At 33.1% G+C, this 115,343-nt stretch carries 113 protein-coding genes, 1 pseudogene and 1 riboswitch (2 of these 115 cut by a window edge); of the genes and pseudogenes, 40 read left to right on the plus strand and 74 right to left on the minus strand.

Annotated features, from left to right (window positions below; all coding sequences use genetic code 11):
• On the minus strand, positions 1-2,182 hold the 5' portion of the coding sequence (locus tag IEU88_RS00350; RefSeq protein ID WP_103372521.1) for an efflux RND transporter permease subunit. Its footprint begins 998 nt before the window's first position; the window shows 2,182 of its 3,180 coding nt (coding positions 1-2,182); the start codon lies at positions 2,180-2,182; its stop codon lies beyond the left edge, outside the window.
• A 205-nt stretch (positions 2,183-2,387) separates the two neighbouring features.
• Positions 2,388-3,638: a lipid II:glycine glycyltransferase FemX gene (locus IEU88_RS00355; protein WP_103372520.1), complete on the minus strand. Its 1,251-nt coding sequence runs from the start codon at positions 3,636-3,638 to the stop codon at positions 2,388-2,390.
• Positions 3,639-3,758: 120 nt separating this feature from the next.
• Between IEU88_RS00355 and IEU88_RS00360 the strand changes: the two genes are divergently transcribed.
• Positions 3,759-4,013, plus strand: a complete 255-nt coding sequence (locus tag IEU88_RS00360; RefSeq protein ID WP_103372519.1) for a hypothetical protein — start codon at positions 3,759-3,761, stop codon at positions 4,011-4,013.
• On the opposite strand, the gene IEU88_RS00365 is transcribed toward IEU88_RS00360, so the two are convergent.
• Positions 4,010-4,771, minus strand: a complete 762-nt coding sequence (locus IEU88_RS00365) for a VOC family protein (RefSeq protein WP_103372518.1) — start codon at positions 4,769-4,771, stop codon at positions 4,010-4,012. The genes IEU88_RS00360 and IEU88_RS00365 overlap by 4 nt on opposite strands.
• Positions 4,772-4,991: 220 nt before the next feature.
• On the opposite strand from IEU88_RS00365, the gene IEU88_RS00370 reads away from it, so the two are divergent.
• Positions 4,992-5,426, plus strand: coding sequence for a MarR family winged helix-turn-helix transcriptional regulator (locus IEU88_RS00370; RefSeq protein WP_096808666.1), 435 nt, complete (start codon positions 4,992-4,994; stop codon positions 5,424-5,426).
• A 1-nt stretch (position 5,427) separates the two neighbouring features.
• Positions 5,428-6,636 carry an MFS transporter gene (locus IEU88_RS00375; RefSeq protein WP_103372517.1) on the plus strand — a complete coding sequence of 403 codons (1,209 nt, stop codon included), beginning with the start codon at positions 5,428-5,430 and terminating at the stop codon, positions 6,634-6,636.
• A gap of 320 nt (positions 6,637-6,956) precedes the next feature.
• Here IEU88_RS00375 and IEU88_RS00380 read toward each other — a convergent pair whose 3' ends face one another.
• The 7 genes from IEU88_RS00380 to IEU88_RS00410 all read right to left on the minus strand — a co-directional run bounded on the left by IEU88_RS00380 (position 6,957) and on the right by IEU88_RS00410 (position 11,887).
• Positions 6,957-7,304, minus strand: coding sequence for a transcriptional regulator, SarA/Rot family (locus IEU88_RS00380; RefSeq protein WP_096808664.1), 348 nt, complete (start codon positions 7,302-7,304; stop codon positions 6,957-6,959).
• Positions 7,305-7,810: 506 nt separating this feature from the next.
• The gene (gene moaA, locus IEU88_RS00385) at positions 7,811-8,833 is read right to left on the minus strand and encodes a GTP 3',8-cyclase MoaA (protein ID WP_096808663.1); all 1,023 of its coding nucleotides are present in this window, start codon (positions 8,831-8,833) and stop codon (positions 7,811-7,813) included.
• Positions 8,834-8,846: 13 nt separating this feature from the next.
• Complete coding sequence (gene mobA / locus IEU88_RS00390) at positions 8,847-9,455, minus strand: molybdenum cofactor guanylyltransferase MobA (RefSeq protein WP_103372516.1); 609 nt, start codon at positions 9,453-9,455, stop codon at positions 8,847-8,849.
• 7 nt (positions 9,456-9,462) lie between these two features.
• Positions 9,463-9,696 (minus strand): molybdopterin converting factor subunit 1, encoded by a 234-nt coding sequence (moaD, locus tag IEU88_RS00395; RefSeq protein WP_096808661.1) that lies wholly within the window; start codon positions 9,694-9,696, stop codon positions 9,463-9,465.
• Entirely contained in the window at positions 9,693-10,145 is a 453-nt protein-coding gene (locus tag IEU88_RS00400) for a molybdenum cofactor biosynthesis protein MoaE (protein ID WP_103372515.1), read from the minus strand. Before IEU88_RS00400 ends, moaD begins: the two co-directional genes overlap by 4 nt.
• Positions 10,146-10,631, minus strand: a complete 486-nt coding sequence (mobB, locus tag IEU88_RS00405; protein WP_096823767.1) for a molybdopterin-guanine dinucleotide biosynthesis protein B — start codon at positions 10,629-10,631, stop codon at positions 10,146-10,148.
• On the minus strand, positions 10,628-11,887 hold the full coding sequence (locus IEU88_RS00410; RefSeq protein ID WP_103372514.1) for a molybdopterin molybdotransferase MoeA: 1,260 nt from the start codon (positions 11,885-11,887) through the stop codon (positions 10,628-10,630). The genes mobB and IEU88_RS00410 overlap by 4 nt, the downstream gene beginning before the upstream one ends.
• Positions 11,888-11,950: 63 nt before the next feature.
• Between IEU88_RS00410 and moaC the strand changes: the two genes are divergently transcribed.
• Positions 11,951-12,430, plus strand: a complete 480-nt coding sequence (gene moaC, locus IEU88_RS00415; RefSeq protein WP_096808657.1) for a cyclic pyranopterin monophosphate synthase MoaC — start codon at positions 11,951-11,953, stop codon at positions 12,428-12,430.
• Positions 12,431-12,627: 197 nt separating this feature from the next.
• Here the strand turns inward: moaC and IEU88_RS00420 are convergent, their stop codons facing one another.
• From IEU88_RS00420 to IEU88_RS00465, 10 genes are all read right to left on the minus strand, one after another.
• Positions 12,628-13,128, minus strand: coding sequence for a MogA/MoaB family molybdenum cofactor biosynthesis protein (locus IEU88_RS00420; RefSeq protein ID WP_096808656.1), 501 nt, complete (start codon positions 13,126-13,128; stop codon positions 12,628-12,630).
• Positions 13,129-13,140: 12 nt separating this feature from the next.
• Positions 13,141-14,145, minus strand: coding sequence for a ThiF family adenylyltransferase (locus IEU88_RS00425; RefSeq protein ID WP_096823766.1), 1,005 nt, complete (start codon positions 14,143-14,145; stop codon positions 13,141-13,143).
• A 315-nt stretch (positions 14,146-14,460) separates the two neighbouring features.
• Entirely contained in the window at positions 14,461-15,291 is an 831-nt protein-coding gene (locus IEU88_RS00430; protein WP_103372513.1) for an MBL fold metallo-hydrolase, read from the minus strand.
• 238 nt (positions 15,292-15,529) lie between these two features.
• Positions 15,530-16,135, minus strand: a complete 606-nt coding sequence (locus IEU88_RS00435) for an ATP-binding cassette domain-containing protein (RefSeq protein ID WP_103372512.1) — start codon at positions 16,133-16,135, stop codon at positions 15,530-15,532.
• Positions 16,135-16,806 (minus strand): molybdate ABC transporter permease subunit, encoded by a 672-nt coding sequence (modB, locus tag IEU88_RS00440; RefSeq protein ID WP_096808652.1) that lies wholly within the window; start codon positions 16,804-16,806, stop codon positions 16,135-16,137. Before modB ends, IEU88_RS00435 begins: the two co-directional genes overlap by 1 nt.
• Before the next feature lie 12 nt (positions 16,807-16,818).
• Positions 16,819-17,595, minus strand: coding sequence for a molybdate ABC transporter substrate-binding protein (gene modA, locus IEU88_RS00445; RefSeq protein WP_103372526.1), 777 nt, complete (start codon positions 17,593-17,595; stop codon positions 16,819-16,821).
• A 114-nt stretch (positions 17,596-17,709) separates the two neighbouring features.
• Positions 17,710-19,200 (minus strand): UDP-glucose--hexose-1-phosphate uridylyltransferase, encoded by a 1,491-nt coding sequence (gene galT, locus IEU88_RS00450; RefSeq protein WP_096808651.1) that lies wholly within the window; start codon positions 19,198-19,200, stop codon positions 17,710-17,712.
• Positions 19,201-19,203: 3 nt separating this feature from the next.
• Entirely contained in the window at positions 19,204-20,196 is a 993-nt protein-coding gene (gene galE, locus IEU88_RS00455; protein ID WP_103372511.1) for a UDP-glucose 4-epimerase GalE, read from the minus strand.
• A 31-nt stretch (positions 20,197-20,227) separates the two neighbouring features.
• Positions 20,228-21,388, minus strand: coding sequence for a galactokinase (locus IEU88_RS00460; protein WP_096808649.1), 1,161 nt, complete (start codon positions 21,386-21,388; stop codon positions 20,228-20,230).
• Positions 21,389-21,478: 90 nt separating this feature from the next.
• On the minus strand, positions 21,479-22,504 hold the full coding sequence (locus IEU88_RS00465; protein ID WP_103372510.1) for a LacI family DNA-binding transcriptional regulator: 1,026 nt from the start codon (positions 22,502-22,504) through the stop codon (positions 21,479-21,481).
• Positions 22,505-22,813: 309 nt separating this feature from the next.
• Between IEU88_RS00465 and fdhD the strand changes: the two genes are divergently transcribed.
• Positions 22,814-23,614 carry a formate dehydrogenase accessory sulfurtransferase FdhD gene (fdhD, locus tag IEU88_RS00470; protein ID WP_103372509.1) on the plus strand — a complete coding sequence of 267 codons (801 nt, stop codon included), beginning with the start codon at positions 22,814-22,816 and terminating at the stop codon, positions 23,612-23,614.
• A gap of 146 nt (positions 23,615-23,760) precedes the next feature.
• Here fdhD and IEU88_RS00475 read toward each other — a convergent pair whose 3' ends face one another.
• From IEU88_RS00475 to IEU88_RS00490, 4 genes are all read right to left on the minus strand, one after another.
• Positions 23,761-24,510 carry a GNAT family N-acetyltransferase gene (locus IEU88_RS00475; RefSeq protein ID WP_103372508.1) on the minus strand — a complete coding sequence of 250 codons (750 nt, stop codon included), beginning with the start codon at positions 24,508-24,510 and terminating at the stop codon, positions 23,761-23,763.
• 28 nt (positions 24,511-24,538) lie between these two features.
• Positions 24,539-25,087: a biotin transporter BioY gene (locus IEU88_RS00480; protein WP_096808645.1), complete on the minus strand. Its 549-nt coding sequence runs from the start codon at positions 25,085-25,087 to the stop codon at positions 24,539-24,541.
• A gap of 322 nt (positions 25,088-25,409) precedes the next feature.
• Entirely contained in the window at positions 25,410-26,327 is a 918-nt protein-coding gene (locus IEU88_RS00485; RefSeq protein WP_103372507.1) for an ABC transporter substrate-binding protein, read from the minus strand.
• Between the two features lie 452 nt (positions 26,328-26,779).
• Positions 26,780-27,931, minus strand: a complete 1,152-nt coding sequence (locus IEU88_RS00490) for an acyl-CoA dehydrogenase family protein (RefSeq protein ID WP_103373181.1) — start codon at positions 27,929-27,931, stop codon at positions 26,780-26,782.
• Positions 27,932-28,082: 151 nt separating this feature from the next.
• On the opposite strand from IEU88_RS00490, the gene IEU88_RS00495 reads away from it, so the two are divergent.
• From IEU88_RS00495 to IEU88_RS00510, 4 genes are all read left to right on the plus strand, one after another.
• Positions 28,083-28,766 (plus strand): amino acid ABC transporter ATP-binding protein, encoded by a 684-nt coding sequence (locus tag IEU88_RS00495; RefSeq protein ID WP_103373180.1) that lies wholly within the window; start codon positions 28,083-28,085, stop codon positions 28,764-28,766.
• A gap of 100 nt (positions 28,767-28,866) precedes the next feature.
• Positions 28,867-29,649 (plus strand): amino acid ABC transporter substrate-binding protein, encoded by a 783-nt coding sequence (locus IEU88_RS00500; protein WP_318270779.1) that lies wholly within the window; start codon positions 28,867-28,869, stop codon positions 29,647-29,649.
• On the plus strand, positions 29,646-30,332 hold the full coding sequence (locus IEU88_RS00505; protein WP_103373178.1) for an amino acid ABC transporter permease: 687 nt from the start codon (positions 29,646-29,648) through the stop codon (positions 30,330-30,332). Before IEU88_RS00500 ends, IEU88_RS00505 begins: the two co-directional genes overlap by 4 nt.
• A gap of 13 nt (positions 30,333-30,345) precedes the next feature.
• Positions 30,346-31,047 carry an amino acid ABC transporter permease gene (locus IEU88_RS00510; protein WP_103373177.1) on the plus strand — a complete coding sequence of 234 codons (702 nt, stop codon included), beginning with the start codon at positions 30,346-30,348 and terminating at the stop codon, positions 31,045-31,047.
• A gap of 163 nt (positions 31,048-31,210) precedes the next feature.
• Here IEU88_RS00510 and IEU88_RS00515 read toward each other — a convergent pair whose 3' ends face one another.
• The 4 genes from IEU88_RS00515 to IEU88_RS00530 all read right to left on the minus strand — a co-directional run bounded on the left by IEU88_RS00515 (position 31,211) and on the right by IEU88_RS00530 (position 34,762).
• Positions 31,211-32,293: a PTS sugar transporter subunit IIC gene (locus IEU88_RS00515; protein WP_096808638.1), complete on the minus strand. Its 1,083-nt coding sequence runs from the start codon at positions 32,291-32,293 to the stop codon at positions 31,211-31,213.
• A gap of 177 nt (positions 32,294-32,470) precedes the next feature.
• On the minus strand, positions 32,471-32,815 hold the full coding sequence (locus tag IEU88_RS00520) for a transcriptional regulator, SarA/Rot family (protein ID WP_096808637.1): 345 nt from the start codon (positions 32,813-32,815) through the stop codon (positions 32,471-32,473).
• A 519-nt stretch (positions 32,816-33,334) separates the two neighbouring features.
• Complete coding sequence (locus IEU88_RS00525) at positions 33,335-33,694, minus strand: DoxX family protein (protein ID WP_103373576.1); 360 nt, start codon at positions 33,692-33,694, stop codon at positions 33,335-33,337.
• A 15-nt stretch (positions 33,695-33,709) separates the two neighbouring features.
• A complete protein-coding gene (locus IEU88_RS00530) occupies positions 33,710-34,762 on the minus strand; it encodes an LLM class flavin-dependent oxidoreductase (protein ID WP_103373575.1) in 1,053 nt (350 codons plus the stop codon).
• Positions 34,763-35,265: 503 nt separating this feature from the next.
• On the opposite strand from IEU88_RS00530, the gene IEU88_RS00535 reads away from it, so the two are divergent.
• A complete protein-coding gene (locus IEU88_RS00535; protein ID WP_096808634.1) occupies positions 35,266-36,003 on the plus strand; it encodes a CHAP domain-containing protein in 738 nt (245 codons plus the stop codon).
• A gap of 181 nt (positions 36,004-36,184) precedes the next feature.
• Here IEU88_RS00535 and IEU88_RS00540 read toward each other — a convergent pair whose 3' ends face one another.
• The 3 genes from IEU88_RS00540 to IEU88_RS00550 all read right to left on the minus strand — a co-directional run bounded on the left by IEU88_RS00540 (position 36,185) and on the right by IEU88_RS00550 (position 39,488).
• Positions 36,185-36,682, minus strand: a complete 498-nt coding sequence (locus IEU88_RS00540) for a hypothetical protein (RefSeq protein WP_096808633.1) — start codon at positions 36,680-36,682, stop codon at positions 36,185-36,187.
• A gap of 291 nt (positions 36,683-36,973) precedes the next feature.
• Positions 36,974-38,377 (minus strand): Na+/H+ antiporter NhaC, encoded by a 1,404-nt coding sequence (nhaC, locus tag IEU88_RS00545; RefSeq protein WP_096808632.1) that lies wholly within the window; start codon positions 38,375-38,377, stop codon positions 36,974-36,976.
• A gap of 40 nt (positions 38,378-38,417) precedes the next feature.
• Positions 38,418-39,488, minus strand: coding sequence for an NAD/NADP-dependent octopine/nopaline dehydrogenase family protein (locus IEU88_RS00550; protein ID WP_096808631.1), 1,071 nt, complete (start codon positions 39,486-39,488; stop codon positions 38,418-38,420).
• A gap of 269 nt (positions 39,489-39,757) precedes the next feature.
• Between IEU88_RS00550 and IEU88_RS00555 the strand changes: the two genes are divergently transcribed.
• The 5 genes from IEU88_RS00555 to IEU88_RS00575 all read left to right on the plus strand — a co-directional run bounded on the left by IEU88_RS00555 (position 39,758) and on the right by IEU88_RS00575 (position 43,006).
• Complete coding sequence (locus tag IEU88_RS00555; protein WP_096808630.1) at positions 39,758-40,120, plus strand: DUF4870 domain-containing protein; 363 nt, start codon at positions 39,758-39,760, stop codon at positions 40,118-40,120.
• 315 nt (positions 40,121-40,435) lie between these two features.
• A complete protein-coding gene (locus IEU88_RS00560; protein ID WP_096808629.1) occupies positions 40,436-40,903 on the plus strand; it encodes a CHAP domain-containing protein in 468 nt (155 codons plus the stop codon).
• Positions 40,904-41,053: 150 nt separating this feature from the next.
• Positions 41,054-41,374, plus strand: a complete 321-nt coding sequence (locus IEU88_RS00565) for a DMT family transporter (protein ID WP_103372795.1) — start codon at positions 41,054-41,056, stop codon at positions 41,372-41,374.
• Positions 41,374-41,691, plus strand: coding sequence for a DMT family transporter (locus IEU88_RS00570; RefSeq protein WP_103372794.1), 318 nt, complete (start codon positions 41,374-41,376; stop codon positions 41,689-41,691). The genes IEU88_RS00565 and IEU88_RS00570 overlap by 1 nt, the downstream gene beginning before the upstream one ends.
• 358 nt (positions 41,692-42,049) lie before the next feature.
• Positions 42,050-43,006 carry a 2-hydroxyacid dehydrogenase family protein gene (locus tag IEU88_RS00575; protein WP_096808627.1) on the plus strand — a complete coding sequence of 319 codons (957 nt, stop codon included), beginning with the start codon at positions 42,050-42,052 and terminating at the stop codon, positions 43,004-43,006.
• Positions 43,007-43,067: 61 nt separating this feature from the next.
• Here the strand turns inward: IEU88_RS00575 and IEU88_RS00580 are convergent, their stop codons facing one another.
• The 7 genes from IEU88_RS00580 to IEU88_RS00610 form a co-directional block, all read right to left on the minus strand.
• The gene (locus IEU88_RS00580) at positions 43,068-44,192 is read right to left on the minus strand and encodes an FAD-dependent monooxygenase (protein WP_096808626.1); all 1,125 of its coding nucleotides are present in this window, start codon (positions 44,190-44,192) and stop codon (positions 43,068-43,070) included.
• A gap of 153 nt (positions 44,193-44,345) precedes the next feature.
• The gene (locus tag IEU88_RS00585; RefSeq protein ID WP_096808625.1) at positions 44,346-45,122 is read right to left on the minus strand and encodes an N-acetylglucosaminidase; all 777 of its coding nucleotides are present in this window, start codon (positions 45,120-45,122) and stop codon (positions 44,346-44,348) included.
• A 27-nt stretch (positions 45,123-45,149) separates the two neighbouring features.
• Entirely contained in the window at positions 45,150-45,383 is a 234-nt protein-coding gene (locus IEU88_RS00590) for a hypothetical protein (RefSeq protein ID WP_096808624.1), read from the minus strand.
• A gap of 177 nt (positions 45,384-45,560) precedes the next feature.
• Positions 45,561-46,028, minus strand: a complete 468-nt coding sequence (locus IEU88_RS00595) for a helical membrane plugin domain-containing protein (protein ID WP_096808623.1) — start codon at positions 46,026-46,028, stop codon at positions 45,561-45,563.
• Complete coding sequence (gene fdhF, locus IEU88_RS00600; RefSeq protein WP_103372793.1) at positions 46,028-48,982, minus strand: formate dehydrogenase subunit alpha; 2,955 nt, start codon at positions 48,980-48,982, stop codon at positions 46,028-46,030. Before fdhF ends, IEU88_RS00595 begins: the two co-directional genes overlap by 1 nt.
• A 308-nt stretch (positions 48,983-49,290) precedes the next feature.
• Positions 49,291-50,217 carry an LCP family glycopolymer transferase gene (locus IEU88_RS00605; RefSeq protein ID WP_229718985.1) on the minus strand — a complete coding sequence of 309 codons (927 nt, stop codon included), beginning with the start codon at positions 50,215-50,217 and terminating at the stop codon, positions 49,291-49,293.
• A 166-nt stretch (positions 50,218-50,383) separates the two neighbouring features.
• On the minus strand, positions 50,384-51,175 hold the full coding sequence (locus tag IEU88_RS00610) for an inositol monophosphatase family protein (RefSeq protein WP_103372791.1): 792 nt from the start codon (positions 51,173-51,175) through the stop codon (positions 50,384-50,386).
• Between the two features lie 420 nt (positions 51,176-51,595).
• Here IEU88_RS00610 and IEU88_RS00615 point away from each other — a divergent pair, with 420 nt between their 5' ends.
• Positions 51,596-52,288 carry a helix-turn-helix transcriptional regulator gene (locus IEU88_RS00615; RefSeq protein ID WP_103372790.1) on the plus strand — a complete coding sequence of 231 codons (693 nt, stop codon included), beginning with the start codon at positions 51,596-51,598 and terminating at the stop codon, positions 52,286-52,288.
• 32 nt (positions 52,289-52,320) lie between these two features.
• On the opposite strand, the gene IEU88_RS00620 is transcribed toward IEU88_RS00615, so the two are convergent.
• Positions 52,321-53,052, minus strand: coding sequence for a CPBP family intramembrane glutamic endopeptidase (locus IEU88_RS00620; protein WP_096808618.1), 732 nt, complete (start codon positions 53,050-53,052; stop codon positions 52,321-52,323).
• A 119-nt stretch (positions 53,053-53,171) separates the two neighbouring features.
• On the opposite strand from IEU88_RS00620, the gene IEU88_RS00625 reads away from it, so the two are divergent.
• From IEU88_RS00625 to IEU88_RS00645, 5 genes are all read left to right on the plus strand, one after another.
• Positions 53,172-53,501: a hypothetical protein gene (locus IEU88_RS00625; protein WP_096808617.1), complete on the plus strand. Its 330-nt coding sequence runs from the start codon at positions 53,172-53,174 to the stop codon at positions 53,499-53,501.
• Positions 53,502-53,599: 98 nt separating this feature from the next.
• On the plus strand, positions 53,600-54,655 hold the full coding sequence (locus IEU88_RS00630) for a MupG family TIM beta-alpha barrel fold protein (protein ID WP_103372789.1): 1,056 nt from the start codon (positions 53,600-53,602) through the stop codon (positions 54,653-54,655).
• Positions 54,655-55,542, plus strand: coding sequence for an N-acetylmuramic acid 6-phosphate etherase (murQ, locus tag IEU88_RS00635; protein WP_103372788.1), 888 nt, complete (start codon positions 54,655-54,657; stop codon positions 55,540-55,542). Before IEU88_RS00630 ends, murQ begins: the two co-directional genes overlap by 1 nt.
• A 26-nt stretch (positions 55,543-55,568) precedes the next feature.
• The gene (locus IEU88_RS00640; protein ID WP_096808614.1) at positions 55,569-57,008 is read left to right on the plus strand and encodes a PTS transporter subunit EIIC; all 1,440 of its coding nucleotides are present in this window, start codon (positions 55,569-55,571) and stop codon (positions 57,006-57,008) included.
• Between the two features lie 3 nt (positions 57,009-57,011).
• Positions 57,012-57,887, plus strand: a complete 876-nt coding sequence (locus IEU88_RS00645; protein WP_096808613.1) for a MurR/RpiR family transcriptional regulator — start codon at positions 57,012-57,014, stop codon at positions 57,885-57,887.
• A gap of 320 nt (positions 57,888-58,207) precedes the next feature.
• Here the strand turns inward: IEU88_RS00645 and IEU88_RS00650 are convergent, their stop codons facing one another.
• The gene (locus IEU88_RS00650) at positions 58,208-59,647 is read right to left on the minus strand and encodes an alkaline phosphatase (protein WP_103372787.1); all 1,440 of its coding nucleotides are present in this window, start codon (positions 59,645-59,647) and stop codon (positions 58,208-58,210) included.
• Positions 59,648-60,000: 353 nt separating this feature from the next.
• Entirely contained in the window at positions 60,001-61,389 is a 1,389-nt protein-coding gene (locus IEU88_RS00655) for an amino acid permease (RefSeq protein WP_096808611.1), read from the minus strand.
• Between the two features lie 527 nt (positions 61,390-61,916).
• Between IEU88_RS00655 and IEU88_RS00660 the strand changes: the two genes are divergently transcribed.
• The 3 genes from IEU88_RS00660 (at position 61,917) to IEU88_RS00670 (ending at position 63,402) form a co-directional block, all read left to right on the plus strand.
• Positions 61,917-62,756 carry a formate/nitrite transporter family protein gene (locus IEU88_RS00660; RefSeq protein WP_103372786.1) on the plus strand — a complete coding sequence of 280 codons (840 nt, stop codon included), beginning with the start codon at positions 61,917-61,919 and terminating at the stop codon, positions 62,754-62,756.
• 104 nt (positions 62,757-62,860) lie between these two features.
• Entirely contained in the window at positions 62,861-63,220 is a 360-nt protein-coding gene (locus tag IEU88_RS00665; protein ID WP_103372785.1) for a hypothetical protein, read from the plus strand.
• On the plus strand, positions 63,217-63,402 hold the full coding sequence (locus tag IEU88_RS00670) for a hypothetical protein (RefSeq protein ID WP_096808608.1): 186 nt from the start codon (positions 63,217-63,219) through the stop codon (positions 63,400-63,402). Before IEU88_RS00665 ends, IEU88_RS00670 begins: the two co-directional genes overlap by 4 nt.
• 106 nt (positions 63,403-63,508) lie before the next feature.
• On the opposite strand, the gene IEU88_RS00675 is transcribed toward IEU88_RS00670, so the two are convergent.
• The 3 genes from IEU88_RS00675 to IEU88_RS00685 all read right to left on the minus strand — a co-directional run bounded on the left by IEU88_RS00675 (position 63,509) and on the right by IEU88_RS00685 (position 65,749).
• Positions 63,509-63,700, minus strand: a complete 192-nt coding sequence (locus IEU88_RS00675; protein WP_096808607.1) for a hypothetical protein — start codon at positions 63,698-63,700, stop codon at positions 63,509-63,511.
• Between the two features lie 6 nt (positions 63,701-63,706).
• A complete protein-coding gene (locus tag IEU88_RS00680; protein WP_103372784.1) occupies positions 63,707-64,351 on the minus strand; it encodes an HAD family hydrolase in 645 nt (214 codons plus the stop codon).
• Between the two features lie 483 nt (positions 64,352-64,834).
• Positions 64,835-65,749: a bile acid:sodium symporter family protein gene (locus IEU88_RS00685; RefSeq protein WP_096808605.1), complete on the minus strand. Its 915-nt coding sequence runs from the start codon at positions 65,747-65,749 to the stop codon at positions 64,835-64,837.
• Between the two features lie 260 nt (positions 65,750-66,009).
• On the opposite strand from IEU88_RS00685, the gene IEU88_RS00690 reads away from it, so the two are divergent.
• Complete coding sequence (locus IEU88_RS00690) at positions 66,010-66,540, plus strand: hypothetical protein (protein WP_096808604.1); 531 nt, start codon at positions 66,010-66,012, stop codon at positions 66,538-66,540.
• 124 nt (positions 66,541-66,664) lie between these two features.
• Here IEU88_RS00690 and IEU88_RS00695 read toward each other — a convergent pair whose 3' ends face one another.
• Entirely contained in the window at positions 66,665-68,260 is a 1,596-nt protein-coding gene (locus IEU88_RS00695) for an alpha-glucoside-specific PTS transporter subunit IIBC (protein WP_103372783.1), read from the minus strand.
• Between the two features lie 205 nt (positions 68,261-68,465).
• Here IEU88_RS00695 and IEU88_RS00700 point away from each other — a divergent pair, with 205 nt between their 5' ends.
• Positions 68,466-69,230 (plus strand): MurR/RpiR family transcriptional regulator, encoded by a 765-nt coding sequence (locus tag IEU88_RS00700; RefSeq protein WP_103372782.1) that lies wholly within the window; start codon positions 68,466-68,468, stop codon positions 69,228-69,230.
• A gap of 99 nt (positions 69,231-69,329) precedes the next feature.
• On the opposite strand, the gene IEU88_RS00705 is transcribed toward IEU88_RS00700, so the two are convergent.
• From IEU88_RS00705 to IEU88_RS00745, 9 genes are all read right to left on the minus strand, one after another.
• A complete protein-coding gene (locus tag IEU88_RS00705) occupies positions 69,330-69,836 on the minus strand; it encodes an SRPBCC family protein (RefSeq protein ID WP_103372781.1) in 507 nt (168 codons plus the stop codon).
• Positions 69,837-70,114: 278 nt separating this feature from the next.
• Positions 70,115-71,404, minus strand: a complete 1,290-nt coding sequence (locus IEU88_RS00710; RefSeq protein WP_096811198.1) for a Na+/H+ antiporter NhaC family protein — start codon at positions 71,402-71,404, stop codon at positions 70,115-70,117.
• 119 nt (positions 71,405-71,523) lie between these two features.
• A riboswitch (SAM riboswitch) is annotated at positions 71,524-71,624 on the minus strand.
• An 86-nt stretch (positions 71,625-71,710) separates the two neighbouring features.
• Positions 71,711-72,322 carry a flavin reductase family protein gene (locus tag IEU88_RS00715; RefSeq protein ID WP_103372780.1) on the minus strand — a complete coding sequence of 204 codons (612 nt, stop codon included), beginning with the start codon at positions 72,320-72,322 and terminating at the stop codon, positions 71,711-71,713.
• Positions 72,323-72,431: 109 nt separating this feature from the next.
• Positions 72,432-73,313: an SDR family oxidoreductase gene (locus IEU88_RS00720; protein WP_103372779.1), complete on the minus strand. Its 882-nt coding sequence runs from the start codon at positions 73,311-73,313 to the stop codon at positions 72,432-72,434.
• 78 nt (positions 73,314-73,391) lie between these two features.
• Positions 73,392-74,516, minus strand: coding sequence for an amidohydrolase (locus IEU88_RS00725; protein WP_096808598.1), 1,125 nt, complete (start codon positions 74,514-74,516; stop codon positions 73,392-73,394).
• A complete protein-coding gene (locus IEU88_RS00730) occupies positions 74,516-75,637 on the minus strand; it encodes a SulP family inorganic anion transporter (protein ID WP_170006847.1) in 1,122 nt (373 codons plus the stop codon). The genes IEU88_RS00725 and IEU88_RS00730 overlap by 1 nt, the downstream gene beginning before the upstream one ends.
• A 261-nt stretch (positions 75,638-75,898) precedes the next feature.
• A complete protein-coding gene (gene hutI, locus IEU88_RS00735) occupies positions 75,899-77,131 on the minus strand; it encodes an imidazolonepropionase (RefSeq protein WP_096808596.1) in 1,233 nt (410 codons plus the stop codon).
• The gene (gene hutU / locus IEU88_RS00740) at positions 77,128-78,792 is read right to left on the minus strand and encodes a urocanate hydratase (RefSeq protein WP_103372778.1); all 1,665 of its coding nucleotides are present in this window, start codon (positions 78,790-78,792) and stop codon (positions 77,128-77,130) included. The genes hutI and hutU overlap by 4 nt, the downstream gene beginning before the upstream one ends.
• 47 nt (positions 78,793-78,839) lie before the next feature.
• The gene (locus IEU88_RS00745) at positions 78,840-80,114 is read right to left on the minus strand and encodes a YjiH family protein (protein ID WP_103372777.1); all 1,275 of its coding nucleotides are present in this window, start codon (positions 80,112-80,114) and stop codon (positions 78,840-78,842) included.
• 145 nt (positions 80,115-80,259) lie between these two features.
• On the opposite strand from IEU88_RS00745, the gene IEU88_RS00750 reads away from it, so the two are divergent.
• Entirely contained in the window at positions 80,260-81,135 is an 876-nt protein-coding gene (locus IEU88_RS00750) for a LysR substrate-binding domain-containing protein (protein ID WP_103372776.1), read from the plus strand.
• Here IEU88_RS00750 and hutG read toward each other — a convergent pair.
• Positions 81,125-82,054 carry a formimidoylglutamase gene (gene hutG / locus IEU88_RS00755; protein ID WP_096808592.1) on the minus strand — a complete coding sequence of 310 codons (930 nt, stop codon included), beginning with the start codon at positions 82,052-82,054 and terminating at the stop codon, positions 81,125-81,127. The genes IEU88_RS00750 and hutG overlap by 11 nt on opposite strands.
• A gap of 254 nt (positions 82,055-82,308) precedes the next feature.
• Between hutG and sdpC the strand changes: the two genes are divergently transcribed.
• Positions 82,309-83,628 (plus strand): peptidoglycan release complex CPBP-like subunit SdpC, encoded by a 1,320-nt coding sequence (sdpC, locus tag IEU88_RS00760; RefSeq protein ID WP_103372775.1) that lies wholly within the window; start codon positions 82,309-82,311, stop codon positions 83,626-83,628.
• A gap of 105 nt (positions 83,629-83,733) precedes the next feature.
• On the opposite strand, the gene IEU88_RS00765 is transcribed toward sdpC, so the two are convergent.
• Complete coding sequence (locus IEU88_RS00765) at positions 83,734-84,435, minus strand: ribose 5-phosphate isomerase A (RefSeq protein WP_170006844.1); 702 nt, start codon at positions 84,433-84,435, stop codon at positions 83,734-83,736.
• Positions 84,436-84,591: 156 nt separating this feature from the next.
• Here IEU88_RS00765 and IEU88_RS00770 point away from each other — a divergent pair, with 156 nt between their 5' ends.
• The gene (locus IEU88_RS00770; protein WP_103372774.1) at positions 84,592-85,260 is read left to right on the plus strand and encodes an MOSC domain-containing protein; all 669 of its coding nucleotides are present in this window, start codon (positions 84,592-84,594) and stop codon (positions 85,258-85,260) included.
• A 123-nt stretch (positions 85,261-85,383) separates the two neighbouring features.
• Here IEU88_RS00770 and IEU88_RS00775 read toward each other — a convergent pair whose 3' ends face one another.
• The 3 genes from IEU88_RS00775 to IEU88_RS00785 form a co-directional block, all read right to left on the minus strand.
• Positions 85,384-86,394, minus strand: coding sequence for an aldose epimerase family protein (locus tag IEU88_RS00775; protein WP_170006830.1), 1,011 nt, complete (start codon positions 86,392-86,394; stop codon positions 85,384-85,386).
• 442 nt (positions 86,395-86,836) lie between these two features.
• Positions 86,837-88,075, minus strand: a complete 1,239-nt coding sequence (locus IEU88_RS00780) for an ABC transporter permease (protein WP_096808587.1) — start codon at positions 88,073-88,075, stop codon at positions 86,837-86,839.
• Entirely contained in the window at positions 88,068-88,967 is a 900-nt protein-coding gene (locus tag IEU88_RS00785; RefSeq protein ID WP_096808586.1) for an ABC transporter ATP-binding protein, read from the minus strand. Before IEU88_RS00785 ends, IEU88_RS00780 begins: the two co-directional genes overlap by 8 nt.
• Before the next feature lie 247 nt (positions 88,968-89,214).
• Between IEU88_RS00785 and IEU88_RS00790 the strand changes: the two genes are divergently transcribed.
• Positions 89,215-90,834: a ribulokinase gene (locus IEU88_RS00790; protein ID WP_103373274.1), complete on the plus strand. Its 1,620-nt coding sequence runs from the start codon at positions 89,215-89,217 to the stop codon at positions 90,832-90,834.
• 72 nt (positions 90,835-90,906) lie between these two features.
• Here the strand turns inward: IEU88_RS00790 and IEU88_RS00795 are convergent, their stop codons facing one another.
• Positions 90,907-91,485: a DUF805 domain-containing protein gene (locus IEU88_RS00795; RefSeq protein ID WP_103373275.1), complete on the minus strand. Its 579-nt coding sequence runs from the start codon at positions 91,483-91,485 to the stop codon at positions 90,907-90,909.
• Between the two features lie 210 nt (positions 91,486-91,695).
• On the opposite strand from IEU88_RS00795, the gene IEU88_RS00800 reads away from it, so the two are divergent.
• Complete coding sequence (locus IEU88_RS00800; RefSeq protein ID WP_096808583.1) at positions 91,696-92,307, plus strand: DNA-3-methyladenine glycosylase; 612 nt, start codon at positions 91,696-91,698, stop codon at positions 92,305-92,307.
• Positions 92,308-92,377: 70 nt separating this feature from the next.
• Here IEU88_RS00800 and IEU88_RS00805 read toward each other — a convergent pair whose 3' ends face one another.
• From IEU88_RS00805 to IEU88_RS00820, 4 genes are all read right to left on the minus strand, one after another.
• Positions 92,378-93,706, minus strand: a complete 1,329-nt coding sequence (locus IEU88_RS00805; RefSeq protein WP_103373276.1) for a Na+/H+ antiporter NhaC family protein — start codon at positions 93,704-93,706, stop codon at positions 92,378-92,380.
• Between the two features lie 227 nt (positions 93,707-93,933).
• Complete coding sequence (locus tag IEU88_RS00810) at positions 93,934-94,734, minus strand: DUF4097 family beta strand repeat-containing protein (RefSeq protein ID WP_103373684.1); 801 nt, start codon at positions 94,732-94,734, stop codon at positions 93,934-93,936.
• Positions 94,731-95,291: an HAAS signaling domain-containing protein gene (locus IEU88_RS00815; protein WP_103373683.1), complete on the minus strand. Its 561-nt coding sequence runs from the start codon at positions 95,289-95,291 to the stop codon at positions 94,731-94,733. The genes IEU88_RS00810 and IEU88_RS00815 overlap by 4 nt, the downstream gene beginning before the upstream one ends.
• Positions 95,284-95,607, minus strand: a complete 324-nt coding sequence (locus IEU88_RS00820) for a PadR family transcriptional regulator (protein ID WP_103373682.1) — start codon at positions 95,605-95,607, stop codon at positions 95,284-95,286. Before IEU88_RS00820 ends, IEU88_RS00815 begins: the two co-directional genes overlap by 8 nt.
• Before the next feature lie 344 nt (positions 95,608-95,951).
• On the opposite strand from IEU88_RS00820, the gene gltS reads away from it, so the two are divergent.
• Positions 95,952-97,157 carry a sodium/glutamate symporter gene (gene gltS / locus IEU88_RS00825; RefSeq protein WP_096808578.1) on the plus strand — a complete coding sequence of 402 codons (1,206 nt, stop codon included), beginning with the start codon at positions 95,952-95,954 and terminating at the stop codon, positions 97,155-97,157.
• Positions 97,158-97,424: 267 nt separating this feature from the next.
• On the opposite strand, the gene fni is transcribed toward gltS, so the two are convergent.
• Together fni and corA are read right to left on the minus strand one after the other, a co-directional pair.
• Positions 97,425-98,468 carry a type 2 isopentenyl-diphosphate Delta-isomerase gene (gene fni / locus IEU88_RS00830; RefSeq protein WP_103372879.1) on the minus strand — a complete coding sequence of 348 codons (1,044 nt, stop codon included), beginning with the start codon at positions 98,466-98,468 and terminating at the stop codon, positions 97,425-97,427.
• A gap of 71 nt (positions 98,469-98,539) precedes the next feature.
• The gene (corA, locus tag IEU88_RS00835) at positions 98,540-99,487 is read right to left on the minus strand and encodes a magnesium/cobalt transporter CorA (RefSeq protein ID WP_103372880.1); all 948 of its coding nucleotides are present in this window, start codon (positions 99,485-99,487) and stop codon (positions 98,540-98,542) included.
• A 138-nt stretch (positions 99,488-99,625) separates the two neighbouring features.
• On the opposite strand from corA, the gene IEU88_RS00840 reads away from it, so the two are divergent.
• Together IEU88_RS00840 and IEU88_RS00845 are read left to right on the plus strand one after the other, a co-directional pair.
• On the plus strand, positions 99,626-100,093 hold the full coding sequence (locus IEU88_RS00840) for a thioesterase family protein (protein WP_103372881.1): 468 nt from the start codon (positions 99,626-99,628) through the stop codon (positions 100,091-100,093).
• A 13-nt stretch (positions 100,094-100,106) separates the two neighbouring features.
• Positions 100,107-100,514, plus strand: a complete 408-nt coding sequence (locus IEU88_RS00845; protein WP_096808575.1) for a hypothetical protein — start codon at positions 100,107-100,109, stop codon at positions 100,512-100,514.
• A 118-nt stretch (positions 100,515-100,632) separates the two neighbouring features.
• On the opposite strand, the gene IEU88_RS00850 is transcribed toward IEU88_RS00845, so the two are convergent.
• On the minus strand, positions 100,633-101,538 hold the full coding sequence (locus IEU88_RS00850; protein WP_096808574.1) for an alpha/beta hydrolase fold domain-containing protein: 906 nt from the start codon (positions 101,536-101,538) through the stop codon (positions 100,633-100,635).
• Between the two features lie 276 nt (positions 101,539-101,814).
• Here IEU88_RS00850 and IEU88_RS00855 point away from each other — a divergent pair, with 276 nt between their 5' ends.
• Entirely contained in the window at positions 101,815-102,450 is a 636-nt protein-coding gene (locus IEU88_RS00855) for a hypothetical protein (protein ID WP_096808573.1), read from the plus strand.
• Between the two features lie 293 nt (positions 102,451-102,743).
• A pseudogene (locus tag IEU88_RS00860) lies at positions 102,744-103,439 on the plus strand (transposase); the annotation flags it as partial.
• Positions 103,440-103,704: 265 nt separating this feature from the next.
• Here the strand turns inward: IEU88_RS00860 and IEU88_RS00865 are convergent.
• Both IEU88_RS00865 and IEU88_RS00870 read right to left on the minus strand, forming a co-directional pair.
• Positions 103,705-105,597: a DHA2 family efflux MFS transporter permease subunit gene (locus IEU88_RS00865; RefSeq protein ID WP_103372882.1), complete on the minus strand. Its 1,893-nt coding sequence runs from the start codon at positions 105,595-105,597 to the stop codon at positions 103,705-103,707.
• Between the two features lie 12 nt (positions 105,598-105,609).
• Positions 105,610-106,257: an HlyD family secretion protein gene (locus IEU88_RS00870; protein ID WP_096808571.1), complete on the minus strand. Its 648-nt coding sequence runs from the start codon at positions 106,255-106,257 to the stop codon at positions 105,610-105,612.
• Between the two features lie 126 nt (positions 106,258-106,383).
• Between IEU88_RS00870 and IEU88_RS00875 the strand changes: the two genes are divergently transcribed.
• Positions 106,384-106,932: a TetR/AcrR family transcriptional regulator gene (locus tag IEU88_RS00875; RefSeq protein WP_103372883.1), complete on the plus strand. Its 549-nt coding sequence runs from the start codon at positions 106,384-106,386 to the stop codon at positions 106,930-106,932.
• 71 nt (positions 106,933-107,003) lie between these two features.
• On the opposite strand, the gene tcaB is transcribed toward IEU88_RS00875, so the two are convergent.
• The 3 genes from tcaB to tcaR all read right to left on the minus strand — a co-directional run bounded on the left by tcaB (position 107,004) and on the right by tcaR (position 110,704).
• Positions 107,004-108,215 (minus strand): putative multidrug effflux MFS transporter TcaB, encoded by a 1,212-nt coding sequence (gene tcaB, locus IEU88_RS00880; RefSeq protein ID WP_318270776.1) that lies wholly within the window; start codon positions 108,213-108,215, stop codon positions 107,004-107,006.
• A gap of 257 nt (positions 108,216-108,472) precedes the next feature.
• Complete coding sequence (tcaA, locus tag IEU88_RS00885; protein WP_096808568.1) at positions 108,473-109,858, minus strand: membrane-associated protein TcaA; 1,386 nt, start codon at positions 109,856-109,858, stop codon at positions 108,473-108,475.
• Positions 109,859-110,239: 381 nt separating this feature from the next.
• Complete coding sequence (gene tcaR / locus IEU88_RS00890; RefSeq protein WP_096808567.1) at positions 110,240-110,704, minus strand: MarR family transcriptional regulator TcaR; 465 nt, start codon at positions 110,702-110,704, stop codon at positions 110,240-110,242.
• Positions 110,705-110,925: 221 nt separating this feature from the next.
• Here tcaR and IEU88_RS00895 point away from each other — a divergent pair, with 221 nt between their 5' ends.
• Entirely contained in the window at positions 110,926-111,897 is a 972-nt protein-coding gene (locus IEU88_RS00895; RefSeq protein ID WP_103373624.1) for a YdcF family protein, read from the plus strand.
• 325 nt (positions 111,898-112,222) lie between these two features.
• On the opposite strand, the gene IEU88_RS00900 is transcribed toward IEU88_RS00895, so the two are convergent.
• Together IEU88_RS00900 and IEU88_RS00905 are read right to left on the minus strand one after the other, a co-directional pair.
• Positions 112,223-112,891 carry an ABC transporter ATP-binding protein gene (locus IEU88_RS00900; RefSeq protein WP_096811197.1) on the minus strand — a complete coding sequence of 223 codons (669 nt, stop codon included), beginning with the start codon at positions 112,889-112,891 and terminating at the stop codon, positions 112,223-112,225.
• Positions 112,891-113,943: an ABC transporter permease gene (locus IEU88_RS00905; RefSeq protein WP_096808565.1), complete on the minus strand. Its 1,053-nt coding sequence runs from the start codon at positions 113,941-113,943 to the stop codon at positions 112,891-112,893. The genes IEU88_RS00900 and IEU88_RS00905 overlap by 1 nt, the downstream gene beginning before the upstream one ends.
• A 154-nt stretch (positions 113,944-114,097) precedes the next feature.
• Between IEU88_RS00905 and IEU88_RS00910 the strand changes: the two genes are divergently transcribed.
• Entirely contained in the window at positions 114,098-114,772 is a 675-nt protein-coding gene (locus tag IEU88_RS00910; protein WP_096808564.1) for a response regulator transcription factor, read from the plus strand.
• Positions 114,765-115,343 carry the 5' end (the start) of a HAMP domain-containing sensor histidine kinase gene (locus tag IEU88_RS00915; RefSeq protein WP_115359559.1) on the plus strand. Its footprint extends 792 nt past the window's final position, so 579 of the gene's 1,371 nt are visible here — the first part of the coding sequence; the start codon lies at positions 114,765-114,767; its stop codon lies off the right edge, out of view. Before IEU88_RS00910 ends, IEU88_RS00915 begins: the two co-directional genes overlap by 8 nt.

Genomic DNA, 115,343 nt, shown 5'->3' on the forward strand with positions numbered 1-115,343 from the left:
TCCCCTCAATATCTTTCATATCATTCTCAACTTTATTAACCGTATCTTTTATTGCGTCAAGTGATGGTCCTGTTACGGATACTTCTAATTCATTATTTGTGCCGCCACCACTCATATCTTGGTTCGCCCAATCCCCGGGATGCTGATATGTCTCGATATGATTCAAGACTTTATCAGGTTCTTCATCGAAATTAGGGGTGTTAGATTCATATTCCACCATAATCGCCATACTGTTTGAACTACCTGTCGGATCTGTTGGTGTTGCTCCACCAACAGAATATTGTACTGTTTTCACTTTATCTTTATTATTCAAATATTTTTGTACTTGTTCAGCATGTTCTAAGACACCTGCTTCTGTTTCACCTGGCTCTGGTGTATACGTTAATGCCATAAATTTATCTTCACCAGTTGAGATAAAGCTAGTTCCTAGTTTCGCAGCACCTAAGCCCACACTAGCTATTAAAACAACAGTACTTATAAGCATTACTATCCATTTATGCGCGAGTGACCAACGTAATATCTTTTTATAGCCCCTACCTACTATGCCTAAAGATGTTTCTTTTTTCCGTTTTATACCTTTTTTAAAAAATGTAGCACTCAAGGAAGGTACAATCGTAATTGAAACAAGTAACGACGCTAATAAACTAAACGCAATTGCAAGTGCAAATGGCCTAAACATTTCACCTACTGAACCAGTTACAAATGCTAATGGTAGAAATACGATAATCGTAACAATAGTAGAAGACATGATTGGTTTGAAAACTTCTTTTGTTGCACTGATGATTAGCTTATCACCCGTTAATGCCTCTTTTTTGTCTGATAAACGTCTATATATGTTTTCAACTACAACGATTGAATCGTCGATAACACGTCCGATTGCAACTGTCAGCGCACCAAGTGTTAAAATGTTTAATGAAACATTGGCTAATTTCAGCGCAACCATCGCAATAAGTATAGACATAGGTATGGAAACGACTGAAATCGCCGTAGTTCTAATGTTTCTTAAGAATAATAAGATGACAATAATAGCTACAATCGTACCGAGTGCTGCTTTTTCAATCATTGTATACAGTGAATCTTCTATTGGTTTGGCCGTATCCATCACTTTTGTAGCTTTTATATCTTTATTTTCTTTTGTGAATTCATCTATGGCTTTTTTAGTATCATTTGCTACTTGAACAGTGTTTGCATCTTGGGCTTTTGTCACTTGTACATTAATTGCGTCTTTGCCATTTGTTTTAGAAATAGACTCACGTTCCTCACCTACTGAAACACTTGCAATGTCCTGAAGTTTAACTGAAGGTACACTACTATCATTAGCCGCTTCATCCGAATTATTATCAGACGATGGTGTATCAGCTGCTTGTGACGAAAGTTGCGCCTCACCATTTTGAGTTGACTCTCCATCACTTTGTCCTTGGCTACCCATACTTGATGCTGATAATGGGATTTCCAAATTTTGCAACGCTTCTACTGAAGTGAATTGTCCATCGATTACTACCGATTTCTCAGTTTTACCAAATTGGAATAATCCTAACGGGGTTTCACTAGTAGCACTTTTTAAAAATTGTTCCACACTTTCTACAGTCAAACCACTCTGTTGTAATTTATCTTGGTCAAATTTTATTGAAACTTCTCGTGATGTTTGCCCGTTCAATTGTGCATTTTGTACGCCATCAATTGTCTGTAATTTAGGCAATAGTTGGTTATTAACTTTGCTTGTTGTATCTTTAAGATTATTATCATCTGTGGTAAATGAATAGGCTACAATTGGAAAAGCATTCATGGAACTTCTCGTTAACTCTGGTTCTTCAACTTCATCACTGAAGTTAATTTTATCCAATTCCTTTTTTAAATCATTTTCAGCTTTATCCATATTCGTTCCATTTTCATATTCAACAGATACCATAGAAGCATTTTGAATGGATTGAGCATTAACATTTTTTACATTTGCCATGGATCTTATTTGGTCGTCAATCTTATCACTTATATCATCTTTGATCGTTTCAGGCGTAGCTCCTGCCATTGTCGTTTGTACAGTAATTACTGGTGGTTCTACGTCAGGTAATAGTTCAAGTTTCATTTTAGCACTTGAATATACGCCACCTAATATAACCAGTATGACCATAAGGAAGATAGCAAACTTATTTCCCAGTGAAAACTGTAAAAGTTTTTTGATCATATTTTCTTTCTCCTCTACATTATAATTCAGTTTATGTCAGTATATTGTTTTATTATTCAATCATTTGTTTGTATCACTTTAACTTTTAAAATATATGTATACTTTAAAATGCATTTAAAACCCATAAAAAATGCACGTTATAAAGTTTAACTTTCATATTAATACCTTATAACGTGTCTATCTTTATAACATACTCTTCTTAATATTAATTACGTTTTAATTTACGTGAAAGTTTGATTTTCGCTTTCGTCAATTTAGGTTTAAGGTTTTCAATCACTTGGTATAACGGTTTATTTAAAACATAATCAAATTCCCCAATTTTTTCACTTAAATAAGTGCCCCACACTTTCTTAAATGTCCATAGTCCATAGTGGTCTGAATCTTTATCTGGATTATTATCTGTGCCACCAAAATCATATGTAGTCGCGCCATGTTCTCTGGCATATTGCATCATCGCAAATTGCATATGATGGTTTGGTAAGAAATCACGATAATCATTTGAGGAAGCACCGTAAAGATAATATGACTTGTTTCCTGCAAACATAAGTAACGCCCCAGATAAATAGATGCCTTCTGGATGCTTGTCTTCTAGCGCTTCCATTTCATCAATTAGTTCTTGTGTCTTTTTCATTTTATTTTCGGCGTCATTTATTTTATTTAATGTTTTTTTATCTTGCTTTTTCTCAGTTAATTTCACTTTTTCTTCTTCTAATTGTGCTAAATCTTGGCGTAAATCTTTAAGTACTGGTTTAGGTTCTAACTTCACTAAAAATAATTCTGCATCGCCATCAGGATGAAGTGCATCATAAATATTTTGAAAATAACTAACATCTCTTGTTAAAAAGCCATCTCTTTCACCAGTAATTTTCATTAATTCAGCAAATGTTTTTAAACCTTCTCTATCAGAACGCTCTACTTTGGTGCCGCGTTTTAAAGCTAATCTCACTTTTGAGCGATTTCTTCTTTCAAAACTTTGAATTAAGTCATCGTCGTTTTTATCAATAGGTGTTACCATTGTCATTCTTGGTTGAATATAGTCTTTAGAGAGGCCTGCTTTAAATCCTTTATGTTTAAATCCTAATTCTCTTAAATGTCTCAGTGCGTCAGCACCTTTATCCACTTCTACATCTGGGTCTATTTTAATTGTATAAGCTTTTTCTTCTTTAGCTATTTGTACTGCATATTCTAATAATGTTTCTAACGCAAGCTTATTACTATAATCAGTTACAAATCCTCTTGAAATATAACATAGTGTGTATGGCAATTTAGGTATTTTTTTAAATAATAACTGGGCTACGCCTAAAATTTCGCCATTTTCACCGACTGCAATACGTTTCGAGTACCAGCCAGTTAATTTTTTTGTTTCTGCCCATTGTGTTAATTGTAACAAATCTCCTTGTGAGTGTGATTTGACAAACGCATCATGAGCCTGATTTGTGATATTCATCTTTTCCATAAAACTGATATCTCCTTTTACCATTACATACTTTGTTATTATACATTGCTTCACGCATTCTTTCACATCATTTCCTATTCTTTGATATAATAATGTAAATAAAGAAATGAGGTGATTATTATGCGTATCATCATATTAGGACTACTTTTCCTAGTCAATTTAATTTTTGTAATTCAAGCGTTTGGTACATCTTTTAGTATTTCATACCTAAGTTTGAGGATTATATTAGCTGCTTTTACATTTTTATTATCTGTTTATTTATTACTTTTATCTGGTAAAAACAAATTGGCAACTTCCTTAACTATTTTAACACTAATGGTTTCTTTGATACATGTTATTGTTATTGCGCATAGTATATATATCTATATTTATTAATCTGCTTCAACTTTATACTTTAGCCCTCTAATAATCAATGTGTAGGGAGAGGCTGTTTTATTGTCTTTTAATATCACTGCTTTGTAACCAGAATATGCCCCATCATATATTCGATAGACAACATCATCATTTTTTAATTTTAATGTTGTCTCGGTTTCTGAATGACTTACGACTTCCATTCCAAACCATTGTTTCCACTTTTCAGCGGTGTGATTCCTTTCGGTACTGTTTATTTCAATACCTTTTATAGTAAAAGCTTCTTGTCGTAATGGCGCTATCTTTGTTTCTCTCTCTTTTACGCTTTCGCCCCATTGGATAAAAAAGGGCGGCTTCACCCTATAATCAGGATCAGCAATATATAATAACTTCCATGTAGTCTTTTCACCTTTGGTATTTTCTCTATCCATCTCTATGGGGCCGACAACCTCTATATTTTGGGCCTCTAAATTTTCTTTCAATTTAGATATATCCTGTGTTTGAAAGGCTATTGTTTTTAGACCTTGTTGATAATGGTCTTGAACGATTTTCGAAGGAAAAGACACACGTCCTTCTTCACTCTTAATTATTTTTTGTAATGTTTCCGGTTTATAAACGTCTAATAATTCAATATATGCGTTATTTAAATAAGCCAAACGATTATACGTGCCTAATCTATCGTGCTTTCCACCTTGATGTAATGTAAATATGTGGCCTGGGAATTTGAAATTATCTAACTGTTGTACATAATGAACAATATGATCTAATTTTAAATCTTTCATGACTTATCCCCCTATTTCTTCTTTAGCTTTATCTTAACAAATTGTACATGTGTTTACTTCTTATAACTCATTACCTCAATTTAAAATATTACATTTTCCTATCTTTCTATACGAAAACGTTTTCTTTAAAATACGTATTGATTTTTCTCCATAAATAGATTAAAATATAATTTGTTCAAAATTAAGTTAGCTAAGCTAACTATTTCGGAGGCACTCATTCATGGAAAATAAATTTGTATTTGATAATATTATCGCCATTTATAGACCTTATACCAAACTTTTTCAACCTATTTTTGAAGAATTTGAACTCTATCCAGCACAATGGCTGGTATTAAAAGACATTTGTTACAATGCGCCAACCACTCTAGTACAAATTTCAAAACGACGCTCAATTGAAAAACCAACAGCTAGAAAAATTTTAAAAGTACTTTCTGAAAAATCCTTATTAACTGTTGAATCAGGCACAGACAAACGAGAAAAATGGCTCTCACTTTCTCAAGAAGGACAATCACTGTATAACAATATCAGTACTCGTGTAGATAAATTGCAAGACAAAATTATTGAAAACACAGGCTTGTCAACGTCAGAACTTGAACATATTACCAAATCATTACAATCTATTCATGAACAAATTTTAGCAATGGAGGAATTTTAAAATGAACCAAACAGCATCGACGAAGTCACCTATTTGGACAAAGAGTTTTAACATTAATTTTATTACAAACTTTTTAGTTTATTTATGTATGTATTTACTTATTGTTATTATTGCAAGTTATACGAAATCAGAATACCATGCATCAGATAGTATGGCTGGGCTTGTATCTGGTTTATTCATTATTGGATCATTAATAGGCCGCTTTATTACAGGTAAATATGTTAATAAAATCGGTCCTAAGCGCATTTTAATCATCGGTTTAATCTTATTAATTATCACTCAATTATTCTACTTTATCGAAGGCGCTTTAGCAGTGCTTATGTTTACAAGATTAGTTAATGGTATAGCTACTGGCGTTACGACAACTGCTACTGGAACAATCGCGGCATATACCACGCCACCAGAAAGAAAAAGTGAAGGGATTAGCCTATTCTCATTAAGTTTAGTTATTGGAGCTGCAATAGGCCCATTCTTCGGTCTTCTACTTATCAATACATTTCCTATTCAATTATTATTTTTACTATGCTTATTATGTGGTATCGTAAGTTTTATTATTTCATTCTTTATTAAATTGAATATCGATTTAACAAGTGAAGTTGCTATGCCCCAAAATGCTAAGAATAAGAAATTTGATATCAATCATTATATTGCAAAAGAAGCGCTGCCAGTTGCTATTATTATGCTACTTGCAGGATTATCTTATTCATCTATACTGACATTTTTACAATTCTTTGCTCAAGAAATTAATTTAGTTACAATTTCTAGTTATTTCTTTATTTTCTATGCTATTGCTTCTTTAGTTACACGACCAGTAGCTGGAAGAATGATGGACGATAAAAATGAAAATGTTGTAGCTTATCCAGCATTCATCTTTTTAATCCTTACATTCCTAACATTAAGTATCACAAATAATAGTTGGTTACTTATACTTGCAGGATTATTCTTGGGGGCAGGCTACGGGAACATTTCATCATGTATGCAAGCAATCGCGATCAAAGTATCTCCACCAGCAAAATATGGTATTGCGACATCAACTTATTTTATCGGTTTAGACTTGGGTCTTGGATTTGGCCCGTATGTATTAGGTTTCGTAACTTCTGCTGTATCATTCGCACAGCTATACGCTATTATGGCAGTTTTAGTATTGATTACAGGTGTTATTTATTACTTTGTGCACGGTAAAAAAGTAAAACACACTAGTGCATTTTAATATTTGATATAAACGATAAATTACAAAGAGTTCACAGTGTACTTAAATGATATTTTATATATAAATACCCCCTCAAACTTTTCATTTTTCAATGGTTACTTCGAGGGGGTATTCTTATCGGTAGTTTTTATGACCACAAAACGTATGTCATGCTTGAGTTTGCATTCATCATATTCTACGGTTTCAAAAAAACATACAACCAACATTTTATATTGCTTTATAAATAAATCATTTTAAATATCAAAATGCAAATGCCTTTATAGCACTTGGTTAGTCTCAATTAAATGTAGATGGTAAGCCTTTGACTTTTAATTTGCCTGTTAAGCAACTTTTATATTTTCTATTTCCTTAATAATATCATCAATTTGCTTCGCTTGTGCTTCTGTATAATAGTAAAATACTTGCCTTTCATCGGTTTCTGAACGTACCTTTGAAATCAATTCTTTTTTATAAATTTTTCTTATAATAACGTCTATTTTACTCGTGTCCCATAACATTTCAAAATGTAGCGTGTCTCTCAATTCTTTTCCACTAATTTTATTTGCTTCATATACTTTAAATAACACCACAAATTCTTCAATAGACAAACGATGCACTGACTTTAACCAATGCTTCAATTGGCTTAAAGCTCTTTCAGATGTAATATAATATGCTGCTTTACTTTCCATAAATATGGCCTCCTCATGGTTTATTATCATTGTTAGTATTGGCTTTATATAATGAATAAGCTTTTTAAATATTATATAACACTTTCTTCATTAAATCTATTATTTTTAAAGAAACAGATAAATAAATTTTACTATTGGAAAATATTTATATAGTTACATATGATTATAGTAATCATTTTCTATTGTTCGTTATCTTTAATCATTAAAAAATTACTTATGTATAATACATTATCTTGCAAATCTATCATTCCTCACTTTTGAACTTATTTTACATAAAACATGATTTAAAATGATAATAAAAAAAGAGCAGGGAAAAATCAACATTCAAAATTTGATTTCTCTCCTACTCCTATTAAGCTCATAATTAGAATTAATAGCTTCACACATCTTTGTAAAAGACACACTCATCTACCTTGGTTTTAACGCTTTGTATGAATATTTTTATTAACTATTATTATCAAAAACTGGTTGTTTCCATTCGATAACTAGATGTGCTTTGATTGTTATTAGCCACCAATATAATTCATATTTATTTTTTTACGTTTTCTATTGGCCACAGTTTGTGCCGTACGCTCATCTGAATATCTATCATCTCTAATGTTCCATAGCGCTTTAAACTGTTCAAACAGTGCGTCATCTGACACTCCAGAACGCATAAACGATTTTACATTAAATCCATCTACCGTACTAAAAAGGCAACCATAAAACTTACCATCAGATGATAACCTTGCACGTGTACATGTAGAACAGAAAGATTCAGATACACTTGTAATAAGCCCAAATTTAGCGCCATTATCTTTATGACGATAGTATTTTGCAACTTCGCCAAAATACTTAGGCTCAACAGGTTCAATATCAAATGCGGACTCAATCATATTTAACATTTCATCTTTTGTAACTACTTTACTAAAGTCCCAACCATTATCATTTCCGACATCCATAAATTCAATAAAACGTATTTCAATATCTTTATCTTTAAAATATTGTATCATAGGCAAAATTTGGTCGTCGTTCACGCCTTTTTGAACAACAACATTCACTTTCACATGAAATCCTATTGAAACAGCATAATCTATTTGTTGCAAAATCGTAGAAGCCTTAATATTTCGGTTGTTTATAGCTTGGAATACTTTATCGTCAATCGCATCTAGACTTACATTAATACGTCGTAAACCTGCATCATATAAATTTTGACCATGTTTTTTTAATAACAAACCATTTGTGGTTAAACCTATATCTTCTATACCTTCCAATTGATTTAACTCATATATTAATTTATATAAATCTCTTCTTAATAAAGGTTCTCCACCTGTAATCCGTATTTTTTTAACACCTAATCGTGTATAAACTTTAGCGATACGCACCATTTCATCAAACGTGAGTAATTCGTCTTTAGGTAAGAAAACAAAATCATCACCGAAAATTTCTTTCGGCATGCAATAATCACAGCGGAAATTGCAACGATCTGTAACTGACAATCTTAAATCTCGAATTGGACGGCCAAGTTTATCAGTTATTTGTTCTACCATAATATAAGCCCCCTTAGCTATTCATAATGTCATGGTGTAAATCTTCTAAATCTTGTTGATAATTTATATTTTTGTACCAATAATTAGATGAATCTATTTCATGTACATCTAACCAATCACATTTAACTTTAGAATAGACATTTTTAAGGCTATAATCACCTGAATCCAAAGCTGTTTCTATAGTAGGCAGTGTCTGTGGACTATAAAATGCCATCGTAGGGATTGGCATACCCTTTTCTTGGAAACCGGCAATATTGAGTTGGTCTTCAATCAAATGTTCAATCATAAATTGATACAATTTACTTATTGCTTTTTGCGTAATCATGGGTGTATCTACAGATATTACAAAGAAAAGTGTTTCATCTGTATGTTGTCGCATCACTGAATAAATACCAGCCATTGGACCTTTATCTTTGTTTTCAGCATCATCAATAGCAATATTAGGATAATCAAATTGTGGTGCTAATGTTTCATTGGTGCTTATAATAATTTCATTGAACAAGTTTGTTCCTTCTAACACTTCTATAATTCGCTTATAAAACATCTGCGAATTAATTTGTGCAAAAGCTTTTGGTTTACCGAATCTCTCTGATTGTCCTCCGGCAAGTATAATCGCTTTCATTTTCTTATTAACCTCCACTAACTGGTGGTATCAACGCGATAGTGTCATTAGGCTGTACTATGTCATCGCCTTTGACAAATTCCTCATTGACCGCTACTTGAAATTGTTTATCACTGATACCAGGATAACGTTTAAATAAATCTGTCAAAAACTCATCTACAGTAATATCATAACTCAAATCAATGTCTTCTGATGTTTTTGCTAAAATCTCTTTTATTTCTGCAAAATACAACACTTTCATATCTTATCCCCTCCCATTGCATCCTCATGGTAACCATGTTGGTGACCTTGCCATTCAGCGCCATCTTCCCAAATTTCTTTTTTCCAAATCGGCACTACTTCTTTAATTCTTTCAATTGCATATTCATTTGCTTGATAGGCGTCTTTACGATGTGGGGAAGAAACACTTATCAGGACTGCAATATCTGATATTGCTAACGGTCCAATCCTGTGGACTATAGCAGTTTGTGTACCAGGCCATTTTCGTGAAATCTCATCACCTATTTGAGCCAATTTTTTTTCAGCCATAGGGATATAAGCTTCATATTCTAGATACTCGGTCTTAACTCCTTTAGTCCATTCTCGTACATGCCCAGTAAAAATAACCACTGCGCCTTGATGTTCATTGAGTACATATTGACGATATTGCTCTGTTTGTATAGGCACGTTTGTGACTTCAAATTGCTTCATTTAATCCATTCCTTTTACGTTAACAAAAGATAATAACCACTGCTCAAATTTTTGCATCGCTAATGGCTGTTCTATATTAATGTCGTACTTAATATTTGATAATTCACTTAAGTATTTATAATCAATATCATCACGATATACAACTACTTTACTGTATTTTGCTTCTTTAAAACCTTCTACTATAACGATATCATTATCTATTGTAACAGATTTGGCTATAATTTCATCAAGCCTTTGATTTTCGTAACGCGTCACAGTTTGCTGAAAATGATGCCCCTGTACAATACTTTGATCTGCGCCAGCGTTAAAATGTCTCATATGATCAACTGTATTTGTTTGCAATGCAATATCAGAATGCCCTTTGTCCTTGCCACCGTGATGTTTTATGGTTGCCACACGCATACCATGAGATTTTAATATTTCAACCGCATAAGTCATGAGTGTTGTTTTCCCTGAATTTTTATAACCTACAATTTGCAAGATCATAATGTACTATCCAATTCATAAGCTTGAGATTCAGTTAAAATCACATTCACAGTATGCCCTTTTTGGTAGCCTCTTGTACCACTTGGCAACATAATCATCGCGTTACTGTGGGCAATAGCTACAACCGCACCAGATTTGTTGAATCCTGAAGGTCTGACGGTCATTTCTTTACCGTTAAAAGTAACTGTTGCTCGAATAAATCTCGTGAATGGGTTGGGTTTTTTAAAGTCTTCCATGAGTGTCGCTTGGACGATTTGCGGATAAATAGCTTTAGCACCCATCATATGTTGTATTGCAGGTTTAACGTATAATTCAAAACCAGTGAAACAAGCAGAAGGATTGCCAGATAAACCAAATAAATATTTACCATTAGCAACTGCTACTGTCGTTACACTTCCCGGTCTCATTGCAATCTTATTAAACAATACTTCAGCATTGATAGCTTCATAAATCTGTGGCAAATAATCAAAGTCTCCTACAGAAACACCTCCAGTTGTAACCACAATGTCATGATTAGCCAATGCTTGACTTACAACTTCGATACTACTGTCTAAATCATCTTGCTGAATTTTATAAGTGTTAACCTTTAATTCATGTTTTTTTGCCAATGCTGTTATCATTGGTCCATTGGAATTTCGAATTTTTCCAGGTTCTAACGCATCACTGACTTCTAACAATTCACTACCGGTCGCAATAATGGCGACGCTAGGTTTTTCATAAACTGGGACTTGTGTATAACCATATGTCGCTAAAACAGCTATAGCGCCTGGATTAATCTGTTGCCCTTTTTCTAACACTACATCTCCGACTTGTGTTTCTTCACCTTTTAATGAAACATTCTCATTTACGTTAAACGATTTCCTTATTGAAAACTCCTGATTACCTTCTATCGTTTGCTCAAGCATCACAATTGCGTCAGCGCCTTTAGGTATTTCTGCACCTGTCATAATACGCACTGCTTCAAACTCACCAACTTTTTTATTTGAAACCGAACCTGCGCCTATGTGATCAATAACTTGGAATGTAATCCGATTATCACCACTTGCGCCTTCTGTATCAATACTTCTTAACGCAAAACCATCGTACGGCGATTTATGAAATCTTGGTATCTCATGTGTAGCCACAATATCTTCAGCTAAAATGTGATTTAAGCTGTCCTCTAAAGCTAATGTTTTTACATCCATAAAAATAGCTTGATTAACCACACGTTTAATGGCTTCACTCACTGGAATTGGATTTCTTTTCTCAACAGACATCACAATCTACTCCTTATAATTTATAATTTCGTGATATACTAGAACTCGATTAGGAGGGATATTTTGACTGAATTCACACATATTAATGAACAAGGTAATGCAAAAATGGTAGACGTTTCTGATAAAAATATAACAAAACGTTCTGCTATTGCGCACTCAAGCATTACTGTAAATTCAGATATTTATCAACAAATCGTTGATCATACGAACCAAAAAGGCAATGTACTCAACACCGCTCAAATCGCTGGTATTATGGCGGCTAAAAATACTTCAGATATTATACCGATGTGTCATCCACTACCTCTAACTGGCATTGATGTCACTTTTGACTGGCAAGCAAACAAACAAACTTACACACTCAATATCCAGGCTACCGTGTCTACTACTGGAAAGACTGGTGTGGAAATGGAAGCACTTACGGCAGCTTCAGCTGTGGCGCTTACTGTATATGATATGACAAAAGCTTTAGATAAAGGAATGGTCATCGGCGAAACTTATCTTCTTTCTAAAACTGGTGGCAAATCAGGTGATTATAAAAGATAATCATTAGCATCTCATATTATATAAAAATAGCATTCGAGACATCAAAGATAACTTCATCTCAAATATAGTACGGCCACTAGAAGATGACAGAAACAAAAGCAAGCTTATATTAAACACTTTCTCTAGTCATGGTTTTATGATTGCCGGGGCGAGACAATGAAAGCATTTTATAATGATGCTCCATGTCCCGCCCTATTTTATTTAGTAATTTCTTGTACTAAATGGTTTAATTCTGGTTTGATTAGTTTGTTTAAAGCTAATTTTACGGCACCAGTAGAGCCAGGTATACTAAAAATTAATTTGTCATTCACAGTGCCTGCAATCGCACGAGACAACAAGGCACGCGTACCTACATCTTCGGTGTAGCTAAGGTATCTAAACAATTCTCCGAAACCTTCTATTTCTTTTGTGATCAAACTTGAGACCGCTTCAATCGTAACATCTCGTTGTGCGATACCAGTACCACCTGTAGTGATCACAACATCAATATCTTCTAATAACCAACGCTCTATTTGTTGGATGATAGCTGTTTGTTCATCTTCCACAATTTTATAATGCGCTTTTGAAATAGTAACGTTTAAAGAAGATAGTAGCTCTATAACTAATCTACCACCTTTATCTGTTTCATAATCTCTTGTATCAGAAACCGTTAACACAGCGCATTTAATATCTCTATCTAGCTTTACATTAGTATGCATAATGCCTCACCTCTACCCAAATAATTGATTAATTAAGTTAATAGCTTGTTGTGGTTTGGTCATACCGTGAATCAACATTCTACCACCTTTAAAGCTAACAATTCTGTGCTTTTTATATTCAAAATGTAACATATATGGATTACGTTTATAAGGTATAGCTTGGTGTATTAAAAACGTTTCCAACATTTCCTGGGAAATATCTGAATTCTCATACTGTACTGTATCTCTCCCACATAAACTTGCAAACTGTCTTTCAGTCGCATTGAGGTGTGGGTAGGTAGGCTGGGAGCCACAAGTTGGACATGATGCATTATAAAGTTTACTAAAGCCAAATGTAAAATGGGTACCTTCCCAAATATCTCCGTACGTCAATTTTGGTGTGGTCGCTTCCCCAATCAATATCTTTAGCGCATCTCGTAATTGCAAACTTGTTGTCATAGTAACTGCAGGTTGGATGACCCCGACAGTATCGCAAGTCATATTAATGACTGGTAATTGTGGCATTAGACAATTGAAACAAGGCGTTTTATCAGGTATAAATGTAGCTTCTACATAAGTGCTCTGTACCACACCACCATAAATCCAAGGAATAGTCGCTTTATAAGCAAAATCATTAACCAATTGTCTTGTTTCAAAATTATCCGTTGCGTCTAAAATAAGTTGTACATCTTGAGCATATGTTTCTAAAAATAGCCTATCTACATGTTCAATATATGGATTTAACTTCAAATCTTGACGTATCGCCATTAAATTACGCTCGGCAGCAATTACTTTAGGTAAGCGCTCTTGTGCATCCATTTCTGTAAACATTGTTTGTCGTTGCAAATTACTATATTCAATATAGTCTCTATCTACTATCGTTAACTCACCTACACCAGCTCTCGCTAAACCTTCAGCAAGATGTGTACCTAGAGCACCCATCCCCACAATTAATACATGCGCATTCATAATTTTTTCTTGCCCATTAGAACCTATATGTTTAAATAACATCTGTCTTGAATAACGTGCTTCATTCACGATGACATCCCTCACTTTGCGTCGTTATTTCTATTATAAATCTTGGATTACTTTGTAACAACGGTTTGAGTGCATTATTCGAAAAACGAGCGTATTCCCTATGTTTAAATTAAAATAGATTAATGTGTCTCTAATGCAATCATAAACTAGCACCAGTACTTAGTTATTAAAATATTATGTAGATTAGTAGTGCTTCTACAAGTATTTAAATGATTGTATTTGTTTGCCCAATCTGATCTTTCTTAGAATTACAACGGTGTCTGATTAGAAAGATTAAATGCTGGTTTATGCTTAATCATTTTCACTGTTATCACTTCAAACTTTAATTTTCAAACCGTCATAAGCAATTGTCGATGAGATCCCCGCTTCGCTTAACTGTCGTTCTAATTTTTTCGCTTGTAATTGAGTTAAACTTTCTGTTGCTTCAATATGCGTGAAATATGTATGTTTAGCGTTGATGTTTTTAGCAATTTCCACACATTCTTCAAACGTAGCTTCGCCTAATGTACTTAACATACCTTCCTCATGAATTCGCTCTTTTGTAACAGGGTTTACTTCATTACTACCAAAAGGTAAGATAGCTACATCTACATCCTTTACTTTATTAATCGGTTGAAAACCTTTGATTTCATCTGGGATTATGAGTAGTCGTTTGGTAGGTGTAGTTATATAAAAACCAAAAGCAATTTTTTCTGATAATTGAATCCATTCAATCGTTGTATCTTTAATCGTAATCTTTGCATTATTACTTACAATTTTTAATTCAACAACCCCTATTTGTTGTAAATACAACAAATGATTCCAATGCCCAAAATATGTTTTAAAATCTTCTACTTCTTGCGATGTTAAATATATTGTTGTGACTTTCGATTGGGGTATTGTGTTCACAAAATCAAAATTAAGTGTTTCCCAAATTCTAAGACCCATTGTATGATCTGGATGCCAATGTGAATATATACCATATTTAATATCGGCTATTTTTGCTTGTCTTAACTGATAAAATATATCTTCTGAACTATCAATTAAAAGTTTCAAATCGTGAATAAAAAGACCAGGACCGGTTCGTATAGGCGCATCTTTATGTTGTGAAACTGAATCAAAAAGTGAAGGCACGCCTCCCGCAGTTCCTAAAAATTCTACAATCATTATAAAAGGTCTCCTTGCTATAAAATTATGCTTATTATATACACTTATCACACCAATATTCAAACTTCTAATCTAAAAAGAGCAGAAACAAAACCAAATTTAGATTTGATTTTAATTCCCACCTTTTTAAATAGAAGCTATATTTTAAAAGTTATTTATAGACATGGCTTCACATACCATTTATTTCCAATTTTTATACATAATATCATTTTAAACTTTTAAACTTCACACTATAATATCACTCGATATTGATAACTTCATGTGCTAGCCGTGCTGCTTCATAATTAGAATGCGTAACAAAAATGATTGGAATTTGCCATAACTTAAAAATGCGTTTAACGAGTGAAATACTCTCTTCTTTAGTCGTATCATCTAAACTAGAAAATGGCTCGTCTAATAATATTAAATCTGGTTTAGTACTTAGTGTTCTAGCTAACGCTACACGTTGAGATTCACCGCCCGAGAGCCGAATTGGAAATTTAGTTTTCAAATGTTCAATATTTAATTGAGTAATTAAAGTATCAATATGATCAGAAGGTTCTGCCATAAATGTAATATTTTGAAAGACGTTCATATGCGGAAATAACTGATAATCTTGAAATAGATAACCTATATTACGATTTTGAATTTTTACATCAATATGATTGATTGTGTCTGTCAGAGTATGATTATTTATGCTTATTAGGGCTTGATCTGGTTTTCGTAAACCTGCTAGCATATTTAATATTGTCGTTTTACCGATGCCTGAAGGGCCCTTAATTGCATAAATTTTAGGTTCAGCATCTTCAATTTTAATTCGGAGTTGTGTTTGATTTAGTAAATGCTTTAAATCTATTGTTAACATTAACGCACCTCTCGATAAACATCTTTATTTAACACATTAATTGTACCGATTACAGTTACAGCAAATGCTACCAACACTAATACCCAGAGCCATGCTTGATTCTCTTTTCCTTGTTCCACTAAGAAATATATCTCTAATGGTAATGTATTAGTCTTATTAGGAATATATCCCGCCACCATTAACGTAGCACCAAATTCACCTATTGCACGCGCAAAACTCATCATGATGCCTGATAATATAGGTCTTTTAGACAATGGAAGAATAATTTCAAAAAATATTTTCCGCTCACTTGCCCCCATTGTTCTAGCCGTATTCAACATCTTGTTATCAATACTCCGGAAGCCTTGTACAGTATGCTGATACATTAATGGGAAACTAACGATAATCGACGCCAACACTGCTCCAGTTAATGTAAATACGACTGGCAAATGTAATATATCCGTAAAAAATGAACCAATTATACTTCGTGGAGAAAACACTATTAATAAGATAAATCCCATAACTGTCGGAGGTAAAACAATGGGTAAAACAATCATACTTTCTAGTAATCTAGCAATAAAACCATGACGTTTATACAACCATCTTGATATAACAATACCTAAAATTGTAACGATGATCGTACTAATAATTGCTACTCTTAACGATATCCAAAATGGTGTGACATCTGGCATTTATAAGACCTCCTAAGCATTGAATTTATATTTTTTTAAAATTTCTTTTGCTTCGTCTGTTTTTAAGAACTTAACCCATTCTTTAGCTAAGTTTTTATCTGAAGTTGTAGCTGATTTATATGTAATTGGATTTTTTAGGTTTGCAGTTTCAATTTCTTTCACTTTACTTTTTCCATTTTGCTGACTTTGGTATAAATCTGTTTTATAAACATACCCTAATTGAGCATTGCCTTTTTCTACATAATTCAATACTTGTCGCACGTCTTTTGCAAAAACTAAATGCGGTTTTACATCATTAAAAAGTTGATTATCTTTTAAATATTGCTCAGCATATTTCCCTGCAGGAACTGACTTAACTTCACCAATAGCTAACTTATCATCATCTTTTAAATCTTTCACGCTTTGATAGTCGCTATCTTCAGCGCCAATTAATACTAAAGTATTTTTGGCATATTGATATTTATTTTGAGCTTTTTCTCCTAAAGCATCAACATCTTTTGTATTCGCAGACATAAAAACATCAACAGGCGCCCCCTTTTCTATTTGTTGTCTTAAAGCACCTGATCCACCATAATTAAATGTAATATGTGCATCTTTATGCTCTTTTTTGAACGCTTTTTCTAAATCTTTAGTTGCATCCGTCAAACTAGCTGCGGCTGCAATATGTAGTTCGTGTTTGGCATCGTTGCTATTAGATTTTTGCTCATCATGATTACCTTCAGTATTGGAACATCCTGCTATCATGAGACACATCATAATACATGCAAAAATGATATATTTACCTTTTATTTGCATTTAATCTCCTCCTATTTCTTTTAATTATATGCTTATTCATTTCAAAAAAAAAGAGCAGATACGTAAGTAGAAATTACCTTGTATCGCTCTTTATATGATTATTTATTATTATAAAGTTTCAATAAAACGCTCAAACGCCTCTTGACCCTGTGACGTATTTTTAAATACGCCTGCATCTTCTAGTACACGTTTGAATTTATGTCCAACTTCTTTTTCGATGATTTCATCGACATTTTTTTCATTAATATCATAGTTTGCTTTCATTTCTTCAGCCCATGTCTGGTGCGCGCCTAATGATTGCTGATGATTTCCTAATAAAAAAGCCTTAACTTCTTGCAGTTCTGTTTTCAATCGTCCAGGTAGAATAGCTGTACCCATGACTTCTATCAGTCCGATATTCTCTTTTTTTATATGTTGTACATCTTTATGAGGATGGAATATGCCATCAGGGTAAGTTTCTGATGTCTGGTTGTCCCTTAAAACAACATCCAGTTCATACTGACCATGTCTAAAACGTGCAATAGGTGTGACAGTATGGTGACGGTCACCTTCATCACTGTATGCTCTGATTGCTACACTTTCATCTGAATAATTATTCCATGCGAGCCTAATACATTCTGCTGCTTCTATTAAGTTTTCTTTATTAGTACTTTTGAGGCGTATCACACTCATTGGCCAATGTAATGTAGATGCTTCTACGTTTGTAAACTGTACCAATTTAAAGTTTTGAAGTTCTTTAGCATTATCCATCGGAAAGGTATGTCTGCCAGATTGATAATGGTTATGCGTAAGAATCGACCCACCAACTAACGGTATGTCCGCGTTAGAACCAATAAAATAATGTGGAAATTTGTCTACAAAATCCAATAATTGCACAAATGTTTGTTTATCAATATTCATTGGCACATGCTCTTTTGATAGAACGATACTATGCTCTTTAAAATAAGCATAAGGTGAATATTGAAATCCCCATTGCTCATCTCCTAAATTCAGTCTCACTATACGATGATTTGTTCTTGCTGCTTGCAAAACAGAGCCTTTAAATCCTTCATTTTCTAAACATAATGCACATTTAGGATAGTCTGTTGAAGGCGCCTCTTTAGCTTTAGCGATTTGCTTTGCATCTTTTTCGGGTTTAGATAGATTAATAGTTATTTCAAGATCGCCATACTCATTTGATACGTCAAAATGGATGTTATTTGCTATAGCATCTTCTTTTACGTAATGATTACGTTTCGTAATATTATAAAAATAATCGGTAGCTTCTTTTGCGTTTCGCTTGTACAATTCATTAAATTGATCGTTAACCACAGATGGTCGCGGTGTAATTAAATCTAAAATCTGAGCCTCAATAATTTCTTTATTATACAATGCGTCATCAATACAGTTTGCTTTTATTGCTTCTTGAATCCAGTCTTGCGCAATAGCATTGGCTGTAGCGTTTGGGCTAAATTTAGGTGACGCTGTGTCGTCTATACCAGATGCATTTAAAATACTGATCAACCTGTTTTGAATATAAATGGCATCTTCCTTTTCATAATCACCATATGTGGTAGCATATGAAACAAATAACTGCACAGAATGTTGATTCAATAACATGCATTATACCTCCTGATATCCGTTTGGATGTTTTTCATGCCATTGCCACGCTGAACCGATAATATCGTGAATATCGTCATGTTTAGGTGTCCAACCCAATATTTGTTGCGCTTTATTACTTGATGCAACAAGTTTACTTGGATCGCCTGCTCTTCTTTCCCCAACAACAGCGTTGATTGGTTTATTTGTTACTTTTCTTGCAGCTTCTAAAATTTCAAATACAGAATAACCTTGGCTACTTCCTAAATTAAAAGCTCCAGATTTTCCGCCATTTTTCAAATGTTGAAATGCTAAAATATGCGCGTCAATTAAGTCTACAACATGTAAGTAATCGCGTATACAAGATCCATCTTCTGTATCATAATCATCGCCGAAAATCGTCAGTTCTTCTCTTTGACCCAGTGCAACTTGCAATACGATTGGGATTAAGTGTGTTTCTGGTCTATGATCTTCACCGATCACGCCATTTTCTTTTGCACCTGCCACATTAAAATAACGTAATGCTGCATAATTAACACCATAAGCTTCGTGGCTCCAGTGCATCATTTTTTCCATCATTAATTTACTTTCGCCATAAGGGCTCGTAGGTGTTTTAGAATCGTCTTCTGTAATTGGTACAGCATCTGGTTCTCCGTAGACAGCTGCTGTTGATGAGAAAACAATATGTGCTACATGATGGTCGTACATTACTTCTAATAGCACCTGCAAACCATAAACATTATTATTAAAATATGCTAGTGGTTTTCCAACAGATTCTCCAACTAATGAATAAGCACAGAAATGAAAAACGCCTTCAATATCTTCGTTTCCAAATACACTTTCTAAGAATGCCTTATCACGTATATCGCCCTCATAAAATTTTGCCTCATTATGCACAGCTGCTCTATGACCAGTTCCCAAGTTATCTACAACTACAACATCGTAACCTCGATTGATTAACTGATCTACTGCATGACTTCCAATGTAACCTGCGCCACCTAATACTAATACAGACATAAAAAAATCCTTTCTAATTTATATTTTGTGTTTATATCGTTTTAACGCCATCACTGATACCTACATGATAAAATGATGGTTCATAACCTATTTTTGCCAAGTATTTTTTGGAAACTTCATCTTCTAATGCTTTGATTTGTTTTTTGTGTACTAACGCAATCGCACATCCTGCAAAACCTGCACCAGTCATTCTTGCTCCTAACACGCCTTCAACTTGTTGTGCTGTTTCAGCTAGCGTATCGAGTTCCATGCCTGTTACTTCATAATCGTTTTTCAATGATGTATGTGAATCATTTAATAACTGACCAAATTTTTCAAAGTCGTTGTCGGATAATGCTTGATGTGCAAGTTTAGTACGTTCATTCTCTGAAACAGCATGTCTCGCTCTTCGCCGTTGTACTTCATCCTTAATCAGCATTTGATACATTTCAAATTGATCCATTGTTAACTCACCTAAAGACTGAATATTTAGTTCTTGCTGTAATGATGCCAATGCAGATTCGCACTCACTTCTACGTTCATTATATTTACTTTCAGTTAATGAACGTCGTTTATTTGTATTCATAATTGATATGACATAATCACCAAATTTGGCGGGAACAAAATCATATTCTAATGTTGCTGTATCTAATAAAATAGCATGTTCTGATTTACCCATTCCAATAATAAATTGATCCATAATACCAGAGTTAACACCCATAAAATGATTTTCTGTACGTTGTCCTATTTTAATAAGTTCTAGTCGCTCTAAATCCAAATTAAATAATGCTTTTATCAACCAGCCTGTTAATAGTTCAATAGAGGCTGATGACGAAAGACTTGCACCATTCGGTATATTCCCCTCCACCAAGATATCAAAGCCTTGGTTTATACCAGGAAAAGATTCTTTTAAATATTTTATGACCCCTTTAGGGTAGTTTGCCCAGTCATCGTCCTTCTCAAAAACCAAGTTATCTAAATCTAAAGTTATCATGCCAATATTTTCAAAATTATTAGAATATAGACGAATCAATTTATCGTTTCGTCTAGCAGCTAAACCGTATGTCCCTAATTCAATTGCTGCTGGGAACACATACCCTCCGTTATAATCTGTGTGTTCACCAATTAAATTAATACGCCCAGGTGCAAACGCACTTACTTCAGCTTGCACATCAAATAAATCTTTAAACTTATTGCGCATTGCTTCTATCATAATAATCCCACTCCTTTTTAAAGACGATATAAAAAATACAATTTATGGTAGTAAACTTAAATAAAGTTTACTTGTTTACTAAATGTTTTGTCAATGTGCTTTGTTTTTTACTTTAAATGTAGCACGTTCTTTTAATTGTGCTTCTGCAATGACATGAATAGCAATTTGTCTTGTATTATTTATTCTTTCTTCTGCCATTCTTACTGCGATTCTTCCGTACTCATCTATAGGTATATGTACGCTGCTGATAGAAGGAACTGCATATTGAATAATTTCCAAATCATTAAAACTAATCAATTTAACGTCATCTGGTAAAGTGATTTTTTCTGCTTGTAGTTGCTGTAATATGCCGATTGCAACCATGTCGTTACCAGCAATAAACACTTGAGGTAAATGATTTGTTTTCAATAATTCTTTTACTGCATTTACACCGTCCTCTTTATTCCAACCGTTAAGCAATGATTCACTTGTTATTTGGCGTTTTTTACACCATTCCGTAAAAGCTTTAAATCTTACGTCTTCAATTTGTGTATTATTTGAAGTTGGCAAACCTTCCAAGTTTTTGATCGTGTGTGTGCCACCTACATAAACAATATGATTTAATCCTGTGTTATCAATATCATTTAATAATTGCAGCATGGAATCATATAAATCTGAATATACTGCGTCTATAGATTTAGGCGTATTAGGGTTATTAATGACCACAATGTTATGGTTATATTTCTGTAGTTCTAAAATTGATTCGGACGAAAAGTTCCCTACCACAATAATAGCTCCTGCTTTCGCTATTTTAGTTATATCTATATCATCATGTTCCCCATCAATACGTAGCGTTCTCCTTAACGATAAATTTAATCGTTTAACCTCCGCTTCAATTGCTAACCTAATTTCTCTGTAATATGGATCAGACATTTCTTTTGCACGTGAAGCATAAGTAATAATTTGAATACTTTTATTTTTTCTTTCCATTTTTTTATATTGTAAATTTTCAGCGGTTTCATGAATTCTTCGTCGTGTTTTTTCTGCTACAGATAATGTAGGATCGTTATTTAATACACGTGATACTGTGCCAGGGCTCACTTCCGCTTCGCGCGCAATGTCTCTGATGCTAGCCATTTAGCTTTTCACCTCTTTATATTTGTTTACTATAAGTTTACTTCTATGCATCCTATATAGCAAATATATTTATTGTAGTTAAATTAGTTCAGAGTAGTACAAATTAGGCTTCTTTTAAAATATTTTATTAACAGGTGTTATCAAGATTACTAGGAACAAAAAAATGGAATAAAAAACATGTTCATCTTTACGGGATATTGTCGCCTTTTAAAATATTTTATGTCCTACGCATATTGAAACTGTTTATTTTTTTTGCAACTCGAAATGCGCTAAAATAAATAAGTGAATATGAATTGGGGGATGAATAATATGAATGAAGACGTTTTAACAAATCAGCATATTGTACGATATGAAAATGGTAATCTTATAGAGACGACTGACCATTATGTCACAGAATTCCCATTAACCATCATGGTCAACGGAGAAGAATTTGCTACGGTCATTTGTAGTCCAAATCATATGGAAGAACTGGTCCTAGGATTTTTAGCATCAGAAGGTGCTATTTTAAAAAATGATGATTTAAAATCAATTCAAATAGACGATAGTAAAGGGTTCGCTCATGTTGAATTAACTAAATCACTCAATGAACGTTTTGAATACTCAACTAAGCGGATGATTGCCTCGTGTTGTGGTAAAAGTCGTGAATTTTATTTTCAAAATGATGCGGCAATAGCTAAAACATCTATGTCAAAAATCACTTTAATCCCGTCTCAAGTACTCAATATGATGACACGTTTACAAAGTGCAAGTAAAATTTTCAAACAAACCGGCGGTCTTCATAATGCTGCTATTAGTGATGGTGAAGCTTTTTTCGAACATAGACAAGATATTGGTAGACATAATGCACTAGATAAACTTTATGGTTATTGCATTCAGCACCATATACCTATCCGTGATAAAGTGCTCATATTTAGTGGTCGTATATCTTCTGAAATACTTATTAAAGCTGCTAAGATTGGCGTTGGCGTTATTTTATCTAAATCTGCTCCAACCACATTAGCAGTATCGCTTGCCCAAGATTTAAATATTACTGCAATTGGTTTTATTCGTGATGGCAACTTTAATGTTTACAGTCATCCAGAGCGTATTACTGCAACAAAAACTAATTAAAAAGCGGGACAACGATTTCATTTTTTAAATGATTTCGTTATCCCGCTGAAACTACCGGAACTGAGAAAAGCGCACGAAGATTGATACTTTTACATACCAAGCGACACATCTTCAACAATGATATAAACTGTGTTTTTCGACTTCTCTTAAATATGTTCTTTTACAATATGATAACAAAAGCTTATGTATACATAGCCTTGTTTAACATACATATCTTTTGCACTATCTTCTCCATCAGCAATCAAAATGATTGGTCTTCGGTTAGCTAACTTTGCTACAATGCTTTGCATAACGCTACCAACACCTTGTCTTTGGTAACATTCTAATACACCAAAGCCGTCGATTTCCACTGTATCTTCTGTCACAATCAAATCTAATATACCAGCTGGTTGCCCATGTTTGTAAGCGATAAGACGCGTCTTGGCATCATCATTAAAGTGATTTTTAATCATCCGCGTGCTTTCTTCAACGTAGCCTTCACCATATGGTGCTGCGAATTGCCTATAAACACTAATATAATCCTCTAGCGTTGTTTCATCTACAAATGCCACTTTCACTTCGTCATCTGCATGACCTTTAAATTGTTGTGGCTCAATCGCATATAACTCCATTAACCCCAATTCAAATTGTTCATTGTTAATCAATGCTATCCATTGTTGATCCAATTCAACATTTTCAGGAAAAGTAAAAGTTAAATGATTAGAATTTTGCTGTTTATGCATATGTGTCTGTGTAGCAATATCCATTTTCCACTGGTAAATCGAAGGCATTTGTTTATATACCCACTTATTGGCATCAAATACTAAAGGGGTAGTTGGCGTTAAATAAATTGATTTATACCAATCATTATCATAAATATCACCGGGTTGAAAAATATCATTTAAAGATATATTCATAACTACCTTGCCCCCTTACTCATAATAATTACTTAAGTAGTTGCTTAAATTGACTATGATTTAACATGATATTACCTATAAAACTAGCTATCACAGCTTTAATAATATCTGCTGGCATAAATACAAAAGAAAGCAACACAGATTTAGACATTGGTATGTTCGTCATAATTCCCATTAACAGCGTACCTCCAATATCTAATAAAACTACGCCTATCACTATAGTTGTAATTAATAATACAACAAAATTAATTTTTTTAAAATATAAGTCTCTTACAAGTCCAATAAGGTATGTAATGACTGGGTACATAAATAAAAAGCCTGCTGATGGTCCAGCAAACACACCGATACCGCCTCGACCGCCTGATAGTAACGGAAGACCCGTAGCCACTAACAATAGCAATACAATAATACTTAATGTCCCATATTTACGTCCTAATAAAATAGCAGCTAAAAATATACCAATATTTTGTAGCACAATTGGTACAGGCATAATAGGCAGCGGTATGGCAGGTATAAAGCCTAATATTGCAATAATTGCTGTCATTAGTGCCGTATAAACTAAATATTTTGTTGACATCATCAAACCTCCTTTGATGATGAAAATTATACCATTAATGTAAACTATATAAAATAAAAAGTTTACATTAATGGCGCGTCATTTCATTTTAATCCAAAAAAGCGAGATAATGAAATCTCATTTTTTAAAAGATTTCGTTATCCCGCCAATGGTGATCAACTAGAAAAAGAAATACATAAGCTAACGCCCTGTACAAAAACTTAATATAAAATCACTTCTTATTAACTAACGGCTAACAATATTTTAGATGTATTCAAAATATTGTTTGATATCATTCAAATTTTCAAATGATTATTTGCACCTTGGTCTTTTAAGAGTGGGCTTATGAATTTAGATTTAAAAATTTCTCTTTTAAATCTTTTCTCATAAACTCTAAGGTATATGGATCATTGTACCAGTATGCTTCTGCTTGTACCTCTATAACTCTATCATTTTGAACAGCCGGTAAATTTTTCCAAAGATCTGTTTTTTTATAACCTGGTTCTGATTTGCCTTCACTAGTTGAAACAATATAATCACCTGCATAGTCAGCAAGTTTTTCTTGTTTCACTTCAGCCCATCCTTCTTTTTTAACTAATTCAGTTAATTTCTCAGGTGCTTTCAAACCGAATGCTTGATACATCACTTCACCGCCGCGACCCCAGTTAGGACCATAAGTATAAAGTTTTTTATCAAACTCATCAAAAATTGAGACTGTGGCATCTTCCCCAATTTTATCTTTAATTTCTTTTCCATCTTTTTCAGTTTGTGCTTTCCATTTATCTTCCCATTCTTTTACTTTATCTTCTTTTCCAAGTAGCTTACCTAACTCTTGTTGTTGATCTAAATATTTATGTTTACCATAGTCATAAGCTACGGTCGGCGCAATTTTTTTATACTTTTTGATATTTTTATCATTAGAATAAACTACAATCAAATCTGGTTTCGTTTTTGCTACTTTTTCAACATCATTTTCCCCAATTTTTTCTACGCCTTTAAATTTATCTTTTAAAATCTTACTACTATCAACTTGTTCGTTTACTGCAACTATATTACCACCTAAGTATTTAATGCCACCAGCATACGTTGGCGCGACAACTGCAATACGTTTAGGGTCTTTTGGTATATCAATTTTCTTACCACTATCTAAAGTGTAAGATTTCGTCTCTTCTTTTTTATTATCAGTGTCGTTTTCTGACTTATTCCCGCAAGCAGCTAATACTAAAACAAGTGCGATAATTGAAAATAATAATTTTTTCATAATGTTCCCTCCATTGAAAATGATTATCAATACCATTGAATTATATAATGCTTAGTCTTTTTTAACAATAGTAAAATATGAAAATTTTTACTATTGTTAAAGTTAAAAAATAAGCCTCCTAGATTTTTAGGAAGGCTCATTCAAACATAAACCGATTATCTTTTAATTTTAATTCATAATGCTTGGGTATCTCTAGACCACGGTAAGCTTTCGTATAGCAAACCGTCGCCTTGACTATCAAAAGGCATCACGTTAATACAATGAATTTGTACAACTTTGCCTTCTATATTAATATAATCATATAGAAATAACCCATCGATTTAATTCATTATTTTGATACCACATAACTATTTAATATTTATACTCGTCATTATATAGGCAAAAACATAAAGCTATGAAGTTTTTGACAAGTAAAATACAAATGGTATCAAATTGGTTCCAATGTACAATAGCTAATCAAACAATCCCATCAGTGATTTAGATATATTAGTATAAGCCATATCTTCCATCGGCGGATTATGCAACCCAGCACGCATATCTCTATAATAACGTTGCAATGGACGTTCCATTTCTAAGCTTTTAGCGCCAACAATACGCATTGCAATATCAATCACTTCTAGCCCTTGATTCATAACTAATACTTTACTAGCTGATGTTTCATTCCAAACCGGCTCATCTTGCTCATGATTGTATAGTGCGGCCGTGCTCCATAAAAAATGACGGGCTGATAGTAATAATGATTCCATTTTACCGATATTTTGTTGGACAGTTGGTATATCACCAATGGCCCCCTCTATACTTGCCGGGCTATAATTCTTAGCAAAATCAATTGCATAATCTCTTGCTGCTTGAGCAATCCCTAAATAGGTACTAGGAATATGTAAAATCCATCCATTCGGTTTTTTTCCGCCTGCCCCTCTAATTTCAACAAAATTTTCTTCTGGAATAAAAACATCATTTAAAATTAAATCATGACTTTCAGTAGCACGCATACCTACCATATTCCAATTATCTGCAATTTCAACACCTGGCGTGTTTTCTGATATCAAGAAGAAACCTACTTTATCTATTTCTTCATAATATGCACTGACAATAAAGTGGCTCAATCTTTTACTCATTGAAGTGAAAGTCTTAACACCATTCATCACAAAACCATCATCCTTTTTAACTGCATTAGTAGCCGGTCTAGCGCCACGCGTTGGACTTCCTGTTTCTGCTTCACTGATAGCTCTATTAACCAAAGCACCATGTTTCACAGAGATTGCAAAGCGATCTAACATGTCTTGTTCCCAAGCTTGCTGCTCATATAATTGTCCAACGACGCTAAGATGCCAACCTATTGAAAGTGCTGTAGCACCATCAATAGCTCCTAAATAGGTTTGTAGCACTACCATATCTTCGACAGTCGCACCTTCCCCACCATAAGCTTTAGGCAATGTTAATAATGTATAGCCTTCTTTGACCAACCAACCAATATTTTCATATGGAAAACGTGAATGTTTATCGTTATAATCAGCTTTTTCTTTAAATTGTTCTTTGACCGTATTGAATTTTTCTATCCATTTCTTTTGAATACTCGTATGTATTAATGCAGAATAATTCACTATGTCCACCTCTTTTTAGCCTTTTCTTTATTTAAACTTAGTGTAACACTCGCTTATAACGAAAGAAAGTCTTCCAAACAACAAATCCTTACTTTACCGATAGGGTTTATTGTGATACTTTGTATTTATTGATAGTCTAGGGGGTAAAAAAATGATTTCAGTAAAACATTTAATACATAAATATAAAGACAATACCATACTTAATGATGTGAGCTTTTCGCAAAACAAAGGTACTGTGACAGCTATTATAGGTCCAAGCGGTTCAGGTAAAACAACGCTCCTTAGAACATTAAATGCATTAGCTATACCAAAATCGGGCACCATCCAAATTGGCAACAAAACATTTGTGGGTGATAAGCATTCCAAAAAAGAGATTTCCCAACTCCGAAAAAACTCCGCTATGGTTTTTCAAAACTATAATTTATTTAAAAACAAAACTATTCTGGAAAACATTACTGTAGGGCTGATACATGGTAAAAAAATGCCAAATAAACAAGCAAATGAAGTAGCTATTTCTTATTTAGAACGTTTTAATTTATTAAATCAAAAGGATAAATATCCTTCTCAATTATCAGGTGGCCAAAGCCAACGCATCGGTATTATTCGCGCTTTAGCACTCAATCCAAAAGTATTACTTTTAGATGAACCTACATCTGCACTTGACCCTGAATCAATTCAAGGTGTTTTGTCACTCATCAAATCCATTGCACAAGAAGGTATGACAATGGTCATCGTCACACATGAAATTCAATTTGCTAAAGCAATTGCCGATCAAATTTTATTTATAGATGAAGGCGAAATATTAAAGGAAGGTTCACCTCAAACCGTTTCTTAAATACCGTAGAAACGGAGCGTGAATTAACATGAACCACAATAAATACTTTCTTCTAGTTATTGGGGTTTTTATTACAATGCTGTTAAGCGGGTGTAATAAAATGGAAGAATCCGATAATCAAAAAAGTAAAAAAGAAATTAAAGTAGCTATATCTGCAGAAGTGAACCCGCCATATTTATATACAGATGAACATAATGAATTTACAGGGTTAGATATCGATTATTTAAAACGCTTAGAAAAGAAGTTACCTCAGTATCAATTTAAATATGAAGTTGGTGAAGAAGAGTCAAATTTAGTCGGTATTGGCGCTGGGAAGTTTGATATGGGCATTAATTGGTTTTTTAAGACACCTGAACGAGAACAACAATTTCTTTATCAAGATGTCCCTTATAGTTACGCTTTACCTTTAATTGTTGTTAATAAAAATAATGCTGATATACATTCGCTAAACGATTTACCGGGTAAAAATTTAACTCCGATGGCACCAAGTGGTGGTTTGTATTCTATATTATCTCAATATAATAAATCACATACTTCAAAGATTAATATTGATACCATCCAAGAACCTTCCAATGGTGACAATTTAAAAATGGTAAGTGATGCTAGGCGCGATGCCATATTTTTAAATTGGAACACATACAACGCAATACAGAAACAAGTCGGCGCTGACGTTAAAATTGGCGGCATCGTAAAAAAAGAACCATTGCATATTGTCTACAACAAAAAACATCAAAAATTACATGACGATATCGATCAAGCTACACAAGAACTTAAAAACACAGGTGAATTACAAAAACTTTCTAAAAAATATTTCGATATTAATGTTTTTGATGATTTAGATGAAATCAATAAGCAAAAAGATAAATTGGAGGTACAATCATGAATGAACCTGTAAATTGGCTTTCTTTATTTGGGCAAGTTTTACAACAATTACCTTTGACTCTATTAATATTTGTACTTTCTTTTGTATTTGCGCTTATACTCGGCTTTGTGCTAGCAAGTATTCGTATCAAAAAGATTAAGATACTCTCAACAATCGTCCGAGTCTATCTATCTTTTATTCGCAGTACGCCTTTAATCTTGCAACTTTTTTTGGCATATTTTGCATTGCCACAACTACTATTAATCATACAAATTGATATAAACCACTTCAGCAGATTATTTTTCGTGATTTTAGCGTTTACCTTACATACAGGGGCTTATCTATCTGAAATTATAAGAGCGGGATATCAATCTGTAGATTACAGTCAAATTGAAGCGGGTCTTTCAGTTGGATTATCTTATCCTCGTATTTTAAAGGAAATCATTATACCTCAAGCTTTACGTAATAGTATTCCAAATTTAACAACCCAAATCATTGAACTATTAAAAGATACATCGCTAGCATTTACTATTGGAATTATAGACATGATGGGGCAAGTTAAATTAATTATTGGGAATAACTATGGGTTAGGTATGCTAGAAGTATACATCGTGATATCAATAATTTACTGGTCCATTGCACTGATAATCCAAAGTATATTTGCTCTGATTAACAAACGAGCCCAAAAACCTTATAGCGTTTAAGGAGGAAAACATTTTGCCATTTATTATTTATACAATATTAGAAGTCCTTAAAGGTGTACCAAACACAATAATGATTTCCCTTATAGCAATGATTGTCGGGCTGATTATTGGAACACTATTCGCGTTTATTCGAACTAAAAATGTACCCATACTCTCTCAACTTATCGTTATATATAATTCATTTTTTAGAAGCACGCCGCTCATTGTTCAATTATTTATGATGTATTATGGGTTGCCAAAGCTCATTATGTGGTCCAATGAACAATTCGGTTTTGCAATAAATCCTGATGTTTTCTCGCCGCTAATCATCGCGTTTATTGTTTTTTCTTTACATGCTGTTGCTTATTTATCAGAATCTATCAAAGGCGGTTTACAATCCGTTGCTAATGATCAAATTGAGGCTGCTCAAACAGTAGGTCTTTCAACATTAAGAACCTATAAAGAAATTATATTGCCACAAGCATTTAATTACGCCCTTCCAAATATTGAAAATCAATTTATCATGCTTATCAAAGGTACTTCATTAGCGTTTGCTGTTCAAGTTACTGAAATCATGGCTGTCAGCCATGTTATCGCTAATGAAGGTTATCGCTTTATAACAGTATATAGTGTTGCCGCAATATTTTATTGGTTACTTGCTATTTTGTTAGAATTGGTGTTTTCAAAAATAGAAAACCGCACATCAGCTTATATGTTCACTAAAACTTCAGCATAAAAAAGAACAGAACGGAAATTTCATTTTATCAACGAGATTTCCGTTCTGTTCTTTTTTATATGTACTTCATTCTAAAAATGGCAACCAATTTATTTTTAAATTGAATCAGTTACACACCATACCCTAACATCTACGACATTCATTATATTTCACTCTTAAATCACTACATTGCTAAGTGTTCAGCATACTGTTTTTTTCTTTTATAATAATTTTTAACTTTTTTCGGCATTGAGCCACTTTGTAATTCATCTTTAGTAATAATCGGGTAATTTTTAAATACAATAGATCCTATATATCCACAAATGGCGCTTCCAGTAGCACATAAGGATGCAACAAGAACGACAGTCAACGCATTATTGAAACCAAACATAACCATCAAACCAGCAATAGGTGTAGCTGTACCAGTTGCTTCGTTAACTAAACCAAACATAGCTATAATGACACCGGATACTGCGCCGCCCATAAAGTTCGTAAGATAAACAGGAATAGGATTTGCCGTAACAATATCTGCTTGTGATAACGGCTCAATAGCTACAGAAATTGTTGTTTTACGATCTCCAAATTTCATACGCTTAAATAAAACAAAATTCATAAATGATGATCCAAAAACAGCTAAAGCTCCAATTGCCATAGGTGTGCCAGTTAACCCTAACAAAGCGGTGAGTGCCATAGAACTCAATGGCGCAGTTGCTACTACTGTTATAATGCCACCAAGCACTATCCCCATTAAAATAGGACTCGAAGTTGTAGATTCTTTAATAATATTCCCAATTTGCAATAACGTCGCATCTACTACAGGCGCTACGCCTACTGCGATTATTCTTGTAATAGGAGCAATAATAATAATTGAACCTATTAAATCTAAACCATCTGGAAATTTTTGTTCTATCCATTTCATGCCAAAACTTGCTATGTATCCTGCTACAAAACCTGGTAGTAAGTCCATGTTACCGCACGCAACTGCAATAACAAATGCGTACACCGGCGAAACACCCATCGCTAACGCTACTAGTCCAGCTGCAGCAACCCCACCTAAACTTCCAGCTGCATCACCCAGCTGTCCTAAAAAAGGAATACCTAATAGATCCCCACCAACATACTTATGAAAAGCTTCTACTAAAAATGAAGCAATTGCTGCATTCGCGAGGGCGCCCATTGCTTTACCACCATTTGGTGCTTTACTTGTAAATAGTGTAAACAAACATAATACGATACCTAAAAATATAACCCCTAAAAGTAAATTCATAAAAACACCTTCCGTTATTTGTATGCGCTTTCATTTAACAAATATTAGTATATCATAATTTATATTTTACTCAAATCATATTTTATATCAATATATAATTTTTCAAATAAATTTACACTATTCAGAATATTCATTTTTTATATATGTTACACGGCTATTTTTGAACATATCCATATTTTATTTTAAGTATGATTGTAATGTTCTAATGATTGATTCAATCCTTTTACGTTGCTTTTCATTTATGTAAACGACAACTGTCCGTTCATCTATGTCGCTTCTCTTTTTACTTAAATACTCCATTTTAATTAACTTTTGTAATGCTTTCGTTAAGTAATAAGGTTTTAACTCAGAATGTTGGGCGATTTCTTTCGCTGTAACTTCACTTGAATTACATTCATGTAGATAATTTAAAATAAATACTTCTTCATAGTTTAATTTGTGGTGCTTTTTAGTCTGCTTAAAAAATGTTTTTCCTTGTTGATATAATGAGATTAATTCATTTAATTCCTTTATCGTTTTCATAAAAACCGCTCCTTATGTTTTTTCTTGTTGTTAATATACACGAAAGTTTTCTTATCTATTTGTAACATAATTTTATCCTATTCATGCTATTTAATTCAATATAAGTAACTATGAAAAATGTTATGATTTACTACTATTTTTTTAATTTTATTTTTTATTTTCAAAATTTAGTACCTCATACATCCTTTTTATTAATAAGAAATGATTTTTATTGCATTTTCAATTCTAAAATGATTCGTGAACATAATACTTACAGATAAAGTAATCGTGGGTGAATTAAAATTCCAATTTTTCTAAAAAACATAGTTGTTAGAAAATCGTATTGTCGACTATAGTTGGATCAATATTATATTTCTATATCTAATTATGATCATTTATTTTTAATATTATAAAAAAACTTGAGATATAAAATTAAATATCCCAAGCTCTTAAAAAGGTTATAGTTATCTGCACATTTTTATTTATTTTATTCAAATATAAATGATTTTACATCATAAAGTTAAATATCATGCGAAGTAATTATTTCTTTTTACAATCTAAAGTGTCTAAGAAGCTTAGTGCTGCCATACCAGACAAGTCTAATGCATGTTTTGCGCCAGCTTTACCATGGCCTGCTTCAAAATGTTTATATGCTGCAACACCAAGAACTGAAATTGTTAATAGTGAACCAATACGTGATAATCTTTTACTTGCAAAGCTTAATACGAAAAATACAGCACTTAATGTTTCAACTGCGCCTGCTAACGGTACCGCATTTGAAGGTAAATTAAACACATCAGTAAAGGTATCTTTCATTGATTGATCACCTTTTAACTTTGGTTTTGCAGCTCCGTATAATTCTTTTGCTAATTTTAAGTTTGTTAAATAACGTAATATCATTACTTTAATCTCCTTCTATTTGTTTTCAAAATATTTATCTACAACAGGTTTTACCCGCTCAGCCAATAATTTAATTGTACGAATTGTGTTTTCGTGTGGCATGGATCCTACAGGGGTATGCAACATAAAGCGTGATAAACCTAACGTTTCAATCGTATCAATGATTTTATTTGCTACTGTTTCTGGACTACCTACATATAATGCACCATTTGCCCCTGCTTCACGTGCAAAACTATTTTCATTGTATAAAGGCCAACCTCGTTCTTTGGCCAATACATCGTGACTTGCTTTGACTGATGGGAAAAATTCCCGAAACGCTTGTTCATCTGTCTCAGCAATATATCCCCATGAATGTGTTGCAACAGTTAATTTATTGACATCATGACCATAAGATTCAGCTATTGACTTATACATCTCAATATTTCTTTGAAATCTTTTTGGGTCCCCGCCAATTATAGCATAAGTTATCGGTAAACCAAGTGCTCCTGCTTTCAATGACGATTCAGGTGTGCCACCTGTTGCGATTGAAATGGGTAATGAACCATGCTCAACCCTAGGGTAAATGCCTAAATTCTGTATACTTGGTCTAAGATGACCATCCCAATTCACAATTTCATTTTGATTCATTTGCATTAATAAATCAATTTTTTCATTAAAAAGTTGTTCATAATCATTTAAGTTATAGCCAAACAATGGAAATGATTCTATAAATGAGCCTCGCCCAACCATTATTTCAGCTCGCCCATTAGATACCGCATTTAATGTAGAAAAACGTTCATAAACTCTGACTGGGTCATCTGAAGATAATACAGTAACGGCACTGCTCAACTTAATGTTCTTTGTATGTCTAGCTGCTGCTGCTAATACAGTAACTGGGTCAGATACAGCATAATCAGGTCGATGGTGTTCACCTAGACCATAAACGTCAAGGCCATAATCATCAGCAACTTCAATTTCTTCAATAATATTCCTAATCCTTTGGGCGTTACTAATTGCAGGTGCTTTACCTTTATCAGTATATATATCACTATTATCTGCAAATGATGTCAAACCAATTTCTACCTTCATATATTCACCTCGCTTACCAAGTATATTTTTTATACCTATTATATTAAAAGCTTTTCTATTCGGTGTCAATATCAATGTTTAGCAAAATCAAAATACGTCAATCTTGATTAACCCCAATTCTTTATATATGAAATAGTATCAAAATAAAGTAATTAATTTAAATTTTAAATAACTAATTGTTAGCATTAAATAACATTTGTAATTTTCTGTTATTTTACAGCTTTGTAATAAATTAGAAAGCAATATTACACTGAATTCACCTTAAAACGCCATGGCTACAGCCTTAAGACGTAAAATAATCACCCCTTATTTTGTTACATATCCCCCATAATTATTAGAGATAAATTACAAAACGATAACATTGCACACAAAACGACAAATTTCTGATAGAGTAATGCTTGTCGTTAAAACAACGAAAAAAACTAAACATACTATAAACAACGTCATTAGAGACTGAGATAATAAATTTAAAAGCTTTATCATTATTAGGAGGATATTTTACAATGAAAAAAATCGCTACAGCTACAATCGCTACTGCAGGAATCGCTACATTTGCATTTGCGCAAAACGAAGCAGATGCTGCTGAAAATAACAATGGTTATAACCCAAATGACCCTACTTCTTATAGCTATTCATATACTATAGATCAACAAGGTGATTACCACTATACTTGGCAAGGTAACTGGAATCCAAGCCAAGCTGATCAAGCTCATTCAAACTATACTGGTAATACAAATAGTGGTCAAAATAACACTTATGGTTCTACATATGGTACTTCAACTCAATCATATACAGCGAACAACAACACAACAGGTGGCGGTGGTGCTGCTTCAAACGCTACTTCAGACCGCAACATCCAAGTAACTACAACTAGTGCGCCATCAAGTTCATCAAGTTCAATTTCAAATACTTCAGGCTCTTCAAATAATTTATATACTGCTGGACAATGTACTTATTATGTATTTGATAAAGTAGGCGGTAAAATTGGTTCAACTTGGGGTAATGCAAATAATTGGGCAAGCGCTGCTGCTGCTTCTGGTTATACTGTAAACAATTCACCTTCTCAAGGTTCAATTTTACAATCATCAACTGGAGCTATGGGACACGTAGCATACGTTGAAAATGTTAACAGTGACGGTTCAATCCAAGTTTCTGAAATGAACTATGGTCAAGGCCCTGGTGTTGTTACTTCACGTACTATTTCAGCTAGCCAAGCTTCAAGCTATAACTACATTCACTAATTAAAATAGTTTATATATCCTGGGACACGAAACAATGTTCCAGGATTTTTTTGTATGTATAGTAGATTGCTAACCAGCAACAAAGCCCTAATAAAAATAGAAAGCTTTTATCCTGTTTTTTATTTGATTTCATAAAAAAGCATCAACTCACTTATTATTTCGTGAGTTGATGCTTCTTTATTTATAACCAATATGCTAGGCTTATCCAATAGATAAAAGCAAGTAAGTAAAGTAATGGAAAACTTTCTGATACTTTATCTTTCACTTGCTTATAGATAACATAGACGCCAAAAGCAAGTAATATAATACTCAATGCCATTCTTGCAACAAGCAATTCTTGTATTGATATAACCACTGTTGATGATACAGGTACCATCGCTAACAACAAGGTTAAAACCACAATCATTATTGTGTAACATATAGTATCTTTTGTCTTATTACGATGAGAATTGACCCAATATAAAATCAAACCAAATATCGTAGTAAGTAATATTTCATGTATAATAGTTGGTTTTTCAAACAAATCGGTTCTATACTGTATCATCGCTACAATATACAATATAAAACCGATTATAAAATAGATAATAGAAGGATATTTAAAATCTTTACCTATATTGAAATATTGATGAATTCCCAATCCTATTAGCAATATCGCTACAATAATTACTAGATACAACACGGAATCACCTCATCCATAGTTTACTTTATCCTTTTTATCTAACTGGTAAACATATTATTATTACTCTCGCTTTAATTTTTAAATGAACAAATGTTTATTTTTTATTACTAATACAAAAGCACAGCCCGCTTCATTAAAAAAACACCTCCGTATAAATTCAGTTGAATATGAATTTAACGAAAGTGCCTTTATTTTATTTCTAAGTTTTGATATCTGTTCAATTTCATCTCAGATTTTTACCCTTTTAATGTAAAGAATAATTCAATTTTTTAGCTTTGCTCATGATGCTTACTATGATTCATGGTTAACTTTAGCGCGTTTAATACCAATACCAGTAAAACCATAAAAAATCGCGAATAAAACACATAAATAACAAGGTACAGTCCATATAAAGAATTGATCAACAGACACGCCTAATTGTTGTGTATAATAGATACCTGAAGTACCCCAAGGTATAAGCGGAATAATCATTGTACCTGAATCTTCTAGCGTCCTTGATAGATTCGAACGGTCTATTCCCATCTTATTATACATATCCATCATTAATACGCCTACCATAATAATGACAACAGAAGCAACGCCTGCAGCTAGCACCATCATTAACCCACCTAATACAGTTGCAAGAATTAATGTGCCAACTGAGTTAATATTGCTAGATATTTTATTCAATATAACGTCTAGACATCCTGCTCTTTCTACAATACCTGCAAAGGCGTAACCACAAAAAATAGTGACCACAATTTCAGTCATGCTCATCATGCCGCCTTGTTCTATTAAGCTGACAGCCTTATCAGAAAGTGAATTATCTAAATGTGGTACCATACTTTGATTAAAGCCATCAAAAGTAGCCTTGAAGCCATCAGTCATATTAAATCCATTGTTGAAAGTGCCGATGATTATCGCACTAATGCTTGATATTAACATCGATGGCACTGTAGAAATTTTAAATAACAAACATACTATAATAATAATTAATGGTAGCCACACAAAAAAGTTAATGTTATAAATTGTCGATAACTCTTTAAGCATGGCATTCACTTGAGACGTGTTGACACTGCCTTTGAATTGTAGCCCAGCAAAGTACCATACGATTAACCCGATAATTGATGCTGGTACTGTAGTCCATATCATCGCTCTTATATGAGAAAAAATATTCACTTTTGTAACTAGGGCTGCTAAATTAGTCGTATCTGATAACGGCGACATCTTATCACCAAATACTGCGCCAGCAATAATTGCACCTGCAGCCATACCAGCTGGGATATTTAATTGCGAACCAATTGCCATTAGCGCTATGCCTGCCGTAGAAGCTGATCCCCAAGCAGTTCCGGTAGCAACAGAAGTAATTGCAGCTATGATAAATGCCGATACTAAAAATAAGTTAGGGTTTAAAAATTCTAAACCATAATATATTAATGCAGGCACTGTTCCTGAATACATCCAAGTGCCTACAATAATACCCACTGATAGAATAATAAATATCGCAGGCATTGCTGTTGCTAAACGGTTAGTAATGCCTTCTTCTAAATCTTTCCATTTCAAACCAACGCGTCTCGCAATGATTGCGGCATATGCTGAAGAAAGAATAAGTAACGCTTGGATAGGAATATCAAAAACAACAAATCCTGTAATTACAATAACAATCATTACCAAAATCGTTGAAATTGATTCTAAAAAAGTTGGTTGTCTTTTCATACACATTTCCCCTTATTTATATAAATGGATGCGTTTTTGACTAGTGCAATCCTAACTTATCTTTTCCTAACTCATCAATTGTTAATCCTTCTTCAAAGAAATCGCGTTCTAAAATAGTTGATGCAATGACCACGATGGCGTCTATATTAGGCGTAGGCACGTCAATTTCTCGTCCTAAGCTAGACCATAATACTAAACCATATGCGATATCTTCTGTTAAATAACGATTTTTTACATGGTTAGGTCCTTTAATTTGGGAAAAGACAGGACTTGTGTTAAACAAACGATTTAACGGTTCATCTTCATCCTGTCTTTCTAAATAGCCACGTTCAATACGTGCTTCTTTAGCAGATGATAATTCAAAACCTAATTTTCGCCCCAAGGTTAGTCGCTCTAACTCTACTGCATGTAATAAACGTACTGTATGTTTTGTTATCCCCTCTTCATACAGTGCAAATTCATCTGCATAATCAATTCTACCTACGTTTAATAGTGTTGGACCCGGATGTACTTCAGGGTTACCATTTTCTAAATTTGTTTTCCAAAGACTTTCTTCTTTGACAATGTATGGATATAATGTTTCTATTTTATCAAAGCTATCGCTTAGCTCTTCCTTATCATACGTTGAGAAATGCACTTTTCTAACGTTTAAAGATAAATCCACACGTGCTTCTTCAAAATCTACACGCGTGCCGTAAGTTAACGTATTTACTTCTGCAAATTTAGGCATAACTTCAATTTGCATATCCTCTAATACATTCATAAAACGAATAGAGCCCATAGCAGCAGCGATATTGAAGAATATAAGTTGGTCTTCTGTGATAAACGGCGCCATTGTATGTGCATAATGCTCAATAAACGATGATGGTATTACAACTTGAATGACTTCGGCGTCCTCAAGTACATATTCCATATCATCACTGATATCAGTAAATTGTACGAAGCTCTCTTCGCCTTCATTACTGAATGTAAAACCACCTTGTTCTATTGCTTTATCAAATTTATCTATAGACTGGTTTCTACAGTATAATTTGACTTCATGTCCTTTGGTAATCATATCTAATGCTGCAGTAACAGCACCATTCCCTGATCCTACAATAGCTATCTTCATAAACACCCTTCTTTCTCTAAACATTGTGTATTTTTTATTAAACATTACTCTCATGTATAACCTATTAAGAAAAAGAATAAACACTGGCCTTCAACCTATTTAAGTTATCATTAAAAGTAACGCATTGCTTTATAGCATTTCTATATTTTAACAGGATAATAACGCTGTATATAGTCCTATTCAAAAAATTTATAATTTTTTTCAAATGATGTGCAACTGATTTTGTTATTTTGTTATAGTAATGTTAAACAAAAGGAGGCAAACTACTTATGACTGAAAATCACACAAATCGTGAAGTATTAAATCAAGAACCGAACAGTGATGCAAGATTAATGGCTACATTAATCTATGTACTTAGCTTTTTCACCACTTTTTTAGCACCACTTATAATTTGGCTTATTAAACGTGAAGATTCTGCATTCGTTGATAGAGCAGGCAAAAATTATTTTAATTTTTTAATTTCATATGTTATTTGGTTTATTATCTCTGGCATTTTAATGCTTATTATTATAGGATTCGTTCTATTTCCTATTGTGGCCATTTTGAACTTTATTTTTACAATTGTAGCTGCAGTAAAAGCATATAATGGAGAAGATTATTTACCACCTCTGTCTATTAGATTTTTTAAATAATTTCAATTTCAATTTTGTGATTTTTTACACGCGTTGTAATAAATCGATTGAGCAAACGCTTATAAGATGCTACTAAATCTTATACTTGCGCACTTTATGCAATATTACAATAAGTTGCGCTTTTGTAACCTCACATGTTGTTTATTACAGCAATATGTGAGGTCTTTTTAATTGTTTTACAAATACGTAACATTCCACACAAACACTTTTTCTTCTGTTATTGTATTAATTGTCGTTGAAACCAACGCGTTAATTAAAAAATTAATTTCTATTCAAATAATATATCTATTTAAAATTCGGGAGGACTTTTTTATTATGAAAAAATTAGTAACAGCAACAACTTTAACAGCAGGAATCGGAGCAGCAATTGTGGGATTAGATCATGGGAACGAAGCAAATGCTGCTGAACAAACAACACAAGTAGATCAAAACTCAACTCAAGCGACATCAAGTTCAAGCTCAAATCTATACACTGCTGGCCAATGTACTTGGTATGTATTTGACAAAACAGGTGGCGACATTGGCTCTACATGGGGAAATGCAAATAACTGGGCATCTGCAGCATCCGCAGCTGGTTACACAGTAAACAATTCACCAGAAGCTGGTTCTATCTTACAATCTAGCGAAGGAAGCATGGGCCACGTAGCATACGTTGAAAATGTAAATAGTGATGGTTCAGTAAATGTTTCTGAAATGAACTATAGTGGTGGGCCATTCTCAGTAAGCGAACGCACAATCTCAGCAGGTGAAGCTAGCTCATATAACTATATTCACCTTAACTAAGATTATTTTTCAAAATATTATTTGGGAGTCAAGCTGGTAAAGTCTCGTACTTTATCAGCTTTTTTTATTGAATTGCCCTTTACATATTGCAGCCAAATTAAAAATTTGAGAAAATAGTAGCGTTTAATGTGAATAAGGAGGTTGAGACAAATGCAGTGGTTTAAAGTTATTTTGGCAGGCATCATAGAAATATTATGGGTAACTGGTTTAAACACGGCTGATTCAGTTTGGAGTTGGACAGGCACGATTATCATTTTAATTTTAAGCTTCTATTTAGTCATTTCAGCTTGTAAATCATTACCTGTTGGGACAGTATATGCTGTGTTTGTAGGCATTGGCGCAATTGGTACTGTACTCGTTGATATGATATTTTTCGGTGATGCATTCAACGTGATTAAGATAGCACTGGTTATTTTACTCGTAATAGGTATTATTGGCTTAAAACTAACTACAGAGGAGGCTGAACAATAATGGCTTGGACGATACTATTTATTGCTGGTCTACTGGAGATTGTTGGTGTCATTATTTTAAATGAAATCGCACGTACTAAAAAGAAAATATTCGTAGTTTTTTTAGCCCTCGCCTTTATTTGTAGTTTTAGCATGCTTAAATTGGCAATGTCTAGTGGTATTCAAATGGGGACGGCTTATGCTGTTTGGAGCGGTATAGGCACTGGTGGCGGAACGCTAGTCGGGATGCTCATTTATAATGAATCTAAAAATATTAAACGTGTAGGTTTTATCTTCTTAATTATTTTAGCAATTGTAGGTTTAAAACTGGTTAGTTAAACTATCTTACTTTAGATTCATATCGCCGATGATAATAAAATTCTTTTTTGTTTATTCGGTTTATAGTCTGTGATATAAATCAATATACTAAAGCGTTTATTGATATTAGTTTTTATACTGACATCGGTCAACTTCGAAATAAAGTGATACTAAATTATGGTACAAATGTTTAGCTTTGCTACGCTCCGAATTAACTGTAACTTGATCAGTAAGCAAATGCTTTTAAATATAGGTTATTTTTACCTCGCTTATATGATAATATAAATTAAATTAATAACCTTTTTAATTGGCTTACAACGTAAAAATTTGTTTACTATTATGAAATTTACTATACTTTAGGTAAAGGAAGTGATTATACATGGTAAAAGTTTATATTGCAGGTCCAATACCTGAAGTTGGTTATAATTTATTAAAAGAGCAAGGTTATGAAGTAGATATGTATGAAGGCAAAGGGATTGTTGATAAAGAAACCTTAATTCAAGGCGTGAAAGATGCGGACGCTTTAATCAGCTTACTATCTACTAATGTGGATCAAGATGTAATTGATGCAGGTTCAAATCTAAAAATCATTGCAAACTATGGGGCTGGTTTTAACAACGTGGATATTGAACACGCAAAACAAAAACACATCGATGTGACAAATACGCCCAAAGCCTCAACAAATTCTACTGCCGAGTTAACTTTTGCGCTTGTACTCGCTGTAGCAAGACGTATTCCTGAAGGTGATAAATTATGTCGTACAACAGGATTTGATGGATGGGCGCCACTATTCTTCCGCGGTAGAGAAGTTTCTGGAAAAACAATCGGTATCATTGGTTTAGGAGAAATTGGCAGTGCAGTAGCCAAACGTGCTAAAGCATTTGATATGAATGTACTTTACACAGGCCCTAACCAAAAAGTCGATAAAGAACGTGAAATTGGTGCTAAATATGTTGATTTTGAAACACTTTTACAACATTCAGACTTCATTACAATCAATGCTGCATATAATCCAAGTTTACACCATCAATTTGATACTGAGCAATTCAAAATGATGAAACCAACAAGTTATTTAATTAATGCAGCGAGAGGTCCAATTGTTCATGAGGAAGCTTTAGTTCAAGCACTTAAAAATAAAGAAATCGAAGGCGCTGCCTTAGACGTGTTTGAATTTGAACCAGAAATCAACGATGAACTCAAATCATTAGATAATGTTGTTATCACACCACATATTGGTAACGCGACATTCGAGTCTCGTGATATGATGTCAAAAATTGTAGCTAATGATACAATTAGCAAACTGAACGGCGACCATCCTAAATACATTGTGAATTAATTAAAAAATACCAAAAGCCAGAAAGTACTTATAAACTGTACTTTCTGGCTTTTTATTATTTTTACTTTTCTTTAGATTTATATAAGAATTTGGTTTGGTTAGATATCAGTTGATTCGGTATGATTTGCGCTATTTTATTTCTCACTTTAACCACAAATTTATTTGTTCTTTGAGCAATTTTGCCTATTTTTCTAGAACGTTTAATGACTTTCTTCGTATGCTTGACCCGTAATTTATTATAACGTTGCAATGCCATATCAAAATCGTATGTTTGTATGCAATTAGCTAAAACAATAGCATCTTCCATTGCTTGACCTGCGCCTTGTCCCATATTGGGGGTCATCGCATGTGCTGCATCTCCAAGAAGCACTACGCGTTGGTATACAAACGTTTTTAGCGGGTTTAAATCATACATGTCATGTAATAATATATCTGTTTCGCTTTGTTTATCTAGAACTTGTCTGACTTCATTAGGAAAATGATTAAATCTTGCTTGTAAATGCGGTTTTGCAAATGCGTGTATCTTAGTATCATTTTCTTTAGCTGTTATTGAAATAAACCAATAAGCTTGGTTATTTAATAGAGGCACGATGCCTACTCTGCCTTTTGAAGACCAATATTCTTTAGCCACATTGCCATCCTTAAGGTCTATTTCATCTACTAAACCTCTAAATACTGTATAACCTTGATAAATCGGTTTATTATTTGGCGCGACAGCTTGTCTTGTATTAGAATGAATGCCATCCGCACCTATACATAAATCAAAGGATTGTGAAGGTTGCTCGGAAAATTGTAACGTTACTTTTAAGTCACCGTTTTCAATATCCGTTACATAATGGTTTGTAAAAATTGCGCTATCAGGTACATAAGATTGAATTACATCTAATAAACTTTGGCGTGACATCGTTAAATTAACAGTGTTTTTTTTCAATTTAATTTTTGACAATGGGTTTGCTTTTTCATCAAGTACTTCCATGACATCAACCACTTGTCCTATATTTTTAAGTCCTTTTGCTAAATCATGATTATTTAATTTATCAATCACGTTGCCACCAATGCCAATACCAGCCCCTAGTTCAGATACTGCGTCTTTTTTTTCAAACACACTCACATCATGACCTTGTTCTATTAATAAAGCTGCTGCAGTTAAACCGCCTATGCCTGCACCAACAATTGCTATTTTCATCTTAATTCACTCCAACTTTCCCTAGTCTTTTAAAAATTTCCATACTTCATTATTAAATAATGACATTGTTTTTAATACCCAATGATATAATAACATATAAAAAAGAAAACAAATCCACTAATAAAACAATATTGTCTTTTTATATTGAATCCATTATAGGTAATAATCTTTATTGATATCATCTTTTTTAATACCTAAATTTTTATAGAAATGTTTCATAAACCATGCGATATTTTCATCCCAGTCTACATCACTCGCGTATTGATGTTCTCCTGGTTCTTTTGGATTCCATCTCATTTGATATAAAGAAATCTGCTTATTATTAAAATAATTATTTCTTACAAATTGGGCGCCCCCCATAATTGCTTTATCGGGAGAAGTCCAAGCTTGTTTTTTAGCAAAACTGCTTCCAGTATGGACAGCATTTTCATCGAACGCACCTATTCCAAAAAAGTTATAATATTTTTTCCCATTGTCTTCAATACCTTTAGCTAATTCAGATTTACCATTTCCTGTTTCTACTAAGGCATGGCTTATTAAATATAAAACGTTGACTTCATATTTATCTTGCGCTTTTAGGAAAGCTTTACCTTTTCCTTTTAACACGCCCTTACTTTTTAAAATATCATTCACTTCATCTTCAGATAACGATACTTTTTCAGAAATATCCATGTGGTTCAAATCATCTTGGTCACTGTTTACATCCATTGCTTTACTAACATCTTTCGTTGAAGCTTTTAGAAATTTACCATCTTTTTCTTTCATATTTAAAGTACCAGAACCAACTTGTTTATCTACCGCCTCATCAAATGTATGCGTTTTTTGTTTTTCAAACAAAGATGTTTCATTTATGACTAACAAAATAACAAATATTACTATAATTAATATCAATAGTATTAATGGTATTCGCTGTTTAACACGCTCATTCATTATATAAAAAACTCCCTATTTTACATTTTATTTAGTTAGTGTGAAATAAGCAAAAGCAATTGCCACAAGCACAATAATAAAAGAAAGATTAATAGCAATGCGCATGCCCTTTTTATGTCTAAATAAAGTGTTGAATATCACTAAACTGATTGCTAATGAAACAACAAACATAGTAATAGCCATAACAATATTTAAAGTGATTAAAAAAATAATACCGATAACTAAAAATATGTTAGATATGATAGCCATCGTTTTTACCATTTTTGGGTTAATAAGACTTCCACTCCTTGTAAAATATTCTAAATATATCGCTCTATTAACTGAAATTGTATCATATTTGCCTATCTTTCAGTATGTCATTTTTAATATAAAAAATTAGCACTCATGTGAGCATTTCACATTGAGTGCCAATTTGATTATACCTACATTCAATTATTTTTACTCTCTTGACATACCTCTAAGCATATTTAACATATATGTTAAACTACGGTTCATCTCATCGTCTTTAAGTACGCCCATCAAGCCAGTGATAGATGTTTTTTGATTTGGGCTCGCTTGGTTAGCCACACTTAAGCCCTTGTTTACTTTGTTTAACATTTGGCTTAAATCATTAACATTTAAATCACCCAATAAAAAGACAAGTGAAGCCATATTTGTAATTAGACCAGTGTATTGCTCTTTATTTAACTCTACTGAGAATTTATTAGCAATGACACCTCGGCTTTTTACCATACCTGATAATGCATCGAGTAATTTAGCTTCATCTAAAGTACTAATAATATTAATCGCTTTCATAATACTATCCTTATTTGCTGCAATTGCGTCTGTTACTTCAGCTAAACTTTCTTGCTTAATCTGCGCTTCTGACTTTTGCATGCGTTTAATATGCGTTATTCTCTCTGCCATTACCTATTCACCTTACTTCCTGGGAAAGTATAGTCGTCACGTTTCCACTTATCTTCAACACGCACACTGTATTGTGGTTGTCTTTGTTTGTTGATACGGAAGTTTGTTGGATTCAATGGAGATTTACCTCTCCGTGTTTTAACTTCCATACGACAGCTTGTACGTTTATATGAAGGTGTGTCTGTATCTTTGTCCACGTCGCTGTTAGTCAATAAGTTAATAGCGCCTTGGTCACCATTTATCATTGCGTCATTATTTAATGGAATATAAATTTCTTTACCTTTCACTCTATCTGTAACGTGTGCAATAAGTTCTGCCTCGCCACTGTCTGAAATTAATTTAACTTCTGCCCCTTCGTGAATATCTCTTTCTTTAGCTAATTCTGGAGAAACCTCAACAAACGGATGAGGCACTTTGTATGCAATGCCTGGAACTTTATAAGTCATATTTCCTTCATGGAAATGTTCCAATAAACGACCGTTATTTACATGTAAATCATATTCTTCATTAACTTTAAAGAAGTTATCAAATGTTAATGGATAGAAGTTCGCTTTACCATCTTCAAAGTTAAAGCCATCTAAATACAATGTTGGTTGGTCTGTGCCATCTTCGGCTACAGGCCATTGAAGGCTATTGTATCCTTCTAATCTATCGTAATTAACACCTGAATATGATGGTGTTAATCTAGCTATTTCATCCATTATTTGGCTAGGGTGCGTATAATTCCAATCATATCCTAATGTTTTAGCAATTTCCTGAATAATTACCCAGTCTGGTTTCGATTCACCTTTAGGTTCTAATGCTTGGTATAAACGTTGAATACGACGTTCAGTATTTGTAAATGTTCCTGTTTTTTCCAATGAAGGACTCGCTGGTAAAACAACGTCAGCGTATGAAGCAGTGAAAGTGAAAAATTCATCTTGGACTACAAGGAAACCAACTTTTTCAAGCGCTGCTTGTACATAATTGATGTTTGAATCGACGATGCCTGTATCTTCACCGTATAAATATAATGCATCAATTTCTCCTTCGTGAATCCCTTCCATCATTTGGTGATTATCTTTACCAGGGACACTTGGTAAGGTTTGGCCATATTCTCTTTCAAATTTAGCGCGAATTTCATCGTCCGCTACTGCTTGGTAACCAGGGAATTGATCTGGCATACTACCCATGTCACTACAACCTTGCACGTTATTATGACCACGTAGTGGATACGCGCCAGTACCAGGTTTTCTATAATTTCCTGTAGCTAACAATAAGTTGGAAATTGAAGTTGATGTATCACTACCAATATCTTGTTGTGTTACACCCATTGCCCATGCAATTGAAACTGTTTCCGCATTAACCATTTGGTGTGCAAAGTCTATTAAATCTTCTTTAGGAATACCTGTTGTATCTTCTGCAAACGCCATTGTATATGGCGCTAATGATTTATAATATTCATCAAAACCATTTACCCATTCATCAACGAACGCTTTATCATGTAAATCATTGTCTATGATATATTTCGTTACAGCTGATAACCAAACTAAATCTGTACCTGGTTTAGGTTGATAGAAATTGTCTGCTCTTTCTGCCATCTCATGTTTACGTATATCAAATACATTTAACGTATTGTTATATAATTTATGTCCTCGCTTAATACGCGAAGCAATAACTGGATGTGCTTCAGCCGTGTTAGTACCAATTAAAACAACCATGTCAGCAATCTCAAGGTCATCAATTGAACCAGAATCACCGCCATGCCCTACTGTTCTAAATAAACCTTTTGTAGCTGGTGCCTGACAATAACGAGAGCAATTATCTACATTGTTTGTGCCAATGACTTGTCTAGCAAGTTTTTGCATTAAGTAAGATTCTTCGTTAGTTGCTTTAGAAGAAGAAATAAATGCTAAGGCATCTGAACCATGAGACGCTTTAACTTTTTTAAAGTTTTCAGAAACTACTTTTAGTGCTTCTTCCCACTCTACTTCTTCAAATTGATCGTTTTTACGTACTAATGGTTTAGTTAATCTTTCTTCTGAATCAATATAATCCCAACCAAATTTTCCTTTAATACATGTTGCAATTTTGTTTGCTGGGGATTCATGTTGTGGTTGTACTTTTATTACTTCTCTACCTTTTGTCCATACATCGAAAGAACAACCAACACCGCAATATGTACATACAGTTTTAGTTTTCTCGATGCGCTCTTCACGCATAGCTGCTTCTGAATCAGATACAGCAAATAATGGACCATAACCTGGCTCTGCCTTTTTAGTTAAATCAATCATAGCTGCAAGAGAACCTGGCTCTAAATCTGTCATATAACCAGCATTTCCTTCCATCTTCACTTCCATCATTGCATTACACGGACATACCGTCGCACATTGGCCGCATCCAACACATGATGAATCATTGATGGATGTATCATTGTCCCAAATAACACGTGGTTGTTGACGTTCCCAATCAATTGTCAGTGTTTCGTTGACTTGAACGTCTTGACAAACTTCAACACAACGTCCACATAATATACATTGGTCTGGGTCGTAACGATAGAAAGGACCATAATCTTTTTCATATGGTTTTTCTTTATATTCATACGTTTGGTGTTCTAAACCCCATTGGTCCATTGTATTATGAATTTCGCAATCGCCGTTGTTATAATCACACACTGTACAATATAGCATGTGATTTTCTAAAATACGGTCTAATGCTTCTTTTTGGCTTGTTTGTACATTATCATTTTGTGTATTTACTATCATTGGTCTATCTATTGTCGTACTACAAGCACGCTGCATTTCGCCATCAATTTCGACAGTACATGTATCGCAAGTTTCTATAGGACCAAGCGATTCGTTATAGCATATAGAGGGTACAAAAGTATCTTGTGACTTAATAAATTGTAGTAAGTTTGTACCGGGTTCTACAAGATAATCTTTACCATCTAATGTAATAATTAAATGTTCCTGCATATTCTTCACCCCTATTAATGTTTGTTAAGCCCATGTTTATTCTTCAAAGATGTTTAATAACATTCCATCTTAAAAGCCCCACACTTTTTTGGTAATGTTAATTACATTGTATAGGTATTTCATCAAAATGTTAAGGTTTTCTACTATTTTCTCTCTGTTTTATTTAAATATTAATTGATAGTGTTAAATATTAATTAATCAAAAAAGACATTCTCCATATAAAAAAAGACAAAAAACACCCCTCAAAGTATTTTTATTGTTTACTTTGAAGGGTGTTTGTGTGATCAAATCAGACATATTTATTTTAGTCAGATGCCCAAGTTATTTTTGACGCTTGCCTCAATTTCAGTTAATGAACTTTGGCTAGGTATAAAGTAATAAAGACCGTCGTCTTGAATACCACCCTGTCCTTCTAATTGATGACGGTGCACATTATCATTTGCATCTTTATAATTTCCTCTAACTTTATTAAGTTCACCTAAAGTTAAATCTGTTTTAACATTATCTTCAACATGGTTCATCAATGAATTAAAGTGCGTTACTGAGCTAATACTTGTCAACTTATTTGCTAAACCTTGTATGACTAATTGTTGACGTTCTTGTCTGCCAAAATCTCCGCCAGCGCCTTCTTCTTTACGGCTTCTAATGAAAGCCATGGCTTCCTTACCATTCATGTGCGATTTTTGCCCATCATTAAATTGAAAACCATCATAAGAGAAAGTTGCATTACTTGTAACTTCAATACCACCCACGGTATCAATCATATCTTCCATGCCATCCATATCAATCGTGGCATAATGATCGATTGGAACATTTAATAATTTTTCAACTGATTTCACTGCCATGTCAGGCCCGCCATATGCATAAGCATGATTAATTTTTTCTGTTGTCCCTTTACCTACAATATCGGCTTGCGTATCTCTTGGTATGCTAACAATTTCAGTTGTTTTTTTATCTGGGTTGATAGATAGCACCATGATTGTATCACTACGTTGACCCCCGCCATTAGCATCTCGCTTGGCATCTGAATCAACACCAAATAAAGCTATCGTAAATGGATCCCCATTATTCAAATTGACATTTTTATCTCTTAAAGACGATTTATCTCTATCTAACGGGTTATGTATTGCCCCACCTACAGAAAATATTTTAAATCCTAAATAAATAACTGCTAAAATTGCTAAGATAATCAGTATGCCAAAGAACCATAAAAATATTTTTGTCGGTAATCCCATTTTCTTTTTACTGTATTTATCAGAACGATTCACCTTTTCATTCTCCATTCTATATTCAATTTTCTGTTTTATTATAATTAATTACTGATTATATAGTAATTAATATGAATGAACACGGTTCTTTAGTCCTATCATTAAATGAAGTCATTTACAAACAAATTTTAAACTATTTTTGATAACCTGTATTTGCATTTAAAATCTTCAAAACTTCATCATGACAAGCTTTATTACTAATAATAAAAGGCCCTGCTTTTGCAAAATCTAAATCAGTATTGTCTAATGTTGTCATTTTCAATCCTAGTTCTTTTGCAAATAAAAACTGTGCAGCAATATCCCAAGGTTTAGGATTTGTATTCACATGCGCGCCAAATTGACCTAAAAATACACGTGTTGAATCTAAGCCACATGAGCCAATAAAGCGATAGCCAAACGAAGCACTATTTAATTCATGAATCGTGGCATCATTCATCACTAAGGTGTTAAATGAAATAATCGCATCTTCTAATTTTAAGTCTTCTGGTTGGGATAACGGCTGATTATTAATATAAGCACCTTGCCCTTTAATTGCTTTATAAAGTTTTCTATGTGGGTAATCATAAATATATGATAACGTTGGTTCTCCATCTATGAAATACCCTAATATAATACAATAATCCTCTTGCTGCTTCACTAAATTTGTCGTGCCATCAATCGGATCCATAACCCAGACATGGCCTTGGTAAGCATTGACTTCTTCATTTGACTTTTCTTCAGCAAAAAGTTGATGCTCCGGAAAATGTTCATGCAAAAAATCTTCGAAATTTTGTTGGATTGATTTATCTACATTAGTTACAAGGTCAAATCGATTACGCTTTGTTGTGGTAACCATGTCTTCTATTAATTGCGGAATAATATCATCTAAGGTTGTTAACCAATGTCTCACTAAATCATCTATATTCGTTAATGCTTCTTTATTCATTTGAAACCTCCTCTTTAAACTACGCTCTATTTTTTATTATATTCATTTAATATGTATAATTTGTTTTATTTTATCATATAAACTTTATTATCGTAACAAACCTTCAGAACAAATCTTCAATCACCTAAATAAAGCCAACTAGCTATGCTAGTCGGCTAAATAGAAAGGAAAGTAAGTAATAAATATTGAAGATGTTTGCTTAGTAACTCGTACGAAAAAGATGTTAACAAAACTATATGTAATAGCTACCCCTTTGCCATCTTTTCGCTACCCCCTTGTTACTAAATATTATACTAACATAAAGGTTCAGAAAATGTAAGCGTTTTCTAAATTTTTTTGGAAAAACTTTATAAATGTCGTCATTGTCACTTTTGTGATATAATGAATGTAATATGTAATCATTTGGGAGGTGACTTTCTAATGAATAAACGCGAAAGACAAAATAAACTGGTACAAGCAATACAGAACAATAAACAAATTACTGCTACTGAACTTGCAGCAAACTTAAATGTTTCGAAACGTACAATTTTAAGAGATATTCAAGATTTAGAAGATCAAGGTGTGAAAATTTTAGCAAAACACGGAAAATTAGGCGGTTATCAACTTCAAGAAACACCGAATAGTTATGAACTTGAATTAACTGAAAATCAGCTTACTGCTTTATTCTTGATTTTGAATGAAAGTCAATCTTACACAACGCTTCCTTACAAAGAAGAGATTAATGCTATCATTAAAAAGTGCTTAAATCTACCTTACACAAAGATGAGACGTGCACTTAAAAAGCTCGATCGCTATATTAAATTCGATCAGCAAACGCACACCGATTTACCACCTATTTTTTCAGAAGTTTTAATCTATTGTACAGAACGAAATGTGATGGCAATGGAATATAACACTAATGGCAATGTCGCTACTGAAAATGTGATATTTATTGGCTTATTATGCACAGATGGATTATGGAAAGCCGTCGTCTTTGAAATTGGTCTCGGTAAAACAAATGAAATACCTATTGTTGATATTCATGATATCTCTTACTCTTTTGAGAAAACGATTAAAACACAAGATATAACCATTAATAATTATCAACAATTTTTAAATCCCACTGAGTCCTAAACAACTCACTGGGATTTTTTTAAATCAAAAACTTATGTATATAAGGTAATTATAGTAAAGATAAATGAAATCAAATTATTCAACATATGAAGACTTACACTAGCAATAAGTTTACGACCTGATTTCAAATAAACATATACCATTGCAATAGCTAATATTAAATAACTCCCTATTTCAAACGGTGACTCTGCGCCAACCACATGCATCAATGAAAAAAGAATGGTTGATACAATACCCATAGCGATGAAATTAAATTTCTTACCTAATTCACCTATTAATAAATGTCTAAAGCATATTTCCTCAACTAATGGGGCACCAATAACTATTAATAAAAATGTAACTGGCAAAAATGCAGGCTTATCAAATAGCCCCATTAATTCTAACTCATTTTGTGTTTCACTAAACCCAATTCCATCCGGTAAGTATTGCATGATTGTATTATATATAGTGCTACAAACCATCATCGTTACTGTCACTATAATAAGAAATAAGTAATGATTTTTTACAAAGTTTATATTTTTGCGCAAATGATATTTAAAATCATTCATATGTAAAAAATAAAAGCTACACGCTGTCACTAAATAGGCAAGTAATTGCGCAATTACACTTATCTTTAATGCAATTTTTTCAGATAAATTGTCTATATACAAGAAACCAATCACTATACCAAGCAGTGAAAAAACGATCATACTTGCAATTAAAATGGCAAGCAATGAAAAATCTTTCCACACAATATCTTTAAAACGGTATTTCCTTCTTTCCAATTTTAATAGGCTCCCTTCAATTTCTAATCATTTTATATTGCTTATAATATCATCATTCATTATTTAATAAAAATGAGTTCATTACTTTAATATAAATAATTTTAGAAAGGATGTCTTTCATGTATAACTTAGAATATCATCAATTAGAAGAACGTATTCATAACTTACTTAATTTAATTGAAGTTTATAAATTTGCAATCGTAACTCAAAACCGAAAAAAAGCACAACATAAAATTGATATTGAACATTTTATTAGCCAAGAACTCTCCTCATTTTCAGATGTTTCAATGCAACGATTTTCACTCCCACACTATAATTACTACCAATTTCTTGTAAAACATAGCAATCATCCAATAGAAGAATTAACAATCGGCAACACAATTAAATACATTGAAGCCATCCAACGTCACCTATTAGATATACACAAAACGTTGAGCAACTTCTTGTAATAAAATTTCAAAAACTATGCCCTTTTCAAATTAAAATTGTAATACTTTTTCATGTATTGTAAAATGAAATCGATTACAGCAATATAGGAGTGATAACAATGCATGGCTTTTCTATTTACTTAGGACAACCCATTGATAAATCGTATATTACACGAATGATCTCTTTGGGATACACTACGATTTTCACATCTGTCCAAATTCCTGAGGAGGAGGATAAAACAAAATATCGCTATTTGGGAGAACTATTAGATTATTTATCAAACAATCATCTGACGTATATGATTGATATCAATCCTTCATTGCTGGATCACTCTTTTTATGAGTTTCTGCAAGCATATCAACATGCGCAGTTTATAATTCGTATTGACCACAGCACTTCTATTGAAGTCATTAATGATATCATCAATCATGGTTTTCAATGTTGCTTGAACGCAAGTATACTTTCCGAATCAATGCTACGACAACTGTATGAACAACTAGATGATTTTTCCTATTTATGTTATTGCCATAACTATTATCCACGCCCTGACACTGGTTTAGATGATCAATTTGTAAATAAGCAAAACATATTAATTCTTAAGTATAATCCAAACGCGACTATTTTTGGATTTATCGCAGGAACAACCGCTCGAGGCCCTCTTTTTAAAGGGTTACCTACAATTGAATCAACCCGAGATAAACACCCTGTAGAAAGTGCGCAACTACTATTAAATAATGCGACGACGCAAATTTTAATCGGTGACTCTAAACTAGATGAGACAACGGCGCAGCAATTAATCAGTATATTATGTCATAGACACTTTACTTTTACGTTAAATTTATCCGACTTACAAGCAACATCTATATTACAACAGCAACATACGGTCAGGCCTGATGCCCCTAATCTTGTTGTTAGGTCCCAAGAAGCACGTCATTATTGTACATTTGACATTAAACCTAACCAAACCATACACCGAAGAACTGGCAGCGTTACGTTAGATAATAAATTGAATCATCGCTACCAAGGTGAATTACAAATTATACGCACTGATTTACCTGCCCATCAGCATGTCAATGTTGTTGGTGAAATCATTGCATCAGAACATGCATTAATTCATTGCATGCAACCAAACGATACTTTTAACTTTATTCTTAAAACAAGGGAGCAAAATTGATGAGCGATTTAACAACCGAATCTAGAAATGACGCCACAATGCATTTAGATGAAATGACAATAAAAGAAATACTTGAAACAATGAATGACGAAGATCAAAAAGTGCCTCAAGAAATCAGAAAAAGTATTCCTAATTTAACTAAAGTTATTGAAATTACGACCCAGCAATTCAGAGCTGGCGGACGCATTATTTATATGGGTGCGGGCACTAGTGGCAGATTAGGTGTACTTGATGCTGCTGAATGTGTGCCAACTTTCAATACTTCTTCAGATGAAGTGATTGGGTTAATTGCAGGAGGACAAAAAGCAATGACTATGGCGGTCGAAGGCGCAGAAGATAGTGCGCCTTTAGCAGCAGAAGATTTACAACATATACATCTGAACGAGAAGGATGTCGTAATTGGTATAGCAGCAAGTGGGCATACGCCATACGTCATAGGCGGTTTACAATACGCGAATGACGTAGGCGCACACACTATTTCAATTGCTTGTAATACTGATGCAAAAATAAGTAAAGTAGCAAACAATTCAATTGAAGTGAATGTAGGCCCTGAAATATTAACTGGTTCTACGAGATTAAAATCAGGTACAGCACAAAAACTAATACTCAATATGATTTCCACTGTGACGATGGTCGGCGTAGGTAAAGTTTATGATAATCTTATGGTAGACGTAAAAGCTACAAATCAAAAACTAATCGACCGTTCTATTCGTATTATTCAAGATATCTGTGACATTTCACAACAACAGTCCCAACAATTGTATAAATCAGCAGATCAAAATCTAAAAATTGCTATTGTCATGCATATGTGTGACATCTCTAAAGTGGAAGCAACTAAGCGTTTAGAAGATAATAATCATATCATTAAACAAGCGATTAAAAATTAAACACTGATATATAGGAGGTTTGTCTGATGTCTAAAGAGCAAACACTTGCGGAAAATATCGTCGATGCAGTCGGTGGCCTAGACAATATGGATAATGTCATAAACTGTATGACGCGCGTTAGAATTAAAGTGATTGATGAAAATAAAATCGATTATGATAAATTAAAAGCTACTGAAGGCGTTATAGGTGTTGTGAAAGATGACCGTGTCCAAATCGTAGTTGGCCCCGGCACTGTTAATAAAGTAGCGTCACATATATCTGAAATAAGCGGTGTTCGTTTAGGTGAAACGATCCCCCACCACTCAAGAAATTATAAAGCTGAGACTGAAGCAAGGGCTAAAGAAAATAAAGAAGCTTTTCAAAGTAAGCAAAAACGAGGTAAATTCAATAAATTATTAAAGACAATTGCTAATATTTTTATACCTTTAATACCTGCGTTTATTGGTGCAGGATTAATTGGCGGTATTGGCGCAGTATTGAGTAACTTATTAGCAGCTAATGTTATATCTGGAGAATGGATAACACAACTTGTCACTGTCTTTAATGTAATTAAAGATGGTATGTTAGCTTATTTAGCAATATTTACTGGTATTAATGCGGCAAAAGAGTTTGGTGCGACACCAGGTTTAGGTGGTGTCATTGGAGGAACAACATTATTAACTGGTTTAACTGACGAGAATATGATTGTTAACATTTTCACTGGTGATCCTTTACAAGCAGGGCAAGGTGGGATTATTGGCGTCATCTTTGCTGTTTGGTTATTAAGTTTAGTTGAAAAGAGATTACATAAAATTGTGCCGAATGCAATCGATATTATTGTCACACCTACAATCACACTGTTTGTAATAGGTTTATTAACTATATTTATTATTATGCCTTTAGCAGGTTTCGTATCTGATGGTTTAGTATCTGTTGTCAATGGCGTTATAGATATCGGTGGTATCTTTAGCGGCTTTGTAATCGGTGCTTTCTTCCTACCATTAGTTATGTTAGGATTACATCATATATTTACCCCTATTCATATTGAGATGATTAATCAATCTGGTGCTACTTATTTACTACCTATTGCCGCGATGGCTGGCGCAGGACAAGTGGGCGCCGCATTAGCACTTTGGGTAAGATGCAAGAAAAATACTACACTAAGAAATGCGATTAAAGGTGCGCTTCCTGTAGGTTTCCTAGGCATTGGTGAACCTTTGATTTATGGGGTCACATTACCGCTTGGAAGACCATTCTTTACCGCGTGCATTGGTGGCGGCATCGGAGGAGCAGTAATTGGCGGCATCGGACATATTGGTGCCACTGCTATCGGGCCAAGTGGTATTTCGTTATTACCTTTGATTTCAGATCATATGTATTTAGGTTATATTGCTGGATTAATCGCTGCTTATATCGGTGGTTTCCTCTTCACCTTCTTCTTAGGTACAACAAAATCAATGAGAGAATCTGATAACTTAGGTGGTTAAACTATGACCAACGTACTTTATAAAATTGATAATATGTATGGAACTTTTACAAAAAGTGAAAAGAAAATTGCTGATTTTATTTTAAATGCACCACATCGTATTATAAACATGTCTGTTCAAGATCTTTCAAATGAAATCAATACAAGTACAGCTTCGATTGTGCGTTTTAGTAAAAAAATTACTGAAAAAGGGTTTCAAGAACTTAAAATAACAATTTCACGTTATTTGCCTGAAGATGCAATCAATAATAATTCGATGGAACTAATAGATCATGAATCTGTGGATGTTATTAAATCAAAAATGCTTGCAAGAGCCACAGATACGATGAGTTATGTTGCATCCCAAATTGAGCAGCACAACATAGACAATATATGTGACGCATTAAAACAGGCGCGTACGATATTCTTATTTGGATATGGTGCATCACTCGTAATCGTTACAGATTTATATCAAAAATTGTCTCGAATCGGACTAAATGTAAGGTTAATTCAAGAAACACATTTATTGATGACTACAATGGCTACACACGATGAACAAGATTGTGTTATTTTCGTAACGAATCAGGGTACTCACAGTGAAATGCAATCAATGGCCAAAGTCGCCACAGATTACAACATTCCCATTATTACCATATCAAGTTCTACTGATAACCCTGTGGCCAAAATTTCGGATTATATTTTAACTTATGGTCAAACAGATGAAAATGAACTTCGTATGGCTGCAACAACATCTTTATTTGCACAATTATTTACAGTAGATATCCTTTATTATCGATTTATTGCGTTAAATTATCAACGTTCTTTAGATTCCATTACACAATCTAAAATGGCACTTGATAATTATCGTAAGCATTTATCTAAAATTCAATTTAAGCATTGATGCATCACTTTTTAATCTATAATATTTCAAACAAAAAATGAGAGCAGGGCAGAAATCACAGTTTTCAAAAATGATTTCGTTGTCCCGCTCTAGCAAAGAAGATTATCAAAACAGTTAGGTTAAGCGAATTACATAAGCATGCGTTCATGTATAAGTGTTACTTTAGAAGCCGCACTTTATCCGCTACGCCTATATAATATAAGAGCTCGAGACATTATTGATGTCTCGGGCTCGTTTTTATGCGAATCTTTTATCCTTATATTTCAAAACGCTTTTGAAAGTTTATTAAAAATAATCAATGTTAATAATGTATTACACCGCTACTTCACATCGCTTTGAAAGATATCAAAAATATTTTTGGCATTATCTGTATTATCTATGTTACCTTTAAATTTCTCACTGCCAGGACCATAAGCATACGTATTTACATCCTCTCCAGTATGACCTGTAGTTGTCCATCCTGTATGTGATTTATCATTAATAGGTTTTTGTACTGCATCTTGAACTTTTTGCAATTGTGCTTCATATTTATCTTTGTCTTTTTTAAAGTCTTTCAGTTTCTTAGCTTCTTCTTTTATATCATCCATTTGATTTTTTGAAATCGCGAAACCATAGCCTTTATTAATCACTTTTTCGACGTTTTTACCTTTTTCAATTTCTTCAGTCATGTATTTACCAGAATGCTTCATTTTATGTATTGAATCTGGGTTCCATACATAATCTTCGCCTTTAGCAATAGACAGTCCACCTGTCGAATGATCTGCTGTCGCTACAACCAGTGTATCTGGATTATGCTTTGCGTAGTTCGTTGCATATTCAAATGCTTTTTCAAATCCTTCCATTTCCGACATCACACCTGTTATATCATTTGGATGGCCTGCTTTATCGATAGAAGCCCCTTCAACCATTAAGAAAAAGCCTTTATCATTTCCTTTTAATTTACTTATAGCATTATCTGTCATATCTACTAATGTAGGGTTTTTATCTGGTGCATCAATTTGCAAAGGCATATTATTATCTGCAAATAACCCTAAAATTTGCTTACTTTTTGAATTTTGCATTTCATTTTTATTAGTAACTACATCATATCCATCTTTTTTAAATTTATTTTTTAAGTTATCATTATCTTTACCAAAATACGCCGCGCCTCCGCCAAGTAATACATCAACTTTGTGTTCTCCATTAATTTTATCATTATAAAATTGTTTGGCGATTTCGTTCTTTTTATCTCGGCTATCTACATGTGAAGCATAAGCAGCTGGTGTAGCATCTGTGATTTCAGCTGTAGAAACTAAGCCAGTCGATTTTCCATTTTCTTTCGCTTGTTCTAAAACAGTTTTGACTTTATTTTTATCAGCATCTACGCCAATGGCCCCATTATAAGTTTTATGTCCAGAACTAAATGCAGTTGCGCCTGCAGCTGAATCTGTAACATTTTCTTTCGAATCATTTGGATTTGTACGTTGACTCCCTACGTGGTATTTATCAAACGCAGTTTGCTCCATTTCTTTCGTTTCTGGATTATCTGCAAAATAGCGATAAGCCGCATTATATGAAGGTCCCATACCATCACCGACTAAAAAGATGACATTTTTAGGGTTTTCTGTATTACCCGTATACACGACATCTGACGTTTTTTGAGCATCTTCTGATGTGCTTTTTTGGCCAGATGCATAAGTTGTTTGTACACTACCCAATGATCCGCCTGCAATCATTACACTTGCTACAGTTGCAGTAGCTAACTTATTTAATAATTTCATAAATGATTAACTCCTTCTGATATGTATTATGACCCTGCAAGTTAAGTGTAAATCAAGTGTTTTGAGTGAATGTATCGATTAGATTAATTTTTTGTAAATAAATTATTCATGATTTACAATTTTATATCCTGCTTTAAATCACTCTTTTTAGATAGCACATAACATGGACAAATAAAAAGGTTAGGATAGAAATCTAAATTTTAAAGGTATGCATTATTCTGTATGACCTTCACTGCCTAAATAACATTTAAGGCCGAGACATTATTTTGCCTCGACCTCATTATTTGTAGCTGCCATGTAATAACTTGAAAAACAGCTGAAAATGTTATTATAGTATGCAATTATCTTATTGCTTAAAGTTGCTTATCGTCACTTAATTTATGGTAGCCTTTCATATAGTAAAATAGTGTCATAAATCCTAAAAATACGATACCAATAATAACTGAAACTACTGTTTCTTTATTAAATAACATGCCGATGAGCACCATGATAAAGAAAGCCATCGTAATATAATTCGTTACTGCTCCACCAGGCATTTTAAACGGATGATCCTTTATCTCTTCAGGATGATTTTTTCTAAATCTTAAGTGACTGATTAAAATCATAAACCATGGCACCATACCTGGCAAAATAGATGCACTATATACATAAACAAAGATGCTGTCTGCACCTTTAATAAATAATGGTAAAATGACGTTTAATAATGCACCAATTAATATGCCAACTGCAATTGCAGTTACTGTCCAAACTGGAACACCATTTTTCATAACTTTACTAAAGCTTTTAGGTAGCATACCTCTTTGAGATAAGTTCAATGTCATACGACTAGCACTAAATATACCAGAATTACATCCTGACATTGCTGCAGTTAGTACGACAAAGTTAATAAGTCCTGCAGCAAATGTAATACCTACTTTTGCAAATGTCGCAACAAATGGACTTCCAATATTTCCTAATTCGTTCCAAGGGTATACAGTTACAATTACAAAGATAGCACCTATATAAAAAATTAATATACGCCAAATGACACCGTTAACCGCACTTTTAATATTCTTTTGTGGGTCTTTGGTTTCTCCTGCTGTAATACCAATTAATTCAACACCTTGATACGAACCAATTACAATTGAAAGGGCAAAGAAGAAACCAATCCAACCGTTAGGCATAAATCCACCATGAGCCCATAAGTTAGAAAGCCCAATAGCTTCTCCACCATTACCAATTCCAAAGAAAATCAATCCAAAACCAGCGATAATCATTAAGATAATTGTTACTACTTTAATCATGGCAAACCAAAATTCAAATTCTCCAAATGCTTTGACTGATACCATATTAGCTCCCGCTAATAAAAGTACTACAATAATACCTGGGATCCATTGAGGCAAATCAGGGAACCAATAATTCATATATTCTCCGACAGCAATTACCTCACTCATACCTACTACAACCCACTGGAAAATATTACTCCATGCTGTTAAATAGCCTGTAACTGGGTTTATGTAATCACTTGCAAAATTTGCGAAAGAACCAGAAGTTGGATGTAAATATACCATTTCTCCCATAGCTCTCATTACTAAAAATAAAAATAAGCCCGCAATTAAATATGCAAATATAACTGAAGGCCCAGTCCATTTAATCGTACTGGTCGCTCCCATAAAAAGACCTACACCAATCGTACCGCCAAGTGCAATCATTCTCATTTGACGTGCACCTAGTCCCCTTTGTAATTCATTAGTCTCATTCATCATTCAAACCCCATCTCATTCAAATATAAGTGAAAACAAATCACTTATTATGTCGCTATTATACTATAAATTCAAAAAATTTAAATAATTATTTTTGTTAATGTAAGCCCTTACATCAACGCTATCATTATAGTTTATTTAATAGTAAAAAGCAATGTCATTTTTGCTTCGATTTATACATCTGGGACCTTATACTTAAGTTTCGCCCTAACGCATCTTATAGTCAGTATATCACTGGTATAAAAAGTAGAAAGTGATACTTAGGTACAGCCACAAGTTCATATAATCTGCTTAACCTTAGTAACACTTATGCATGCGGCAAGCTTAAGTCATTCGTTTAAATGAATATCTCTTTGGTAGTGTGATTTACCTATATAAGGAGACTAAATCTCTTTTAGAAAAAGATGATTTTTGTCTCACTCCTCTATATCCTGTTATATAAAACCAAAAATGATTTGTGATTTATTTCACAAATACGTTATATCATAGTATACTATCTTTAATTAACGGAAAGTGAGGTTAAGGTTTTGAACGAGAAAAATATTAAATGGGATAAAGTTTTTTATGGTAAAGCATGGGTGCATCATGTGGTAGAAACAATTCGAGCCAAAGATATTTTACAAAGCTTTTATTTAAAACGATACTTATTGCGTGCGATTATGGCAGGGTTTATCTTAGGTGTCATCACAGTGTTTGTATTACTTATTAAAGCTGCCTTAACACCTAGTGTTTCTGTGGGTTTAACTAATTTAATAGCTGCTATTGCATTTAGCTTTGCATTAGTGCTCATACTTTTCACAAATTCTGAACTTTTAACTAGTAATTTTATGTATTTTACAGTCGGTCTCTATTATCGCGTTATCACCCCTATGCGTGTCTTGAAAATATTTATAATGTGCTTTATTGGCAATGCTTTAGGCGGATTTATATTCTTTTTATTAATTCGAGCTTCAGATGTTATGACACCTGCAATGATGCAACAGCTAGAAAGTACGATTGATTATAAGACATTATCCGCAGGTTTTATAGCAATTATGATTAAAGGTATTTTTGCTAATTTTTTTATTAATATTTCATTGGTCATCGCTATGCAAATTGATGATGTTTTAGCAAAAATGTTTGTCATGATGTTTGGTGTCTCCATTTTTGCATTTATGGGTTATGAACACGTCGTATATAATACAGTACTTTTTGCCGGTGGGATAGTTTATCAAAGTGACATTTTCTCAATTATTCCAGCTGCCATTAACCTGATTGGCGCTGGTATTGGTAATTACATAGGCGGCGGCTTAGTGATTGGTTTATTCTACGCTTATTTAAATGACCACCATCAATATCATGGAGATAAAAAGCATGCCAAATATTGAATATTATTTTGATTACATTGGTATAATTTACAATAGATGAAATTATAGTTACCTTACTTTATATGGTATAATGCTCAATAGATTTTATTAAAAAGGAGTTCAATATGAATAAACATCTATTGAAGCGAACAATCACAGTTGCAATTATCTTTGGTGTGTTGTTTTTCTTAATTAATTATTTTAGTAGTAATGATGCTTCTGCAGGCCCATTAATTTTAAGAAGTCTGCTTACCATAGTCGTATTTGGTATCTTGTATTATTTTATTTTTGCCATTGTGAACTCACCAGAACGAAAATATAAATTTGGAATCACGCTTCCTATCTCATTACTAATTGCAATTATTATTAGCGCCATGTTTTCTGCACTTAAAATAGGCATTATAGTTGGACTCATCATCGGTATAATAGCTGGTTATATTTGGGAATTTGCAGAAAAAAATAAAAATGGTGGTGATCAGTCATGAGTATTTTTATAGGTATTGTTGTTGTTGTTTTATTAATTGTAAGTCTAATCCCTAATTTAAAAGCTGTTAAAAAATCGAAAGCTACAGGCGAAAAGAATCCACGTTTTGCAATTATGGTAGGTATTGACGCTATTCTGCTTGTTTTAGTTGTTGTAACGCTTATATTTCAATTCTTAAAATAATACTTATCTTTAGGGAACACGATCGTTTCCTCTATTCATAGTTTATAATAAACCCCTGATCTGAACATTTTTTCATCCAAGTGTTCAAATCAGGGGTTTTAATTTATTAAAATTGATCTTGTAATACTAAATAATATAATACGAACGCGCCCAGTAAATAAATGAAGCTTCCAACCATAAACGATTTAAATTGAATTTTCAAAGGCACTTTTTTATTAAAAATAGGACCAAGCACTAAATTGCCGATAGCTAGAACAATAGGACCGCCTAAGAAAAATAAAATTAAATAACCATTCATATTTCATTAGCCTCTACTTTTTTCAAAATAGTTTTCGATAATTTCTGTGCCGGTTAAATCTTTACCAACATATGAAACGTGGCTAAAATCTTGTTGTTCTGTCATTTCGTTTGTATTCACAATCACATCTAATCCTGCATTTACAGCTGCAGTAGCACCATTGACTGAATCTTCTATTGCTAGGCAATTAACCGGATTATAATTTAATGTTTGAACCGCTGTTAAGTATAAATCAGGACTCGGTTTGATTTCTTCTACGTCCTCACGTCCAACTACTACATCGATATACGTATCTAATCCCAATCGGTCAAATGTCGGTTGAATATCATTTCTAAAACTACTTGTAGCAATAGCCATAGGAATATGACGCTTTTTACAGTATTCCATTAGTTGCTTAATATGCTTAACCATAGGTAAATTTGCACTTGTTTCATTATGTTCTTTATATATGGCTTCTTTGCGTGCTTTGCCAAGTTGTGCTTCTAAATGCTGGTGCAATGCTGAAGCAAGCCCACCAATTGATTGTCGATAAAAATCAAATGTCACTTCCTGTAAACCATAATAGTTTAAATGTTTATTTATAATCTCGAATAAATGTTTTTCTGTGTCTACCACTGTGCCGTCAAAATCAAATACAACCGCTCTATACATACATTTTCCTCCCAAAATATATAAGTTCATATTATTGTAAGTGTATCATATTTACTACTGTGTAAGGTCACGTTTTATATTATTGAAATCAAAAAAGAGAGTGAGACAGAAATCATTTTATAAAATGATTTCGTTATCCCACCCTGACAATGATAACTAAAAAAGAGGTCCACAGCTAAAGCGCCAGTATTAATCACTAATAGAATCAAGTAGATGAACGTGAGCTAAAACACATGCACAAACGTTGTTAATTATCATTCTAGCCATCTACTATCAATATCACATCCAGGGTTGAAACATGATTGACGTGCTAGAGTCACACTAAAATATGCAAAACGATAATTCAAAAATCATAACTTTAAGTTTGTCATCATTTCAAACATCCCATGCCGATTTCAAACCGTAAATGTAATATTGATTTATTTTAAATGATTACCTCTTTTTATAATACATATATTACAATTACTTATGTCAACATTGTGTTCACCTTTTATTCCAATATTTTGCAAGTATTGGACCTGTAATATTATGTATTAAGCTAAATACGGCCCCTGGCACCGCAGATAATGGGCTAAAATGTACCGTTGCAAGAGAAACCGCAAGACCAGAATTTTGCATACCTACTTCTATCGATACAGCTTTTTTATCTGGACGATCTAATTTCATAATTTTTGCCAATGTATAACCAAGCGTATAACCAACGATATTATGCAAGATAACAACAGCAAATATAAGCAAACCAGTTTCTAATATTTGCGTTTTACTCCCGCCAACCACTGATGCGAGTATTAATGAAATAGCTACCACTGATACAATTGGTAAAGCTGTCGCAGTTTTATCCGCGAATTTTTTAAATATTTTTTGAAGTATAAAGCCAATAATAATAGGTATTAAAATAACTTGAACAACTGACCAAAACATACTTAAAAATGAAACCTGTAGCCATTCATGCGCAAATAAATATATTAAAGCTGGCGTCAAAAATGGCGCTAACAATGTAGAAACACTCGTGATAGCCACTGATAGAGCAACATTCGCATTTGCCAAATAACTCATCACATTACTAGATGTTCCACCAGGACAACATCCGACTAAAATGACACCTATAGCTACTTCTGGTGGCAAATGAAATAATTTAGCAATTAAAAATGCAGTTAAAGGCATAATTGTATATTGAAGTACAACGCCTATAATCACTGAACGTGGTGCTTGGAATACGATTTTGAAATCTTTAGGGTCTATCGTTAACCCCATGCCTAACATTACAATTCCTAATAAATAAGGTACCCAACTACTTAAAGTAGCAAGTTGCATTGGGAATATAAACCCAATAATCGCTGCAATGAGCATCCATACCAAGAATGTGTTCGTTGCAAACTTACTCACTTTTGATAACATCTAGAAACACTTCCCTTTATGTATTAATAAAGAAAAATGTACCATACTTTAAAATCCTAAACAACAGAATTTTCAAAATATTCGCAATCTGATTATATAAAAATATAAAGAAAATGAACACTTCGTTCTAAAGACCTAGTGTCTTCTTCGAAAAAGAGTGGTACAATTTAATAGAATTTAAAACATGTATAATTTTTAAGGACAATAATATATTAGGTTTAATATGCACTTGTCACTTTACATAGATACGGAGGTATAATATGTTTTTAGATAAAACTGAAACGTTTGTGTTGAACATCAGTGGTTTGAATAAACGTGCCATTCGCAAAAATTTAATTAGACTTTGCAAGCAAATTCACTTTTGTGAATCATTTAAGTTTGCTATTTTCAAAAAAAATAATTTGTTTGCTTTAGAAGTTAATTTATCAAAGCAACAATTACCTTATTTAGTAAGTTTTCTCAGTTTCCATAATTATTTAATCTATCAAATACTAGAAAGTAACCACTCACATGAACTCATCGATCTAGATCATTTGTTATTATCATCTAAACGTTTCGAACTTGCTGTTGACGGCCTTCATGACGCATTCATTAAAGATAAAGTTATCGATATCATGAATTTAATCAATCAAAAAGAAACTATCGTTTATACCTTCAATCGTAATACCATCAATGTTTCTTGTTCACCTACCGTTTTCGCTAAATTAATCCATGCTATCGCTACACACAATATTGACATCTATAGTGCAACATACCAACCGCGGTTGATGCATAAAACTAGAATTTCTTAGAAGTAATTTAAACTTAATAATATAATATGCTAAACTACGACAGAAATCATACTCAAAGTAATTTATAAAGAGGCAGGATAGAAATCTCTAAAAAACAGTTTTTTATCCTACCTCTTTTTTTTATTCATTGATTTTCCTCAAACACCAACTTTTCAAATGCTTCTCTAATTTGTGGTACAGACATACCTACAACAACTTGCACATTTTTACCGCTTTTTACTAAGCCGTGTGCCATTTGCTTATAAGTAAAGTATTCACTATCTTCAACTTTCTCTACGTCTTTTACCGTTAATCTCAGCCGCGTTGTACAATTTGTAACATCTTTAATGTTTTCTTTACCACCCAATCCTTCTAGATAATAGATAGCTTTCCCTTCGAACTCATTGCCTATCTCTTTATTTTTAACATCATTTGTATCTCCTTTTTTACTTCTATAATCATTTTTACTATATAATTTCATATCCTTTTCTTCCTTTTTACGTCCTGGAAGTGGAATATCAAATTTTAATATTAAAAATCTAAACAAGAGGAAATAAATTGCAGTAAATCCTAGCCCGATAGCAACTTGAATCACATAAGTTAACCAATAGTTTTGCGCTAAAGGTATCCAGTTCGTTGCAAAGAAATCTAATAATCCGCCACCAAAATTTCCTACTAAACCAAACCCATACATTAATGTATCCATTGTGGCTGATAATAACGCATGTAATACAAATAAATACGGTGCAATAAATAAAAATGTAAATTCTAGTGGTTCAGTAATACCTACAACGGTAGCAGTTAATGTTGCTGGAATAAGTAATGCTGCGATTTTCTTTCTGTTTTCTTTCGGCGTAGTTGCATACATTGCTAAAGCGATACCTACTGAACCAAAGACTTTCCCATTACCTTGTAACATAAATCCATATGGGAATAATTCTTTTAAAGGTGTTTTGCTTTTAGCAAATGCATTCACATGTTCAAACCATTCTGCTTTTAAACCATGGTTTACAACTACTGGCCCCACTTCAATCGGAGCATAAATAAAATGATGTAAACCAGTGGGTATCAACACTCTTTCAAGGAAATGATACAACCAAACACCTATATAGCCAGACCCAATAATAAATCCTTGTAGAGAAGAGATGCCGCTTTGAACTGTCGGCCAAACGATACAAGTAATTAAAGCTACAGGTAACATTACAAAAAATGAAATTGTTACTACAAACGTTAAGCCTTGAAACACACCTAACATTTCAGGCAATTTTCTACTATAAAATCTATTATGTATCCATGTCACAATACTAGAAATAATAATACCACCTAAGATATTTGTATCTAAGGTTTCTATTCCTGCAATGGCTTTTAATCCTGTTACATTTTCTACACCCTTTTCTAAATTAGCTCCGAAAGTATGCGGCCATTGTGTAAGTATGGCGTTGATAAATGTATTAAACATTAAATAGCCCATTAAAGCTGCTAATGCAGCATGCCCTGGTGCTTTTTTAGCTAAAGATAAAGGTAATCCCACCACAAACACTACTTCCATATGATTAAATATTGTCCAACCACCAGATTCAATGACAGACCATATTTTGAACCATGTTGTTCCATCTTCTGCTATATTCCCCATAATAGAAGGATTTTTAAACAATGTTGCTAATCCAAGCACAATACCAAAGAATGCGAACATTAAAACAGGTACAATCATGGCGCTCCCGAATCTCTTTATTGCGTTCATGAAGAAACCCTCCTTTTTTAACTCTTTTATGCGTAACTAATCAATATTACAGATTGTTCTAAAATCGTTAGCATCAATTTATATCTTATATTAAAGTAAACGCTTACATTAAAACAATGGTTTGACGCTATTACGAACCATTTTGTACAATAAGATTATATTTTCACGACCTGAAAATTTTTTCAGAAAGCCTGAGGTGACTATTTTGCTTTTAGATGAACGTATTAATAATAACTTTAGTAAATTAAATGAAAATGACTTACAAATCGCTCATTTTATCAATACGCATATACCAGAGTGCAAATCAATGAAAATTCAAGAGCTAGCTACCTTCACCCATGCGTCAAACGCAAGTATCCATCGTTTCACTCGCAAGTTAGGGTTTGATGGATACAGTGACTTTAAATCTTACTTGAAATTCGAAACAGAACAAGTACATCAATTGTCCTCTGATTCGATGGATGCTTTCAAACAAGAAATAGAAAATACATTAACTTATTTAGAACGCGTCGACTATAATCTTGTTACTGATAAAATATACGAAGCAGAAACAATATATTTATATGGGACGGGTTTAGCCCAGATGAATGTAGCGAAAGAAGCACAAAGGATTTTATTAACGATACATAAAAATATTATTGTATTACATGATGTACATGAATTTAAAATGGTTTTAAATAAAGCTTCAGATAGCGATTTGTTCTTTATTATTTCGTTATCCGGAGAATCGATACAATTAACTGATATAACCAATTTACTACAACTACGCCAAAAATATTTTATTTCTATAACAACACTAAAAGATAACACGTTAGCCCAAAAAGCAAATTATAATATTTATGTATCTAGTAATACGTTTTACTTAACAGATGGAATCGACTATTCTAGTTTTATTAGTTACCATATCTTTTTCGAGACACTTTTACGTAAATTTAACGAACGTAAAGAGAAGAAACACCTTAATACTTAAAATTAAATTATAAAAAAAGACTTACAGCCGTTCCCTCAAAATGCCTGCAAGTCTTTTTATTTATACGTTTTTATTAATTAAATTGTAATGGCTACATACTTAAGCTTCTTCTTCATGTTCTTCTAAAGTAGTTTGGAGCTTATCAAATAGCATTTCAAAACCATGCGCAGTGGAATCATGGTATTCCTTTTTCTTTTGTTTGTACTCTAAAGATGTTAATCTGCGTTCTCTAGGTATATAAGCAGTATAACTAAATATCATTTGTGTAATACCTGGTTCTCTTTCAAATATCTCAATTTCAATTGTATCTTCAGAGTCACTCAACTCAGGCATGCCAATTGTCATAACAATATATGCATTAGTATCTAATGTAACATAGGAACCTCTTACTACATTTTCTTTACCTTTACGAACATCAACAATTTCATAACTACCATTTTGTTCAGCATTAACGTCTATAGATTTATTAGTTCGTTCTGTTGTCATAAACCATTGCTTTAGAAAACGTTGATCTGTCCACGCTTGATATACTAATTCAGGTTCAACTTTAAAAAGTCGTTCCAACTGAATCTCCACATATTCATTTTCTACATTATATCTACCCACGATTGTTCACCTACTTTCACTCTTCATACTATTCTAACTTATTATACTAGACTTCTAAACAATAATACCAAGAAATCTCACTATACTTTATTTTCACTATAAAACTGACAACTTATATATTTTATCGTTAATAGTCAGTAAACGTCAAAATTTTCACGCTTTTTATGTTTCGTATATGCGTTTCTTAGTATATTATCTCACAACTCATATGCTTATATAAGAAAAAGGGAGGGCCATCAGTCTCTGCTTAAATTTAAACCTGACGCCCCCCCATATTATTATTTATTTAATTTTGGTATTCTGAAGAAAATAGCAATCAATCCACAAACACCTAAAATGATAGGATAAATGGCATACGGTGCCAAAGCGATTGGTGAAATGGATGCAACACCGGCTGCAGCTATAACTTGTGGGCTATATGGTAATAACCCTTGAAAACAACTTGCAAATATATCTAAAATACTTGCAGACTTTCTAGAATCAATATCATATTCATCTGCTATATTCTTAGCTAATGGCCCCGCCATTAATATAGAAATAGTGTTATTTGCAGTTGAAATATCAGCAGCACTTACTAATCCTGCAATACCTAATTCTGCACCACGTTTAGATTTTACTCTATTACGCACAAAATTTAATAGCCACGTTATGCCACCATTATGTTGAATCAAGGCTACGAGGCCACCAATGAGTAATGCGATAATAGCGATATCTTCCATGCCAATAATCCCTTTAGATACAGAGCTAAGTAATCCTGACCAACTGAAAGAACCATCAACAAGCCCTATAATTGCAGACAAGACCGTGCCGCCAATCAACACAATAATAACGTTAATTCCTGCAAGTGCTAATATTAATACTAAAATGTATGGAATCACTTTAATAAAGTTATAATCATATGCTTTAGTAGCGTCTATTTGGGCACTATGTGTTAAAAACCAAAGCACAATCATTGTAAATATAGCACCAGGTAATACAATTTTGATATTCACTTTAAATTTGTCGCTCATTTTCGTCTTTTGAGTACGAACAGCAGCAATGGTTGTATCAGAAATCATAGATAAATTATCGCCGAACATCGCACCACCGACTACTGTAGCCATAGTTAATGCAGCAGATACATCTGTCGCTTGACTCAAACCAAAACCAACCGGTGCAATTGCTGCCACAGTACCAACAGAAGTGCCCATCGATAAAGAAACAAACATACATATAATAAATAAACCTACTATAATTAAATTTTCAGGAATAAACGACAGACCTAAATTAACAGTAGACGTAACACCACCCATATCTTCTGTCGTCTGAGAAAATGCACCTGCAAGCAAGAATATTAACATCATTAAAATAATGTTTGAGTGTCCTGCGCCTTTGGTAAATACATCTACCTTTTTTTGAAAAGTTTCTTTTCTATTCATTAATAAACCGATAATTGAAGCTACTACTATAGCTACATTTAAAGGCATAATTGAAAAGTCACCTGTAATAAGTCCTACACCTAAAAATATCCCAACAAATATAATTAAAGGTACAAGCGCCCATGCGTTCCCTTTTTTTGTCTCCGTCATACAAAACCAACTTTCTTTAGTAATTACTATGATAATAAATCTCATATTATTCTTTAATATATACCTACAATAAAAAAACTCTTTTCTTATAGAAGAAAAGAGTAAGTCATTACATCTTCATCTTATCTTCTAGCACATATTAGGCTACTGGAATTGGCACACGCGTCATCATGTTGCCGAAGTTTCAAAGGGCCAGTCCCTCCACTTCTCTTGATAAGTTATTTTATTCATTGTATTACAGTACACTATTAATAATACTTCGTCAATTGTATACTTTCAACATTAAAATAATATGTTTATTAGTCATTATTCAGTTGGTCTAACGATTGTGAATGTGTCTCCTATAGAAGCATAATCATTACCTGCTAAGCGACAGACTGCGTTTAGTGCTTCACTATCTATTTTACTATCTTCAAAATAGACATCTTCATCAATATGAAACATCACTACTTCACCAATAATTAAATCTGAACCTTCTTCTGTATCTCCTAACGGAATCAGCCTTTCAAGCTTACATTCCATACGGATCTTAGATTGTTCAATACCAGGGATAGGTATAAGTTCCGATTCAACAAGTGATAATTCTGTTCTTTCTAATTCATTGTCTTGTCGATTGATTGGTGCTGCTGTACGATTGACTTGTTCTACTGTTGTCTCATCCGTTATATGTACAACAAAGCTTCCCATTTCTTCGATATTCAGTGAGGTATCTTTTCGTTTACCACCGAAACGACCTGTTGAAATCATCACCATTGGCGGGGCGCTACTTACCACATTAAAGAAACTAAACGGCGCTGCATTTAAGTTACCGTCTCGATCTTGTGAAGTAACAAAAGCAATAGGTCTAGGTATAATACTCCCACTCAATAATTTATAATTTTGTTTTTTTGACAAATCACTTGTTTTTAAATGTTTCATAAAATTCGCCTTACCTTTCATAAATAAAAAACGGCTATAACAAAAGTGTATAGCTCGAGTAAGTATTTTAAAACTTTCTACACTTTGAAATAGCCATCTTGTCATTGAATTAATCTAATTGGGTGCCGCCTGTAACACCATAAACTTGGCCTGTTGTATAACTTGATTCTTCAGCAGCTAAATGGACGTAGACGCCTGATAATTCTACGGGTTGCCCCGCTCTGCCTAACACTTCTTTTTGTCCAAATGTTGGGATTTTTGATTGTGGTTGTCCACCCGAAATTTGAAGCGGTGACCAAAATGGCCCTGGCGCTACACAATTGACACGTATGCCTTTTGCACCAAGCTCTTCTGATAAACTTTTAGTCAATGAAATAATTGCTGCTTTTGAAGCCGCGTAATCATGTAAAATTGGACTTGGGTTATAACCTTGAACTGATGACGTTGTCGTAATAGTTGCCCCTGGCTCAAGGTAATCTATCGCCTTTTGGACAGTCCAAAATATAGGGTAAACATTCGTCTCAAACGTATCAGTAAAGGAAGCTGTATCAAATGCTTTGATACTATCTCTGTACTGCTGATGACCTGCTACGAGTGTAACATTATCTAAGCCGCCTAGCTGTGCATATGCTTGCTCAACTAAGTCATAATTAAATTGCTCATTACGAATATCTCCAGGAATCAAGACAGCTTTTCTACCCGCTTCTTCTATAACTTGTTGCACTTCTTCAGCATCCACTTGTTCAGCTGGAAGATAATTAATCGCAACATCAGCGCCTTCTTTAGCATAAGCAATAGCTGCTGCTCTTCCAATAGCTGAATCTCCACCTGTCACTAATATCTTGTAATTTTTCAATCTGCCGTGACCAGTATAAGATGTTTCGCCACAATCTGGTTTTGGATTCAATTCTTTTTGTAAACCAGGAATCGGTTGCTCTTGTTGAGGAAAATCTGCATTTGAGTATTTCGTTCTAGGATCTTGCGCTGCCATTTATAACACTCCTTAAAAGATAATGATTATAAATATGCTTTACCCAAGTTTAACAGTATTTAACACATATTTTTAAATCTAAGACTCATTCAATAATTTTTGAACAAAGGTCACAAAATAATCAGGTACTTTTTCTAAAATACGTTCATCTGGATCATATTTTGGATGATGTAAGTCATACGCACTATTTGAGCCAATAAACACAAACACACTTGGATATTGACTTGAAAAACCTGAGAAATCTTCGCCAATTGTTAATGGTTGTTCCATCAGATTCACGTTATAACCAACCTGTTTTGCAACATTCACTGCGTCATCAGTTAACTTTTCGTCATTCATCACAGCACCTGGTAATCGGAAGTATGTGGTCTCAATTTCAACGCCAAATACTTCAGACAGCCCTTTACCAATAGCGCTTAAACGCTGTTCAATAAATGAACGCACTTGCTCATCAAAACTACGCACTGTTCCTTGTACATAAGCTTGATCTGCAATCACATTCCACGTATTACCACAAGAAACTTCGCCAATTGTAACAACTGCATTATCAAACGCGGATAAATTCCTACTCACAATTGTTTGAACGCTATTGATTAACTGTCCTAAAACAATGATTGGATCATTTCCTTGTTCAGGTTTGGCAGCATGTGCGCCTTTACCTTTAATCTTAAATTCGAAACGATCGACAGATGATGTCACTGCACCAGGTTTCACCGCAAAGTCTCCAATGTTTAAAGTCGGATAATTATGGTAGCCAAGTACTGCTTTCACACCATCAAGCGCCCCCGTTTCTGCTAATTTCACAGCGCCATGTCCTAATTCTTCAGCAGGTTGGAAGATAAAACGAACGCGTCCTTTTAATTGATCTTCTATCTCTTTTAATCTTGTTGCTACAGCTAAAATACTCGCCATATGAATGTCATGACCACAAGCATGCATAATACCTTCATTCGTGGAGGTGAACTCATGCATAACTTCTTCATTAATTGGTAAAGCATCTATATCGGACCTCACTGCTACAAATGTATCTCCTTGGCCAACTTCAGCGATTAAGCCTGTTTCCAAAGGTAGATCTAATATTTTTATTTCATAAGATTCTAAAATACGTTTCAATCTCTTAGTCGTTTCGTACTCATTATCTGACAGTTCTGGGAACTGATGAAATGTGCGTCTCCATTTTACGTAATCTTCATATTGTGGCATTATGCGTCACGTCCTTTCTTGTTTTTAAATCGGTTATATAAATAATACAGTAGTGTTACAATGACAACACCTATGGCTAAATTATTTGAAATTAAAATAAATACCATCGTTAACAACACCATCAAGCCATGTACTAGCGGTGCTTTTTTTATAAAAGGTAGCGTGCGTCGATCAAAAGTATTTAATGAAATTGTAATCAGTACCGTAGCTAATACTGCCATGGGGATATGTCCAATAATTTCGCCGAAAACAAATAAACTTACCAATAAAAAGCTACCGGTAATCAAAGTAGACATCCTAGAATTTGCGCCCATGGTTACATTAAATCGAGATTGTCCGACAAGTGCACTACCTCCATAACCGCCAAACAAACCAACTATAAAATTGGCGATACCTTGGCCTATGGTTTCTTTATTTTTATCACTAGGCGTATCTGTAACTCCGTCCATAATACGTGCAGTTAATGTATTTTGGACGATAGCTACAACAGCCATCATTAAACCGTATAGCATGCTTATTAAAATAAAACTCATGTCGAATATTTCATGTGGAATCTCCGGCATTGGTATCTTACTATGTATTGGCGTTAAATCATATACATATTCGATATTGGGGTTTAGTAGCCAAGCAAATACGGTTAAAACAATAATGGCTATTAAAGGGGCAGGTATCAGCCTAATATATTGGTTACCCAACCAAATCATCATAAAAGAGATCAGCGCAACTATATAGGTTGCTAATGAAATACCTAAAATATGCTCTAATTGTGAAGTAAATATTAATATACCTAAGGCATTCATAAATCCTATAGTCACACCCGTGGGTATAAAATTTAGCAACTTATTAATATGACACATACCACATATCATTTGAATCATTCCCATAAATAATGTTGCTAAAATAACTGCTTGCATACCATGACTTGCTGCTAAAGGCGCCACTACTAAAGAAACACCGCTACTTGGAGCTGAAACCATTAATGTTCTATTACCAGTAATACTGATCACAAGCATCATTAACCCAGTACTCAACATCCCAATAGTAGGATTTACGCCTGCTATAAAAGAAAATGCGATTGCGCCAGGAAGCAACGCCAGTCCAAGTAAAATGCCTGTCAGCATATTTTGAATGATATTACCTTTCCATTGGTCAATATATCCAATTTTAGTCACGACTCAAGTCACCCCCAACCCCTTTAATGACTATAATATCATAATTGTCAAAATATTTTTTCAATTTAATTTCTCAGAATCATTTGTTGCAAATAGTCAAAATAAGCACACAAAACTTAAATAAATTTAATAGAAAAAAGCGAGAGAAAAATCAAACTGCTTCATTTGATTTTATCTTCTCGCTCTGCATCATTAACTCGCTTTTATTTTTTAAATTTTAATTTGATTATCAAAAAGTATTTCCCCATCCTTGATTACTTTTTCGGCATGATTGATACCATAATGGTAAGGAATATATTCATGATTAGGGGCATCCCAAATAACAATATTTGCTTTATCACCTTTGTTTATTGTACCTGCCTCAACATCAATAGCTTTAGCTGCATTCACTGTCACTGCATTCCAAATTTCATTTGGAGATAATTTTAATTTTAACGCTGCAATTGACATGACCAACTGTAAATTATTTGTCACACAACTGCCTGGATTAAAGTCTGTAGCTATAGCAATGGCACCATTGTTATCTAACATACCTCTTGCATCGGCATATGTTTCCTTACCTAAATAAAAAGTTGTCCCTGGTAGTAACACTGCCACCGTATCGCTATTTTTAAGTTTCGCTTTACCTTCCGCGCTAGAAGCAACTAAATGATCTGCGGAAATCGCATTTTCTTCAATTGCAAGTTCTAAACCACCTAAAGGGTCGATTTCATCAGCATGTATTTTAACATCAAAACCTTGTTTTTTAGCTGCTTCCATGTAAGTTTTAGACTCTTCTACAGTAAACACTCCGGTTTCGCAAAATATATCTGCAAAATCTGCATATGCTTTAACTTCTGGTAATAAATCTATCATTTCTTGTAAAAAGGCTTGGTTAGATTTAGCGTCTTTTGGCACCGCATGGGGGCCAAGAAATGTATGTTTCATATCTAAATTATATTTTTCTGCTAATCGATTGGACACACGTAATTGTTTCAATTCATTTTCTTTATCTAAACCATAACCACTTTTACTTTCTACAGCTAAGACGCCATGTTGTATCATAGTTAGTAAATTTTTTTCAGCTTTTTCAAAAAGTTCATCTTCCGTTGCTTTGCGTGTTGCTTCTACGGTAGAAAGTATGCCGCCGCCTTGTTCAAGAATCTCTAAATAAGAAACCCCTTGACGCTTCAGTGACATTTCATGTTCCCTAGAACCACCATGTACAAGATGTGTGTGCGCTTCTACTAGTGCAGGTGAAACCACTTTTCCAGTGGCGTCAATTGTGTCAGTCGCTTGATATGCTTCAGTATGTTCGCCTGAGTAAATGACTTTGCCATCTTTAATCACCACTGTGCCATTTTCAATGATTTTCAAGTCGTTTAATTCTTTACCTTTTAAAGGTCTTTCTGTAGATTTCGGCAAAATTAATTGTTTAATATTTTGAATGATTAAGTCGTTCATTTTATATCTCCTTTACCCGTAATCATTGGAATGTGAATCCCTTTTTCTTTAGCTACTTCAATAGCTGATTCATAACCAGCATCTGCATGCCTTACTACTCCCATACCCGGATCTGTAGTCAATACACGACCTAAACGTTTGTCCGCGCGTTCTGAACCATCAGCGACAACAACCATACCAGCGTGTAATGAATAGCCCATGCCTACGCCGCCACCATGATGGAAGGATATCCAAGAACCACCTGCTGCAGTATTAATTAATGCGTTTAATATAGCCCAATCGCCAACAGCATCTGAACCGTCTTGCATACCTTCTGTTTCACGATTTGGACTTGCTACTGAACCGGAGTCCAAATGGTCACGGCCAATAACAATCGGCGCAGAAATTTCACCTTCACGTACAAGTCGATTTAATGCTAATCCCATTTTTGCACGTTCACCATAACCTAACCACGCAATACGAGATGGTAGTCCTTGGAATGCAATTTTTTCTTGCGCCAAATTTAACCAACGGATGAGTTTTTCATTTTCTGGGAATAATCTTCGCATTTCTTCATCGGCACGTTCAATATCTTTAGGATCGCCACTTAACGCTGCAAATCTAAATGGCCCTTTACCTTCACAGAATAAAGGTCTAATATAAGCAGGCACAAAACCTGGAAAATCAAAAGCATTTTCTAAACCATTATTAAAGGCAACTTGTCTAATATTATTACCATAGTCAAATGCCACTGCACCCCGTTTTTGGAATTCAAGCATCAGTGCTACATGTTTATGCATAGATGCTTGTGATGCTTTCACATATTCTTTCGGATTTTTATTTCTTAATGCACTAGCTTCTTCCAACGTATAACCTTGAGGGATGTAACCATTTAAAGGATCATGTGCGCTTGTTTGGTCTGTAATAATATCTATCTTAAATCCTCTGTCTAAAATGGCTTGATGCACCTCTACTGCATTGCCAACTAATCCAATGGATAAAGGCTTGCCTTGTTTACGAGCATCTTCAGCTAAATTTAATGCCTCGTCTAAATTTTTAGTTTTTACATCGCAGTACCGAGTATCAATACGTTTATCAATACGTGTTTCATCTACATCGACACCGATAACAACACCGCCATTCATTGTAACTGCCAATGGTTGGGCGCCACCCATGCCTCCGAGACCAGCTGTTAACGTTATTGTGCCATTTAATTTACCACTGTAGTGTTGGTTTGCTAGTTCACCAAAGGTTTCATACGTGCCCTGTACGATACCTTGCGAACCTATGTAAATCCAACTACCTGCAGTCATTTGACCATACATCATTAATCCTTTTTTATCTAATTCATTAAAATGATCCCAATTAGCCCATTCAGGCACAAGCACAGAATTGGAAAGTAGTACGCGTGGCGCTTCTTCATGTGTCTTAAATACAGCTACCGGTTTACCAGATTGTACTAACATTGTTTCATCCGCTTCTAATGAACGTAATGTTTCTTCAATCGCTTCGAATGCTTTCCAGTTACGTGCCGCTTTGCCAATGCCACCATATACCACTAGATCTTCAGGTTTTTCTGCAACTTCTGGATCTAAATTGTTATATAACATGCGTAATACAGCCTCTTGTTCCCAACCTTTACATTCAATCTCTAAACCTTTTTTTGCTTTAATTTTTCTCATGAAAAATCACTCCTTCGTCTACTATAATTCAACCTTTGTTTTAATATTTAAAAAATCCACAATGCAAACGGAATCGTAATTAACAGTGTAAACACGACTCTTTCGAACCAAATAAGTACGAGTTTCCATACCGAAATTTTAATTTCAGTAGATAGAATCACGGGCACAACACTGGAGAAAAAGATGATTGCTGAAACACTCATCACTGCAACTGTAAACCTTGTTGCTAAATCTGCAGATTGTGCAATGGCAGCAGGTAATAACATCTCAACTATCGAAATCGTAGAAGCTTGAGCCAATACTGAAATGTTCTCTACTGGAAATATACTTATAAAAGGATAAAAGATGTATGAAATATACTCGATAACAGGGGTATATTCTGTAATAATTAATCCTAAAAAACCAATAGACATAATAGATGGTAAAATAGCTATCGTCATTATGACCCCATCACGTAAATTCTCAATAACATTTTCTATTAGTGTCTTAGATTGTTTTACAGCTAATTTTGCTTCTAACCAAGATTCTTTTAACAATGGCATATCTCTACGAATTTCTTTTTTATAAGATTGGTTTTCGTACGTTGTCTTTTTTTCAAATCTTATAGGCGGGAGTTGTACAGTAATGGCAGTAACAATAAATGTCACTACTAATGTAAACCAAAAATATAAATTCCAATGCTGAATGATGCCTAATGTGTTAGCTACGATAATCATAAATGTAGCTGATACTGTTGAAAAACCTGTCGCTACGACGACTGCTTCCTTATGCGTGTAGCCACCACTTTTGTAGACTTTGTTTGTAATGAGTAAACCAATAGAATAACTACCAACAAACGAAGCGACCGCGTCGACCGCTGATTTACCAGGTGTCTTAAATATAGGTCTCATAATTGGGCGACAAATTACGCCGATAAATTCTAACAAACCAAAACCTACTAAAAATGATAAAAATATTGCTCCTATAGGAATTAATACACTTAATGGTATTGCCAACTTCTCGTATAAAAACGGGCCAATATTATCTTTTAATACAAATGCTGGTCCGACATTGAATACAACCATGAAAGCAATAAATATTCCTATAACTTTAAAAAAACTAAATATCATACTTGTTTTCGATTCATTCCAACGTTGATTGATAAACGGATGAATTGCGCCAATGATGATTAAAACCAATACATAATATGGAAGTACTGGTTTAACCAATAGTGTTATCCACTGCACAATATGATCAATCATTATGGTAGATTGTCCATAAATCGATATTGGAACAAAGAAAAAAATAACGCCAATCAAGCTATAAATAAAAAATCTCCACATGTACTTCACGCCCTTCACATGAAAGTACGACTCCCTCTATATTTAAAAGTATAATATGTTATTATATAGACTACCAATATCAATAAACTAATTATTAATAGCTTAAAGCTATAAATAAGCATATATCTAGGGGAGTGATGTTATTTTGAAAATAATTCAATTGGAATATTTTATCGCCGTCGTAAAATATAATAGTTTTACAAAGGCCGCTGATTTCTTACATATCAGTCAGCCATCTCTAACAAATACAATTAAAAAAATTGAAGCTGATTTAGGTTATGATTTATTTTTAAGAACTACAAAAGATATAAAAATCACAGAAAAAGGTATTCATTTCTATAATTATGCTGTCCAACTTGTACAAAATTATCACCAAACGCTTGAAAAAATGTATGACTTAAATATGGGTCATGCACCTAAAATAAAATTATCAATTCTAGAATCTTCAAATCAATGGGTTTCACAAGTGGTTGCAATGCATCAAAAACAGTACCAAGATCAAACGTACCTTGCTTCAGAAGTACACGATCAGAGTACCATATTAGAGCGATTATTAAATTTTGAAAATCATCTCGGACTAACAAATGAACAAATTGTGCATGATGATATCCATTCTATTCCTTTATACGAAGAATCTTATGTATTAATCACGCCTAAAGATACATTTCCTAATCGCAACAAAGTTTCGATTAAGTCTTTACCCCTTATCTTACCAACAAAAGGTTCCCAAGTACGTAAACATCTTGATGATTATTTTAATCGCTTAAATATTCATCCTAATATCATCATAGAGGCTGACCGGTTTGAAGCTTCAACTAATTTTGTACATCGAGGGTTAGGTTATGCAATTATCCCTCGCGTCTATTATCAATCTTTCAATGCTAGAGACTTAGACGCCATAGAAATCAAACCTACCCTTAGTCGCTCTATTTACATTAATTACTTAAAAAAAAGAAAGCACCCTGAACGTGTGCTTTCTTTTATAGACTTATGCATTTATTATTGGAATATTAAAGAATAAAATGATGTAAAAAATTAGCTGATAGTTTGGCAGTGCGGTTATCGACATCATATTTAGGATTTGTTTCAGCAATACTAATTGTTGAAACTTTTTCATTTGGTATAATACGCTTGGCTAACTCAAGCACGATATGTGGAAATAACCCTAAGACACCATTTGCGCTGACACCAGGTGCAAATGCGCTATCTATGACATCCATACATATTGTAAACATGATGACATCATGATCATGTATAAAACGTTCTACCTTGTCTTTTATAGGAGGAGAAATTTGATGCAGTAATTCGTCGGCATACACAAAGCCGATGTCTTTTTCTTCTGCATAATCAAATAATCCTTGTGTGTTACCACTTTGTTGAATACCTAAAACCAAATAATCTGCCTTTTGATCCTGTTCTAAAATTTGTCTGAAACTTGTACCAGAAGTTGACTGTGGCTCTAACCTTGTATCAAAATGAGCATCAATATTAATAACACCTAAAGATGCTTCTGAGTGCGCCTCCCTTACACCTAGGTATTGCGCATAAGCAATATCGTGCCCACCTCCTAATAGGAAAGTTTGCTTGTGTCTCTGAATTGAAGTTGCCACATATTGTGCAAATTCTTTTTGGGTTTCTTCTAAAGTATCATGATCGTGCTCAACATTACCATAATCGTAGACATTGCTCTTTCTCAAGTCGGGTAAATTGGCCAAAATTTTTTTTATCGCATCAGGACCTTCTTTTGCGCCTAACCTTCCTTTGTTCAATTCAACACCTTTATCAACTGCATAACCTAATAAACCTATCCCTTGACGAGATTCATTGAAATGGTCATTGATATTACGAAAGTTCACTGTTTGAAAGTATCTAAACTGAGATTCATCTGTTTCACTGTCCACTCTTCCTGTCCATAGTTCAGGTTGTGCTAACTTATACATAGTTCTCCTCCTTTTAAAACTATATCCACACTTAAAAGTATACGCTTACATTTATCTCAATTCAATTTATCCTTTTATTTACCCAAAAATAACGATATTAATTTTGAAAATAGCTTTTAATATTTCATTTAGATGTTTGTTTTAGCATTACTATTACATTTCAATGATAAATATCTAAATTTAATTTATTTCTGAAAGATAAGTATGTATAATTGGTGATAAATGATTTTCTGAACCCTAATGGAGGTTACATAATGAATAAACAACGTATATCAGGTTTTCAATGGGCCATAATGATTTTTATTTTCTTTATTATCGCTTATGCAGCTCCTATTATACTAAAAGATTTACAAGGTACAATATCACTAAAAACATTTGTGTTTGATTTAAGTTCTACAGCGCCATTTATCGCTGCGCTTGTTTGTATCATCGTTTTTAGCAAACGTAAAACGCAACTAGGAGGCTTGAAGCTTACTATAAATTTAAAAGTGATTGAGCGATTTATTTTAGCGCTTATTTTACCACTAGCAATATTTCTCCTAGCAATGGTAAGTTTTAATGTTTTTGCTGATAGTTTCGTTTTATTACAGACAGAAGATTTATCTGTATCCATAACGTCGATTATCATAGGACAACTTGTTATGGCGTTCTTAATAGAATTTGGTTTCCGTTCTTATTTACAAAACATTGTAGAAACAAAGATGAATACATTCTTTGCCTCAATTATCGTAGGTATCATGTATTCGATTTGGAATATTAATGTCGCTTTTAGTTTTGAGTACACATTATACGGCTTGTTATATACATTCGCTTTCTCTATGATTATTGGAGAATTAATCCGCGCTACTAAAGGTCGTACGATATATATTGCAACTATATTCCATGCTGCAATGTCATTCGGTCTTGTTTTCTTATTTAATGAAGAATTAGGTAGTGTATTCGCAATGAAAGTTATTGCATTATCTACTTCAGCAGTTGCGATCGTCTATATTTTATTAAGTATCATTATTCGTACTATCCTTTATTTCTTTACAAAACGAAATTTAGACGAAGTTGATACTAATAATTACCTAGATCATGTAAATGAGTATTCAGAAAATGAGAACCAACAGTTCAATAAAGATGATGAAACAATTGAGCATGTATCTAGTGAAAATCAAATCACATCAGATGATGAGACCGCAACTAAAAATAACAGTGTTAATACCGACGCAACATCCACTGATAAAACAGATTTAAAGGATACTGAGTCAGAAAGTGCGTCTGAACAAACCGTTACGAACAACACATATGATAATCAACAAGAAACAAATCACGATGCTAGTCGCAACAATATTATAAGTCAGCATACACCTAAATCAACAAATCAAAATCATCAACAAAGTCAAGATGATATTGAAACTCACGCAAATAGTGCTGTTGAAAACTCTACTGAGAAAGCACATCCTGAGGAAGCATCAGAACCAACAACAGACAATATGGGTGATAGCTACGCAACGCATCAAAATACACAATATAATGATAAAAAACCATCACGGTCACCTTTCAAACATAAAAATGACCACCGTCGCTAACTAAAAATAAAAAAAGCAGGTTACTCTAACTATGATTTAAGATAAAATGTTGTATTTACATCACTATCCAAATATTTCAGTTAGATAACCTGCTTTTGTTATATTTTATAATACGTCGTTTGATTTATTTAAAATTCTAACGCCATTTTGAGTTCCTATAATAACTTGATCCGTTACATCAATAAAATATCCTGTTTCTAAAACGCCTACCAAGTGAATTAAAAATTCATGCATTTCATAAGGATCAATCCCTGAATGTAACGCTACGTCAAGAATATAATTGCCGTTATCAGTAATAAACGGCACGTCATCGACCATCCGACGTTTCACTTTTAGATTGTCATATGCTGCGATTTTTTTAGAAACTAATAACCAATTAAATTTATCCACTTCGACAGGCAATTTAAATGTTTGACCCAAATAATCAACACATTTAGATTCGTCTATTAAAACAATAAATGTTTCAGCCATAGCGTCAATCACTTTTTCTCTAAATAGTGCACCGCCACCGCCTTTGATTAAATTCAAATGGTTATCTACTTCGTCTGCGCCGTCTATTGCGATGTCTATTTTGCTCACGTCATTAACGTCAACCACTCGAACACCTAATTCTTTAGCGATATATGCTGTTTTATTAGAGGTGCACACACCCGTAATCTCAATCTGTTCATGGTTCATTTTCTCAGCTAGTTTTGGGACAAGCAACTCTATCGTTGAACCAGAGCCAATTCCGACAACCATACCATCTTCGATTTGGTTTAACGCGTCATTAAATGTACTAATTTTCAACTGTTTCGTATCCATAATGCGTCCCCTTTACATAACGTTCTTTTACCTATATTGTACATGAGATTGAAAAAAATAAATAGTTAAAAAAACAAGTACAAATTTAAATATATATATTCTTGCATATTCAAATAAGTGTTTTACAATAATTATAACTAATCATCAAGGGGGATTGTCATGATTTATGCTTTAAAAGCAATTACTACAGGAAAAATAGAAGACTTGTCTTATAGTTCTAGAAGACCTATGCGTTCAGCACTAAACAAAAAGCCATTTGCTGGTAAAATGTGGTTATCAAAAACAGGTTTTTCTGAAGATGAACAAGAATATAAAGGGCATGGCGGGCCACATAAAGCGGTTTGCCTATACAGTAAAAAAAATTATGATTTATGGAAAGATGATGTAACAGCATTACCTGATTACGCTATGTTTGGTGAAAATTTAACTGTCGAAGACTTAGACGAAAAGAACATTCATTTTGGTGACCAATTCCAATTAGGCAATGCCATCATTGAAGTATCAGAAATTAGAGAACCTTGTTGGAAAATACAGGAAAAATATAAAATTCCAAATCTGATTCAACGTATGTCTAGTTCTTGTAAGACGGGATGTTACTTCAGGGTTCTTAAAGAAGGGTTTGTAGATGAATCCTCTCATCTTGAACTTATAAAATATGGTAATGAAGCTTCCCTGTTGTCCGTTTTTGAACTGAATAATATTTATTACAATGACAATAAAAATGCCGATCGCTTAACATATGCTTTAAAAAATCCTTATTTAACAAAAGAAAGACGTCAAAAATTAGAAAAATTTTTAAAACGTGCTCAAAAACAAAAAAAGGAGTGAGGCAAAAAACATATTTTCATAAAATGATTTCTGCCTCATTCCTTAATTTTATCCATATTTGATGCCAATCAAATCACAAAGATTTCAGTGTTCATTGTTGGATTATATTTCTGTATTAAATGTTTATTTTTCAGAAATTTTGTATGAAGTTTTTGAATAAAATGGTTGATTGGCTTCTAAAATCGAAGGCGCGTTTTCACCAAATAGATTAATATCGTTCGGGATAGTTTGCGTTTCAAGCGTAAAACCAGAATGCGCTTTATAAATATTAAAGTCACTGTCCCACTCACTTGTATCGTTAAAAGTGAAGATAACTACATTTGGCATATCTGTTTCTAATATTAATTGAAAATGTTTATTTTCAACTTTCATACCTTGTTTACCGATTTCAAATGGATGATCTATACCACCGTATTGTTGCATTTGCGCTTTAATATCTGGATGCACACTATTAAATATATCTTTGAATTGTATTTGGTTTGTATTGAATACACTATCAAGACTAATAGGATCTTGTTTAGCTACAAACTGATTATCATCTAATAAATACATATTTAATTTTGAACTCGAAATGCTATGATTATCGATAACATTGTTATCTCTATTCAAATTAAAATATACATGATTCATAGGATTAAATATTGTTTTCTCACTAGCCACAGCCTTATATTCAATCGTCCATTTATGGTCAACATTATAAGTATGAATCACTTCTAAATCGATATCTCCAGGAAAATAATCATCTGTCTGCTTAATCGTTGTAGTGAAAACAATCTTCACTTGGCCTACTTGTTCAAGGATTTCATAATCAAAATAACATTTATCAATACCTTTTAATCCACCATGTATGTTATTTTTTCCGTCATTTGCATCTAAGTGGTATGTTTTTCCATCTAATTGAAATTTCGCCTCTGCAATACGCCCTCCATACCGGCCTACGGTAGCACCAAAATAAAAAGGGTTTTGTCGATAGAATTCGTCAGCCTCTACCACATTCCCTAATACGATGTTATTATCATCATATTTCCAAGACACAATACGCGCGCCATAGTTAGTAAAAACAATCTTAGTTGCTTCATTGTCTATTTTAATTAAGTCAATACCATTACTTTGTTTTTCTACTTTTGCAAACATCATCAATTACTCCCTTTCAAGCCAAAACATTATTCAAATTGAGATTTGGCTTTATCTTGAATAAATTATCACTCATATAAACGCCGTCTCACTAAGTATCTCTAATGAACATCTATTAATCTTAGTCAGCCAGCTCAATATCACTATTTGCGCCCATCCTAGATTGATTCTTCTATTTAAAGTGAAAGAATAATATTTAACCTATACTTACAAAACCAACAGAAATATTTAACACTTGTCAATGATTCCCTCAAACATTGTCCAAATTAAACTTTCTGTTGACTTTTAAAGTTGTTTAAAACCGTATACACAAGCCCTATTCAATTATTCTATACTTCTACATTGTAACAATTAAAGCAAATAATTATCTATCATAATCATTAATTCTATCAAATATTATTTGAAATTGTAGTGTTTTTTTAAATTTTTATAAATGCATCATTTAACTTTTAGTAAAAACACGTTTTATAGATTTCAATAAGCCTTTATCAAAACTTAATATGGTATCTTTATAACTTCTTACCGCAATATAAAGTAAAATAAATATCATTATAATAGACAAGGCAATACTTACAACGATTTCCCAAGTCATTACATCAGGTGTCGATGCTCGTACAAACATGATAAATGGTGATATCAATGGGATAAAACTTGTAATTTTTGCTAATGTCGTGTCTGGATTGATGACGCTAAATAATGCAATATAAAACGCAATCATGCTAATTAATGTCATTGGCATGAGTGATTGGTTTATATCCTCAATGCGTGCTGTAATGGAACCTAAAATAGCTGCTAAGATAATATAAGAAAGGATACCTACAATCAATGAAATAACACCAACAATAATTAATTGCACTGTTAATTCATTAGGCTGTATATCGAACCCCTTAAGCATATCTCCAATATCAAATACAAGTATACATAAAATAGCTGCTGCAACGAAAATAATAATTTGAGTTAGTGCAACAGCAATAACACCAGTCAGTTTAGCTAATATATGCGTAACAGGTGAAACACTTGTTATAATCATTTCAATAACACGCGATGTTTTTTCGGTTGCAATTTCCATTGCAACTTGATTGGCATAGTTGATAATAATGAAAAACATTAACATGACACCCGCATATACTATAACTGTATTAAATGTTTTTTGGGATTCGCTTAAATTAGATTCATTTGCTTTATCAGAAACGACTTCAGAACTCACTTTGCTTTGAGATTGTAATTGTTTCAACTCGTCTTGAGAAAGATTTAAACTAGATGCGGTAAGATTTGTTTGCATAGTTGTTAATGTCGTCTGTAATTTTTGTTCATCTTGTTTTGAAACCGTGTCTTTACTTAAAATTTTACCCGTAAGTTTATTACTATCATGTAATTGAATGACGTAAGCTTTATCTAACTTTTCATTTTTTACTTGTTGCTGTGCTTGTGCTTCCGTCACTTGTTTAAATTTTGCTTCTCCATCTAGTTGATTACTTTGGTCTTTAACGGCTTTATAAATTTGGTCTTGGTTTGTTACAACCCCAATGGTATCGGGTCCATCATCAAATAAATCAACTATTTTATTAATGTTTGCAGCCACCAACATTAAAATAACCACAATAGCAGTAAAAATCATAAATGATTTTGTTTTAACTTTACTCTTGTATGTTAGCGAAAAAGTTGCCCAAAATTTACCCATTCACATCACCTACTTTATCAATAAAGATTTCATTTAAAGTTGGCTCAACAACTTGAAACCTTTTAACAAAACCATATTTTACAACAACTTCATATATTTTTTCCGCAATAGTTTCATCCTCTATGAATGCCTTGATTTCTCTTTTATTGCGTTCAACTCTCATAACACCAGATATATCGTCTAATTCAGGCATTTCATGATGTGTTTCAACAATCACACTTTTATTTCCGTGATTTGCTTTAACTTCATTAATTGGCCCTGAAACCACGAGTGCTCCTTTATTAAGGATACAAACATCATCACAAAGTTCTTCTACATGTTCCATCCTATGTGAACTATAAATAATCGTAGTCCCGCCTTCATTCAAATCTTTTACTGCTTCTTTTAACAATTCAACGTTAACTGGATCCAAACCACTAAAAGGTTCATCTAATATTAATAATTCTGGATTATGTAACATACTTGCAAGTAGTTGAATTTTTTGTTGATTCCCTTTTGATAATGCCTCAATTTTCTTCCCTCTATTTTCTTCGATATCAAAACGGTTTAACCAATAATCAATTGCCTTAGATATCGCTTTGGGTTTCATACCTTTTAACGTAGCTAAATATCTTAGTTCATCTTCTACTTTCATTTTCGGATGTAGTCCTCGTTCTTCAGGCAAATAACCTATATTGTCATATATCGATTTATCAATCGGCTTATTTTTATATAAAATTTGGCCTTCTGTGACGGGCGTTAATCCAAGTATCATTCTGAAAGTCGTCGTTTTACCCGCCCCATTTCTTCCTAAAAATCCTAACATTTTGCCTTGTTCCAAAGTTAGCGATATATCATTAACTGCTGTAAAATTTTTATATTGTTTCGTAACATGCACTATATTTAAAGCCATAATCACCTTTCCCTCCCTTTAAATTCAAATAATATATACCGATAATAACATTTCACAACTTAAATATACATTTTAATATGTAATTTAATTCATGTTATGCACATAAAAACAAATATTATTATTGGTCAATTTATTTATACCAAATGCCTACAAATAACATTGTCTTTACAATGATTTTTGTAAGCACTATCATTGAATTTAATAAGTGTTCCCACTTATTAAAAATGTGTTTGGGAGGTAATGGCATATGAGTTATAGTATTGGTATCGATTACGGTACAGCATCTGGTCGTGTGTTTCTAGTAGATACTTCTAATGGTGAAATTATATCGACCTATATTAAAGCATATCCGCATGGCACGATTTCTGGTTCGTTAAACGGACGTGATTTACCGCACAATTATTTTTTACAGCATGCTGAAGACTACACCAAGATTCTAGAAGAAGGCGTACAACACGTTTTAAAAGATGGCAACGTTGATCCTTCAAGTATTATTGGCATTGGTGTTGATTTTACAAGCTGTACTATCGTCTTTTTAGATAATGATTTCAAACCATTACATACACATGAAAATTTGAAAGATAATCCACATGCTTATGTCAAACTCTGGAAGCATCACGGCGCTCAAGAAGAAGCTACGTTTATGAAAGAAGTGAGCGATAACCATAACGTTGGTTGGTTAGACTTTTACGGCCATAGCGTCAACAGCGAATGGATGATTCCTAAAATATTAGAGGTTAAACACAAAGCACCTGAAATATTAGCTCAAAGTGCGTATATTATGGAAGCTGGTGACTATATCGTTAGTTTATTAACGAATAAAAATATTCGCTCAAATTGTGGCATTGGTTTTAAAGGGTTTTACAGTGAAAAAGATGGCTTCAACTATGCTTTCTTTGAAGCGGTTGATCCAGAATTACCGGCAATTATAAAAAATAAATGTGAAGCGCCCGTAGTAAATATTGGGGATAGCGCTGGCAATTTAGCAACTTACTATCAAAAATTATGGGGGTTAGCTGAACATGTCCAAATTTCTCCATATATTATAGACGCACATTCAGGGGTACTTGGCGTTGGAGCAATTGAGCAAGGCGAATTCACACCAGTTATTGGTACAAGCACTTGTCATCTTATGCTTGATCCTAAACAAGTGTCTATTCCCGCTATTACCGGTTCAGTAAAGGATGCTATCATCCCTGGCTTATACGCTTATGAAGCAGGCCAACCTGCAGTAGGTGATTTATTTAATTATTCAGCAAGCCTCGCTCCAAAACATATCGTAGATCAAGCAGAGCAACAAGGTATCTCAACGTTAGAACACCTAGAAAATTTAGCTTCTGATATACCTATTCATAAACAACACGTAACCATATTAGATTGGCACAATGGCAACCGCAGTATATTAAGTGATAGTAATCTTACCGGAAGCATCTTTGGTTTAACTTTACAAACACCATTTGCAATGATTCATCGTGCGTGTATTGAAGCCACAGCATTTGGCACTAAAATGATTATGCAGCAATTTGAAAAAAATCATATCCCTGTAAATACTGTATACGCAGCTGGAGGCATTCCAATCAAAAGCAAACTGTTAGTAGATATATATGCAAATGTTCTAAATAAAGACGTCGTCGTTATGGATTCTTCAAATGCTACAGCCTTAGGCGCAGCAATGCTAGGTGCAAATGTGGGGGGCGCGTATCAATCCCTAAAAGAAACTGTCCATCATATGAAACAACCTGTATATTATCGATTGCAACCTGACTCTGAAAAAGTCCAACAATATGAAAAATTATTTCAGCGATACAAAGCGCTACACGATTTGTTAGGAAAATCCTATGCTGCCTTATCATATAGAGAAAATTAGAACTATATAAATAACCAAGTATAGTCAAACTCATTCGTTTGTTATACTTGGTTTTTGCAGTTATATATTCATTTATTGTTCTTTATATGTTTTATCAATCTTAGTATATTGGTTAGCATATTTGTGACTCGGACCATACTTGTTTGTTTTTCGTTCACTATCTAAACAAGCAATCACTAGGAAATAGATACCAAATCCTATATAAAATACATAGATTAACACGATAATGATAACATTTACTATATTAGTAGATTCTAAATCTTGAAAGCCAATAATTAGTAATATAATGTATGTAATGATTGATACACCTAAATAACTAAGGGGCAGTACCATCGATCTACCTGTATCATGAAATCTTCTGATAAATAAAGCCCAATTGGGTATTAATGTTACTAATCCGTAAATAGCAAAATAAATAAAACTAATAAACAAAAAGAGCACACTGCCCATAACTGCACCTTCAGAATGAGATGCAGTGCCAGCTATTAATGCAATTAATCCTATAAGATATAAGATACCGCCGGGTATTAGAAAAATGATATGCCATAATACCATATACCAATACTCACTTCTTCGCGCGCGACCTTTAAAATTTAAATAATTTTTCCAAAACAACTTAAATGCTTCGCCAAATCCGACTTTCCTTTCCAAATGATTCCCTCCGCTCCAAATTCATTTGATATCATTAGTGTTTAACTTTATTATAGTCTTGATATGTCTTACTGAATTTTTTCAATATTTAGGCAACTTACATTCCTTATTCTACCAAAGTTTTAACATAGTGATAACACAATTTTACAAATTTACAAAAAGTGTTTAAAAACACTTAATTTTATAAACTATTAAATGGAGGATTAATAAATGGATTTTTTACAACGTGATACAGTTACTATCGCTAAAGATTTACTTGGTGTGCGCGTCATTTTCGAGGATGATTTACATACTTTTACTGGCTATATAGTTGAAACAGAAGCGTATGTTGGTCAAAATGACCAGGCAGCTCACGGATTTAATGGTAAACGAACACCCAAAGTAGAATCTTTATACAAACGTGGAGGTACTATTTACGCTCATGTTATGCATACGCATTTACTCATCAATTTCGTTACTCAACTAGAAGATGTACCGGAAGGCGTACTCATACGCGCCATTGAACCAGAAGAAAACATTGAAGTGATGCGTTTAAATAGAAAAAAAGATGGCTTCGAATTAACAAATGGTCCTGGAAAATGGACAAAGGCATTTAATATACCAAGATATTTAGATGGCGCTCGTTTAAATGAAGGCCGTCTCAAAATTGATACTAAAAATCGTAAGTATCCTAAACAAATTGAAGCAACACCAAGAATAGGTATCCCGAACAAAGGGGAATGGACACACAAGCCACTTCGTTTTATCGTTAAAGGCAATCCTTATGTTTCAAGAATACCGAAACGTTCAACCGTCTCTGCTCAAGAAACTTGGCGTCACTAACCAATAGGTACAGTATCAATCAAAATGAACTGATTGATACTGTACCTATTTAATATTTCATTTTTATTTATTATTGTAATGTCTTTTTATCTTTATCAAGTAAACCAAATTGAATTGTAATTACTGTACAAATAACTAATACCACTGGATAAAATGTGTATTTTAAAACTTCTATATAAGACACATCCCCATACTGCTCAACCATTAACATGCCACTATCGTGAGGTAATAACATTAAAGCAGAACAAGCAAATATATCTAATAAACTAGCCATGCGTTTAGGTGGCACTTTATATTCATCACCAATTTCTTTAGCGATCGGAGCAGAAATAATAATCGCTAATGTATTGTGTGATAAAGCTGCAGAAAGTACACCAGACATTAAACTAATTACATATTCAGCACTTTTACGTCCTCTTGCCTTCTCTTTCATTGTTTTAATAATCCAGTCAATACCACCATAATATCGAATCAATGCAACAAGTCCCGAAACTAGGAAAGCTACTAGAAAAATAAGGAACATACTTTCCATACCTTCACCAATTGCTTTAGTGAATTGGAACACACCTAAATTTCCTTGAACCATTCCTAGCATCCCAGCCATGACAATACCAATAATCAGCACTAATATAACGTCTAAGCCTACTATTGCAGCTACAAGCACAAATAAATAAGGCAAAATATTAATAAAATTAAAGCTTAAATCACCTTCAACTTTGCCTGTGCCACCAACAAACGCATAAATAATTGCTGTGATAAGTGCTGCAGGTACAGCAATCAATACGTTCATCTTGAATTTATCTTTCATTTTGGCACCCACCCCATTGGTAGCTGCTATGGTTGTATCGGAAATAATCGATAAATTATCACCAAAATAAGCACCAGCTATGACAGCTGCGCCCGCTGCTGCCACACTTAGATCTGCGCCTTGTGCCACAGCAACACCAACAGGTATAAAAGCAGCTTGTGCACCAGTCGATGTACCTAGTGTCAACGCAGCAAAACCACTCATAATAAATATACCAGGTATAAGTAAACTAGGAGGAATAACTGAAAGCCCCATATTTACCATAGCTTCTTTGCCGCCCATTTCAGACGTAACAGTAGAAAAAGCACCAGCTAATAACAGAATTAAACCTAAGTTAACAATACCTGAGTTTCCTGCATGTTCTGTGAATATCTCTACTTTTTTAGTAAATTTAGTTTTTCTATCATAGCATGTCCAGGCGATGATGATACCTATAAAAATAGCCACATGTCTCGGCAATTGATCAAAAGCATTTTCTTTTCCCATCATTGTAAATGTAATACCGACACCAATATATAAACCTAAAAATATAACTAATGGCAGAAGCGCTAAAGCACCGTATTGCTTGTCACTTCTATTCTTTTCCTGCATAATACTTCTCCTTATTATTATCGTCATTTTATATGGCTTACAGTATATCAAAAAAGTGACTAAGACAGAAATATTAAAATTTAAATTGCTTTTTATTCCTATATATATAATAAGTGTTAAACCTTTAAGCAATGTAAAAAGCGGAACAATGAAATCTAAATATGATTTCTGTTCCGCTCTTGTTGACTTATACAAACTATTTTTCTAACTATTAATTAACTTTTCATTTAATTAATTTCTGCATTACCTGTATCTGTTTCAATATGGATGAGATGTCTGCCATTGCCTACTTGTTTATTTTTAAATAAGCGGTCATTAATTGTTAGTTCTCCGATATCACTTTCAAATGCTACACGTGTGTTTTTAGGCCGTTGGTCACCATACTTCATAGATACATTGCCCACATCTGTTTTCACATTAATTGGCTTATCAGCTGGCATATCGTCTATTTCAAAATTACCCGTATCTGATGCAAACTCTCCAGAATTAAACTGAGTATGTGCTATATGAACATTTGCAACATCACCTTTACTAATCAATCGATCAAATTCAGAATTTTGAATCGTCATCTCTGATACGTCTGCATATAATTTGGCATAGTCAGCATACACGCTATCTAATTTGATAGAACCTGAATAAGTATTCACATCCAAATGATCTAATGATTTAGGTAACGTGACTACTACGTGATTATGTTCAAAATCTAAAAAAGAGATATCGCTTTTATTATCTAACGCTTTATCTTTTACATAAAGTGTACCGTTTTTAACATTTGTATTCATATGCGTTTCACCTTTTGTTCCACGTGATTCAACTTTAAATTGATCTCCTTTTTGGATCGTCACGTTACTCTTCTCTAAATCTACGTCCAATTTATTTATATGATCTTGGTCATACACTTTATGATAATTCACAGATGTTTCCTTTGATTTTTCATTTTCTATTTTAAATTGTTGAATCGCGCCAATACTACAAAAAATCGTTATAACCAAACCGATTATAAAAAGGATGATTAATGTTTTTTTCATGAAACTGCACTCCTTTTCACGACTTTAATATTCCATCTAAGATACTTCACACAAATTAAATAAAACGCTTTTGAAATTAAATACGTGATGACAAAAAGCATCAAACCGACACCAAATACCGCTCCTACTGCGTAAACATCAAAAAGCAAGACATATTCAAATCCTTCAATCATTCCTTTTATTAGTAATAATACTGGACTAAATACGAATGAGATGGTCGTAATAATTAATGAAATAACAATACTCAAGATAAAAACAAATGGAACTAAAATAACAAAGAAGTTTAATAAACTTAAACCCATCACTGCAAAAATAGCATTCCCAACATCACCAAATTTATTACTATGTTCTGCTTTTTCAACGGCTGCAGTAGCATTTAATTCTTTCGCTAAATTTCTAGGGTCACCAAGTTCAGCCGAAATTTGCGCCTCTGTTTTTCCTTCTTTAAACCCACTATAAAAATGCGTTTCATATTCATTCAATATGTCTTGTCTTTCTTCATCAGAAGTATGCTTTAAATGTTTATGCAACTGCTTTAAAAATTCATTTTTAGTCATTTATATCACTCTCCTTAATAAATATCTCTACAGTATCTGAAAATAACTGCCATTCTTGTAATAAATCTGCTAATCTTTGTATACCTTGATCAGTAATACGGTAATACTTTCTAGCGGGGCCTTCAGTAGAAGGTTGATAATACGTTGTAAGCTCACCATTTTTCACCAATCTTCGTAATAATGGATATACAGTTCCTTCTGCGATACTCATATGCCTAGAAATGTTTTGTACTAACGAATAACCATATTGGTCATCTTTTTTTATTATGAGTAACACGATAAGTTCAAGTGCCCCTTTTTTAAATTGACTGTTCATTAGTTACCTCCTCTTAAAAACCAGTACTATACATTACACAGTAGCTGTTAAAAACAATATAGCACATACTACTGTACAATGCAAAGTACTATGTTATATTTTTAAAAGTAATATATATACTTGCTTACGAATCACATATTTTTTAAAATGTAGATCAACAGTTTTGAAATCGTTACCATTAATTCTGTTTATTATTTAATTCTAAACTAGCTTTATGTTATTTACATATGTATAATGGTTACTATGGGCTTTTTGTAAGCTCTTTCTTTATGATCAATTTGCACATCACTTCATTTACATAACAACACTCAAGAGATTTACTTGAAATTTAAGGGGGAATGAAAATGCTAGAGCTAGATGCAATTACTACTTTAGCGCTCGCAAGCATGTTATACCTTTTAGGTATCTACATTGTGAATCATGTTTCAATATTAAGAAAGCTATGTATTCCTGCACCTGTAATCGGCGGTTTATTGTTTTCAATTCTAGTCGCTATTTTACAATCAACACAAATCTTAACAATTAAGTTGGACTCAGAATTCATTCAAAATTTCTTTATGCTTGCATTCTTTACAACAATTGGTTTAGGCGCTTCGTTAAAATTATTGCGCTTAGGTGGAAAAGTATTAATTTTATATTTTATTTTTTGTGGTATTCTTGCTATTTTCCAAAACTTAATTGGTATTTCATTAGCAAAAGTATTAAATATATCACCATTACTCGGTTTGACTGCTGGCTCAATGTCTATGGAAGGTGGCCACGGCAATGCAGCTGCATATGGCCAAACCATTCAAAGTATGGGTATTGATTCTGCATTGACTGCTGCTTTAGCTGCAGCGACACTAGGACTTGTCGCTGGTGGTTTAATTGGCGGTCCCGTTGTAAAATTCTTGATAACTAAATATAATTTAAAACCAGAAAATGCCGAAGAGACAACCAAAGACTATGGCAATGTTAAATCTAATGAATATTTACGTAACCGTATGAATCCTACTACTATCTTTTTCTTACAATTTACAATCGTTGCTATTTGTATGGCAATTGGATCATATTTAGGAAATACATTCTCTGATTTAACGGGCATCAATATTCCAATTTATGTTGGCGCTATGTTTGTAGCAGTGATTATCCGTAACATTTCTGAATATAATAATTTAAATCTAATTGATATGAAATTTATAGATAATATCGGTGACATTTCATTAAGTTTATTCTTATCTATCGCTTTAATGAGTATTCAACTTACTGAAATCTATCAATTGGCCATACCGTTAATTATTATCGTTTTAATACAAGTATTATTTATCGTTCTTTTCTCTGTATTTATTGTTTTCCGCGGTTTAGGAAAAAATTACGATGCCGCAGTTATGATTGGTGGCTTTATTGGTCATGGTCTTGGTGCGACACCAAATGCTATGGCAAACTTAGATGTTATCACTAAAAAATTCGGTGCTTCACCGAAATCATATCTCGTTGTACCTATCGTTGGCGCATTTTTAATCGACTTGTTGGGTGTACCGATTGTTACAACATTTATTAATATATTCTAACCATAAAAGTCAATTTCGAGATAAAGAAAGCCTGAGACATAAAGAAAAAACATGTCTCAGGCTTTTATGTGTTTATCTGCAAGTCCAATGACTGGACATAACATATACGCATTATTTATAGGCAGTATTCAAAATTTCAATCTTATTATGCTATTGCCTATATTATACTTTGATTAAGACATTTTTTACGTCTCAATCACTTGCCTCATTATTCTATTTTTATAAATCCAAAGAAACATTTCATTGTAACTAAACATAAAACATCGGTTAGAAAATATCGATATTTCGTTGATCAATCCAAGATTGTAGCTTAGGGCCAAAAATCATTTGTGCATTTTTCAAATCTTTAGGTGAACGTGCATCTAACATTGTCATAATCTTTTTCATATGTTCAGTAAATTGTTCTGTATAGTTAAGTGTTTCAGTAATGCCATAATTTTCAACTTGATTTAAAAACGGCCGTGACATGCCTACAGCACTCGCTCCTAAAGCCAAACATTTTATAACGTCTAATGGTGAGCGCACGCCCCCACTAGCAAGTATATCCATGTCTCTTTGATAAGAAGTACTTTCTAGCAATGATTCAACTGTAGTTTGCCCCCATAAACTTAAATAGTCCATGTCTTTATAACTACGTCTTTCATTCTCAATATCTACAAAATTCGTACCGCCTCGTCCACTTACATCTACATATCTGATACCAATTTCATGTAATTGTTTAATTGTTTCTTTACTCATGCCAAATCCTACTTCTTTTATAATCACTGGTACATCTACACGCGCTACGATTTGTGCAAGATTGTCCATCCAAGTTGAAAAAATCCTATTTCCTTCAGGCATCACTAGTTCCTGAGGCGCGTTTACGTGCACTTGTAAAGCTTGCGCGTCTAACAAATGCACAGACTCTACTGCTTTATCTACCGGCACATCGGCGCCCACATTGCTAAATATTATTCCGTTCGGATTCGTTTCACGAACAATGGTAAATGATGAAGCCATTTTACTATTACGCAACGCCGCATGTGTAGAACCTACTGCCATTGCCATGCCACTTTCACGTGCAATCATTGCTAATTTCTCATTAATCTGTTTAGTCCATTCGCTCCCACCAGTCATTGCATTAATATATAGTGGTTGGCTCAGTGTAAAATCTTTAAGTGAACTTTCAAGGTTAATGTCACTGACATCTATACTTGGAATCGAGTGGTGTACAAATCGAATTTCATCAAAATCTGAGATTGTCGCATCAGTTTGAGCCATTGCAATCTCAACATGTTCATTTTTTCTTTGTTCTCTTTTAAAATCGCTCATTGTTCGCTCCTACCTTCAATACTTATTGTTATCTTACCTACATTCCATAGTCATTTTTTAAAATCATTTAGCTAAAACCATTTTTCTTTTTTAAAATAAATAACGCAGCCTACGCTAATACATAACATAAGCACCAATACAATATAATAACCATAATACCACTTTAGTTCTGGCATATTCACAAAATTCATGCCATAAATGCCTGTAATCAATGTTAAAGGTAAAAAAACTACAGATACCAAAGTGAGCATTTGCATAATTCGATTCATTTTATATGAAGCATACGAGACGAGATTGTCTTTAATCTCATTTGTCATTTCTTGACATATTTTTAAAATATTTTGTTGTTTTATCATGTGATCATCTATGTGCTGAATATACAAATCATTTTTATCATTCACTAATAACTGACTGCTTTCTTTTAACTGATCTACCAGTACTTTCATTGGATATATAACACGTTTTAATTTAATCAGTTCTTGACGTATCATAAAAACGTCATCCATATCCGTTTTCATGGAGTCATAATGCGCTTGTCTATCTTCAAATGCATATACCTTATCTTCAATATCATATACTAATTCAAAATAGCTATCTACTACGTAATCTAAAATGCTCATCACAATCTCTTCAAGTTGAAGACCACCAAATGCGCGTTCTTTTATATTCTCTTCTACTTGTTTTAAAACATTAAATGGTTGATGGTGATATGTAATGAGTAAACGATCTTTAATAAAAAGATTTAATGCTTTTGTGTTAAACGTTTTACGATTCAACCCATGGATAACAATATATTGATATGAATCATATATTTTGTATTTAGCCCTTGGTGTCCCGTTCACTGTATCATCAATTTCGAGTTTATTAAAGTTAAAATACGTTTGTAAAAAATTATTTTCAGCATCTGTTGGTTGGTTTAAATCACACCATACAAATTGTGCGGTATCAGGTATGTCGTCTAAACGATCAACTGGTGTTAATTTGTTTTCGTGAGATAAATATTTAATTGTTATCGTCATAGCTCACCCCGGACATCATTTTCTTTATTTTATCATGAAATGATATATGTGTATGTTATATACTATTTTTAGTAGACTGATATTAGATATATTTCAATAATTAAATGGTAACTATTAATAAAATAAGGAGAGGTACCCATGAATGATCCTTTTAAGGTAACACAAGTTGTTACAAGCGATATGATAGATCATAATGGCCATGTACATGATGCTAACTATAACATGGTGTTTAGCGAAGCGATTAACCAATTTAATTACATACATGGATTATCATTAGCGGAGCGCAAAACATTAAACTATACACTATTCACCGTTGAAGAACAGACTGCTTATTTATCAGAATTAACTGAAGGTGATGTGTTTACCATCGACATATATATTTATGATTACAACGAAAAAAGTGTACATTTCTTTTCAATCATGTCTAAACAAGATGGCACAAATGTAGCAACTAACGAAGCAATGATGTTAGGAATTGATCGGACTAACAGTAAAACAGCGCCCTTTCCTGATCATTTTGCGAAACAAATAAGTCATTATTATGACCATCAACAACGCATCGATTGGCCCAAACAATTAGGTCATCGTATCCGTATATCTAGATAAGGAGTGCTTACAAATGTCACAAAAAATGATAGACGATGTAAATATTCAACTATATGATTTAATAGACCAAACTAAAGCTGAATTAAGCGAACTCAACCAAAATAAACAACTTGTTATCAATGGTCCTGATAGCCAGCTTATACAACGTGGATTAGATATTAGCTATTTACAAGGACAAAAACAAGCTATAGACACAATTAGCTCTTTAATAGAACAACATCCATCAGAAAGAGATTTTCTCGAGAAGTACACAGAGTATGCTCAAAAAACTTCACAAGCATTTGAAAAATCTAATTTAGAATTTAAAATGATGAGCATACCAACACAAGATTTCAATGTATTTTTGGGACAACATTATAGATTAAAAGGGACCCAAACTGTGATTGCTTCCATCAATTCAACGGTAAAAAAGTATTTTTAACACGCAGTCAACAATAATAACTGGACCTACAAAAGTCTAATGTACACACTTTTGCAGGTCCAGTAATCTATGTTCAATCCCATGCATTTTTCATAACAACTTTAAAATCCTCAATTAGCTAACGTTTGTCATGAAGCGTATTCACAACTTCTTTAACAACTTTATGTGATTCTCTAATAGGTAATAATGCAAAAGCATTCACCATTCTTTTAAAGGTAAACAATTGCACCGGCTGTCTCATACCTTCTAAAATATAAGCTAATTTTTTCATATCTGGCAGATATATTTCTCGTCCACCGCCAAATATATATATCGGCGGCAATCCAAATAATTTTCCATAAATAGGCGATATTCTACTATCATTTAACGGTAAATCTCCAGACCATACTTTCATGATTTTCTGTAAACCATCTGTATTTAAAATGAGATCTTTTTCTATTAAATCTTTGGTGATAAGCTCATTGTTTAGTTGAGCATCTAACATTGGCGAAAATAAATAAACTTTAGCCGGCAATGGTAAATTTTCAGACACTAGTTGTTGAACAAAGCTGAGCGCAAGCCCTCCGCCTGTACCATCTCCCATTACAACAATATCTTCATTACTACATTCTTGTAATAATTGTTCATATACTTTATGAATGGCTGCATATGTATCTTCAATATGATATTTTGGCGCTTTAGGGTAAATAGGTAAAACAACTTCATATAAAGTACTCAAAGCAAGCTTGTCCATAAACCGCCAATGAAACGCAGAGGGTTGCAAAACATTATATCCCCCATGAATATATAAAATTTTCTTTTGCTGGCTATGTCTAAAACGAAATCTAAACAATTGCATATCATTTATCATTTGTTTGTCTAAGTCAGATTTTACATTCAATGTTTCAGGCTGTTTATGCTTCTTTTCATTCATCGTTAATCTTTTTTTAAGAAATTGTTCAAAGTTATGTTTGTCATTAAACATAATTGAACGATGTGGTAATAAATATTTATTAACAAATTTTGTTGTTAATCTTGACTTCATTTAAAATCAGTCCTATCTTTTTATAACAAATTTCCAAACTTTAGAAATTTTGTATTAATTTGGTTTTTAAAATAAATAATGTGATAAAATTAAAATAATGACATAAAAAACGAAGTTATAATAGAAAGTGAAAATAAACATATCACTCGTACTGTATTAAATAAAATCAAAGCGTACAACTTCATTAACTAAAATGTAACAGTTATCCAATATTATAACAAAATAAAAGTCATAGAATAACAATATAATAAATAACTGCAGTGAAAGGAGTAAGTTATGACAGCAAACAATCATCAATTTAAAGATTTTGAACACACCCTCACAAGTGAGCCAATGCAACGTGGCACACGTTACGGGAAAAAGAAGAAATCTTGGGTTAGTCTTATCATACAAGTCATCGTATTAATCTTAGTTGCAATTTCTGGATATAGCATGTTTAAAGAGCCGATTTTCAATTTAGTCTTTGCAAACGAAACTGTTAATTTTAAGGAACTTACCAATTTCCAAGAAACAATTAATAATTTTACTAATTTAAATATTAATATAGAAAGCATCGACAATCTACAAACGAGTATCGACAGATTAATCTTAGTCTTTTATGTATTCTTTATTGCTTGTATATTAAGTATCGTGTTAACTATTTTCACTGTATTCTTTAACAGAACGGCTTTAAAAATCGTTAATCTATTTGTTATAGCGATTATGCTTGTGATTACTTTCGGTTTTTCTTACTTAATTAAAAACATAGCATCAAGAATCGCTGATTCAATGAACCAATATTATATCACAGTAGATTCAACACAAATTTTAACAGAAGCTAATGCTATACATAATGCTTTTATTTTATTAGGGTGTAGTATAGCGTTACTTCTCATCAGTTTGTTCTTTAGAAATCGTAAACCCCGCATATAGACAGTAATTCCAATCTAAAAAAAGAGCCTGGGACATAAATCCCAGAAAAATAGCACTCAGATGATTTAATTCAATTCATCTGAGTGCTTCTTTTTTATTCAATACTTCGTATTGTTGGCTCGCTTTCTTAGGGGACAGCTTCAGCCTGTAGTCTTCAGCTTGTCCAATTCCCTCAAGAGCCTCACCAAAATACGTGACATTTATATGTAATTTTACATTAAAATACTTTAAAAAAATAAGGCCCTTACGTGTAATTTAATAAATACCACTAAACTAAATTAACGAGATGCCTTATGTATAAAGATTATAACATGACTCAACTTACACTACTAATGGGAACCTCAGTTCTTATCCCCACAAATGATATGTCACGACATGTTAATGAAATCGTTGAAACAATACCTGAAAATGAATTCGATGAATTCAAACATTATCGTGATGCTACATCATATCATCCCAAAATGATGTTGAAAATTATTCTATATGCCTACGCACAATCCGTATTTTCTGGTCGTAAAATAGAAAAACTGCTTAATGATTGTATCCGAATGATGTGGCTGTCACAAAATCAAACATCTTCTTATAAAACAATTAATCGTTTTAGAGTAAACCCTAAAGTAGACGCCTTATTAGAATCTTTATTTATTCAATTTCACAGCCAATGTCTGAAACAAAATCTTATAGATGATAAAACTATTTTTATTGATGGTACAAAATTGGAAGCTAATGCCAATAGATATACATTTGTTTGGAAAAAGAGTATTCAAAACTATGAATCAAAAATGAATGAAGATTCTAAAGCCCTATATCATGAATTAGTGAAAGACAAAATCATACCTAAGATTAAAGAAGATAATGATCATGAATTAACACAAGAAGAAATAGATTTAATTGGTACTCATTTGGATAAAGAAATCGAAGATTTAAATCATTACATTGAACATGAAAAATCTACTCGGTTAAGAAAGCAAACACGTCAAAATCGAACTTGGCTTTGTATTAATGGCACTTAATATAAGAAAAGTAGTAGCTCAACGAGCTAACTATAATCAAAACAATTATGAAAAAGGCAATTTCTATATTATTTCAATAGAAATTGCCTTTTTTCACTTGTCCGAGAACTTTATGTCCCAAGCTCTTTGCATAGGCAACAAGTGTCTGCAATAGGAATATAATGCGCTACTTTTAATTGAGGTACGTTGGCGAACCTTATATATGTGTTTGATTCATGTAATCTGCTTCACCTAGCCCTTTTTATTCTTCATTTGAAATATAATGCGCTTTTCCTTTTAAGAAAAGACTTAAAACAAATGCTAATGCGCTGAGTACTGTGGCAATGAGGAATGCACTATTGACCCCGTTAATTGAAGCTAGTTTTTGAACAAATTCTAATATTTGAGAAGTAGCCATTTGCTCTCCACCCATCGCTTGTGCCATTTCTTGTAAACGATCTTTAATAAATGGATTGGTTTTATCTAAATCTTGTGCGTAACCAGCAGCGTATTGTGTCGTTTGTGTTGACATTACTGTGACTAATAGTGCTGTACCAATTGAACCAGCCAATTGTCTTAAAGTATTAGACAAAGCATTACCATGTGCAATAAGCCGTGATGGTAATGCATTCATACCAGCAGTCATAATTGGCATCATAACAAAACTCATACCAAACGAGCGCACAATGTAAATCATCATTAAATGGCCGTAAGTTGTGTTCATATTTAATTTCGTTAATTCCCAAGTAGCATAAGTCATAATTGCAGTACCAATTAAAGCGAGAGGCTTAATACCAATCGTATCTAATAATTTTCCTGCTATAGGGCCCATGACACCCATAATTAATGCACCTGGTAATAATAAAAGTCCTGATTGTATCGGTGTAAAACCTCTTAAGTTTTGTAAATAAAGTGGCAATAAAATCATACCGCCGAATAAACTCATTGTTACAATCATATTGATAACAGTAGTTAAAGTAAAGCCTGAATATTTTAATACTTCCATACTTAGCATTGGCACACGCATTGTAAGCTCTCTAATAACAAATGCAATGATAAATATAACACCTATAACAAGTGACACTACAACAATTGGAGAACCCCAAGAATTATTACCTGCTTCACTAAAGCCGTATAATAATGCACCAAAACCAATTGTACTGAAGATGATACCTGGCACATCTGCTTTTGGATTGGTAGTGACTTGATATACTCTAAACCATATATAGGCAACTGCTAATGAAATTAAACCTACGATAAACATACCATAGAACATAATATTCCAATGGTAGTTTTCTACGATATAACCGGATAATGTCGGTCCAATCGCGGGTGCTAAGATCATTGCTATACCAAGTGTCCCCATTGCTGCACCACGTTTTTCAGGTGGAAATATAGTCATGAATACATTTGTACCAAGTGGCATTAAGACACCGGCACCTATCGCTTGAAGCACACGACCTACCATCATGATAGCAAATGAACCTGACATACCACAGACCAGAGAGCCTATGGTAAATAATACCATTGCTATTAAAAACAATTTACGATATGAATATTTATTAAATAAATACGCACTAATCGGTATCAAGATACCATTCACTAACATAAACCCTGTCATAAGCCATTGACCAGTATTTGCAGATATATTAAAATCTGTATTTATTTTAGGCAATGCCACGTTGAGTAAAGTTTGATTTAAAATAGCTATAAACATACCAAAGATCATCGCTACTAAAACTTTTCCTTGAGAGGTGCCTTTTCCAAACATAAATGTGCTATGTTTAGCTTTCAATTTTTCATTTACTTGAGCTTCTTCTGAATTTGAATTTATTTTTTCATAATCAGTGTCATTTGGATTGTGTAAATTATCCGTCTCTTCACTGAATGTTGATTGCTCATTTTCTTCATTTAGATTATTTGTTTCGTTATTCTCTTGAGCTGTTGTATTTTTGACTGATGCGTCTGTTGATGTTTCATCACTTTTTACTTTAAATTTAGATTGATAACTTTCGTTAGAAGCAATGCTTTCATGTTTAGATTGTTCCAAAGTTCGGCTTGTTTTTTTCTTTTTTCGTTTTATAACAAAGAAATTAAGTCCACCGATAAGAATGAGCGCTATGACTACGTAAATAATAATGAAGGTCATTGTCATTTTAAGACCCCCTTAATTTTTATGAATTTTAACTTCAGCGTTCATTCCTGGAACAACGTTTTTAGATGGTTTTGAGTCTAGAGAAATTTTTACTGGTACAACTTGTGATACTTTTGTATAGTTGCCATCACTGTTTGATGAAGGCATTAATGAAAAACTTGAAGCAGTAGCTTTACCTACTTCTTTTACTTTACCTTTCAATTCAGCTTCTTCACCATCTAGTTTAATATTTACATCTTTACCTTCTTCAACATCCGCTATATCTTTTTCATCAACATTAGCAGTAACGTATGTTTCATCTAAATTATAAGCATAAGCGATTGGCGTTCCTGCTTGGGCCATTGAACCTTCCATACCATCAACTTTGACAATTGTACCTTGTTTAGGCATTTTAATATCCATATTTTGAGCCTGTCCTTCTTCGCCTTTTGCAGCTATCTCTGCAACTTTGTCACCTTCACTTAATTTTTCATTATTTTTAATATCAAGTGATTTGATTTCACCAGAAGCCGGAGCTGAGACTTTAATTTGTTCTCCATCGACTTTGGCATTATCCGTACTTACATATGATGTTGCTTGATTATAAAAATGGAATCCTACTACTCCGATAATTACAAGCACAACAATGGTAATGACATTTATTAATACCATTTTTTTCATTACAGTTTCCTCCTATTTGCATTTAAAATTCACCTTATATATTATAAAGAGATGAAAAATAAAAATATACCAACACTTATATAAAATGTGTTGGATACATTATTTATGTTTGATAAAGGAGTTACTATGAAACAATATGCTAAGCGTAAAATAATATTTAATATGATTTCATTGTTAGAATTACATCCGTTTGAAAATATTACTATTAAGATGCTATGCGCTTATAGTGGGGTAAATAGAACAACATTTTATGATTATTTTGTGGATAAATACGATCTTTTATCAACGATACAAGCACATCATATCCAAAAGTATAAAACCCTTTTAAATTGTTTATACGAAAGTTCAGAACAAATTTCAGTTAATCAGGTGAAACTATATCAATTTTTCAAAATCATTTTACGGTATATTTACCGTCATTACGGTTATTTCCATGCTATTTTAGTCACACATCCTAATCGTGATTTATTTTTTGATTATATAGAAAATACTCGAGCAACTTATACAAAAATTTTAAATGACCATACAAATGTATTAAATAAAAAGCATTTTGTAATTTATGCACTAGGCGGTCAAATGGGTCTCGTTTATGATTGGATTAAAGAGGGGTGTACACAACCCATTGATGAATTAGCTCAAATTTTGCTAGCCAACACCATTAAATTAAAACGCTAATTCATCTTATTTTTGACCGACAAACATAAAAAAGTACGCAAAATTTAATTAATTCTTGCGTACTTTTTTGTTCAATTTAAAATTATTTTCTTTTTCTTAAATATAAAATAGTTTGTTATTTGTAAAACTACTAATAAAATTCCTGCTAATAAGATAATTGATACATAAGGTGTATAATTTTCTTCCCCCATTACTCCTACAAGTGGTGAGATCGCTCCACCTAATAAATATTGTACAAGTCCAAGTAAACTGGATGCACTTCCGTTGCCACCAGTGCGCTCATCCATTGCAATTGAAAAACCTAAAGTAGCAACACCTGTAACCGGTGCTACAAGAATAATAAAACCAATAAATAACATCCAAATCGACAAATGGTTCAGCAAAATAATCGTAACTGATATGATGCCAATCAATTGCACACATGTTAAGATACGGAGTAATGTTTGAGGATGTATGTAATCAACGAGTTTACCTGTCAACTGACTTGAAATAATGAGGCTAATGCCAATGACCGCAAACATTATACTAAATTGCTGTGGCGACATTGCGTATATACGTTGACTGATAAAAGGAGATGCTGAAATATAACTAAACAATATGATAAATGTAACCCCTTGAATCAGCATCGGTAATACAAAACGAGGCGTTAGGAGTAATTGTTTAAAATTCTTAAATATACTTATGATGTGAGGGCTATCTCTGTGTTCAGTAGTTAGTGATTCTTTGACTTTGAACATCGTACCTAAAAACATGAGCACGCCGAATATCGTCAATATAATAAATACCATGCGCCAAGTAGAAAAAGACAAGATAACGCCACCTAAAGCAGGCGCTAATACAGGCGCAACGCCATTGACTAACATCAATAATGCTAAAAATTTTGTTAATTGTTTCCCACTATATAAATCGCTTGAAATTGCTCTCGAAATGACTGCGCCAGCTCCTCCACAAAATCCTTGTACAAATCGTAAAGCAATCATCCACCAAATGTTATCTACAAAAATAATGCCTATACTTGCCAATGTAAATAACATCATAGCTATCAAAAGCGGTTGCTTACGCCCAATTGCGTCAGAAATTGGTCCTGTAAATAAATTACCCATTGCTAAACCAATCATAAATAAAGACAAAGTTAATTGTGAATTTGAAGTTGTGGTATTAAAATCAGATTGTATTTGAGGCAATCCAGGTAAAAACATGTCTATTGATAACGCACCGATTGCAGTCAAAGCACCTAGTATAATAACAAAAATAAGTGATTGTTTATGTTGTTGGTGTTCCATCATTACTTTACTCCTATCGATAAACTTGTAATACTCAAGCCCTTTGGGTATCTTTTAGTATAAATATTACCATATTGAACATTTGATTGATTAGTAAATTGAAATCATTATTACTATTATAACTTTAGTTTAAAAATATTAATATAGTTTATTATTTTTTATTTGATATAAAAAAACTAAGCAATAATTTAAATTATTGCTTAGTTTTTCACTTATATTTATTACTTTAACAAACTGCTGTTTCTGTATGATTTATACTACTCGGAATACTTTACAACTTTAAGGTTGCTCGCATCATCATCGCCTTCAAGTTGATAATCTACTTCACCGTATTGTCCGTCTTCTTTTACTGTCTGTGCCTTAACGTAAAACGTGTCTCCTTGTCTCACAATTTCAGTAATTTGTGGTTGAGGCAAATAAAACATAGTATTACCTTGCACCTCATTTTTAGTAGATTTATAATTATCGGTATTTGTCTTGAGATAAGATGAAACCAAATTAAAATTGCTTTGACTATGTGCACTATTCATTGCCGCAGTATAATTACCGAAAAAATTAATCACCTTATTTCTAAAGCTATTTTCCTCTTTTTCTTTTTTATCTACATAATCTTGAATTTCATCACTATCGAAGTTTAATGTGACACGTGTTTTATCTTTTAAGTTGTCGGTTTTAATAACCGTTTCAGCTGATTTAAATGTTTTTTTCTTCGCTTGACCTTCTGCAGAGACAGTTAATTCTTTCGTTTTTGGATATGGGCCTATTTCTTGGTTTTTCGCATAATCATACGTTTTATCATTTACTTTTACTTTAACCGTGTCTTTATCAATTTCTGAAGCGCCTTTTAAGTCAACTACTATATAGGCCTCATTAAAGTCTTCTGAAACATCTACTGTTTCATGATTACTATTATTAAAATTAAATTTAAGTTCACCGCTAAATTGACCATTAGCCATTTCTTTTTTAGCTTCAATCATATAATTGCCAGGGATAAATTCACCTAAAACTGTTGTCTTATTTTTCTCTGCATGCACAGTTCTTTGCTTATCATTTGCTTTGAATTGATAAGTTGTATCATACTTCGGTTTAACAATAGCTTCTTTGGTAGGAGCCGTAAAACTCATATTATCAAATATTAAATAGCGTCGTCCATTTTTGCTGATACGCAAAACCTTTTCGCCGTTTTTTGCTGTAACATAATCTTCTTCGTTGGTTTGACTAGCGTTTAAATCTGTTACTTTTTGATTTATATCTTTAACGAATTGGTTCATACCGACTTCATTTTTTATATATTTGATATATGCCTTGGCTTCATTTTCATCTACACTATTATTTTGAGTACTTAATAAAGTGGATAACTTTTGTGTATCGTTATTATCTATAGCATTGATCAATATTTCTGATTGTGCTTCTGGCGAATTAAAATTTTTCAATAAGATAAATATAATCAAAATCAGGATAATAATAAAAGCTGCAATCCCCCAGGGGATAATTTTTCTTGCTTTGATGTTCATTGCTTTTTTGTTTTCTTTGGTAGATCGAGTCATTTTTTCACTATCTGTTGACTCTATACGATAGCCACAATGACTACATCTTCGTTGTCCTTTTCTTATATTTTCCCCACATTTAGGGCACTTTTGCATTTTATCACCTCGCTACTACCCAATTTTTTACATTATTTCGTTATTTTAACATATCCTGATCTTAAACTATACGGCATTAGCAAGCCATTTCTACTTATTTATGGTATATTTTAAATTGCATTAAATTCATTTTACACTACATAACTTCTATTATATGTTTATTATGTTTCAATTGATATACATCGTTAGTCCAATGACTTGTAAGCTATAAAATTAAAAAGCCTGACCATCCATGCTCTTGAAAACTGTATATAGTTAAAAAACATAACCTCAAATAAAATAGTTACTAAATAGACTTATAGTCATCTAGCAACTCTCAATCCATATATTTTAAACTGTGCTTTCTAGCTTTATATTAAATAATTATCATTAATAGGCATATTAATGGTTATGTTTTGTAATGAAATTTTTTAACCTTTGATCTATAATTTCTAAAACGTAACGTGCTTGTTCAATTTGTTCATCGGATAAATCGTGTAAAATATCACTTACAATATCATTAATAATTGCTTTACTTTGCTTATTAAATTGTTTACCTTTTTCCGTTAATTTAATATATTTTAACCTTTGATCTATATTTTCTTCTGATTTGTCCCATTGAACAACTTCTGCTTGTATTAGCTTTTTAATTCTACGGCTGACAGCAGCTTTGTTTACGCCCTGTCTTTCGGTTATTTCTGTTAATGTCATCGCTTTTTCGTTTTCTAACATTAATATCACATTGGCTTGCTCTCTTGATACGTTATAGTCTTCTCGTAACTCTTTTAATAATTTAGCTAATAAAGTATTCACATCATCTATAAATTCTCCCATAAAATCAATATGACTACTTAAATTTTTAACCATAACTTCTCGCACCTCTACCATTCTAGCTCACTTATGTAAACGTTATTTTTTTTATATTATGTTAATAATATCAATATTCTCTGCTGTATAAAAGCAATAATTACAAATAATTGGAGTTTTAATTTTGAAATAAGGAGAAATTCATATATAGCATCATTAACATTTGATTATTTTGGAAGTTTGCAATACATTTAACTTACTATAAATATTCGGGGTGAACCATGCATACGTTGTCTTTCATTTGTTGCCTAATCATTGTATTCGGTTTTATTGTTATGTATAAAAATTGGAACTGGGCTACTCATTTAACTTTTTTTATTGTACAAATCATTATAGGATATATTGTTATTATTTTGCATGCTGGTAAACTATCATTACCTATAGACTTAACGATTACTATGTTTGTTGGCGTATCACTTATACATATCAAACACAAACGATTATTACGATATAGAACAAGCGCACTTTTTATAAAACGTCTTTATTATATCGCCTTTAAATTACTGCTTTTCATGGTTGCATGTGCTTATATCAGTTTAATTCCAGTTGGAATTAATGTTATTTTTTACTGGGGCGCAGCCATTATGTTTAGTGCTTTTTTCACTTTTATCTGTTACGTGTTATGTTCATCTGCATTTTTAAATGTTACCTATCATCAAAATTTCGATGTCATTGTCATATTAGGGGCAGGTATTTTCACTAACCAAGTGACACCAATGCTTGCAAAAAGATTAGACAAAGCGTTGGAATTATATCAGTTATATCCAAATGCTCAGATTATCGTGAGTGGTGGCCAAGGACCAGATGAACCAATATCAGAGGCATTAGCGATGTATCAATATTTAGTGCATAACAACGTTAACCCATCAGCCATTACAATGGAAGACCAATCCACAAGCACATTCGAAAATATTAAATATACTAAAGCTTTAATTGAACATTATTACGAGAATGAACCAAACATTTTATGTGTAACTAGCCAATTTCATATTATGCGTGCATTAAGGTTCGGTCAAAAATTAAATATCAAACTGAAAGGTGTGGGCAGTCATACCCCTTACCCTTTTTTTGAAATCGCGTTAATCAGAGATTTCTTAGCAATTATGTATCAATATAAATTATTATTAACCATTTATTTTGCTACCTTATTTTGGGCATGCATGATGGCTTTATGGCATATACCATCCATGTAAAATTAAAGCATGGTATGATAAAAATTCAGTCTTAATTGTCTTATTTTGTTTTTTAAAAGACAATTACAAATAAATTCAAAAATTAATATAAGCATCTTTTTGAATTCAGTTCATTTTTCAAATCATTTTGCCAGAGTTGAGCAACAAATTCATTTTATAAAAATACGATTTCTGCCTTACTCTTAGCCATCATATAATTTTAAATAAACAAAAGCACCTCCATTTCTGAATGGAAGTGCTTTTGTTTATTTAGTATGAGAAAGGAACATTAAAATCATAATAGTAAAATGTGATATCTATCTTGTTGTTATAGATTATCATTATTTTATTTACTTACAATAATACCGTCATCTAATTCTATTACTCTATCAGCATAATCAAATAACCTTTTATCATGTGTTATCATAATACCAATCATTTTTTTACTTTGAATTTGATCTTTAATCATATCTATCACTTCGGTGGCGCGCTCTGCATCTAAACTTGCAGTAGGCTCATCAGCTAAAATCATTTTAGGATTATTCATTAATGATCTCATAATTGCAACACGTTGTTTTTGACCTCCTGATAGTGTATGGGGAAATGCGTTTAGTTGTTCTTCTAAACCTATTTGCTTTAATAATTTTTCTGCTCTTTTAGTTGCTTCTTTTTTAGACATTCCTGCTTCTTTACCAATTGTTGCCAACTGGTCTTTTACTTTTAAATACGGTACCAAATGAGAAGACTGAAATATAAAGCCTATTTCGTTTAGTCTCAATTCCGAAGCTTTTTTATCATTAGAATAGAGAGGTACACCATTATATAATATATTACCACTGCTTTGCGACAATAACCCGCCTAAAATAGTTAATAGTGTGGTTTTACCAGAACCAGAAGCACCATTTAAAATAACGAATTCTCCTTCATTAACTTCAAAATTAATTCCTTTTAAGACTTTTGTTTCTGAAGAACCTTTACCAAATGATTTTTTAATATCTTTTACTTGTAAACTCATCATTCTCCACCTCCAATTGCTTCAATAGGGTCTACTTTGAATAATTTTATAAATGATAGCGCTGCGCCCACTATAGCGACGATAATGAATATACCAACTACTAATAAAATATTTGTAACCGTTACATGGAATGGCATAGTAATCGGCATTATTAATGATAAGCTACTAATCAACCCTACAGAAATGATCACTGCAACCATGGTAGTGATTAATATTTGAATAATTAAAGCACTTAATAAATGTCTTGTCTTAATACCTATTGCTTTTAAAATACCTATTTCAGGTATCTTTTGTATTGTCATAACGTAGAAGAATGCACTAAGTACTATAGCAGATATAACAAACAAACTAACAATCATCATATTAAGCGGTGCTTGTTCTGCTTGATAACTTGGTATTTCAGCAGTAATATCATCTTCACTAAATACTTTTATACCAGAAATATCTTCTAATTCATTTTGTTGTTTTTGTGATAAATCTTTAACTGGATAAACCGTGCTCACTTCTTTATTTAATTCATCAAATCCACTGTTATTCATCATAACAACCGAACTATGAGAATACATTGTATCGTCTAAAATACCAGATACTTTTAATTTTTTCCCATTTTTGGTGTTAATTGTATCTCCGATTTCTACGCCATTAGCAGTTAACTTACTATTAATAGCAATTTCATTATCTTTTTCAGGATATTTACCTTCTGATAATTTCGGTTTTTCATTTGTCACTGTATTAGTCATAACCACATCTTCTTCATCTTTATCAATTTTCAGTGTTTGAGATGCTATTTTTAAAGGGGATTGGTCAGTTATATCTTCGACCTTCTGTTGTTGATCTGGCTTAATCACTGATTTCTCAATTTGTGGCTTTTTGTTGTCTTGCATAACGTATTTTTCTGCTTTCATATTGTCCAACATTGATACGTTCTCTCTTGCTAAACCTTGTGCTAAACCACTAATGAATAACACCATAACACCTAATAATAATATGATTAACATGATTAATATATAACGAAATTTATAATATTTAATTTCTTGCCATGCTAACTTCATAACGTTTCACTCCTTCAAAAGAACTTATATCTAGAGTTTAGTCGTAGTATATGAACTCAATATGAACAATTGTTAACCTTTTAAAAATTTCATATTTGTTAAGTCATTTCTTTCCATATATAATATTTATAAAATGGGTAAGGAGTTTTTGTGCATGACTACTTGTTTAATTGTCGATGACGATAAAAAAATTCTAGCATATGTTTCAAACTATGTTACAAAAGAAGGATTAGATGTAGTAACTCAAACAAGTGCCGAAGATGCGCTAGTATACCTTGATTCACATCAAGTTAATATCGCTATAGTCGATGTAATGATGTCAGGTATGAGTGGTTTTGAATTATGTAAAATTTTAAAAGAAGACTTTGAAATACCTGTGATTATGCTAACAGCACGGGATGCACTTAGCGACAAAGAACAAGCTTATTTAACAGGCACAGATGATTATGTAACCAAGCCTTTTGAAGTCAAAGAACTGATTTTCAGAATTAAAGCAGTTCTAAAGCGTTATAATATTAATGCAAATAATGAACTCAAAGTAGGCAATCTCATACTTAACCAAGCCTATTTAGAGCTTCAATCTTCTACCAAATCAATGAATCTACCAAACAAAGAATTTCAACTGTTATTTTTACTTGCTTCACACCCGAAACAAGTATTTAACCGTGATGATTTAATTGAGAAAATTTGGGGCTTTGATTATGAAGGAGACGAACGGACTGTTGATGTACACATCAAACGATTAAGAAAGCGTTTGTCAAAATTAGATGCGTCAATTACTATTCACACAGTTCGTGGTTTGGGATATAAGGTGGATGACAATGTTTAAATCACTCTATTCTCGTATTGCTATATATACAATTATCATTATGCTATCAAGTGCCATACTCAGTTTTTTATTAACTAATATTATCTATCACAATCATTTAAAAGAAAATAACGATACTAAAATTATGCGTACTTTAAAAGATGCTACATCTTATATGCATAAGTCTCATATAAATTTGCCCAAACCTTTTTTCAGACATTTAGGTGAAATGAATTACCAAATTATGACTGTAACCGAAAAAGGTGAGAAAGCCTATTATGGGGCTCCGTTTAGGAAAGATAATGTCGACACTAAAAATATTAAAGCCGTTTTAAATGGTAACGACTATCATGGTATAAAAAACTTATCTTACAATCCTTTTATTACTGGTTTTTTCGAAAATACCACACAAAATACCGTTGGTGTGCATTATGAAGCAAATGGCAAGAATTATGCCGTATTTATGAGGCCCGATATCGGCAAAACCTTTAGTGAATTTAGAATTTTCTTAATTATATTAATCACTCTATTGTTAGTCATTTCTATCATTTCGGTGATTTCTTCAACTTATATGATAATTAAACCGATACAG

Origin of the sequence: Staphylococcus nepalensis (assembly GCF_014635045.1) — a bacterium.
In the GTDB taxonomy this organism is placed as follows: domain Bacteria; phylum Bacillota; class Bacilli; order Staphylococcales; family Staphylococcaceae; genus Staphylococcus; species Staphylococcus nepalensis.

Excerpts from the sequence above, each read along its gene's own strand:
- IEU88_RS00855 (WP_096808573.1), top strand. The coding sequence starts at position 101,815 with ATGACAGCAAACAATCATCAATTTAAAGATTTTGAACACACCCTCACA.
- IEU88_RS00460 (WP_096808649.1), bottom strand. The coding sequence starts at position 21,388 with ATGATAGAAGCAATGCGCAATAAGTTTAAAGATTTATTTGATGTGCAA.
- IEU88_RS00565 (WP_103372795.1), top strand. The coding sequence starts at position 41,054 with ATGCAGTGGTTTAAAGTTATTTTGGCAGGCATCATAGAAATATTATGG.
- IEU88_RS00480 (WP_096808645.1), bottom strand. The coding sequence starts at position 25,087 with ATGTCAACAAAATATTTAGTTTATACGGCACTAATGACAGCAATTATT.
- IEU88_RS00845 (WP_096808575.1), top strand. The coding sequence starts at position 100,107 with ATGTCACAAAAAATGATAGACGATGTAAATATTCAACTATATGATTTA.
- IEU88_RS00355 (WP_103372520.1), bottom strand. The coding sequence starts at position 3,638 with ATGGAAAAGATGAATATCACAAATCAGGCTCATGATGCGTTTGTCAAA.
- corA (WP_103372880.1), bottom strand. The coding sequence starts at position 99,487 with ATGACGATAACAATTAAATATTTATCTCACGAAAACAAATTAACACCA.
- IEU88_RS00630 (WP_103372789.1), top strand. The coding sequence starts at position 53,600 with ATGCATGGCTTTTCTATTTACTTAGGACAACCCATTGATAAATCGTAT.
- IEU88_RS00875 (WP_103372883.1), top strand. The coding sequence starts at position 106,384 with ATGAAACAATATGCTAAGCGTAAAATAATATTTAATATGATTTCATTG.
- IEU88_RS00610 (WP_103372791.1), bottom strand. The coding sequence starts at position 51,175 with ATGAATAAAGAAGCATTAACGAATATAGATGATTTAGTGAGACATTGG.
- IEU88_RS00900 (WP_096811197.1), bottom strand. The coding sequence starts at position 112,891 with ATGAGTTTACAAGTAAAAGATATTAAAAAATCATTTGGTAAAGGTTCT.
- IEU88_RS00375 (WP_103372517.1), top strand. The coding sequence starts at position 5,428 with ATGAACCAAACAGCATCGACGAAGTCACCTATTTGGACAAAGAGTTTT.
- mobA (WP_103372516.1), bottom strand. The coding sequence starts at position 9,455 with ATGAAAGCGATTATACTTGCCGGAGGACAATCAGAGAGATTCGGTAAA.
- IEU88_RS00670 (WP_096808608.1), top strand. The coding sequence starts at position 63,217 with ATGAGTATTTTTATAGGTATTGTTGTTGTTGTTTTATTAATTGTAAGT.
- IEU88_RS00515 (WP_096808638.1), bottom strand. The coding sequence starts at position 32,293 with ATGAATTTACTTTTAGGGGTTATATTTTTAGGTATCGTATTATGTTTG.
- IEU88_RS00870 (WP_096808571.1), bottom strand. The coding sequence starts at position 106,257 with ATGAAAAAAATGGTATTAATAAATGTCATTACCATTGTTGTGCTTGTA.
- IEU88_RS00495 (WP_103373180.1), top strand. The coding sequence starts at position 28,083 with ATGATTTCAGTAAAACATTTAATACATAAATATAAAGACAATACCATA.
- gltS (WP_096808578.1), top strand. The coding sequence starts at position 95,952 with ATGCTAGAGCTAGATGCAATTACTACTTTAGCGCTCGCAAGCATGTTA.
- IEU88_RS00410 (WP_103372514.1), bottom strand. The coding sequence starts at position 11,887 with ATGTCTGTTGAGAAAAGAAATCCAATTCCAGTGAGTGAAGCCATTAAA.
- IEU88_RS00685 (WP_096808605.1), bottom strand. The coding sequence starts at position 65,749 with ATGTTATCAAAAGTGAGTAAGTTTGCAACGAACACATTCTTGGTATGG.
- IEU88_RS00905 (WP_096808565.1), bottom strand. The coding sequence starts at position 113,943 with ATGAAGTTAGCATGGCAAGAAATTAAATATTATAAATTTCGTTATATA.
- mobB (WP_096823767.1), bottom strand. The coding sequence starts at position 10,631 with ATGATCTTGCAAATTGTAGGTTATAAAAATTCAGGGAAAACAACACTC.
- tcaR (WP_096808567.1), bottom strand. The coding sequence starts at position 110,704 with ATGGTTAAAAATTTAAGTAGTCATATTGATTTTATGGGAGAATTTATA.
- IEU88_RS00590 (WP_096808624.1), bottom strand. The coding sequence starts at position 45,383 with ATGGTAAAAACGATGGCTATCATATCTAACATATTTTTAGTTATCGGT.
- IEU88_RS00595 (WP_096808623.1), bottom strand. The coding sequence starts at position 46,028 with ATGGCAGAGAGAATAACGCATATTAAACGCATGCAAAAGTCAGAAGCG.
- IEU88_RS00585 (WP_096808625.1), bottom strand. The coding sequence starts at position 45,122 with ATGAATGAGCGTGTTAAACAGCGAATACCATTAATACTATTGATATTA.
- IEU88_RS00360 (WP_103372519.1), top strand. The coding sequence starts at position 3,759 with ATGCGTATCATCATATTAGGACTACTTTTCCTAGTCAATTTAATTTTT.
- IEU88_RS00820 (WP_103373682.1), bottom strand. The coding sequence starts at position 95,607 with ATGAACAGTCAATTTAAAAAAGGGGCACTTGAACTTATCGTGTTACTC.
- IEU88_RS00370 (WP_096808666.1), top strand. The coding sequence starts at position 4,992 with ATGGAAAATAAATTTGTATTTGATAATATTATCGCCATTTATAGACCT.
- IEU88_RS00910 (WP_096808564.1), top strand. The coding sequence starts at position 114,098 with ATGACTACTTGTTTAATTGTCGATGACGATAAAAAAATTCTAGCATAT.
- IEU88_RS00800 (WP_096808583.1), top strand. The coding sequence starts at position 91,696 with ATGGATTTTTTACAACGTGATACAGTTACTATCGCTAAAGATTTACTT.
- IEU88_RS00810 (WP_103373684.1), bottom strand. The coding sequence starts at position 94,734 with ATGAAAAAAACATTAATCATCCTTTTTATAATCGGTTTGGTTATAACG.
- hutG (WP_096808592.1), bottom strand. The coding sequence starts at position 82,054 with ATGTATAAGTTAGCACAACCTGAACTATGGACAGGAAGAGTGGACAGT.
- fdhF (WP_103372793.1), bottom strand. The coding sequence starts at position 48,982 with ATGCAGGAACATTTAATTATTACATTAGATGGTAAAGATTATCTTGTA.
- IEU88_RS00625 (WP_096808617.1), top strand. The coding sequence starts at position 53,172 with ATGTATAACTTAGAATATCATCAATTAGAAGAACGTATTCATAACTTA.
- IEU88_RS00645 (WP_096808613.1), top strand. The coding sequence starts at position 57,012 with ATGACCAACGTACTTTATAAAATTGATAATATGTATGGAACTTTTACA.
- IEU88_RS00435 (WP_103372512.1), bottom strand. The coding sequence starts at position 16,135 with ATGTTAACAATAGATTTAAAGCATTTACTAAATCAAACACAACTCCGA.
- IEU88_RS00715 (WP_103372780.1), bottom strand. The coding sequence starts at position 72,322 with ATGAAACATTTAAAAACAAGTGATTTGTCAAAAAAACAAAATTATAAA.
- IEU88_RS00575 (WP_096808627.1), top strand. The coding sequence starts at position 42,050 with ATGGTAAAAGTTTATATTGCAGGTCCAATACCTGAAGTTGGTTATAAT.
- IEU88_RS00790 (WP_103373274.1), top strand. The coding sequence starts at position 89,215 with ATGAGTTATAGTATTGGTATCGATTACGGTACAGCATCTGGTCGTGTG.
- IEU88_RS00695 (WP_103372783.1), bottom strand. The coding sequence starts at position 68,260 with ATGAACGCAATAAAGAGATTCGGGAGCGCCATGATTGTACCTGTTTTA.
- IEU88_RS00650 (WP_103372787.1), bottom strand. The coding sequence starts at position 59,647 with ATGAAATTATTAAATAAGTTAGCTACTGCAACTGTAGCAAGTGTAATG.
- IEU88_RS00725 (WP_096808598.1), bottom strand. The coding sequence starts at position 74,516 with ATGCCACAATATGAAGATTACGTAAAATGGAGACGCACATTTCATCAG.
- IEU88_RS00505 (WP_103373178.1), top strand. The coding sequence starts at position 29,646 with ATGAATGAACCTGTAAATTGGCTTTCTTTATTTGGGCAAGTTTTACAA.
- IEU88_RS00785 (WP_096808586.1), bottom strand. The coding sequence starts at position 88,967 with ATGGCTTTAAATATAGTGCATGTTACGAAACAATATAAAAATTTTACA.
- IEU88_RS00465 (WP_103372510.1), bottom strand. The coding sequence starts at position 22,504 with ATGGCTAGCATCAGAGACATTGCGCGCGAAGCGGAAGTGAGCCCTGGC.
- IEU88_RS00500 (WP_318270779.1), top strand. The coding sequence starts at position 28,867 with ATGGAAGAATCCGATAATCAAAAAAGTAAAAAAGAAATTAAAGTAGCT.
- IEU88_RS00680 (WP_103372784.1), bottom strand. The coding sequence starts at position 64,351 with ATGTATAGAGCGGTTGTATTTGATTTTGACGGCACAGTGGTAGACACA.
- IEU88_RS00690 (WP_096808604.1), top strand. The coding sequence starts at position 66,010 with ATGTTTTTAGATAAAACTGAAACGTTTGTGTTGAACATCAGTGGTTTG.
- IEU88_RS00805 (WP_103373276.1), bottom strand. The coding sequence starts at position 93,706 with ATGCAGGAAAAGAATAGAAGTGACAAGCAATACGGTGCTTTAGCGCTT.
- IEU88_RS00420 (WP_096808656.1), bottom strand. The coding sequence starts at position 13,128 with ATGCATACTAATGTAAAGCTAGATAGAGATATTAAATGCGCTGTGTTA.
- IEU88_RS00560 (WP_096808629.1), top strand. The coding sequence starts at position 40,436 with ATGAAAAAATTAGTAACAGCAACAACTTTAACAGCAGGAATCGGAGCA.
- IEU88_RS00895 (WP_103373624.1), top strand. The coding sequence starts at position 110,926 with ATGCATACGTTGTCTTTCATTTGTTGCCTAATCATTGTATTCGGTTTT.
- IEU88_RS00665 (WP_103372785.1), top strand. The coding sequence starts at position 62,861 with ATGAATAAACATCTATTGAAGCGAACAATCACAGTTGCAATTATCTTT.
- IEU88_RS00380 (WP_096808664.1), bottom strand. The coding sequence starts at position 7,304 with ATGGAAAGTAAAGCAGCATATTATATTACATCTGAAAGAGCTTTAAGC.
- IEU88_RS00815 (WP_103373683.1), bottom strand. The coding sequence starts at position 95,291 with ATGACTAAAAATGAATTTTTAAAGCAGTTGCATAAACATTTAAAGCAT.
- moaA (WP_096808663.1), bottom strand. The coding sequence starts at position 8,833 with ATGGTAGAACAAATAACTGATAAACTTGGCCGTCCAATTCGAGATTTA.
- IEU88_RS00430 (WP_103372513.1), bottom strand. The coding sequence starts at position 15,291 with ATGATTGTAGAATTTTTAGGAACTGCGGGAGGCGTGCCTTCACTTTTT.
- IEU88_RS00850 (WP_096808574.1), bottom strand. The coding sequence starts at position 101,538 with ATGAAGTCAAGATTAACAACAAAATTTGTTAATAAATATTTATTACCA.
- murQ (WP_103372788.1), top strand. The coding sequence starts at position 54,655 with ATGAGCGATTTAACAACCGAATCTAGAAATGACGCCACAATGCATTTA.
- IEU88_RS00550 (WP_096808631.1), bottom strand. The coding sequence starts at position 39,488 with ATGAAGATAGCTATTGTAGGATCAGGGAATGGTGCTGTTACTGCAGCA.
- modB (WP_096808652.1), bottom strand. The coding sequence starts at position 16,806 with ATGCCAGATGTCACACCATTTTGGATATCGTTAAGAGTAGCAATTATT.
- IEU88_RS00710 (WP_096811198.1), bottom strand. The coding sequence starts at position 71,404 with ATGACGGAGACAAAAAAAGGGAACGCATGGGCGCTTGTACCTTTAATT.
- sdpC (WP_103372775.1), top strand. The coding sequence starts at position 82,309 with ATGAATAAACAACGTATATCAGGTTTTCAATGGGCCATAATGATTTTT.
- IEU88_RS00780 (WP_096808587.1), bottom strand. The coding sequence starts at position 88,075 with ATGGGTAAATTTTGGGCAACTTTTTCGCTAACATACAAGAGTAAAGTT.
- IEU88_RS00655 (WP_096808611.1), bottom strand. The coding sequence starts at position 61,389 with ATGAATGAGACTAATGAATTACAAAGGGGACTAGGTGCACGTCAAATG.
- galE (WP_103372511.1), bottom strand. The coding sequence starts at position 20,196 with ATGTCTGTATTAGTATTAGGTGGCGCAGGTTACATTGGAAGTCATGCA.
- IEU88_RS00840 (WP_103372881.1), top strand. The coding sequence starts at position 99,626 with ATGAATGATCCTTTTAAGGTAACACAAGTTGTTACAAGCGATATGATA.
- IEU88_RS00775 (WP_170006830.1), bottom strand. The coding sequence starts at position 86,394 with ATGTTTGCAAAAGTAGAAAAACAAAGTAATGGTATTGACTTAATTAAA.
- IEU88_RS00615 (WP_103372790.1), top strand. The coding sequence starts at position 51,596 with ATGAATAAACGCGAAAGACAAAATAAACTGGTACAAGCAATACAGAAC.
- hutU (WP_103372778.1), bottom strand. The coding sequence starts at position 78,792 with ATGAGAAAAATTAAAGCAAAAAAAGGTTTAGAGATTGAATGTAAAGGT.
- IEU88_RS00605 (WP_229718985.1), bottom strand. The coding sequence starts at position 50,217 with ATGGGATTACCGACAAAAATATTTTTATGGTTCTTTGGCATACTGATT.
- IEU88_RS00525 (WP_103373576.1), bottom strand. The coding sequence starts at position 33,694 with ATGATATTACGTTATTTAACAAACTTAAAATTAGCAAAAGAATTATAC.
- IEU88_RS00535 (WP_096808634.1), top strand. The coding sequence starts at position 35,266 with ATGAAAAAAATCGCTACAGCTACAATCGCTACTGCAGGAATCGCTACA.
- IEU88_RS00675 (WP_096808607.1), bottom strand. The coding sequence starts at position 63,700 with ATGAATGGTTATTTAATTTTATTTTTCTTAGGCGGTCCTATTGTTCTA.
- IEU88_RS00640 (WP_096808614.1), top strand. The coding sequence starts at position 55,569 with ATGTCTAAAGAGCAAACACTTGCGGAAAATATCGTCGATGCAGTCGGT.
- tcaA (WP_096808568.1), bottom strand. The coding sequence starts at position 109,858 with ATGCAAAAGTGCCCTAAATGTGGGGAAAATATAAGAAAAGGACAACGA.
- IEU88_RS00745 (WP_103372777.1), bottom strand. The coding sequence starts at position 80,114 with ATGTGGAGATTTTTTATTTATAGCTTGATTGGCGTTATTTTTTTCTTT.
- tcaB (WP_318270776.1), bottom strand. The coding sequence starts at position 108,215 with ATGGAACACCAACAACATAAACAATCACTTATTTTTGTTATTATACTA.
- fdhD (WP_103372509.1), top strand. The coding sequence starts at position 22,814 with ATGAATGAAGACGTTTTAACAAATCAGCATATTGTACGATATGAAAAT.
- IEU88_RS00770 (WP_103372774.1), top strand. The coding sequence starts at position 84,592 with ATGATTTATGCTTTAAAAGCAATTACTACAGGAAAAATAGAAGACTTG.
- IEU88_RS00365 (WP_103372518.1), bottom strand. The coding sequence starts at position 4,771 with ATGAAAGATTTAAAATTAGATCATATTGTTCATTATGTACAACAGTTA.
- IEU88_RS00400 (WP_103372515.1), bottom strand. The coding sequence starts at position 10,145 with ATGAAGCAATTTGAAGTCACAAACGTGCCTATACAAACAGAGCAATAT.
- fni (WP_103372879.1), bottom strand. The coding sequence starts at position 98,468 with ATGAGCGATTTTAAAAGAGAACAAAGAAAAAATGAACATGTTGAGATT.
- IEU88_RS00720 (WP_103372779.1), bottom strand. The coding sequence starts at position 73,313 with ATGGCAGCGCAAGATCCTAGAACGAAATACTCAAATGCAGATTTTCCT.
- IEU88_RS00485 (WP_103372507.1), bottom strand. The coding sequence starts at position 26,327 with ATGAAAAAATTATTATTTTCAATTATCGCACTTGTTTTAGTATTAGCT.
- nhaC (WP_096808632.1), bottom strand. The coding sequence starts at position 38,377 with ATGAAAAGACAACCAACTTTTTTAGAATCAATTTCAACGATTTTGGTA.
- IEU88_RS00475 (WP_103372508.1), bottom strand. The coding sequence starts at position 24,510 with ATGAATATATCTTTAAATGATATTTTTCAACCCGGTGATATTTATGAT.
- hutI (WP_096808596.1), bottom strand. The coding sequence starts at position 77,131 with ATGAACGACTTAATCATTCAAAATATTAAACAATTAATTTTGCCGAAA.
- IEU88_RS00555 (WP_096808630.1), top strand. The coding sequence starts at position 39,758 with ATGACTGAAAATCACACAAATCGTGAAGTATTAAATCAAGAACCGAAC.
- galT (WP_096808651.1), bottom strand. The coding sequence starts at position 19,200 with ATGTTATTGAATCAACATTCTGTGCAGTTATTTGTTTCATATGCTACC.
- IEU88_RS00580 (WP_096808626.1), bottom strand. The coding sequence starts at position 44,192 with ATGAAAATAGCAATTGTTGGTGCAGGCATAGGCGGTTTAACTGCAGCA.
- IEU88_RS00730 (WP_170006847.1), bottom strand. The coding sequence starts at position 75,637 with ATGCTGACAGGCATTTTACTTGGACTGGCGTTGCTTCCTGGCGCAATC.
- moaD (WP_096808661.1), bottom strand. The coding sequence starts at position 9,696 with ATGAAAGTGTTGTATTTTGCAGAAATAAAAGAGATTTTAGCAAAAACA.
- IEU88_RS00570 (WP_103372794.1), top strand. The coding sequence starts at position 41,374 with ATGGCTTGGACGATACTATTTATTGCTGGTCTACTGGAGATTGTTGGT.
- IEU88_RS00530 (WP_103373575.1), bottom strand. The coding sequence starts at position 34,762 with ATGAAGGTAGAAATTGGTTTGACATCATTTGCAGATAATAGTGATATA.
- IEU88_RS00865 (WP_103372882.1), bottom strand. The coding sequence starts at position 105,597 with ATGACAATGACCTTCATTATTATTTACGTAGTCATAGCGCTCATTCTT.
- IEU88_RS00520 (WP_096808637.1), bottom strand. The coding sequence starts at position 32,815 with ATGAAAACGATAAAGGAATTAAATGAATTAATCTCATTATATCAACAA.